General features: G+C 70.1%; 93 protein-coding genes and 3 pseudogenes (2 of these 96 cut by a window edge). 61 read left to right on the top strand and 35 right to left on the bottom strand.

What is annotated here, in order from left to right:
* The 6 genes from Q7W82_RS02300 to Q7W82_RS02275 all read right to left on the bottom strand — a co-directional run.
* Nucleotides 1-351 carry the start of a glycoside hydrolase family 5 protein gene (locus tag Q7W82_RS02300; protein WP_242159069.1) on the bottom strand. The gene continues 705 nt to the left of window position 1, outside the view, so only the first 351 of its 1056 coding nucleotides appear in the window; the start codon lies at nt 349-351; its stop codon lies beyond the left edge, outside the window.
* A gap of 376 nt (nt 352-727) precedes the next feature.
* Entirely contained in the window at nt 728-1780 is a 1053-nt protein-coding gene (locus Q7W82_RS02295) for a glycoside hydrolase family 5 protein (RefSeq protein WP_242159070.1), read from the bottom strand.
* A gap of 269 nt (nt 1781-2049) precedes the next feature.
* Nucleotides 2050-3108 (bottom strand): glycoside hydrolase family 5 protein, encoded by a 1059-nt coding sequence (locus tag Q7W82_RS02290; RefSeq protein WP_242159071.1) that lies wholly within the window; start codon nt 3106-3108, stop codon nt 2050-2052.
* 417 nt (nt 3109-3525) lie between these two features.
* Nucleotides 3526-5016: an FAD-dependent oxidoreductase gene (locus tag Q7W82_RS02285; protein WP_242081562.1), complete on the bottom strand. Its 1491-nt coding sequence runs from the start codon at nt 5014-5016 to the stop codon at nt 3526-3528.
* A gap of 124 nt (nt 5017-5140) precedes the next feature.
* Nucleotides 5141-9595: a glutamate synthase large subunit gene (gene gltB / locus Q7W82_RS02280; RefSeq protein ID WP_242159072.1), complete on the bottom strand. Its 4455-nt coding sequence runs from the start codon at nt 9593-9595 to the stop codon at nt 5141-5143.
* A gap of 192 nt (nt 9596-9787) precedes the next feature.
* Nucleotides 9788-10183, bottom strand: a complete 396-nt coding sequence (locus tag Q7W82_RS02275) for an I78 family peptidase inhibitor (RefSeq protein ID WP_160947937.1) — start codon at nt 10181-10183, stop codon at nt 9788-9790.
* Nucleotides 10184-10625: 442 nt separating this feature from the next.
* Between Q7W82_RS02275 and Q7W82_RS02270 the strand changes: the two genes are divergently transcribed.
* Nucleotides 10626-11855, top strand: coding sequence for a DNA topoisomerase IB (locus Q7W82_RS02270; protein ID WP_242159073.1), 1230 nt, complete (start codon nt 10626-10628; stop codon nt 11853-11855).
* Nucleotides 11856-11902: 47 nt separating this feature from the next.
* Here Q7W82_RS02270 and Q7W82_RS02265 read toward each other — a convergent pair whose 3' ends face one another.
* Nucleotides 11903-12259: a hypothetical protein gene (locus tag Q7W82_RS02265; RefSeq protein ID WP_242159074.1), complete on the bottom strand. Its 357-nt coding sequence runs from the start codon at nt 12257-12259 to the stop codon at nt 11903-11905.
* A 139-nt stretch (nt 12260-12398) separates the two neighbouring features.
* Between Q7W82_RS02265 and Q7W82_RS02260 the strand changes: the two genes are divergently transcribed.
* On the top strand, nt 12399-12632 hold the full coding sequence (locus Q7W82_RS02260) for a hypothetical protein (RefSeq protein WP_019797504.1): 234 nt from the start codon (nt 12399-12401) through the stop codon (nt 12630-12632).
* Nucleotides 12633-12703: 71 nt separating this feature from the next.
* Nucleotides 12704-13738 carry an SDR family oxidoreductase gene (locus tag Q7W82_RS02255; protein ID WP_242159075.1) on the top strand — a complete coding sequence of 345 codons (1035 nt, stop codon included), beginning with the start codon at nt 12704-12706 and terminating at the stop codon, nt 13736-13738.
* Between the two features lie 244 nt (nt 13739-13982).
* Here the strand turns inward: Q7W82_RS02255 and ligD are convergent, their stop codons facing one another.
* From ligD to Q7W82_RS02240, 3 genes are all read right to left on the bottom strand, one after another.
* Nucleotides 13983-16613, bottom strand: coding sequence for a DNA ligase D (gene ligD, locus Q7W82_RS02250; protein WP_242159076.1), 2631 nt, complete (start codon nt 16611-16613; stop codon nt 13983-13985).
* Between the two features lie 19 nt (nt 16614-16632).
* Nucleotides 16633-16809 (bottom strand): DUF3606 domain-containing protein, encoded by a 177-nt coding sequence (locus Q7W82_RS02245; RefSeq protein WP_242159077.1) that lies wholly within the window; start codon nt 16807-16809, stop codon nt 16633-16635.
* Nucleotides 16810-16997: 188 nt separating this feature from the next.
* Nucleotides 16998-19325: a TonB-dependent receptor plug domain-containing protein gene (locus tag Q7W82_RS02240; RefSeq protein WP_311195494.1), complete on the bottom strand. Its 2328-nt coding sequence runs from the start codon at nt 19323-19325 to the stop codon at nt 16998-17000.
* 685 nt (nt 19326-20010) lie between these two features.
* Here Q7W82_RS02240 and Q7W82_RS02235 point away from each other — a divergent pair.
* Both Q7W82_RS02235 and Q7W82_RS02230 read left to right on the top strand, forming a co-directional pair.
* Nucleotides 20011-20397: a BlaI/MecI/CopY family transcriptional regulator gene (locus Q7W82_RS02235; RefSeq protein WP_017909741.1), complete on the top strand. Its 387-nt coding sequence runs from the start codon at nt 20011-20013 to the stop codon at nt 20395-20397.
* A 3-nt stretch (nt 20398-20400) separates the two neighbouring features.
* Nucleotides 20401-22476 (top strand): M56 family metallopeptidase, encoded by a 2076-nt coding sequence (locus Q7W82_RS02230; protein WP_242159079.1) that lies wholly within the window; start codon nt 20401-20403, stop codon nt 22474-22476.
* A 21-nt stretch (nt 22477-22497) separates the two neighbouring features.
* Here Q7W82_RS02230 and Q7W82_RS02225 read toward each other — a convergent pair whose 3' ends face one another.
* Together Q7W82_RS02225 and Q7W82_RS02220 are read right to left on the bottom strand one after the other, a co-directional pair.
* Nucleotides 22498-23604: a ribonuclease H-like domain-containing protein gene (locus tag Q7W82_RS02225; protein WP_242159080.1), complete on the bottom strand. Its 1107-nt coding sequence runs from the start codon at nt 23602-23604 to the stop codon at nt 22498-22500.
* Nucleotides 23601-26114 carry a DEAD/DEAH box helicase gene (locus Q7W82_RS02220; RefSeq protein WP_242159081.1) on the bottom strand — a complete coding sequence of 838 codons (2514 nt, stop codon included), beginning with the start codon at nt 26112-26114 and terminating at the stop codon, nt 23601-23603. The genes Q7W82_RS02225 and Q7W82_RS02220 overlap by 4 nt, the downstream gene beginning before the upstream one ends.
* A gap of 242 nt (nt 26115-26356) precedes the next feature.
* Between Q7W82_RS02220 and Q7W82_RS02215 the strand changes: the two genes are divergently transcribed.
* A complete protein-coding gene (locus tag Q7W82_RS02215; protein WP_242159082.1) occupies nt 26357-27019 on the top strand; it encodes a hemolysin III family protein in 663 nt (220 codons plus the stop codon).
* 55 nt (nt 27020-27074) lie between these two features.
* Nucleotides 27075-27596: a hypothetical protein gene (locus tag Q7W82_RS02210; RefSeq protein WP_242159083.1), complete on the top strand. Its 522-nt coding sequence runs from the start codon at nt 27075-27077 to the stop codon at nt 27594-27596.
* Between the two features lie 38 nt (nt 27597-27634).
* On the opposite strand, the gene Q7W82_RS02205 is transcribed toward Q7W82_RS02210, so the two are convergent.
* The 5 genes from Q7W82_RS02205 to Q7W82_RS02185 form a co-directional block, all read right to left on the bottom strand.
* Nucleotides 27635-28543, bottom strand: a complete 909-nt coding sequence (locus tag Q7W82_RS02205; protein ID WP_242159084.1) for a hypothetical protein — start codon at nt 28541-28543, stop codon at nt 27635-27637.
* Nucleotides 28544-28611: 68 nt separating this feature from the next.
* Nucleotides 28612-30306 carry a peptidoglycan-binding protein gene (locus tag Q7W82_RS02200; protein WP_242159085.1) on the bottom strand — a complete coding sequence of 565 codons (1695 nt, stop codon included), beginning with the start codon at nt 30304-30306 and terminating at the stop codon, nt 28612-28614.
* 52 nt (nt 30307-30358) lie between these two features.
* Nucleotides 30359-31528, bottom strand: a complete 1170-nt coding sequence (locus Q7W82_RS02195; protein WP_242159086.1) for a lysozyme inhibitor LprI family protein — start codon at nt 31526-31528, stop codon at nt 30359-30361.
* A gap of 121 nt (nt 31529-31649) precedes the next feature.
* Nucleotides 31650-32216 carry a lysozyme inhibitor LprI family protein gene (locus tag Q7W82_RS02190; protein WP_242159087.1) on the bottom strand — a complete coding sequence of 189 codons (567 nt, stop codon included), beginning with the start codon at nt 32214-32216 and terminating at the stop codon, nt 31650-31652.
* 98 nt (nt 32217-32314) lie between these two features.
* Nucleotides 32315-34138, bottom strand: a complete 1824-nt coding sequence (locus Q7W82_RS02185) for a family 43 glycosylhydrolase (RefSeq protein ID WP_242159088.1) — start codon at nt 34136-34138, stop codon at nt 32315-32317.
* 152 nt (nt 34139-34290) lie between these two features.
* Here Q7W82_RS02185 and Q7W82_RS02180 point away from each other — a divergent pair, with 152 nt between their 5' ends.
* The 7 genes and pseudogenes from Q7W82_RS02180 (at nt 34291) to Q7W82_RS02150 (ending at nt 41510) form a co-directional block, all read left to right on the top strand.
* Nucleotides 34291-35196, top strand: coding sequence for a DUF4424 family protein (locus Q7W82_RS02180; RefSeq protein ID WP_242159089.1), 906 nt, complete (start codon nt 34291-34293; stop codon nt 35194-35196).
* Between the two features lie 159 nt (nt 35197-35355).
* Complete coding sequence (locus Q7W82_RS02175) at nt 35356-36750, top strand: MFS transporter (RefSeq protein ID WP_242159090.1); 1395 nt, start codon at nt 35356-35358, stop codon at nt 36748-36750.
* Between the two features lie 126 nt (nt 36751-36876).
* Complete coding sequence (locus tag Q7W82_RS02170; protein WP_242159091.1) at nt 36877-37692, top strand: EcsC family protein; 816 nt, start codon at nt 36877-36879, stop codon at nt 37690-37692.
* Nucleotides 37693-37797: 105 nt separating this feature from the next.
* Nucleotides 37798-38925 carry an alpha/beta hydrolase gene (locus tag Q7W82_RS02165; RefSeq protein WP_242159092.1) on the top strand — a complete coding sequence of 376 codons (1128 nt, stop codon included), beginning with the start codon at nt 37798-37800 and terminating at the stop codon, nt 38923-38925.
* A 102-nt stretch (nt 38926-39027) separates the two neighbouring features.
* Nucleotides 39028-39855: an NYN domain-containing protein gene (locus Q7W82_RS02160; protein WP_242159093.1), complete on the top strand. Its 828-nt coding sequence runs from the start codon at nt 39028-39030 to the stop codon at nt 39853-39855.
* A 73-nt stretch (nt 39856-39928) separates the two neighbouring features.
* A pseudogene (locus tag Q7W82_RS02155) lies at nt 39929-40529 on the top strand (DUF938 domain-containing protein).
* 198 nt (nt 40530-40727) lie between these two features.
* Nucleotides 40728-41510, top strand: coding sequence for a hypothetical protein (locus tag Q7W82_RS02150; RefSeq protein WP_242159094.1), 783 nt, complete (start codon nt 40728-40730; stop codon nt 41508-41510).
* 413 nt (nt 41511-41923) lie between these two features.
* On the opposite strand, the gene Q7W82_RS02145 is transcribed toward Q7W82_RS02150, so the two are convergent.
* Nucleotides 41924-45646, bottom strand: coding sequence for an indolepyruvate ferredoxin oxidoreductase family protein (locus Q7W82_RS02145; RefSeq protein WP_242159095.1), 3723 nt, complete (start codon nt 45644-45646; stop codon nt 41924-41926).
* A 190-nt stretch (nt 45647-45836) separates the two neighbouring features.
* Here Q7W82_RS02145 and Q7W82_RS02140 point away from each other — a divergent pair, with 190 nt between their 5' ends.
* A complete protein-coding gene (locus Q7W82_RS02140; RefSeq protein WP_242159270.1) occupies nt 45837-46448 on the top strand; it encodes a tetratricopeptide repeat protein in 612 nt (203 codons plus the stop codon).
* A gap of 325 nt (nt 46449-46773) precedes the next feature.
* The gene (locus Q7W82_RS02135) at nt 46774-47688 is read left to right on the top strand and encodes an AEC family transporter (protein WP_242159096.1); all 915 of its coding nucleotides are present in this window, start codon (nt 46774-46776) and stop codon (nt 47686-47688) included.
* A 296-nt stretch (nt 47689-47984) separates the two neighbouring features.
* Here the strand turns inward: Q7W82_RS02135 and Q7W82_RS02130 are convergent, their stop codons facing one another.
* Nucleotides 47985-49478 carry an AAA family ATPase gene (locus Q7W82_RS02130; RefSeq protein ID WP_242159097.1) on the bottom strand — a complete coding sequence of 498 codons (1494 nt, stop codon included), beginning with the start codon at nt 49476-49478 and terminating at the stop codon, nt 47985-47987.
* A 127-nt stretch (nt 49479-49605) separates the two neighbouring features.
* Here Q7W82_RS02130 and Q7W82_RS02125 point away from each other — a divergent pair, with 127 nt between their 5' ends.
* From Q7W82_RS02125 to Q7W82_RS02085, 9 genes are all read left to right on the top strand, one after another.
* On the top strand, nt 49606-50238 hold the full coding sequence (locus Q7W82_RS02125) for a ParA family protein (protein ID WP_160947918.1): 633 nt from the start codon (nt 49606-49608) through the stop codon (nt 50236-50238).
* A 15-nt stretch (nt 50239-50253) separates the two neighbouring features.
* Nucleotides 50254-50730 carry a histidine phosphatase family protein gene (locus Q7W82_RS02120; RefSeq protein ID WP_160947952.1) on the top strand — a complete coding sequence of 159 codons (477 nt, stop codon included), beginning with the start codon at nt 50254-50256 and terminating at the stop codon, nt 50728-50730.
* Nucleotides 50731-50813: 83 nt separating this feature from the next.
* A complete protein-coding gene (locus tag Q7W82_RS02115; RefSeq protein WP_242159271.1) occupies nt 50814-51341 on the top strand; it encodes a YceI family protein in 528 nt (175 codons plus the stop codon).
* 11 nt (nt 51342-51352) lie between these two features.
* The gene (locus Q7W82_RS02110; protein WP_242159272.1) at nt 51353-53347 is read left to right on the top strand and encodes a phospholipase D family protein; all 1995 of its coding nucleotides are present in this window, start codon (nt 51353-51355) and stop codon (nt 53345-53347) included.
* A gap of 145 nt (nt 53348-53492) precedes the next feature.
* Nucleotides 53493-53912, top strand: coding sequence for a hotdog fold thioesterase (locus tag Q7W82_RS02105; protein ID WP_242159098.1), 420 nt, complete (start codon nt 53493-53495; stop codon nt 53910-53912).
* A 104-nt stretch (nt 53913-54016) separates the two neighbouring features.
* Nucleotides 54017-54811 carry a lysophospholipid acyltransferase family protein gene (locus Q7W82_RS02100; protein ID WP_160947915.1) on the top strand — a complete coding sequence of 265 codons (795 nt, stop codon included), beginning with the start codon at nt 54017-54019 and terminating at the stop codon, nt 54809-54811.
* Nucleotides 54812-54878: 67 nt separating this feature from the next.
* A complete protein-coding gene (locus Q7W82_RS02095; protein ID WP_160947914.1) occupies nt 54879-55871 on the top strand; it encodes an alpha/beta fold hydrolase in 993 nt (330 codons plus the stop codon).
* A gap of 333 nt (nt 55872-56204) precedes the next feature.
* Nucleotides 56205-58280 carry a tetratricopeptide repeat protein gene (locus tag Q7W82_RS02090; protein WP_242159099.1) on the top strand — a complete coding sequence of 692 codons (2076 nt, stop codon included), beginning with the start codon at nt 56205-56207 and terminating at the stop codon, nt 58278-58280.
* Nucleotides 58281-58300: 20 nt separating this feature from the next.
* Nucleotides 58301-58912: a YbhB/YbcL family Raf kinase inhibitor-like protein gene (locus Q7W82_RS02085; RefSeq protein ID WP_242159100.1), complete on the top strand. Its 612-nt coding sequence runs from the start codon at nt 58301-58303 to the stop codon at nt 58910-58912.
* Between the two features lie 640 nt (nt 58913-59552).
* Here the strand turns inward: Q7W82_RS02085 and Q7W82_RS02080 are convergent.
* Entirely contained in the window at nt 59553-60344 is a 792-nt protein-coding gene (locus Q7W82_RS02080) for an undecaprenyl-diphosphate phosphatase (protein WP_010341074.1), read from the bottom strand.
* Nucleotides 60345-60570: 226 nt separating this feature from the next.
* On the opposite strand from Q7W82_RS02080, the gene glnA reads away from it, so the two are divergent.
* The 7 genes from glnA to Q7W82_RS02045 all read left to right on the top strand — a co-directional run bounded on the left by glnA (nt 60571) and on the right by Q7W82_RS02045 (nt 68575).
* Nucleotides 60571-61980: a type I glutamate--ammonia ligase gene (gene glnA, locus Q7W82_RS02075; RefSeq protein ID WP_242159101.1), complete on the top strand. Its 1410-nt coding sequence runs from the start codon at nt 60571-60573 to the stop codon at nt 61978-61980.
* Nucleotides 61981-62305: 325 nt separating this feature from the next.
* Nucleotides 62306-62644, top strand: a complete 339-nt coding sequence (locus Q7W82_RS02070) for a P-II family nitrogen regulator (RefSeq protein ID WP_010341076.1) — start codon at nt 62306-62308, stop codon at nt 62642-62644.
* Nucleotides 62645-62663: 19 nt separating this feature from the next.
* A complete protein-coding gene (amt, locus tag Q7W82_RS02065) occupies nt 62664-64103 on the top strand; it encodes an ammonium transporter (RefSeq protein ID WP_242159102.1) in 1440 nt (479 codons plus the stop codon).
* A gap of 328 nt (nt 64104-64431) precedes the next feature.
* Nucleotides 64432-65469, top strand: coding sequence for an ATP-binding protein (locus Q7W82_RS02060; RefSeq protein WP_184502828.1), 1038 nt, complete (start codon nt 64432-64434; stop codon nt 65467-65469).
* A 10-nt stretch (nt 65470-65479) separates the two neighbouring features.
* Nucleotides 65480-66910 (top strand): nitrogen regulation protein NR(I), encoded by a 1431-nt coding sequence (gene ntrC / locus Q7W82_RS02055; protein WP_242159103.1) that lies wholly within the window; start codon nt 65480-65482, stop codon nt 66908-66910.
* A 384-nt stretch (nt 66911-67294) separates the two neighbouring features.
* Nucleotides 67295-67870: a superoxide dismutase family protein gene (locus tag Q7W82_RS02050; protein WP_242159104.1), complete on the top strand. Its 576-nt coding sequence runs from the start codon at nt 67295-67297 to the stop codon at nt 67868-67870.
* A gap of 78 nt (nt 67871-67948) precedes the next feature.
* Complete coding sequence (locus Q7W82_RS02045; RefSeq protein WP_242159105.1) at nt 67949-68575, top strand: superoxide dismutase family protein; 627 nt, start codon at nt 67949-67951, stop codon at nt 68573-68575.
* Between the two features lie 164 nt (nt 68576-68739).
* Here Q7W82_RS02045 and Q7W82_RS02040 read toward each other — a convergent pair whose 3' ends face one another.
* Nucleotides 68740-69306 carry an NADAR family protein gene (locus Q7W82_RS02040; RefSeq protein WP_242159106.1) on the bottom strand — a complete coding sequence of 189 codons (567 nt, stop codon included), beginning with the start codon at nt 69304-69306 and terminating at the stop codon, nt 68740-68742.
* Between the two features lie 212 nt (nt 69307-69518).
* Nucleotides 69519-70406, bottom strand: coding sequence for a hypothetical protein (locus tag Q7W82_RS02035; protein WP_242159107.1), 888 nt, complete (start codon nt 70404-70406; stop codon nt 69519-69521).
* Nucleotides 70407-70511: 105 nt separating this feature from the next.
* Here Q7W82_RS02035 and Q7W82_RS02030 point away from each other — a divergent pair, with 105 nt between their 5' ends.
* Nucleotides 70512-71792, top strand: a complete 1281-nt coding sequence (locus Q7W82_RS02030) for an acetyl-CoA C-acetyltransferase (protein ID WP_160947905.1) — start codon at nt 70512-70514, stop codon at nt 71790-71792.
* Between the two features lie 175 nt (nt 71793-71967).
* The gene (locus Q7W82_RS02025) at nt 71968-72537 is read left to right on the top strand and encodes a hypothetical protein (RefSeq protein WP_242159108.1); all 570 of its coding nucleotides are present in this window, start codon (nt 71968-71970) and stop codon (nt 72535-72537) included.
* A gap of 460 nt (nt 72538-72997) precedes the next feature.
* Here the strand turns inward: Q7W82_RS02025 and Q7W82_RS02020 are convergent, their stop codons facing one another.
* The 3 genes from Q7W82_RS02020 to Q7W82_RS02010 form a co-directional block, all read right to left on the bottom strand.
* Nucleotides 72998-74266 carry a heme biosynthesis HemY N-terminal domain-containing protein gene (locus Q7W82_RS02020; RefSeq protein ID WP_242159109.1) on the bottom strand — a complete coding sequence of 423 codons (1269 nt, stop codon included), beginning with the start codon at nt 74264-74266 and terminating at the stop codon, nt 72998-73000.
* A complete protein-coding gene (locus Q7W82_RS02015) occupies nt 74263-75243 on the bottom strand; it encodes a uroporphyrinogen-III C-methyltransferase (RefSeq protein WP_242159110.1) in 981 nt (326 codons plus the stop codon). The genes Q7W82_RS02020 and Q7W82_RS02015 overlap by 4 nt, the downstream gene beginning before the upstream one ends.
* A gap of 113 nt (nt 75244-75356) precedes the next feature.
* The gene (locus Q7W82_RS02010) at nt 75357-76139 is read right to left on the bottom strand and encodes a uroporphyrinogen-III synthase (RefSeq protein ID WP_242159111.1); all 783 of its coding nucleotides are present in this window, start codon (nt 76137-76139) and stop codon (nt 75357-75359) included.
* 33 nt (nt 76140-76172) lie between these two features.
* Between Q7W82_RS02010 and Q7W82_RS02005 the strand changes: the two genes are divergently transcribed.
* From Q7W82_RS02005 to Q7W82_RS01985, 5 genes are all read left to right on the top strand, one after another.
* The gene (locus tag Q7W82_RS02005) at nt 76173-76643 is read left to right on the top strand and encodes a YiiD C-terminal domain-containing protein (RefSeq protein WP_242159112.1); all 471 of its coding nucleotides are present in this window, start codon (nt 76173-76175) and stop codon (nt 76641-76643) included.
* A gap of 45 nt (nt 76644-76688) precedes the next feature.
* Nucleotides 76689-77108 carry a hypothetical protein gene (locus Q7W82_RS02000; RefSeq protein WP_242159113.1) on the top strand — a complete coding sequence of 140 codons (420 nt, stop codon included), beginning with the start codon at nt 76689-76691 and terminating at the stop codon, nt 77106-77108.
* 53 nt (nt 77109-77161) lie between these two features.
* The gene (locus tag Q7W82_RS01995) at nt 77162-77596 is read left to right on the top strand and encodes a rhodanese-like domain-containing protein (RefSeq protein WP_019797227.1); all 435 of its coding nucleotides are present in this window, start codon (nt 77162-77164) and stop codon (nt 77594-77596) included.
* Between the two features lie 88 nt (nt 77597-77684).
* On the top strand, nt 77685-78203 hold the full coding sequence (gene secB, locus Q7W82_RS01990) for a protein-export chaperone SecB (RefSeq protein ID WP_160947900.1): 519 nt from the start codon (nt 77685-77687) through the stop codon (nt 78201-78203).
* An 18-nt stretch (nt 78204-78221) separates the two neighbouring features.
* Nucleotides 78222-79247 carry an NAD(P)H-dependent glycerol-3-phosphate dehydrogenase gene (locus Q7W82_RS01985; RefSeq protein ID WP_242159114.1) on the top strand — a complete coding sequence of 342 codons (1026 nt, stop codon included), beginning with the start codon at nt 78222-78224 and terminating at the stop codon, nt 79245-79247.
* 176 nt (nt 79248-79423) lie between these two features.
* Here the strand turns inward: Q7W82_RS01985 and Q7W82_RS01980 are convergent, their stop codons facing one another.
* Nucleotides 79424-79996, bottom strand: coding sequence for an Ax21 family protein (locus Q7W82_RS01980; RefSeq protein WP_010340063.1), 573 nt, complete (start codon nt 79994-79996; stop codon nt 79424-79426).
* Between the two features lie 377 nt (nt 79997-80373).
* On the bottom strand, nt 80374-81021 hold the full coding sequence (locus Q7W82_RS01975; RefSeq protein WP_242159115.1) for a TetR family transcriptional regulator: 648 nt from the start codon (nt 81019-81021) through the stop codon (nt 80374-80376).
* Between the two features lie 44 nt (nt 81022-81065).
* Here Q7W82_RS01975 and Q7W82_RS01970 point away from each other — a divergent pair, with 44 nt between their 5' ends.
* Nucleotides 81066-81770 (top strand): DUF1349 domain-containing protein, encoded by a 705-nt coding sequence (locus Q7W82_RS01970; protein WP_242159116.1) that lies wholly within the window; start codon nt 81066-81068, stop codon nt 81768-81770.
* 48 nt (nt 81771-81818) lie between these two features.
* Here Q7W82_RS01970 and trmL read toward each other — a convergent pair whose 3' ends face one another.
* The gene (gene trmL / locus Q7W82_RS01965) at nt 81819-82298 is read right to left on the bottom strand and encodes a tRNA (uridine(34)/cytosine(34)/5-carboxymethylaminomethyluridine(34)-2'-O)-methyltransferase TrmL (protein WP_160964652.1); all 480 of its coding nucleotides are present in this window, start codon (nt 82296-82298) and stop codon (nt 81819-81821) included.
* 41 nt (nt 82299-82339) lie between these two features.
* Entirely contained in the window at nt 82340-82816 is a 477-nt protein-coding gene (locus Q7W82_RS01960; RefSeq protein WP_242159117.1) for a hypothetical protein, read from the bottom strand.
* A gap of 414 nt (nt 82817-83230) precedes the next feature.
* Between Q7W82_RS01960 and Q7W82_RS01955 the strand changes: the two genes are divergently transcribed.
* From Q7W82_RS01955 to Q7W82_RS01930, 6 genes are all read left to right on the top strand, one after another.
* The gene (locus Q7W82_RS01955; RefSeq protein WP_242159118.1) at nt 83231-86107 is read left to right on the top strand and encodes a pitrilysin family protein; all 2877 of its coding nucleotides are present in this window, start codon (nt 83231-83233) and stop codon (nt 86105-86107) included.
* Between the two features lie 125 nt (nt 86108-86232).
* The gene (locus Q7W82_RS01950) at nt 86233-86550 is read left to right on the top strand and encodes a DUF4156 domain-containing protein (protein ID WP_242159119.1); all 318 of its coding nucleotides are present in this window, start codon (nt 86233-86235) and stop codon (nt 86548-86550) included.
* Between the two features lie 102 nt (nt 86551-86652).
* Nucleotides 86653-87669: a 3-oxoacyl-ACP synthase III gene (locus tag Q7W82_RS01945; RefSeq protein WP_242159273.1), complete on the top strand. Its 1017-nt coding sequence runs from the start codon at nt 86653-86655 to the stop codon at nt 87667-87669.
* 118 nt (nt 87670-87787) lie between these two features.
* Nucleotides 87788-88870: a Fic family protein gene (locus Q7W82_RS01940; RefSeq protein ID WP_242159120.1), complete on the top strand. Its 1083-nt coding sequence runs from the start codon at nt 87788-87790 to the stop codon at nt 88868-88870.
* An 86-nt stretch (nt 88871-88956) separates the two neighbouring features.
* Nucleotides 88957-89862, top strand: coding sequence for an alpha/beta fold hydrolase (locus tag Q7W82_RS01935; RefSeq protein ID WP_242159121.1), 906 nt, complete (start codon nt 88957-88959; stop codon nt 89860-89862).
* Nucleotides 89863-90112: 250 nt separating this feature from the next.
* Nucleotides 90113-90592, top strand: coding sequence for a hypothetical protein (locus tag Q7W82_RS01930; RefSeq protein ID WP_160947946.1), 480 nt, complete (start codon nt 90113-90115; stop codon nt 90590-90592).
* 186 nt (nt 90593-90778) lie between these two features.
* On the opposite strand, the gene Q7W82_RS01925 is transcribed toward Q7W82_RS01930, so the two are convergent.
* Nucleotides 90779-91153 carry a YkgJ family cysteine cluster protein gene (locus tag Q7W82_RS01925; protein ID WP_017911452.1) on the bottom strand — a complete coding sequence of 125 codons (375 nt, stop codon included), beginning with the start codon at nt 91151-91153 and terminating at the stop codon, nt 90779-90781.
* Nucleotides 91154-91299: 146 nt separating this feature from the next.
* On the opposite strand from Q7W82_RS01925, the gene oleC reads away from it, so the two are divergent.
* The 8 genes from oleC (at nt 91300) to Q7W82_RS01885 (ending at nt 98914) form a co-directional block, all read left to right on the top strand.
* Complete coding sequence (gene oleC, locus Q7W82_RS01920) at nt 91300-92961, top strand: olefin beta-lactone synthetase (protein WP_242159122.1); 1662 nt, start codon at nt 91300-91302, stop codon at nt 92959-92961.
* 100 nt (nt 92962-93061) lie between these two features.
* Complete coding sequence (gene oleD, locus Q7W82_RS01915; protein ID WP_242159123.1) at nt 93062-94072, top strand: 2-alkyl-3-oxoalkanoate reductase; 1011 nt, start codon at nt 93062-93064, stop codon at nt 94070-94072.
* Nucleotides 94073-94134: 62 nt separating this feature from the next.
* Nucleotides 94135-94293 carry a DUF1328 domain-containing protein gene (locus tag Q7W82_RS01910; protein WP_003468167.1) on the top strand — a complete coding sequence of 53 codons (159 nt, stop codon included), beginning with the start codon at nt 94135-94137 and terminating at the stop codon, nt 94291-94293.
* Nucleotides 94294-94561: 268 nt separating this feature from the next.
* On the top strand, nt 94562-95203 hold the full coding sequence (locus Q7W82_RS01905) for an SCP2 sterol-binding domain-containing protein (protein WP_160947889.1): 642 nt from the start codon (nt 94562-94564) through the stop codon (nt 95201-95203).
* A complete protein-coding gene (gene ubiB, locus Q7W82_RS01900) occupies nt 95200-96858 on the top strand; it encodes a ubiquinone biosynthesis regulatory protein kinase UbiB (protein WP_242159124.1) in 1659 nt (552 codons plus the stop codon). The genes Q7W82_RS01905 and ubiB overlap by 4 nt, the downstream gene beginning before the upstream one ends.
* On the top strand, nt 96843-97460 hold the full coding sequence (locus Q7W82_RS01895; protein ID WP_242159125.1) for a class I SAM-dependent methyltransferase: 618 nt from the start codon (nt 96843-96845) through the stop codon (nt 97458-97460). The genes ubiB and Q7W82_RS01895 overlap by 16 nt, the downstream gene beginning before the upstream one ends.
* 169 nt (nt 97461-97629) lie before the next feature.
* The gene (locus Q7W82_RS01890; protein WP_242159126.1) at nt 97630-98415 is read left to right on the top strand and encodes a pseudouridine synthase; all 786 of its coding nucleotides are present in this window, start codon (nt 97630-97632) and stop codon (nt 98413-98415) included.
* Nucleotides 98416-98584: 169 nt separating this feature from the next.
* Nucleotides 98585-98914: a hypothetical protein gene (locus Q7W82_RS01885; RefSeq protein WP_242159127.1), complete on the top strand. Its 330-nt coding sequence runs from the start codon at nt 98585-98587 to the stop codon at nt 98912-98914.
* Between the two features lie 184 nt (nt 98915-99098).
* On the opposite strand, the gene Q7W82_RS01880 is transcribed toward Q7W82_RS01885, so the two are convergent.
* Nucleotides 99099-99623, bottom strand: a complete 525-nt coding sequence (locus Q7W82_RS01880) for a DUF2059 domain-containing protein (RefSeq protein ID WP_242159128.1) — start codon at nt 99621-99623, stop codon at nt 99099-99101.
* Nucleotides 99624-99785: 162 nt separating this feature from the next.
* Between Q7W82_RS01880 and arfB the strand changes: the two genes are divergently transcribed.
* Nucleotides 99786-100217, top strand: a complete 432-nt coding sequence (gene arfB, locus Q7W82_RS01875) for an alternative ribosome rescue aminoacyl-tRNA hydrolase ArfB (RefSeq protein WP_010340085.1) — start codon at nt 99786-99788, stop codon at nt 100215-100217.
* Nucleotides 100218-100268: 51 nt separating this feature from the next.
* On the top strand, nt 100269-100823 hold the full coding sequence (locus tag Q7W82_RS01870; protein WP_242159274.1) for a lysophospholipid acyltransferase family protein: 555 nt from the start codon (nt 100269-100271) through the stop codon (nt 100821-100823).
* A gap of 363 nt (nt 100824-101186) precedes the next feature.
* On the opposite strand, the gene Q7W82_RS01865 is transcribed toward Q7W82_RS01870, so the two are convergent.
* The 3 genes from Q7W82_RS01865 to Q7W82_RS01855 all read right to left on the bottom strand — a co-directional run bounded on the left by Q7W82_RS01865 (nt 101187) and on the right by Q7W82_RS01855 (nt 105944).
* Complete coding sequence (locus tag Q7W82_RS01865; RefSeq protein ID WP_242159129.1) at nt 101187-104222, bottom strand: TonB-dependent receptor; 3036 nt, start codon at nt 104220-104222, stop codon at nt 101187-101189.
* Nucleotides 104223-104335: 113 nt separating this feature from the next.
* Entirely contained in the window at nt 104336-105391 is a 1056-nt protein-coding gene (locus Q7W82_RS01860; RefSeq protein WP_242159130.1) for a FecR domain-containing protein, read from the bottom strand.
* Nucleotides 105372-105944 carry a sigma-70 family RNA polymerase sigma factor gene (locus Q7W82_RS01855; RefSeq protein ID WP_242081516.1) on the bottom strand — a complete coding sequence of 191 codons (573 nt, stop codon included), beginning with the start codon at nt 105942-105944 and terminating at the stop codon, nt 105372-105374. Before Q7W82_RS01855 ends, Q7W82_RS01860 begins: the two co-directional genes overlap by 20 nt.
* Between Q7W82_RS01855 and Q7W82_RS01850 the strand changes: the two are divergent.
* The 5 genes and pseudogenes from Q7W82_RS01850 to Q7W82_RS01830 form a co-directional block, all read left to right on the top strand.
* Nucleotides 105855-106817 (top strand): annotated as a pseudogene (locus tag Q7W82_RS01850) (cyanophycinase); the annotation flags it as partial. The gene Q7W82_RS01855 and the pseudogene Q7W82_RS01850 overlap by 90 nt on opposite strands.
* Before the next feature lie 264 nt (nt 106818-107081).
* Nucleotides 107082-108047 carry an isoaspartyl peptidase/L-asparaginase gene (locus tag Q7W82_RS01845; protein WP_242159275.1) on the top strand — a complete coding sequence of 322 codons (966 nt, stop codon included), beginning with the start codon at nt 107082-107084 and terminating at the stop codon, nt 108045-108047.
* Between the two features lie 237 nt (nt 108048-108284).
* A complete protein-coding gene (gene dcp / locus Q7W82_RS01840) occupies nt 108285-110444 on the top strand; it encodes a peptidyl-dipeptidase Dcp (RefSeq protein ID WP_242159131.1) in 2160 nt (719 codons plus the stop codon).
* Nucleotides 110445-111221: 777 nt separating this feature from the next.
* Nucleotides 111222-111653 (top strand): hypothetical protein, encoded by a 432-nt coding sequence (locus Q7W82_RS01835; protein WP_242159132.1) that lies wholly within the window; start codon nt 111222-111224, stop codon nt 111651-111653.
* Nucleotides 111654-111670: 17 nt separating this feature from the next.
* Nucleotides 111671-111819: pseudogene (locus Q7W82_RS01830) on the top strand (S26 family signal peptidase); the annotation flags it as partial.
* Nucleotides 111820-111944: 125 nt separating this feature from the next.
* Here the strand turns inward: Q7W82_RS01830 and Q7W82_RS01825 are convergent.
* Nucleotides 111945-112658, bottom strand: the 3' portion of a protein-coding gene (locus tag Q7W82_RS01825; RefSeq protein WP_242159133.1) for an SDR family oxidoreductase. 216 nt of this gene lie beyond the right edge of the window; the window shows 714 of its 930 coding nt (coding positions 217-930); the start codon falls outside the window, past its right edge; its stop codon occupies nt 111945-111947.

Below are 112658 nucleotides of genomic sequence, written 5' to 3'. Positions count from 1 at the left end.
CAGGTCGTAGCGCTTGGCGCGCGCGACGGCGGTGCGCAGGGCGTCGAGCTGCGCGGTGTCCAGCGGGCCGTTGGCCTGCGGCTGCAGCCGCTCCCACAGGAACGGCAGGCGCACGATGTTCATGCCCTGCGCCGCGGTGTACGCATAGTCGGCGTCGGTGGGATACACATAGTCCTTGAACAGCACGCCGGGCTTCTTCGCCGAGTTGAACTCGGCACCGGCCAGGTTGATGCCGGCATAGCGCAGCGTTTGCTGCGCTTGGGCGAACGGCACGCAGACGGCCAGGAGCAGGCACAGCGCGGCGCGCTGCCGCCATTGCGGGGAGCGGAAAAAACGGGAATTGCGTGGCATGACGGATCCTTCGTGGGGAAAGAGCGGCAGGCGCCGCCGCGATGCGGCGTGCGCGGCCGTGCACCACGCTGCAACCGCCATGCCAGAGCGATCGTGGTCATCGCAAATGTGCGACGCATTGCACGTCGCAGGTCACGCGGGCGGCTCTACTCGCCCGCGTGCGCACAATCCGCTGGATGCAGCTTGCCCTGTGGGAGCGGCGCAGCCGCGACGACGCGTTCGCGGTAAAGCCCGCCTCGGCTGATCTCGCAAGAAAGCGTGAGCGCCGCTCACGGAACACGTCCCGACGTGACGCACGATGCCTATGTGTCGGCGCGCGCCACGGTGTTGTTCCGCATGGCGTCGCGCGCGTGTACCGCTTCCGGCAGCGCCACGCTCAGCGCGTGATGCGCTGCGCCCAGGGCGCGAGGATCGCCATCTGCGGACGGTCGTGGCCGTCGGCGTCGGGCTGCACGTTGAACGGATAGTCGGCGCGCCACCAGGCGCCGCCGGCCCAGTAGCTCCAGCCCAGCCACAGCGTCGGATGCTGCGCGATGTCGGCGAGCATGCCATCGAGCGCGCGCCGGCAGACCGGATTGTCGGCGGCGCCGAATTCACCGAGGAAGCCGAGGTGGCCGGTCTCCTGCAACCATCCGGTGAACGCGCGCAGGCGTTCGGCGCCGATGTCGTCGCTGACGCAGACCGGGCTGGTGCCGCTGGAATCGGCATCGAGGTATTGGTGCACTTCGAGCGCCACGCGCTGCAGCGGATCGTGCAGCGTGGCCAACGCGCTGGCGTTCGAGGTGCCGTCCACCGGCGTGTACCAGCTATGCGCGCCGGTCCACAGCGCGCCCGGCACCAGGATCAGGTTGCTGGCGCCGGTGGCGCGGATCGCATCGACCGTGGCTTGCGCGGCGTCGGCCCAGGCGGCGGGGCTGATGCCGTGCGGCTCGTTCATCAGCCCGAATACCACCGCGTTGTCGCTGCCGTAGGCGCGCGCCAGACGCTGCCACAGGTCGACGAAGGCGGCGACCGGCAGGCCGGCGCTGCCGATGAGGCGGCCGTCGTAACGCGCGTAGTTGTGGATGTCCACGATCACGTACATGCCCTGCGCCTTGGCTTGCTGCACGGCGTCGTCGATCAGCGCCAGTTGCGCCGCGTCGAGCGGACCGCGCGGCTGCGGTTGCAGGCGTTCCCAGCGCACCGGCAGGCGCAGCAGGTTGATGCCCTTGCCGGCGAAATAGGTGTAGTCGCTGCTGCGCGGATAGGTGTAGTCGACGCCGAGGACGCCGGGAATCTTCGACGGCGTGATTTCGGCGCCGGACAGGTTGACGCCGGCCAAACGCAGCGCCTCTTGCGCCTGCAGCGACGGCAATGGAACGGACAGGCACAGCAGCAGCGCCGCACGCCATGCGTGCCGCGACCGCCGACGCAAGGTGCGCGCGATCATGGTGGGTCTCCTTCGGCATCAAGGGGGAACCCGGCCGATGGAACTGCAGGCCGGGCTGATGACAACGGTGTGTGGACACCGTAGTGCATTGCCGAGGACGAGGCGATGCGTCGCAGGCACGCATGCATGGATCTGTGCCGCGATTGGCAGCGCGAACCGGTACTGGATCGCGCTGCATGCGCTGTGCCAGGCGTGCGTGTCGTGCACGCTGCACGCGTCGTGTGGTGATCGGCGAGGCGTTGCCGGCGCGCAACGCCGGCAACGGCGGCTCACTTCTTGCCGGTGATCTGACGGGCGTACTTGGACAGGATCGGCATCTGCGGCTTCTCGCTGCCGTCCTTGCCGGGCTGCACGTTGAACGGATAGTCGGGCTTCCACCATGCACCGGCCGCCCACCAGGTCCAACCGAGAATCACGTCGTCGTTCTTCTGCATGTAGCTGAGCATGTTCTCCAGCGCTTGGTTGCAGGTGGGCGTGTTGGCGGTGGCAAACTCGCCGATGAAGCCGACCTTCTTGTTCTCGCGCAACCAGCTGACGAACCCGGCCAGCTTCTCGGCACCGGCGGTGGCGCTGACGCACTCGCCCTTGGTGCCGCTGCTGTCGCGGTCCAGGTACTGGTGCGCTTCGAACGCCATGCGGTTGCGCGGATCCTTCAGCGGCTGCAGCGCCACCGCGTTGGGCGTGCCGTAGGCGGTGCTGCGCCAGCTGTGCGCGCCGGTGTAGGCGGTGCCTGGCACCAGGATCAGGTTGTTGGCACCGGCCTTGCGGATGGCGTCGATCGCAGCCTGCGCCGCGCTGGCCCAGTCGGTCGAGGACACCGCGTTGGGCTCGTTCATCAGCCCGAAGATGACGTTGTCGTCGCCCTTGAACTCCTTGGCCAGGCGCCGCCACAGATCGGCGAACACGTCGTCGGGGGCGCCCTCGCTGCCGACCAGCGCGCCGTTGTACTTGGCGTAGTTGTGCGGATCCAGGATCAGGTACATGCGGTTGGCCTTGGCCTGCTCCACCGCCTTCTTCAACAGCGCCAGTTGCGCCGGATCGAACTCGCCCTTGGCGGTGGGTTGCAGGCGTTCCCACAGGAACGGCAGGCGGATGGTGTTCATGCCCTTGCTGGCGAAGTAGGCAAAGTCGCTGGCGGCCGGGTAGGTGTAGTCCTTGTACAGCACGCCGGGCTTCTTGCCGGAGTTGAACTCGGCGCCGGACAGGTTGACGCCGGCGTACTTGAGCACGCTGCGGCTTTCGGCGGCAGCGTTGCAGGCGACGGTGGCGAGCAGCAGCGCCAGCGGCAGGGAACGCCAGCGCGGGGAACACGACGAGGAAAGCGACATGGGGGAGCTTCCTTGGGTGAGGGGAGGCGCCGACCGCGTCGGGGGAGTGCGGACGGCAGGCGCAAGCGTGCAAGGATCGCCCCCGGGATCGCCAGCCTGCACGCACCCGTGTTAGCCCGGCATTCACCTGGCGCGGACGGGGGGTGCGCGGACGTCTCCGGCGTCACCGCGCGCGCGTGGTTCAACTGCCAACAGCGGCGTGACCGTTGTCGCGTTCGCGCGTTGTTGTTGCAGCCGTCCGCGTCAGGTCGGGCGCATCGCGAGGTCGCGCAAACGGATGCGCGCACCGGATGCGCCGCTCGAGCCGCGGAGCTCGGCGAAGACATGGATCATGCGGTCTGGCGCTGCACTTTGGGCACGCAGTCATCCGCTTCGCCGACGTTGCCGTTGCCGAAGCCTGTGCCCCGGCAGCGCCGCTCAGGCGGCCGCCTGGGTCGTCACCGGCAGGCGGTTGCCGATCCACGCGGCGATGCTGGCCGCGGCATCGCGGCCTTCGGCCACCGCGGTCACCACCAGATCGGCGCCGCGGACCGCGTCGCCGCCGGCGAACAACTTGGGGTTGGTGGTCTGGTACGGCAGGCGGCCGCTGCCGTCGGACTCGCTGCCGCCGGCGAGGATGCGGCCGTTGGCGGTGCCTTCCACGCCCTGCGCCGCCAGCCACTCGGGCACGCTCGGCGAGAAGCCGAAGGCGATGATCACCACGTCCGCGTCCAGCAGCGATTCGCTGCCTTCCACCGGCACCGCGGCCTGGCGTCCGCGCGCGTCCGGCTCGCCGAGCCGGGTCTGCACCACGCGCACGCCGGCCAGGTTGCCGTCGGCGTCGGCTTCCACCGCCAGCGGCTGGCGGTTGAACAGGAAGCGCACGCCTTCCTCGCGCGCATTGGCCACCTCGCGCGCCGAGCCGGGCATGTTGGCCTCGTCGCGGCGGTAGGCGCAGGTGACCTTGGCCGCACCCAGGCGGATCGCGCTGCGCACGCAATCCATGCCGGTGTCGCCGCCGCCCAGCACCACCACGCGCTTGCCGCTCAGGTCGGGCAGCGCGATCTTGTCTTCCCAGCCGGCGATCGGCCGGCCCCAGGGATCGTTGCCGCCGACGATGCGGCTGTTCTGCACCAGGAACGGCAGCGCCGGCAGCACGCCGGGCAGGTCCTGGCCGGGCAGGCCGCCGTCGGTGTAGCGGTAGGCGCCGGTGCCCAGGAACACCGCGTCGTACTCGCCAAGCAGTTGTTCCAGGCTCACGTCGCGGCCGATCTCCACGCCCAGGCGGAACTGCACGCCCATGCCTTCGAGCACCTCGCGGCGCTTGCCGATCACGCTCTTGTCCAGCTTGAAGCTGGGGATGCCGAACTGCAGCAGGCCGCCGATCTGCTCGTAGCGGTCGTACACCACCGCCTGGATGCCGGCGCGGGCCAGGCGGTCGGCGCAGCTGAGCCCGGCCGGACCGGCGCCGATCACCGCCACGCGCTTGCCGGTGGGCTCGACCTGGCTCAGGTCCGGGCGCCAGCCGTTGTTGAGCGCGGTATCGACGATGTACTTCTCGACCGCGCCGATGGTGACCGCGCCGAACTCCTCCAGCGTGCAGCTGCCTTCGCACAGGCGGTCCTGCGGGCATACCCGGCCGCACACTTCCGGCAGCGGGTTGGTGCTGTGGCACAGCGCCGCGGCTTCCTCGATGCGGTTCTCCTGCACCAGTTGCAACCACTGCGGGATGGCGTTGTGCACCGGGCACTTCCAGCTGCAGTACGGGTTGCCGCAATCCAGGCAGCGCCCGGCCTGGTACTGCGCATCGGCCTTGTCGAACTTGCCGTACAGCTCGTTCCAGTCGCCGGAGGTGCGCAGTTCCACCGGAATGCGCTGCGGCATCTGTCGCGGCAGGTCGAGGAACTGGAAGGCGTGCTTGCGGCTCATAAGGCTGGGAATCGCGAATGGGGAATGGGGAATGGCAAAAGCCAATCTGCGTGCACGGTAGGAAACGGGGAGAACCGGGCCTTTACCATTCCCGATTCTCCATTCCCGATTCCCGGCGCCGCCATCAGGCGGCGCGGCGCAGCGACTCGGTCAACGACTCGATGCTCGCCGCCTTCGGTTTGACCAGCCAGAACTTGCCGACGTAGTCGCGGAATTCGTCGAGGATCTGCTGCGCCCAGATGCTGCCGGTCAGTTCGCGGTGGCGGCTGATCAGCTTGTGCAGGTGCTGGCGGTGGCTTTCGAAGCCTTCGGCGGAGATGCGGTGGATGTCGATCAGTTCGTGGTTGTAGCGGTCGACGAAGTCGCGGTCCACGTCGAGCACGTAGGCCAGGCCGCCGGTGAAGCCGGCGCCGAAGTTCAGCCCGACCTTGCCCAGCACCAGCACGATGCCGTCGGTCATGTACTCGCAGCAGTGGTCGCCGGCGCCCTCGATCACCGCCAGCGCGCCGGAGTTGCGCACCGCGAAGCGCTCGCCGGCGCGGCCGGCCGCGTACAGTTCGCCACCGGTGGCGCCGTACAGGCAGGTATTGCCGATGATCGCCGTGCTGCGCGCCTCGAAGCGCGCGCCGCGCGGCGGACGCACCACCAGGCGGCCGCCGGCCATGCCCTTGCCGACGTAGTCGTTGGCCTCGCCTTCCAGTTCCAGGTGCAGGCCGCCGGCGTTGAACGCGCCGAAGCTCTGCCCGGCCGAACCCCGGAAGCGCAGGGTCAGCGGCGCATCGTCCATGCCGTGGTTGCCGTGGACGCGGGCGATGGTGCCGGACAGGCGCGCGCCGATCGAACGGTCGGTGTTGTGGATCAGGAAGCGATGGTCGCCGCCGCGCTTGTGCGCGATGGCGTCGGCGAGCAGGCCGTCCATCTGCGTGGCCAGGCTGTCCGGCGATTCGTACAGGCGCTGCGCGGCGCAGTGGCCGCCGTCGTGGCGCACGTCCTTGAGCAGCCGCGACAGGTCCACGCGCACGCCTTCGCGCGGCGAGATGTCCAACTGCTGCAGCAGTTCGGTGCGGCCGACGATCTCGTCCAGCGAACGCACGCCCAGGTACGACAGCCATTGCCGCACTTCCTCGGCCAGCAGGCGGAAGAAGTTCTCCACGCGCTCGGGCAGGCCGACGAAGTGGTTGGCACGCAGGCGCTCGTCCTGGGTGGCCACGCCGGTGGCGCAGTTGTTGAGGTGGCAGATGCGCAGGTACTTGCAGCCGAGCACGATCATCGGCCCGGTGCCGAAGCCGAAGCTGTCCGCGCCCAGGATCGCCGCCTTGACCACGTCCAGGCCGGTCTTCAGGCCGCCGTCGGTCTGCAGGATGGTGCGCGCGCGCAGGTCGTTGGCGACCAGCGCCTGGTGCGACTCGGCCACGCCCAGTTCCCACGGCACGCCGGCATAGCGGATCGAGCTGACCGGGCTGGCACCGGTGCCGCCATCGTGGCCGGACACGGTGATCAGGTCGGCGCCGGCCTTGACCACGCCGGCGGCGATGGTGCCCACGCCGGCATGGCTGACCAGCTTCACCGACACCAGCGCGCTGGGATTGACCTGCTTGAGGTCGTAGATCAGCTGCGCGAGGTCTTCGATCGAGTAGATGTCGTGGTGCGGCGGCGGCGAGATCAGGCCGATGCCGGGCTTGGCGTAGCGCAGCCGCGCGATCAGTTCGTTGACCTTGTGGCCGGGCAGCTGGCCGCCTTCGCCGGGCTTGGCGCCCTGCGCAACCTTGATCTGCAGCACCTCGGCGTTGACCAGGTACTCGGGGGTGACGCCGAAGCGGCCGGAGGCCACCTGCTTGATCTTGGAGCGCTTCTCGGTGCCGTAGCGCGCCGGGTCTTCGCCGCCTTCGCCGGAATTGCTGCGCCCGCCGAGGCGGTTCATCGCGATCGCCAGCGCCTCGTGCGCCTCCGGCGACAGCGCGCCGAGACTGATCGCGGCGGTGTCGAAACGGCGCAGCAGGTCCTCGGCCGGGGCCACCTCGTCCAGCGGCGTCGGCGTAGCGGCGCGCTTGAGCTGCAGCAGGTCGCGCAGGGCGGAGGCCGGGCGCCCGTGCACCGCGGCGGCGTAGGCGTCCCAGTCGGCCTGCAGGCCGCTGCGCGTGGCGCGCTGCAGGGTCAGCACCACGTCCGGGTTGTACATGTGGTACTCGCCGCCGTGCACGTACTTGAGCAGGCCGCCCACTTCCGGCTTGAGCAGGTCGTTCCAGGCGCGCGCGGCCAGTTGCCGCGCCTCGGTGTCCAGCCGCGCCAGGCCGACGCCGCCGATGCGCGCGGCGGTGTCCGGGAAGCACAGCGCCACCACGTCCGGATCCAGCCCGACGATCTCGAACAACTGCGCGCCGCGGTAGCTGGCGATGGTGCAGATGCCCATCTTGGAGATGATCTTGGACAGGCCCTTGTAGATGCCCTTGCGGTACTTGCGGCCGATCTGGGTCTGCTCGCCGCCGCTCTTGAGCAGCAGGATGCCGCGCCGGCCCAGGTCGAACAGGGTCTGGTAGGCCAGGTACGGGTACACCGCGGTGGCGCCGAAGCCGAGCAGGCAGGCCATGTGGTGCGGATCGCGCGCGGTGCCGGTCTCGATGATCAGGTTGACGTCGCAGCGCAGGCCGACCCGCGAGAGGTGGTGATGCACCGCGCCGGTGGCCAGCAGCGCATGCGCCATCGGCCGCTCCGGCACCGGGTAGCGATCGGTCAGCAGCAGCATGACCTTGCCGTCGCGCGCGGCCTGTTCGGCCTCGGCGCAGATGCGCCTGAGCCCGGCCTCCAGGCCTTCCTCGACGCTGTAGGACAGGTCGATCTGCGCGTTGCGGGTCTGGTACTGCTCCATCTTCAGCAACTGCCGCAGCTTGCGCTGGCTGAGCACCGGCGAGTTGAGGATGACGTGGTTCACCGTCTCCGGGCCGGCATGGAAGATGTTGGTCTCCTTGCCGAGCTGGGTGGTCAGCGACATCACGCAGTCTTCCCGCAACGGGTCGATCGGCGGGTTGGTGACCTGCGCGAAGGCCTGGCGGAAGTAGTCGTACAGCGGCCGGGTGTGGCGGCTGAGCACCGCCATCGGGGTGTCGTCGCCCATCGAGCCGGTGGCTTCCTGCTCGGTCTCGGCCAGCGGCCGCAGCACCTGCTCCACTTCCTCGGTGCTGAGCTGGAACAGCTTGTGGTAGCTGCGCAGGGTGCGCTCGTCGAACGGCTCCTCGACCAGCGAGGGGTCGATCAGCTCGGTCTGCAGGTAGGTCACGCCCTGCTGCAGCCACTGCTTGTACGGGGCGCGGCCGCGGTTGATGCGGTCGATGGCGTCGGAATCGAGCAGGTCGCCGCGCTTGAGGTCGATGGCCATCATCTCGCCGGGGCCGAGCTTGCCCTTGCGGGTGACGCGCTCGGCCGGCAGTTCCCACACGCCGGCTTCGGAGGCGACCAGGAAGTGCCGGTCGGAGGTCAGCATCCAGCGCGCCGGGCGCAGGCCGTTGCGGTCGAGCATGCACGCGGCGTAGCGGCCGTCGCAGGCGACGATGCCGGCCGGGCCGTCCCACGGCTCGGTGTTGAGCCCGTAGAACTCGTAGAACGCGGCCAGGTCGGCGTCCTTGAACTCCAGCGACTGGGTGGCCGGCGGCACCAGGATGCGCAGCGCCTGCAGCAGGTCCATGCCGCCGGCGACCAGCAGCTCGAGCATGTTGTCCAGGCTCTGCGAATCGGAGCCGTGCATGGAGATCACCGGGTCGAACTCGGCGATGTCGAAGCGCGGGGTCTTCCACACCTTGCTGCGCGCCTGCGCCCAGTGCCGGTTGCCCTCGATGGTGTTGATCTCGCCGTTGTGGGCGAGCAGGCGGAACGGGTGCGCCAGCGGCCAGCGCGGCAGCGTGTTGGTGGAGAAGCGCTGGTGGAACACGATGGCGCTGGAAGCCAGGTCGTTGCGCTGCAGGTCCGGGTAGAAGGTGCTGAGCTTGTCCGGCAGCACCATGCCCTTGTAGCTGATGCCGTTGGGCGAGAGCGTGGTGACGTAGAAATCGGCGACCTCGCGCAGGCGCTGCTCGGCGCGGCGGCGCGCCAGGAACAGGGCCAGGGCGAAGGCGTCCTCGCCCTGCTCGGCGCCGGCATCGACGAACACCTGCTCGATGCGCGGCAGGGTGTCCTTGGCCAGCTGTCCGCACACCGCATCGTCGGTGGGGGTGAGGCGCCAGCCGCACGGCTGCACGTCGACGCGGCGCAGTTCCTCTTCCAGCACCTGGCGGCAGCGCGCGGCATCGTCCGCGTCGCGCGGCAGGAACACGTTGCCGGCGGCGAAGCGCGCGCCGACGCTCAGGCCGGCCTCGCGCGCCAGCGCGCGCAGGAACGGCTCGGGTTTGCGGATCAGCAGGCCGCAACCGTCGCCGGTGAGGCCGTCGGCGGCGACGCCGCCGCGATGGGTCATGCGCGACAGGGCGGCGATGGCGGTATCCACCAGCGCCCGCGAAGGTTGGTCGTCGAGTTGCGCGACCATGCCGAAACCACAGGCATCGCGCTCGTCTTGGGGGTCGTAGAGCCCGTGGCGGTTGCGGGGGGCCATGTCTGCCTCTGAAAGCGATCCGAAGGAACGCGGCGACACTCGCCCCCGCTCTCTCCTGGAGCGCTTCTTGAGGTCACCGGAATCTCGACTAAAACATAGTTGGTGCGGTGCCGCAATACACCGTTACACCTGCAACTTCAGCGCTGGCGGCGGCCGTGTCGCCGCCGCCGCGCCGGGGTCTTGGCCGAGCGCTTAGCCGCAGCGCACGCCGGTGATCTGGTTCTTCTCGTCGACCTCGATATTGAGCCGTTCGCCGTTGAACTCCATGGTCACCGCCTGGTTCGGCTTGAGCACGCGCACGCTCTTGGCGCCGGTGTCGCTGCGCGCCTGGTCCAGCAGCGCCTGTTCGGCAGCCTGGCCGACCAGCCCCTGTGCCTGCGAGGCATCGCAGGTTCCGACCGGCGGCGCGTCCGGGGCATTGGCCGGGTCCGGCGCGGCGGCCTGCTGCGCGGCGGCCTGGGCCTTGGCGGTCACCTGTTCCTGCTCGTCCGGCGGCGGCGCGCCGCAGGCGGCCAGGGCCAGCGCCAGGCAGGCCGTGCCGAGCAGGCCGACACGCGTGGACGCACGGGAGGAAAGGGGTGTGCTCATCGGGGCTCCTGATGGATGGAGGGAGGATGGGTGCAGCATAGAGCGTGTGATGCCCGTGAGACGAGTGCGGAGCGCTTGCGATGTGGTGCGAAGGCGTGCGCCCTGGCACCGCCCTGGGCCGCACCCCGCAGACCACCCCGCTCCGCATCGCGCACAGGCACCGCCTCTTGCCTCCACGTCCATGACACGCACCAGAACGTGCGCCGCGCTTTGAGACCGGCTGCGGTCATCGGCGGCGAACGGCACCGCCGATGCGCCCACGGCCGTTGTGGTGTCTGCCGGCGCGACGCACGTCCAACACCACCAGCATCGGACATGGCGCGTTCGCCACACGTTAAGCGGTGCAACGGCCCGGCATCACGCGCCGTAGCCGTTGCGCTGTCGACAATCCAGGCTCGTGGAACCGACGGCGCGGGCCGCGGTTCCGGCTTCCGGAGGTCCGATGTCCAACCCGTCCCGTTCCACCGCCGCGGCCGAGGCGGCGCGTGCCCGGCAGTCCCGCCAGGCCGCCAGCAGCGCGGGCCTGGTCTACGTCAGCGACCAGGAGCCAGGCATCGTCCGTCGCCGTGCCGGCAAGGGCTTCGGCTATCGCATGCCCGACGGCAGTGCGGTGCGCGACGCCGCCACCCTGCAGCGCATCCGCCAGCTGGCGATCCCGCCGGCCTATACCGAGGTGTGGATCTGCACGCGCGACAACGGTCACCTGCAGGCCACCGGCCGCGACGCGCGCCGGCGCAAGCAATACCGCTACCACGCCGACTGGGCGCAGGTGCGCGGCGACGGCAAGTTCGAGCGCATCGTCGCCTTCGGCCAGGCCTTGCCACGGCTGCGTCGGCGCCTGCGCCGCGACATGGCGCTGCCCGGCTACCCACGCGACAAGGTGTTGGCGATGGTGGTGGCGCTGATGGCCGAGACCCTGGTGCGCGTGGGCAACGCCGAATACGCGCGCAGCAACCGCTCCTATGGCCTGACCACGCTGCGCAACCGCCACCTGGCTTTCGTCAAGGGCGGCCGCGCGCGGCTGCAGTTCCGCGGCAAGGGCGGCCAGGAGCACGACATCGAGGTCGACGACGTGCACCTGGTCAAGCTGATCCGCGGCTGCCAGCAACTGCCCGGGCAGGCCCTGTTCCAGTACCGCGACGACGACGGCCAGCTGCAGCCGGTGGATTCGGGCGAGGTCAACGACTACCTGCGCGAGGCGATGGGCGACAGCTTCACCGCCAAGGACTTCCGCACCTGGGGCGGCACCCGCGCCGCGCTGCAGCGGCTGGCCGCGCTGCCGCTGCCGGACACGGGCGGCGAGCGCGCGCTGGCGCAGGCGCAGAACGCGGTGATCCGGGAAGTGTCCGAGGCGCTGGGCAATACCCCGGCGGTGTGCCGCAAGGCCTATATCGATCCGTGCGTGTTCGACGGCTGGCGCTGCGGTCGCCTGCACGGGCTGTGCGAGGGCGTGCGCGGCGAGCGGCAGTGGGATCTGATCACACTGAAGTATCTGGGGCGGGCACGCACCGCGGCACGCAAGGCGGCCAAGGCTACCGGCCGCACCGCGGCGAAGGCGCCGCCGCTGCGCAAGGTTGCTCGGGCCACGCGCAAGGGCGCGGCGGCGAGCGCGCAGGGCAGCGGTCATCGCGGCAAGCGCAAGGCCGCGCCCGGGGCCCGCAAGCGCGCTTGAGCGGCTGACGCTGCGTCAGCCGCGGCGCGCCGGCCCGGCGACGCGGATCAGCCGCAATAGACGGTGGTGATGTTGTTGGTCGGGCCGATCTCGACCGTCAGGCGGTCGCCGCCGGTTTCGCGGGCGCCACGGTTGGCGCTGTCCACGCCGCTGGAGGTGGCGCCGTTGTCGGTGACGCTGCTCTTGACCACCTGCACCTTGAGGCTGTCGCTGTCGACGCGGGCGCGTTCGACGGTCATGCGCGAGGCGGCCAGGCCGACCGCGCCGCGTACCTTGTCGATATGGCATTGGCCGGAGATGACGCCGTCGATCGGCTGCACCTGCGCCACCTGAGTGGTACTGCAGGCGCCGAGCAGCAGCACGGCGGCGAACGGGGCAAGGCGGGCGAGCGGGTAACGGATCATGGGGCATCTCCTTCGATCGATGGCGCGAGCCTGTCGCGGCGCATGTTTGCGCGGCATGAAGAGATCGCCCCGGTGGTTTCACCGGTCGTGGCCGCCGGCGGGGCCAGACTCGGGGTTCCCCCAGCAACCGGAGCCGATCATGGCCACCTGCGATGTCTGCGGAAACGACTACGACCAGGCCTTCACCCTGACCCAGGGCGCGCGCAGCGGCACCTTCGATTCGTTCGAGTGCGCCATCCATGCTTTCGCCCCACGCTGCAGCCACTGCGATTGCCGCATCGTCGGCCACGGCGTGCAGGCCGGCGAGCGCATGTTCTGCTGCGCACACTGCGCCCAGCACGCCGGCGTCAGCGGTCTCGCCGACCGCGCCTGAGCGACGCCTCTTCCTTCCCTTCGAGGAGGGCTGCGCCACCGCGTCCTCCTCCCGCATCCGGAGTATTGCCGATGGCCTCCCGTAAGCGTCCTGCCGCCACCCCGTCCGCCCCGTCCAAGCGCAGCAGCGCCGCATCCTCGTCCAGCGCCAAGACCGCGCAGCAGCAGCGCGCGCTGCAGCGTGCGGTCGATGCCGGCGACGCCAAGCCCAAGCCCAAGCGCGCCAAGCCGGGCGACGCCGGGCAGGCCGGGCCGCGCAAGCAGCCGCAACGCATGCCCAAGCAGCACCTGGCCAAGCCGGGCAACGAGCACGAACTGGCGCTGCAGCCGCGTTTCGAGGCGCCGGAGTACGTGGGCAGCGGCAAGCTGCGCGGCATGAGCGCGATCGTGACCGGTGCCGACTCGGGCATCGGCCGCGCAGTGGCGGTGCTGTTCGCGCGCGAGGGCGCAGATGTGGCGGTGCTGTACCTGGACGAACACGAGGATGCGCAGGTCACCCGCCAGCACGTCGAGAACGAAGGCCGCCGCTGCATCACCATCGCCGGCGACGTGAAGGATCCGGCGTTCTGCGAGGACGCGGTGGCGCAGACCGTGCGCGCCTTCGGCGGGCTCGACGTGCTGGTCAACAACGCCGCCTTCCAGTTGCATTGCGATGCGCTGGAGGACCTGAGCGAGGAACATCTGCAGGAGACGCTGCAGACCAACATCGCCGGCTATTTCCATATGGCGCGCGCGGCGCTGCCGCATCTCAAGCGCGGCGCGGCGATCGTCAACAGCGGCTCGGAAACCGGGTTGTTCGGCAGCAAGTCGCTGCTGGACTATTCGGCGACCAAGGGCGCGATCCATGCCTTCACCATGGCCCTGGCCAGCCAGTTGCAGCCGCGCGGCATCCGCGTCAACGCGGTCGCCCCGGGGCCGGTGTGGACGCCGCTCAATCCGGCCGACAAGCCCGCCGAGGATGTGGCCGAGTTCGGCAAGCAGAACCCGATGGGGCGCCCGGCGCAGCCGGAGGAACTGTCGCCGGCCTATGTGTTCCTGGCGTCGCCGATTACTGCCAGCTACATCAATGGCGCGATCCTGCCGGTGATGGGTGGGCCGACGGGGTAGTTGCGGGGTGGGATGGTGGCCAGTGCGTTGGCTAGCGGTCGGCCCCTCACCCCAACCCCTCTCCCGGTGGGAGAGGGGCTTGTGACTCCCTTCTCCCGCTGGGAGAAGGTGCCCCGAAGGGGCGGATGAGGGTGCGGGTCGCTCGTGTCATTCCGGCAGTCCGGACATCTGCCATGCTCAGTCCGACTGCACGAGGCTGCGCCCGTACCCTCACCCCAACCCCTCTCCCGGAGGGAGAGGGGCTTCACTTCTCCGCTTTGGCCCAGCGCGCAAGGTTCTGCTTCAACGCGTCGATCCCGGCCCAGGGATCCTTGCGTCGCCGTTTCAGCTTGCCCGGCACGTCGCGCAGTTTGAAGGCGTCGGCGCGGTGCAGCTTGGGCAGGTCGCTCCAGGCCAGCGGCATCGCCACCGGCGCGCCGGCGCGCGCGCGTAGCGAGTACGAGGCCACCGCGGTGGCGCCGCGGCCGTTGCGCAGGTAGTCGACGAAGATGCGCTGGTTGCGCAGGCGCTTGCTGGCGGTGGCGAGGAAGCGCTCGGGTTGCGACTGCGCCAGGGCGTCGGCGAAACCATGGGCGAAGCGCTTGGTCAGGTCCCAGTCGCAGCCCGGCGCCAGCGGCACCACCACGTGCAGGCCCTTGCCGCCGGACACGCGCAGGAACGACTCCAGCTCCAGTTGGGCGAGCAGCTTGCGGATGTCGGTGGCCGCGCGCTTGACCTCGGCGAACGGCACGTCCGGCCCCGGGTCCAGGTCGAACACCACGCGGTCGGCCACGTCCGGGCGCTGCGCATGCGCGCCCCAGGGGTGGAACTCCAAGGCGTTGAACTGCACCAGTTCCAGCAGCCCGGCCGCATCCTCGACCACCAGATACTCGGCCTGGATGCCGCTCTCCTCCTTCAAGCGCACCGACGACACCAGCTCCAGCCCGGCGGTGTGGTGCTTCTGGAAGAAGCACGCGCGTTCGGCGCCGGCCGGGCAGCGGATGATCGACAGCGGGCGTCCGGCAATCTCCGGCAGCAGGTGGTCCATCACCGCGTTGTAGTAGTCCCAGACCTCGCGCTTGGTCGCGCCGATGTCGGGGAACACGACCCGGCCCGGGCTGGACAGCGGCGGCGGCGTGCGCGCGCTGTCGACCGCTGCGGCGCCGCGTTTGGCGCTGGCGGCCTTCGCGCCGACCGCCTTTGCTGCCTTGGTCGCCTTGGTCGCCTTGGCCGTTTTGCCCGTCTTGGCCTTCCTGGCCGGCGGTGTTGCGCGCGCGGCCGCCGCGCGCGGCGCCGGTGCGTCGCGATCGCCCAGGTCGGCGATGTCCTTGTCCGGGCGCACCGCCTTCAGCGAGGCCTGGCGCAGCAATTGTTGCCCGCCGATGCCGCGGTAGAACACTTCCACCACGAAGCGCGGCGCGAACCAGCGCGCGCTGCGCAGGTCGGTCTCGGTGGTCGGCACGTGCACGCTGGGCGTGGCGCTGCCGGCCTTGCCGATCAGTGCGGTCACCTCGCGCAGCAAGGCGTCGGAGAAGCCGGAGCCCACGCGTCCCACGTACAGCCAGCCGTGCTCGGCATCCGGCCGCGCCAGCAGCAGCGAGCCGAAGCCGCTGCGGCTGCCCTTGGGCGCGGTGTAGCCGACCACCGCGAATTCCTCCGAGCGCAGTTGCTTGGTCTTGCGCCAGTCGTCACTGCGGCCGCCGTGGTAGCCGCGGTCGGCGCGCTTGGAGACGATGCCTTCGAAGTGCTGCGCGCCGGCGAGCTGGAACGCCGCGTCGCCATCGCCGTCGATGTGCGAACTGAAGGCCAGGTGCGCATCGGCGCCCTGCAGCAGCCGCTGCAGCAATGCCTTGCGCTCGGACAGCGGGGCGGCGGCGATGTCGATCCCGTCCAGGTGCAACAGGTCGAACAGGGCGAGCGCCAGCTTGCCCTGGCGCTCGCCGGACAGCACCGCCTGCAGCAGGTTGAAGTCCTCCTTGGTCCCCTTGCCGGCGATCAGTTCGCCGTCCAGCGCCGCCGAACGCAGGCCCAGTGCGGCGATGGCGTCGCGGATCTCGGGAATCTTGTCGGTCCACTCGATCGCATTGCGCGACCACAACCGCACCACGCCATCGGCGACGGTGGCCAGGATCCGGTAGCCGTCCCACTTGATCTCGTGGATCCAGTGTTCGCCCTGCGGCGGCGCGTCGCCGAGCCGGGCGAGTTGCGCGGCGAAGGGCCCGTCCGGTGCGGCGGCCGGCACAGCCGCCGGCAGCGCCTGGGCGAGCTTGGCCCAGTTCGTGCGGCGGCCCTTGCGGACCGGTGCGGCGACGACCGTGGCCTTGCGTTTGTCGGGTTTGCCGGCGCCGGCGCGCTTGACGTCCTGCGCCGGCGCCGCGGTGACATCGGCTAGCAGGTCGTCCGCTTCCAGATCGCTGGCGAAGGCGTCGTCCTCCTTGAACAGCAGCCACTGCGGCTGCCGCGCCGGCTTGCCCGAGCGCACCAGATGCCAGCCGCCCTTGAGCTTGTCGCCGAACAACTCGAAGCGCAGATGGCCCTTGGCCAGTTGCGCTTCCGGGTCGTGCGCGCTGCTCCACACGCCGTGATCGAACTGGGCGACGTGGCCGCCGCCGTATTCGCCCTGGGGGATCTCGCCCTCGAACGTGGCGTAGTCCAGTGGATGGTCTTCCACTTCCACCGCCATCCGCTTGACCTTGGGGTCGTAGCTCGGCCCCTTGGGCACTGCCCAGCTCTTCAGCGCATCGCCGACCTGCAGGCGGAAATCGTAATGGCGGCGGCTGGCGTGATGCAGCTGCACGACGAAGATCGGCCGCTGCCCCGCCGGCACCGGCTTGCCCGGCTCCGGTTCGCGGGTCTTGTCGAAGCGGCGTTTGCGGCGGTAGTCGGCGAGGCTCATGGCGCGGGCCCGGCCCGCGTCACTTGTGCAGGTGCGCGCGGACCGCCGCGGCACTGCTACCCACGGCCTGCACCGCGGCGCGCAACTCGTCGGCGGACACGCCCAGCGCCTGCGTCCAGTAGCGCACTTCGTAGTCTTCGTGGAGGTTGATGCGGTCGCGGTCGGGCGAACCGGTGTTGCGGGGATCGTCGCTCATGCCGATGTCCTGCTGTCCAGAAGCCGCTGCGGTCGCGGGGCGCCACGGGTGGCGGCGAGTGCCGACGGACGCGGCATGCGTCGGCGGACCGGTGCGGAAACTTCTAGTCGCGCCGGCGTGGCATCGCCGTGAACGCCGTGTCAGCCCGATGCATGCGCGCCGCTGGCGTGCACGCGCGTGCCGCTCCCTCAGAACGCCAGGGACGTACTGAACAGCAGTTGCCGCGGCGCGCTGCGCTGCAGCGTCTGGTAGTCGCCGGCGAATGCCGAGCCGGCGATGTTGGCGGTGCCGATGTTGTGGCGATCGAGCAGGTTGCTCACGTCCAGGCGCAGCTCCAGGCCGGGCAGCGGGCTGTCGGGGCCCAGCGTGTAGGCCGTATACGCGTTGACCTGCCAGAACGCCGGCACGCGCAGGTCGTTCTCGTAGGTGAAGGGTTGATGCAGGTACTCGGTGCTGGTGGCACCGAGACGCCAGTGGCGCAGGTGCGCCGACAGGTCGCTGACCAGCGACAGTTGCGGATAGCCTGGCTGCGCCTTGCCCTGGGTCGGGTAGACGCTGCCGTCGACGACGACATCGCGGTCGTACACCGAGCGCGCCAATGCCACGCCCTGGTAGAACTGCAGGTGCGGCGTCAAGTCGGCGGTCACGCCCAGGTCGGCGCCGAACGTGTGCATCTTCGGCATCACCTGCACCGTGTTGACCTGCGCGAACTGGGTGCCGACCGCGGCGGACAGCAGGCGGTGGCGGATGTCGCCGTAGAACACGTCCGCGGTGACGGTGGCGCGGTCGAGGCGATGGGTGCCGCCGACGGTAAGGTTCCAGTCCTGCTCCGGCTGCAGGTGGCGGGCGAGACGGTCGAACGTGGCCTGGTCGGGGACGGTCCAGGCCGAGGCGGTATAGCCGATGTTGCCGCGCTGGGCGACGCGGAAGCCGTTCATGGTGCTGCCCAGGTCGATGAAGCCATCGGTCTGCGTGGTCGGGCTCCAGAACAGCGACAGGTGCGGCAGGAACGCGCGCCTGGCGCGCAGCGTGCCGGACGCAGGCCGGTCCGGTGCATCGCCGACACCGCCACCGCGGGTGCGGAAATCCACTGCCTTGGCGCCCACGCCCAGCACCAGCGTGTCGCTCAGTGCGATGTCGTCGTGCACGTACGCCTGGCGCGCGCGGGTGGTCCAGTGCGAGGCGTTGTCGGTCTTGAACGCCGGGCCGTACGTGTCCCACGGCCCGATGGTGCGCAGCGGCGCGCCTTGCCCCAGCAGCGGCTCGGTGTACCAGAACGTCGCCGCGTCGGCGGTGGAGCGCTCGTCCCAGAGGCCGGCGCTGAGGGTGTGGCGGCCGAGCAGGTAGGTCAGGGTGAGCAGGGCGCCGCTGCGCTGCAGGTGCGGCACCTGCACCTGCTCGGAGAACGGCGCGCCATTGGGCGAAGGCGTGGTCGGATCGCTCAGCGTGGCGTGGGTGCGGCTGCGCGCGCTGTAGACCTGCACGCGCCCGCTGAGCGCGTCGGAGACATGGAAGTCGTGCGCGAGCGAGGCGATGCGGTCGTCGGTGACCTGGCCGGTGTCGTACGGCAGCAGCCCGGCCAGGACGCCGCAGCTATAGGCGCCACAGGACGCGCCGGCGTTCTGCGGCAGGGCGACCGCATAGGCCTTGGCGTAGTCGGGATAGACGCTGTCGGCGTGCCAACCGAGCTTGTCGAGCATGTCGAAGGACAGGTTGTTGTAGCCCCACATCGCCGCGTGGCTGGCGGACAGGAACATGGTGAACGTGCCCCAGGCCACGTCCTGCGTCGCCTTCAGGTCGCCGCGCAGGAAGCGTTGGGTGCCGCCGCCCTGGTATTTGTCCGCGCCCAGCCGTTGCAGGTCGACCTGCACCTTCGGGCCGGTATCGCCGAGTTGCCCGCTCTGCGCCGAGACCGTGGTGACCCGGGTCGCGTCGCTGCCCACCCCCTGCTTGAGGCGCAGGCCGGGCGTGTCCTTCGGTTCGCCCAGGCGATACTCCAGCGCGCCGCCGTTGGCGCTGCTGGAGAACACGCTCACCGGCGCCGCACCGGGGCTGACGGTGATGGAGCCGATGGCATCCGGCACGCCGACGTTGACCACGCTGTTCCCGGTCAGCGACAGAAAACCGCTGTCGTTCAACGGCACGCCTTCGAAGGTGATGCCCATTTCGTTCATGCGGAACCCGCGCACGAACAGGCTGGTGGCGGAGACGTCCAGGCCCAGGCCATCGGTGGCGGTATAGCTGGCGCCTGGCACGGTCTTCAGCCGCGCCAGGCCGTTGCTGCCGGCGAGGTCGGCGTCCATGTCGCCGGCATTGATGACATAGCGGTTCGGGCCCACCACCTGGGTGGGCGCCACCGCGGCCGCATGCGGCGAGGCCACCACGTCCAGCGCGGACAGCGTGGTGGGGGTGGTGCCGGGATCGGCGCTGGTGGCCGCCTCTGCGGCATGCGCCGCCGACGCGGCGAGGCAGGCGCCCAGCGCCGCGGACAGCACCGACGGCGTGCCGGGCCGAATGCCGCGATGCGGTGCGGGCAGCGGTAGAACGGCGACACGAAGATGGGAGGAAGTCACGTGCATGGCGGGTCCAGCGTGCAGGGGGAAGCGGTGGCGCAGGCGCGCACCCAGCGCTGGGCGGCGGCCTCGCGGCGGCCCGGCTGGCTGTGCGTTTGCGATGGGAGGGCGCCGGCGGTGCGGGGCGCGGACCAGGGATGTCGCGCGCGGCAGTTGCGGCGGCTCGCTCCGGATCGGTGGAGACGAACGGCGCATCCGCGCGACAGCGCACTTCCCGAGGTGAATGCAGCGGCGTGAAGCGATGCGGAGCATTCTTGCATCGCATGTGCGCTCGCACCATTGCGCGTTGGTACAGCCCTGGCTGCCCTGCGTATGTGGGGCGATACCTGGGTATAGGGCGCTCTCGTCCCTGCACGAACGCGGCGGATCGCGACGGACTTCTGCGGCGAACGCGTGCATTGGCGGCGGTGGATGCCGACCCGTCCCGCACGCCTGCGTGACGCGTGGACGACCGTTAGCCAAGGACCGACGCGACATCCGCCGGCATGCGATGTGGCACCACTGGGGCCTCCCCGACGGACGCCATCGCCAGCCTGCAGTCGACCGCCCGCCCATGACCTGCGACCTATTGACGACAGTTGTCGTCATGGGTAGCTTTGCCGACACGTGTAGTCACCGGAGTGGGCGGATGCGCCGCAAATCGATCGGGGACCAGGAACTGGCCCTGCTGCAGTACATCGCCGAGCACGGCGATGCCAGCGTCGGCGAGGTCGCCGCCGGGTTCGGCGAGGCCCGCGGGCTGGCGCGCTCGACGGTGCTGACCATGATGGAGCGGCTGCGCGCCAAGGCCTATCTGCGCCGCCGCCAGGTGCAGGGGGTGTACCGCTACGCCGCCACCAGCGGCCAGGACGACGTGGTGCGCAGTGCGGTCGGCAGCTTCGTCGAGAAGACCCTGCAGGGTTCGGTGTCGCCGTTCGTGGCGTGGATGTCGCAGCGCGCCGAGGTCAGCGACACGGAACTGGCCGAACTGGAGGCCCTCGTGGCCAAACTGCAATCGCAACGGCGAGAGGACTGAGCCATGCACAGCCTGTTGGGGACGGACGTGTTCGAGACTCTGCTGTCGCGGCTGCTGGCGACCAGTGTGCAGACGGTGGTGCTGGTCGCACTGATCTGGGCGCTATGCCGCTGGCTGCCGACCCTGCCGGCGGCGACGCGTTGCCGGCTGTGGTGGCTGGTGGCCGCGCAGAGCGTGCTGGGCCTGCTGTGGGCCGGGGCGGTGCAGTTGCCGGTGCTGCCGGCCGCGCCGGCGCAGGTGGCCGCACCGACGGCTATCGCCACGGCGCCGGCAATGCAGGCACGCGCGGCGACGCCGCCCGTGTCGATGTCGGCGGCCACGCCCATGCAGCTCAATGTCAATGCCACCGCCAAGGTGAGCGCCGGGACGCTCGCCTCCCCGCCGGCATCGGCCGCCGCGGCGGCCTGGCCGTGGGCGCAGGCGCTGGCGGCGTTGTGGCTGGCCGGCGTGCTGGTCTGCGCCGCGCACAGCGTGCTGGCCTACCGCCGCAGCCGCCAGCGCGCGCGCACGGCGGCGCCGTGCACCGACGCCGCTCTGCTCGGCGCGCTGCGCCTGGCCGCCGAGGCGCACGGCCTGCGCCAGCCGCCGCAGCTGCGGCTGTGCGCGCACATCGATTCGCCGCAGCTGATCGGGCCGTGGCAGCCGGTGCTGCTGCTGCCGGCGCGGCGCATGGCCAGCCTGCGCGCCGATGATCTGGACATGGCGCTGACCCACGAGCTGGTGCACCTGCAGCGCCGCGACCTGTGGTGGGGCCTGCTGCCGGCGGTGGCGCAGCACCTGTTCTTCTTCCATCCGCTGGTGCACCTGGCCAACCGCGAGTACGCCCTGGCCCGCGAGGCGGCCTGCGATGCGGCCGTGGTCGCCGGCCACCGTCATTGCCGTCACGACTACGCACGGCTGCTGGTGCAGCTGGGTGTGGCGCCGCGGCCCAGCGCCGGCCTGGCCAGCGCTTCGCCGACCTTCCTGAGCCTGAAACGGAGATTGCTGATGCTGCAGACCACGTCCGCTTTTCCGCGCCTGGGCGCGGCCCTGATCCTGACCGCAGTGACCGTGCTTGGCGTGGCGCCGTTGCGCCTGGTGGCCCAGCCCGGCCATTCCGTCGCGCCTGCCAGCAAGTCGGGTTCCGCTCATGCAGCGGCACCGACCGCCGCCGAGGCCGACGCCGCAGCCGAGGCGGCCGATGCGGCTGCCGAGGCCGCCGAGGCCGCTGCCGATGCAGCCGCCGAAGCAGCGGAGAAGGCGGCCGACGCCGCCGATGATGCGGACACGGACAACGACACGGCCATGGATGACGGCGCCGCTGCCCGTGCCGCCAACGTGCCCGGGACGCCGCTGCCGCCGCGTGCGGCGACCTCGGCGATGTCTGCCACCTCCGCCACTTCTGCGACGACCTCGCGTCGCGCGCCGCCGCCGGCCGCACCGTTGCCGCCGCCCGCGCCGCTTGCGCCCCCGGCACCGGCCGTCCCGGCTGCCCCGCCGGCCATCGGCTCGCGGATCAGCACGCGGTCGATGCAGAAAACCCACAACGGCCAAATCGAACAGTCGTATGTCCGGGTCAAGGGCAACCATTCGACGATGAGCGGCAGCAGCGACGAACTCGCCAGCATGAAGCGCGAGACCCAGGGCGATGGCCTGTGGTTCCGCCGCGGCGGCAAGCGTTATGTGGTGCACGATCCTGCGCTGCTGGCCCGCTTCGACGCGCTGTTCGAGCCGATCGGCAAGCTGGGCGCGCAGCAGGGCGAACTCGGCAAGCGCCAGGGGGCACTGGGACGCGAGCAGGGCGAGCTGGGCCGGGAACAAGGCAAGCTGGCGCAGGAGGCCGCGGCGCGGGCGCTGGACCGCATCGACATGGACGCCGTCGCTGCCAAGGCGCAGGCGAATGCCCAGGCGGCGCTTGCGCAGCGTCAGGACGCGCTGGCGGCGAAGATGCGCGCGCTCGGCGAACAGCAGGCCGCGCTGGGCCGGCAGCAGGGCGAACTGGGCGCACGGCAGGGCGAATTGAGCGCGCAGGTCGATCGCGAGGTCGACCGCCTGCTCGATGCGGCCATCGCTGCGGGCAGCGCGCAGCGGCTGGAGTGATCCGCCGGCGGCGTGCAGCGACTACGCCGATGCCGCCGCCAGCGCGCGTTCCTCGGCCTCGGCGGCGACCAGGCGCTGCAGCAGTAGCGCCAGCGTGACCACGTCCTGGTGGTTGTGCGCGGCGACGCGGCGCAGATTGCGCGCATTGCCGCCGCGCAGGTAGCCCAGCCACGCCGCCGGGGCTTCGGACCCCGGCAGGTCGTCCTCGCGGACCACCCGCAGCAACTGCCGCTCGATGGTGGCCAGCTTGCAGTTCTCCCAGGTGCCGCGGTAACGGCGGCGGGTGGGATGCAGCAGGTCCACGTGGTCCAGCGCCGACAGCGGATCGGCGCAGCGCGCCAGCCGGTAGCGGGTCTTCAGCAGCGGCGCGTCGTAGCAGCGGCCGTTGTAGCTGGACAGCACCGTGCCCGGCCGCAGCCAGGCGCGGAACGCTTCCAGCATCGCCTTCTCCGCGCCCATCGTGGCCATCAGCAACTGGCGGATGCGCAGGCCCGGGCCGTCGGCCGGATGCACGGTCCAGTCGGCCGCGCCGATCATGAAGGCGCGGGTGCCGGTACCGCCGGCCAGGCCGGTGGTCTCGGTATCGAAGAACAGCAGGTCGGTGGGCTCCACCGCGTCCTCGCGGCGGGCGAAGGCCAGCGACAGCGACGTCGCGGGAATCGGCTGCGGCAGGAACGCCTCGATCAGGTGCAGCCCCGGCGCGATCTCCACGCCGGGAAGATGCCGGTCCGGTGCCGCGGCCGGCCTGCGTGCGGCCGCCGCCGCGGCGGGCGCGACGGCACGCTCGCGCAGGCCGAGCAGGCGCCGCAGCGCGGACACATCGGTGCCACCGCGGTCGAACGGGGCGATGGCGATGGGTGGGGCCACCGCTGTATCGGTGCCGCTGCCGCGCGCGGGAACGGGCTGGCTGCGTGCTGTCGGTGGCACCGCTGCGTGCGATGTGCCGTCGCGCGTCGCTGCCGATGCCTGCATCGGCGCCTGTGTGGACGTCGCCGCGGCGGCGCCTGCGCGTGACGCGGGGGGCGCGTCGGTCGTGGTGCGGCTACCGGAGGACGCCGACGCGCGCTCGGCGCTGGCATCGCCGGCCTGCCGGCGCAGCGCGCGCAGGCGCTCCAGGCTGATGCTCATGCGCTCCACTCCGGCAGCGCGTCGGCATCGGCATCGATGGCGATCGTGGTCGCACCGTGCGCGTCCAGCGCCGCGTCGTCCTCGCCGTCGAGCAGCAAGCGCAGCACGCGCAGCGCCAGCGCCCGGGGCGTGGTCGCGCTGGCTTCCTGCGCGGCCAGCACCGGACCGACGCAGGCCGGGCAGCCGGCCACGCAGTCGCAGCCCTGCACCAGTTCGCGCGCGCGCTGCACCAGCTCGGCCTGGCGCCGATACAGCGGCTCGCTCAGGCCGACGCCGCCGGGGAAGTTGTCGTACAGGTACACGGTGGGCACGAACTGCTGCAGTTCGATGCTGGCCGGCTCGCCGGTGTCGCCGCCACGCAGCTGGCCGCGGCCCTTGGCGTCGGCCACCGCGAACCAGGCGCCGTCGCCGTCGCCCACCGCCTGCTGCAGGTCGCGCGCGTCGGCCATCACCGCCACCGTGGCCACCACGTGCAGCGCATAGGCGGCGCCCAGGAAACCATCCAGCGCATCCTGTTTGCTGCCGAACGCCTTGAGCAGGGTGGCCTGCGGCAACTGCCACCACACCGCGGTGGTGTGCAGTTCCTGGTCGGGCAGGTTGACCGGGCCGTAGCCGATGTTCTCGTGGGTGTAGTAGCGGATCTTCTTGTAGCCGGCCACGCGCCGCACCACGTGCACCTCGCCGTGGTGCGCGTCGCCGCGGCCGGCCGCGCCGCCGTCGAACCGGTCCAGCACCTTGAGCTTGGTGAAGTCGATGCTGTCGGTGTAGTAGTCGACGTGGGTGCGGGTGACGTAGGCCTTGCGCCCTTCCCAGTCCAGCTTCTCCACCTGGTAGGGCGTGCTCTGCACCATGTGGATGGCGCCTTCGTACAGGGTCAGCGCGGCGGCGGAATAGTCCACCTCGGCGATGATCTGCTGCTTGCCGTCGGTCTTGTCCACCACCACGAAGTTGCCGTCGGCCACCGAGCGCAGGCTCACCGCATTGGCCGGGTAGCTGTCGGCGATCCATTCCCAGCGGTCGCCTTCCTGGTGCACCACCTCGCTCTCGGCCAGCGCCTCCAGGAACACCGCCGGGTCCACCGGACCGAACGCCTCGCCGGTGACGAAGGTCAGCTCGAACGCGGCGCAGCGGATGTGGTCGAACAGGATCAGCGGCTGGTCCGGGGCGATGCGGGCGTGTTCGGGCGAGGCGTCGGCGAAGAAGTCCGGGTGCCGCACCACGTACTGGTCCAGCGGCTGCGAACTGGCCACCAGCACGCCCAGCGCCGGCTGCTGGCGGCGCCCGGCACGACCGAAGCGCTGCCAGGTGGCGGCGACGCTGCCCGGGTAGCCATTGAGCACCACCACGTCCAGCGCGCCGATGTCCACGCCCAGCTCCAGCGCCGAGGTGGAGACGATGCCGTCGATGCTGCCGGCGCGCATCGCCCGCTCGGCCTCGCGGCGCTCGCTGGGCAGGTAGCCGCCGCGGTAGGCGCGGATGCGCGGCGGCTTGCGCGGGTCGTGGTCGAAGATGTCCTTCAGGTACTTGGTCAGCACCTCCACCATCAACCGCGTCTGCGCGAACACCAGGGTCTTGAGCCCGGACTTGATCGCGATGCGGGCGATGCGGTTGCTCTGCGAGCGTGCCGAGGCGCGCAGGCCCAGGTCGGCATTGACCACCGGCGGGTTCCACAGCAGCACGTGCTTGTCGCCGCTGGGCGCGCCGGAGTCGGTGATGGCGTGCACGCGCTGCTCGATCAGCGCCTCGGCATGCGCGCGCGGGTTGCCGATGGTGGCCGAGCACAGGATGAACTGCGGCGTGGCGCCATAGAACGCGCAGATGCGCTTGAGCCGGCGCAGCACGTTGGCGACGTGGCTGCCGAACACGCCGCGGTAGGTGTGGATCTCGTCGATCACCACGTAGCGCAGGTTCTCGAAGAACTGCGCCCACTTGGTGTGATGCGGCAGGATCGCCTGGTGCAGCATGTCCGGGTTGCTGACCACGATGTCGCCGTGCAGGCGGATCGCCTGGCGCGCATCGCCGGGGGTGTCGCCGTCGAAGGTGAAGGCCTTCACCCCGAGGTCGCCGGCGCGGTTGAGGTCCAGCAGCTCGGCCACCTGGTCCTGCGCCAGCGCCTTGGTCGGGAACAGGTACAGCGCCTTGGCCTGCGCGGTCATCGCCGCGGCCACCACCGGCAGCGTGTAGCACAGCGACTTGCCCGAGGCGGTGGGGGTGACGATGGCCACGTGCTCGCCGCGCTGCGCCGCGTCCCAGGCCTCGGCCTGGTGGCTGTACAGCTGCGCGATGCCGCGTTCGCGCAGTGCGGCGGCCAGCGCCGGCGGCACGTCGTCCGGGATCGGCGCATAGCGGCCGGCCTGGCCGGGGATGGTGAAGCTGCCGGTGATGCGGTCGTGGTAACGGCGCTCCAGCCGCGCGCTGAGCAGGGCGCCATCGCGCGAGGGCACCCCGTCGGTGGTGGACAGGGCGCGCTCGGCGTCCTCGGTGCGCGGGGCTAGGGCGTGGGCGGGCATCGGCACGGCTCTCAAAGCGGAACAGGGAAGCGAAATCGCGTCTCAGGGTATGAGACGGCGCCAGCCGAGGCGAGAAAGGCAGGCTGAGCGGATTCAGGCGGGGGGCTTGCGCGAGTGCGGTTGGCCGCCTTGGTGCTGTGTTGTCGGGCGACGCTGCCGCTGTCGTGTGGCGCGCGTTGTCGCCACCGACAGGTATCCTGTCGTCCCCCCTCGGCAACGACGGCTCCTGTCGTCTACTTCCCTTGCCCGTGTCCGCTCCCCCGATTCCCCCGCACTACCGCACCGCCGCCGCCCGCCGCGCCGATCTGCTCGTGCATGCCGCCGGCCTGCTGCTGGCCGTGGTCGGCGGCGCGCTGCTGGTCTGGCGCGCCCATGCCAACGACGCGCTGATCCTGGCCACCAGCATCTACGCGCTGGGGCTGCTGACCATGTTCGCCTGCTCGGCGGCGTACAACTTCGCCCCGCCGCAGCGCCAGCCGGTGCTGCGCAAGCTCGACCATGCGGGCATCTTCGTGATGATCGCCGGCTCCTACACGCCGTTCTTCGTGCTGGCGCTGTCCGGCGCCTGGGTCTGGTCGATGACCCTGGCGGTGTGGGGCGTGGCGCTCTTCGGCGTATTCGCCAAGCTGTTCCTGCCGGGCATCGCCAAGGGCTTCTGGGTGGCGATCTACCTGCTGCTGGGCTGGGCCGGGATGGCCGCAGTCAAGCCGATCATGGCCGGGCTGGACACGCCGGTGCTGTGGCTGATCGCCGCCGGTGGCGCGATCTACACGGTGGGCGTGGCGTTCTACGTGCGCAAGTCGATGCTCTACAACCGCGCCATTTGGCATGCGCACGTATTGGGCGGCGCGCTGGCGCACTGGTGCGCGATCTGGCTGTGCCTGCGCCCGCTGTCGCCGACGTGAACGGCGGTGGCGACGCGCTAGAGAAGGCCGCGCCGCGTCCGTAAGCTCGGGCGCCATGGACAGCGTGGACACAACGGATCCGATCGGCCGGCGCCTGCGGGCCTTGCTGGCCGTCGCATTGCTGGCGGCGTGCGCACAGGCGCAGGCGCAACAGGCCGCGCCCGCGACCGATGCCGTTGCGCCGGCGGCGGCATCCATTGCAACGCCGCCAGCCAGCAACGCTGCCAAAGACGACATCCAGACGCTCGGCGAAGTCCGCGCGCTGCCGCCGGACGAGGGCGAGCCGCTGGATCTGTACCGCTTCAAGAATCCGGTGACCCCACCGCCCAACCGCTTCGACAAGGATTGGCGGCCGCCGCCCTCGGTGGAGCAGGTCAGCCAGAGCGGCGGCTACATCGCGCTGGGCGTCTACTACCTGGCCGGCAAGGCGGCCAAGGGCCTGCACGCGCTGACCGGCGGCCCCGACCAGGTCCAGGCCGCCGTCGCGCGGCCGCCCCCGCAGCTGAGCGAGGCCGAGCTGCAACGCGCCATGAAGCTGTGCGTGGAACAGGGCGGGGGTTGTGCCTCGGGGCAGTGAAATGCGCCGCCGCACAAGCGTCGCCCGGCTCGGCGACCTCAGTCGCAGGCCCAGTCCAATCGCAGGCCCTGGATGTCCAGTTGCGCGATGCCGCCGCCGAAGTTGTAGCCGCCGAAGGCCTCGTCGAACTCGATGTAGTACGGGCTGAAGTCGGGGATGCCCTGTATCGGGCGCATCGTGCCGCCGAGGTGGTTGATGGCGTGGCCGGCGGCCCAGTCGTGTTCGCGGTAGTGCTCGCGGCTGACCACGCCGTCCTGCCAGTAGTAGAACGGCTGGTAGCCGCCGGGATCGGGCGCGTCGCCGAACGTTTCGCGCGGCGGCACCCCGGCATTGGGATCGTGCTCGCGCAGGCGCAGCCGCAGCGGACGATGCAGGGCGAAACGGTCCGGCGCCTGCGGCAGCGGCGCGCTGCGCGCGTCCCACGCCTCGCATACTGTCGCGCTTCCCACCTGCAGCCATTCCGGCGGCGGCGTCCGCTGCAGCAACGGGCTGTCCACCAGCGGCGGCGGCCGGCATGGCGCGCCATCCACCTCTTCCTGCCGCAGCAGGATCAGCGCATAGGCGCAGTCCAGAAGGTCCTGCATGCGCCGCAGCCTGGGGTGGGCCTGCAGCGCGCGGTCGCGGAACGGTTGCAGTGCCGGGTCGGCCAGCGCCTGCGCGGGCGTGGCGATCGCGGCGTGCATCCCGTCCACTGTTCCGGCCGGGCCGCCGTCGTTATGGTCCGGCGCGGTGGCGAAGAACGACACCGCGACGATGTCCGGGCCGTGCACGCGGTAGTCCGGTGGCAGCCGCAGGGTGAAGCCGTGCTGCATCGGATAGCCGCTCCACGGATCCAGCGGCCATTGCGCCGCGGCGATGCCCGGCGGCAGGCCGAAGCACCAGCCGTCGCTGTCGGGAACGGGCGCGCCGCCGTGCCAGTCTCCGAGTTCGATGTCGTAGGCGTGCATCGGAACGTTCTCCAAGGTTTCGTGAGGCTGCAGGGTCCAATGTCGCGACGCCATCGGCGGGTGCCGTGTCAGCCCATGCCTTTGCCTTGTGCCTGGCGCAGCTGCGCGTCGCGCTGTTGCTCGCCCAGCTCGGCCTGCAAGCTGGCTTGGCGTTGCTGCTCCGATTGCGCCAAGGCGCCGAAGGACACCTCCACTGGTGTACTGATCGCCTGATCGGTCGGCATGTGCGCGCGCAGGCTGGCGGGATTGCGTGGATCGCCTTCGACGACGAAGACGTACTGCCCCGGCTCGGCCTGACGGCCGCGCTCGCTGAGCAGCACATGATCGACCCGGGTCAGGCCGTTGCGCGTGGCCAACTCGGTCAGGCTGGCCTTCATGCATGTGCTCGCGGTGTCGGACGCGCGGCCGAGTTGCCGGTCCAGCGCGTCGACGCCGTTGGAGCAGTCCTGATACAGCGAGCTGTGCATGACCGCAGGCGCCGCTGGCGTCGGTGCCTGGCCTCGCCGCTGATCGGGTGATGGCTCCTGCGTTGCAGGTGCAGATGGAGCGGGTTGCGCCGGTGCCTGCTGGCGGGTCTGATACTCGGCCCTGGTGTACGGCGGCGGTTGTGGCGGCCAATTCTCCGGACGGTCGAATTCGGTGGTCGGCGCTAGATGCTGGCTCACCGCGAACGCATTCAACTGTCGCCGCGTCTCCGTATCGGCGCGTCCGGTCTCCTGCAGTCCATTCGCCTTCTGGAACGCGCGGACGCCGGCTTCCATATGCTCGTCGTAGAGGCGGTCGCCGTTCCAGTTCGGAGGCGCATTCTGGATGTAGCCCAGGCCCTGCAACTGCCGGCGCAGTTCATAGACAGGTTCTCCTTTCTCGCCTCGGCGGAGCTCTCCGTCCTTCAAGGGGCCGTACAGGTCCGTCATCGTCTGGCGCTTGAATTGCGGCTGCGCCTGCAGCGTATCGGCACGCAGTTCGGCCAGCATTGCGGCATCGACGCGGCCAGTTGGCTCTGCGATACCTTTACCGTGCTCATATTGTTTGACCGCATGCTCGGTGCCAGCACCAAAATCACCATCGGGTGAGATGGCCTTGCCCTTGGCATCGGTCATTCCCAAAGCGGCCAGATACTGCTGCGCTTCGAACACGGTTTGATTCGCGTCGCCCTTGCCGACGGATGCTGGTGCATTGGGCGCGGCCGGTGGCTGCGCAGGCGTCACGCCTTCACGTTGGACACGCTCTACCAGCGCCGGTACGGCAGCTTCCCACGTGCGCGCATAGCCGGCGATGGTTTGCACGCTTGCCGCATCCCGGGGATTGATGATCGCGCGTGCGCCGGCATGGTCCTGCTTGTCGGCGTTGATATGGGCGGCCAGGGTCTGTCCCGGCACGAAGTCGCCATCGCGCATGCCGGCGACGAGGATCTTCGTCGCAATGGCAGGTTCCGCGGCCCGGCCTGGCGATTGCACGAGTTCGCGGCCTAGCCCGGCCTTCTCGCCAAGCTTTTCGTACAACTCGACATGGGTGAGATGCGCATAGCCGCGGCCGTAATAGGCTTCGCCACCGTGATAGGACAGCGTCACGGCCTGCTTTCGCCCCCATTCCTCTTCAGGGGCCTGGAAGTCTTTGGATTCGTGCTGTGCTGTGGCCAGCACATACGCGATCTGCCGGGTGTCGGTGACACCGTGATCCAGGCAGCTGCGGACGATCAGGTCGACCGATTGTTCGCGTGTCAGTCCGAATCCCGCGTTTTGCTTGCCGTATCCGTCGCTCATGGGAGGTCCTTGTCTCTCTGTGTCGTGCGAGGGGGGCGCCGCACCGGCTTGGCTACTTGCAGGAATCGATGGTCTTGCTGGAATGCCGCGTCGGTATCGTTCCATGCAATGCAAGCGACACCACGGTGCGCTTGCATTGTCCTGCTTCCGACCAAAGGTGCAGCGTCGTGCCGCTGATGCCGGAGAGTGTGAGGCCGCGTGTCGCCTGTGCGAGCTTCTCGCTCCTCACGAAGCGTTTGGCCTTTGGATCGAATAGATAATAGGTATAGGCGGGCGCGCCGAGGCGGCCGGAAAAGTCGGTCCACAACAGCAGATCGTCGTAGCCGTCACCATTGATGTCCGAGACGATCGCGGTATAGCGCAAGCCCTCGCTCCCTTCGCCCTGTTGCGCGATGGGGCCGCGATAGGCGGCGACATAGTCCTGTTGATCCGCTGTGTTGCTCAAAAAGACCAGCGACGGGACGGGGATGGACTGTTCACCCGCCGGACGCTGCACCACGACCGTCGCGGGCGCGCAGCGCAGGAGTAGCCCACCGGTGTCGTGGCAATGCGCGTCTACGACCTGCAGGCTTAGGTCCCCCAGGGAGAACGCGACCTGTCCCGTTGCATCCGGCAGCCCAGTCGCAGTGAACACCTTCGCCACCGGGCTTGCATCGGGCGACGGCGCTATCGGCTTGGCGGCACTGATCGACGCGACGAACTGCGGATCGTTCAGTTGGCGCAGCCGGCCGATCGTCGTGGCCAGCCTGCATTGCTTGGCATCCAGGCGCATTGCCGGGTTTGCCTGCTCCGGCAGCTTGCAACGATTCTGGTAGATCTGCGCGATCCACTGGCGCTGTGCGGCTTGCAACGCCGATCGCTCTTTCGCGGAGGGCAGGGCCGCCATGCGGGCGCGGTAGACCCGGTTCAACTCGCCGTCCTGGTAGGCGAACTCCTCGTCCACGCAGCGTTCCGGCGTCTCCTGCTGCATTGCCTTGGCGAGACACCGCGCATATGTCGGACGTAGCGCGTCCTTCTGCAACGCCAACAATTCCGCGCCCGACGGCAAGGACGGCACCGCTGCGATTGCGCCACTTAGCGCTATAGCGGGCAAGGCCCCGAGGCACAGGGTGCCGAACCAGCGCGCGTGCACCCATTTGAGCGATGCGACAAGGCCACGGTGCGGCAGCTGTGGTGACGTGCTCCGCTTGCGAATCTGGTCCCGTTGTTCCATGCCTGCCATCTCCGGCCTCCGTGCAACGCCTTTGAAAGACCTCAACTGTGCCCTGCTGCCGGGGACAATCGCCCGCGCAGCACCGCAACACGCTGCTGCGTATCGTCCGACAGCTTGCCTGTAGCTGCCCTCAACGCCCGCCGCGTGTATAGCCTTCCAGTTCGTCGGCGCGGGAGCTGATCCGGCGCAAGGTGGCTTCGGCGCTTTGCAGGGCGGCTTCCTGGCCACGGGCGCCGAGCGCCCGGTCCAGGTTTGCGGCCTGTTCGTTGGACTGCTGCCAGGTGTACTGCGCGTCCATCAGCCGGGAGCGGTCCATGCCGCTGAGGCGGTAGCGCAGTCTGTCGTAGGCGCGGTCCAGGCGTTCCTGCTGCACGCGCTGTTCGCGCTGGATGCAGCGGCGGCTCTCGTCCAGGCCCTGCGCCTGCCTGCGGCAGTCGTGGTAGGTGGCGGACAGGCCATCGCTCGGTGCGCCCGCCGCGTCCGCACCGGGACCGGTTGGCGGCATCTGCTGCAGTTGCTGCTGCATCTGCTGGATCTGCTCGGCCTGCTGCTGCAGCAGGCGCTGCTGTTGCTGCAGTTGCGCATCGCGCGGGTCGATCTGTTGCGCGGCGGCGTTGCCGCACACGCCGGCGACCACTGCGGCGATCAGCCACGCGCGCAGCCGGCGCTGGCCCTGGGTTCCCTGGTGCTGGTGCATCGTCCTTCTCCTTCGATCGGCAGCCGATCCTGCCGCGCGCCGCATCGCCGGTGCGCGGTCGAGGTGGCGCCAAGCATACGGGAAGGGCGGTGATGGCTTCATGGCACGGCGATGGGCGCGCTCAGCGGGGAGACACCGCGCTCGTCGAAGGCTTCGACGGCGAACACGTAGTCCTGGCCGACGTTGAGCGCGCGGAGTTCCAGGTCGGTGCCGCGGTCGGCGAACACCTGGTAGGTGAGGGTGAGGCGATCGGCGCGCAGGCCCCAGCGCACGTTGTAGCCGACGGCGCCGGGCACGGCCTGCCAGTGCACGCGGGCGTTGCGGCGGTCATCCTCGCGGCGCACGGTGACACCGGTCGGCGCCGGCGGTGGGGCACCGTCGGCGTTGCCGAACACGCGCAGCTCGCTGATCGCCAGGTGGGCGGCGCCGACGTGGCCGTGCACGTAGCGGATGTAGCGGGTGCGCACCGGCGCGGGCAGTTGCAGGTAGGCGTTGGGCCGGTCGCGCCGGTCGGCGCCGTCGCCGACCTCGGCCAGCGGCAGCCAGTGGCGGCCGTCGCGCGAGTGCTGCAGCCGGAACGCGGTGTAGATGTCCGGCGCATCGCCATAGCGGCCGGCACGGTAGTCGGCGAAGTTGACCTGCACCGCGCGCACGCTGCGCTCCCCGCCCAGGTCGACGGTGAGGGTCTCGCCGGGCGCGTTGCGCGCGGCCACCCAGTCGCTGCGCGGGTCCTCGTCGGTGGCGCGGCCGGCGGCGAAACCGTCCAGGGTGGACGAGGCGGTGGCCGGCTTGCGGTAGGACAGCAGCATCCAGCCGGTGAACAGCGTCTCCGGGTCGGCCACCGGGCCTTCCGGCATCCAGTGCGGGAAATCGCCGAAACGGGTGGACACGCGCATCTGCCCATCGGCGGCGAACGCGGCGGGGAACAGCACGATGCGCCGTTCGAAGGTCCAGTTGGCGCCGATCCAGGCGGTGCCGCTGTTCCACCAGTTGCCGTGCGCGTCCTGGAACGTGGAGCCGTGGCCGGCGCCCTGCATGAAGCCGCCGGGCTTGTACGCCACCGGGTTGTACGCCGCATAGACGAACGGGCCGAGCGGGTGCTCGCCAACGTACACGCCGGTGGCATAGGCGTTGTACTCGCTGCCCGGCGCGCCGTACTGCAGGTAGTAGCGGCCGCCGGTCTTGGTCATCCATGCGCCTTCCAGGAAGCTGCCGATCGGGCTGCCGTCGGGGAAGCGGGCGCCGCGGTGGTCGGGGCCGAAGCGCTCCCAGCCATGCTGCGCCGGATCCAGCGTGAGCAGTGGCGTCGGCACGCCGCGGAAGGCGACTCCGTGCGCGCTGCGGTCCATGGCGATGCCGTACAGCGGGTAGCGGTCCGAGGAGCCCCAGTACAGGTACCTCTGGCCGTCGTCGTCGATGAACAGGTCCGGGTCCCAGGGGCCGGGCGGCACGTCGCTGAGCGGCCGGCCCTTCATCTCGGTGCCGATCGGCTGGGCGCGCGGCAGCTTCGGCAGCAGCCGGGTCAGGAAGTCGAGCGTGCCGCTGGCCGGGTCGCGGGTCTGCAGCAGCGGGCGCGGTTCGAAGGCCGACTGCATGATCACCAGGCGGTCGCCGTCGGCGACCACCGCCGGCGCGACGATGCTCTCGAACGGCCAGCGGCTGGGCGTGACGAACTGCCAGTCGAGCAGGTTGCTGGAGCGCCAGTAGCCGTCGGCCAGGGTCTGGAACAGGTAGTAGGCATCGCCAAAGCGCACGAACACCGGGTCGGCGCCGGTGCGATAGGAGATGCCGTCGTTGAGTTGTTCGAAGTTGTAGCGGTAGTCCAGGTCGATCGGGTTGGCGTAGCTGCGTGCGCCCGGCGTCTGCGCCGCGGCCAGCCCGGCGGACGCCAGCAGCGCCAGCGGTGCGAATGCTCTGAACATGACGATGGCCTTCCCCCGTGGCGGCGCCGGCTACCGTAGCAAAGGGGGTGGCGAGATGCGATGCGGCCGCCCGTGTCGCCGCGGTTACCATGGCGCCCGCCCAGTGCCCAGTGCCGCGGCCGCGGCGCCCGTCTCGCCAACCGCCGACTGCCATGATCGCCAACGTCTCGCCGCGCCGCCTGTTGCCCCTGCTGCTGTCGCCCTTGCTGTTTGCCGCTGCCGCCTTCGCCAACGACAGCAGCATCGGCGACGCCAATGGCTCCATCGAACTGATCCGCCAGCCGGACATCCGCATGAGCAAGGAAGACCTGTTCATCAGCGAGGACCGGGTGCAGGTGGACTACGTGTTCACCAACACCAGCACGCGCGACCTGCTGGTGCCGATCGCCTTCCCGATGCCGCCGATGTACTTCGGCATGGCCGACCACAGCGCGCTCACCGACTTCACGCTGTGGGTGGACGGCAAGCCGGTGCGCACCGAGCGCCGGCTGGTGGCGAAGCTGGACGGCAACGACATCTCCCGCGCGTGGGCGGCCAGCGGCTGGACGCCGGACGACCTGGCCGAGTACGTCGAGGGCGGCACCGTCCCGGCCGGCCGCAAGCCGCTGCCCGCACGCTGGTTCGACGCGGACGGGCAGCCCCGCTTCACCCTCAGCGAGTACTTCGTCTGGCAGCAGCGCTTCCCTGCCGGCGGCGCGGTGGCGATCCGCCACCGCTACGTGCCCAGCGTCGCCACCGGCGTGCCGATGCCGGCCAGCGACCTGATCGGCGAGTACGCCAAAAGCACCTGCCTGGACGCTGCCATGCAGCAGCGCATGCGCCGCCGTGCCGGCGCCGACGGCCTGCAGTGGAGCAACCTGCGCTACGTGCTGCGCACCGGCGCCAACTGGAAGGGGCCGATCCAGGATTTCCACGTGACCCTGAAGAAGCGTGCGCCGGGCGACCTGCTCAGCCTGTGCTTCGACGGTGAGCTGCAGCGCACCGATGCCCTGACGTTCGAGTTCCGCCAGCGCGACTTCGTGCCCGACCGCGACCTGGACATCCTGTTCCTGCGCTGAGCGGCGGCCAGCGCCCGCAGCAGCCGGACGCGCCGAAGCCGACATCCCGCTGAACGCCGACGCGGCGCGGTCGGCAGTTTTCGCCCGACGCGGTGGCGCGCGTGCCGCTGGATCGGGCAGCATGCGCCGGCGCGTTTCCTCCCCCCAGGACCTGCCCGCATGCGCGATGCCGCCGTTGCCGCTTCCGATCCCGTCGCCCTGGTCGCGGCGCGCCTGGAACGCCTGCCGCCGACCCGGAGCCTGTGGCGGCTGGTCGCGCTGCTGGCGCTGGGCGGTTTCTTCGAACTGTTCGATCTGTTCCAGACCGCCTACCTCAGCCCCGGCCTGCTGCGCGAGGGCGTGTTCGCCGAGGGCGCGGCCGGCGTGTTCGGCATCGCCGACCAGGCCGCGTTCGCCGCGGCGACGTTCCTGGGCCTGTTCCTCGGCGCGAGCCTGCTCAGCCCGCTGGTCGATCGTTTCGGGCGCCGTGCGGTGTTCTCCTTCGCCCTGCTCTGGTACAGCGTGGCCACGGTGGCGATGGGCCTGCAGCACAGCGCGCTGGGAGTGATCCTGTGGCGCGGGGTGGTCGGCATCGGCCTGGGCGTGGAACTGGTCACCATCGACACCTACCTGTCGGAAATGGTGCCGCGGCAGATGCGCGGCGCGGCGTTCGCGCTGGCGTTCTGCGTGCAGTTCCTGGCGGTGCCGGCGGTGGCGTTGAGCGCCTGGGCGCTGGTGCCGCATGCGCCGTTGGGCCTGAGCGGCTGGCGCTGGGTGGCGTTGCTCAGCGGCGGCTTCGCGCTGGCGGTGTGGTGGCTGCGCAGCCGCCTGCCGGAGTCGCCGCGCTGGCTGGCCACGCAGGGCCGGCATGCCGAGGCCGACGCGGTGCTGCAGCGGCTGGAGGCGCGCTGCGCCGCCGACCTGGGGCAGCCGTTGCCGGCACCGGCGCCGACATCGGCAACGCCAGTGCCGACGCCGCAGCTGTCGGCGCTGTGGCAGCCTCCGTACCGGCGGCGCATGGCGATGCTGGTGAGCTTCCACATCTTCCAGGCGATCGGTTTCTTCGGCTTCGGCAACTGGCTGCCGGCGCTGCTGGCGCGGCAGGGCGCCGACAGCGTGCACGGGCTCGGCTACGCCTTCGCCATCTCGCTGGCCTATCCGCTGGCGCCGCTGTTGCTGATGGGCGTGGCGCAGCGCTGGGAGAACAAGTGGCAGGTGGTGGTGTCGGCCCTGGGCGCGGTGCTGTTCGGCCTGCTGTTCGCCTGGCAGCAGCAGCCGCTGCTGCTGATCGCCTGCGGCGCGGCGGTGACCTTCTGCAATGCCTGGATGAGCTTCGCCTACCACGGGTACCAGGCCGAATTGTTCCCCACCGCGCTGCGCGCCCGCGCGGTGGGCTTCTGCTATTCCTTCAGCCGCCTGTCCACCGCCGCCAGCAGCCTGCTGATCGGCGTGCTGCTGGACCGCACCGGCCACCGCGGCGTGCTCGGTTTCATCGCCGCCAGCCTGGTGCTGGCCGCCGCGGTGGTGGGGCGGTTCGGGCCGCGCACCCACCAGCGCGCGCTGGAGCGGATCTAGGGTCTGTTAGCACCTCCTGCGCAGGCACGGCCGGTTCCTGAACGTCCCGCACCGGTCATCGGGCCTCGACACCATGCCGCCGCGGCCCGGTGCATGCTGTCGCCTCCTTCGCCACGAGCTTCGGCCATGACCTCGCTATTGCCCGTCCCCGTGATGGATGCCGCCGACCACCGCGACCTGGCCCAGGCGCGCGCGCTGCTGGAACACCCGGGCCTGGCGGCGAAGATCGCCAATGCGGTGGGCGCACCGATCGAGGCGTTGATCAGCAAGCGCCTGCCGAAGATGCTGTCCTCGCGCCTCGATGCGGTCAGCCAGCGTGCGCTGCGGATGGCGCTGCGCTCGGCGCTGCTGACCCTGCGTGGGCAGGCGCCGGACCGGGCGCGGCCGCGCCTGCACGGCGCCGCGGTGGCGGCGACCGGCGCCGCCGGCGGCTTCTTCGGCCTGCCCGGGCTGGTGGTGGAACTGCCGTTGACCACCACCCTGATGCTGCGCTCCATCGCCGACATCGCCCGCGCCGAGGGCGAGCGCCTGGACGACCCGGCCACCGCGCTGGCCTGCCTGGAGGTGCTGGCGCACGGCGGCCGCAGCCAGCGCGACGATGGCAGCGAATCGGGCTACTTCGCGGTGCGTGCGGCGATGGCGCAGCAACTCAGCGCTGCCGCGCAGTACATCGCCGCGCATGGCCTGGGCAGCAAGGGCGCACCGGTGCTGGTGTCGCTGCTGTCGCGCATCGCCGCCAAGTTCTCGGTCACGGTCAGCGAGAAGCTGGCGGCGCAGGCGGTGCCGCTGGTCGGCGCGGCCAGCGGCGCGCTGCTCAACACCGTGTTCATCGCCCATTTCCAGGCGATGGCGCGCGGCCACTTCACCGTGCGCCGGCTGGAACGCCGCTACGGCGAGGCCGCGGTGCGCCAGGCCTACGAGGCGTTGCCCGCGTCGCGCTAGTCGCATCGGCCAAGCGGCGGGATCGTGCAAAGTCGCGCGTGCGCCGCCCCGCTATCCTCGGCGATCGATCGATGCCGTGGAGGGCACCTGGACGTGATGGGAGCGATGTACAGACAAGGGGTGCGCCTGCTGGCGCTGATCGCGGGCGTGACCCCGCTGGCGTCGCGGGCCACGGACGCCGCACCGCCGCACGATGGCGTGCGGCACATGCCGACGTTCGATCTGCCGTTGTCGCCCTTCCTCAGTCCGCAGGCGCAGGCGGCCGCGCGCAAGGACATGGCGCAGGGCGACCCGCTGGCGAAGATGGACAACGCCACGCTGCGCCGCGAACTGCCGCGCATCCGTGCGGAAACCGAGGCCTGGGCCAAGACCGTGGTGGACCCGCTGCGCGAGCGCTACGGGGTGACGTTGCAGCGGACCACCTGGGACGGCGTGCCGGTGACCCTGGTGCAGCCACGCGATGCCTCGCCGGCGCAGCGCCAGCGGCTGCTGATCGAACTGCATGGCGGTGCCTTCGTCATGGGCAGCGCGGCCTCGTTCGGCATGATGGAGGCGATCCCGGTGGCGGCGATGACCGGCGTCACCGTGGTCAGCGTCGACTACCGGCAAGGCCCGGAACACCGCTTCCCTGCGGCCAGCGAAGACGTGGCCACGGTCTATCGCGCCGCGCTCAAGCGCTACGCGCCGCAGCACATCGGCCTGTTCGGCTGCTCGGCCGGTGGCGTGCTGACCGGCGAGTCGCTGGCCTGGTTCGCCAAAGAGAAACTGCCGATGCCGGCGGCGGCCGGCATGTTCTGCGCCGGCGGCGATGCGCGCTACCGCGGCGATTCGCGCTACGTGGTGGCGGCGGTGAACGACGCACCGCTGCCCGATGCGCAGGGTGCGCTGCCGATCATGGAAGACCTGTACTACGGCGAGGGCGTGGACTTCCACGATCCGCTGGTGTCGCCGGTGTTCTCAGACGCGGTGCTGGCGCAGTTCCCGCCGCTGCTGTTCATCACCGGCACGCGCGCGGCGGAACTGAGCAATGTCGCCTACACCCACACACGGCTGGTCGATCTGGGCCGCGAGGCGGACCTGCACGTGTGGGACGGCATGGGCCACGCGTTCCATCTGAACACCGAGTTGCCGGAAAGCCAGCAGGCGCTGCGGGTGATCGCGCGCTTCTTCCGCCGGCATCTGGATCTGCCACCGTTGCCGGCAGCGGCGCCGGTGGCCGCGGCGCAGGACTGAGCGGCGCTGCTTCGCGACTGGCCGTCGCGGCGTGGCGGTGGCACAGTGGCGGCCGCTGCCCTGCGGCCGCCTTCAACCCCGTTTCCTGCCAGGTGCTTTGCCATGAAAACCCGCCACCGTTCCGACAGCGACGACGACCAGCCGCGGCTGGCGGTGCTGATCGACGCCGACAATGCGCAGCCGTCGGTGATCGAAGGCCTGCTTGCCGAGGTCGCCAAGTACGGCGTGGCCAGCGTCAAGCGCATCTACGGCGATTTCACCAGCACGCGCATGACCCAGTGGAAGCAGGCCCTGCTGAAGCACTCGATCAGCCCGGTGCAGCAGTTCGCCTACACCAGCGGCAAGAACGCCACCGACAGCTCGCTGATCATCGACGCGATGGACCTGCTCTACACCGGTCGCTTCGACGGCTTCTGCCTGGTCTCCAGCGACAGCGACTTCACCCGCCTGGCGCAGCGCCTGCGCGAGGAGGGGCCGACGGTGTATGGGTTCGGCGAGCGCAAGACCCCGGATGCGTTCGTGCAGGCCTGCGACAAGTTCATCTACACCGAAGTGCTGCGCAGCGAGGCCAGTGCCGCCGAGCCGGCCAAGCCCGCTGCCGCGGCCGCCAAGCCGGCGGCCAAGGGCCGCAAGAAGCCCGCCACGACGCCGGCCAAACCCGAGCCGGCGCCCGTGCCGACCGAGACCAAGGCCGCGGCGCCACTGACCCTGCTGCGGCAGGCGATCGAGGAAGCCTCCGACGACCAGGGCTGGGCCGGACTCGGCAGCGTCGGCAGCTATCTGAACAAGGTGCGGCCGGATTTCGATCCGCGCCTGTACGGCCACAAGAAGCTCAGCGACCTGCTGCGCCGGCTGTCGTCGCACTTCGAACTGGAGGAGCGCGGCAACGAAGGTGGCGGCAAGCGCATCTTCGTGCGCTCGCGCGGATGAGCCGCCTGTCGCTACCGCACGCGCCGCGGTGTGGCGTCGCGGCACTGCCCGGCGCACCCAGGTGCACGACACGATGAGCGATCGACCCTACGCCCCCTCCTGCGACCGCAACCGCGATCCGATCCTGCAGGTGCTGCAGCGCCAGTTCGCCGACCGCCGCCGCGTGCTGGAGATCGGCAGCGGCACCGGCCAGCATGCGGTGCATTTCGCCGCGGCGCTGCCGCATTTGAGTTGGCAATGCAGCGAGCGCGCCGAGCACCTGCCCGGCATCGCGCAGTGGCTGGAAGCGGCGGCGCTGCCGAACACGCCGCCGGTGCTGGCGCTGGACGTGCGTGAAGGGCCATGGCCGCGCGGCGGCTACGATGCGGTGTTCACCGCGAACACCTTGCACATCATGGGTTGGGACGCGGTGCAGGCGTTCTTCGCCGGGGTCGGCTCGTTGTTGGCGAACAGCAGCGACGCTTTGCTGGCCGTGTACGGCCCATTCAATTACGGGCACCTTCACCAGCGACAGCAATCGCGACTTCGATGCGTGGCTGAAGGCGCGCGACCCGGCCAGCGGCATCCGCGATGCCGAGGCGGTGGATGCGCTGGCGCAGGCACAGGGGCTGGTGCTGCAGGACGACGTGGCGATGCCGGCCAACAATCGCTGCCTGGTCTGGCGCCGCGGCTAGGCGTGGCTGATCACCGCGTGCGATCGATCCGTCGGCCGCGCGTTGCTTCCAGGTGACGAAGACGCACCATTGCCCTCATGGCGGGTTCACCGTGGTGCCACGATGGATTCACCGCGCGCTTGCGACTGTGCGCAGACACCTGCCGCCGCCGAACGGGCCTGCGGCCGGTGCTTCCTTCCTTCGCCACGGAGCGTTCCCATGGACAACAACGACAAAGCCCGCGATCTCAATCGCGACCCGATTTCTGGCACCCCGGGTTCGCATCCGGTCGGCGTCGGCATCGGCGGCACCGCCGGCGGCGTGGCCGCGGGCGCACTGGCCGGCACCGTATTCGGGCCGCTCGGCACCCTGATCGGCGCAGCGGTGGGCGTGGTCGCCGGCGCGGCCGCGGGCAAGGGCGTGGCCGAGCGCATCGACCCCACCGGCGAGGACGCCTACTGGCGCGAGGAGTACCGCAACCGCGACTACGCCAAGGCCGATTACGACTACGACCGCGACTATGCCGCGGCCTACGGCCTGGGCCTGCAGGCGCGCGAGCAGTATCCCTCGCGCACCTGGGACGAACACGAGCGCGAACTGTCGCATGACTGGGGCACGCGCCGCGGCGACTCGCGCCTGGAGTGGGACGAGGCGCGACTGGCCGCGCGCGACTCCTGGGAGCGCGCCGACGCCACCTACCGCACCTACGAGGACAGCGACCGCTACTACGCCGAGCGCTTCGACACCGTGGACTACCGCGGCACCGACAGCAGCTACGACGACTACCGCCCGGCCTACCGCTATGGCGTGCAGGCGCGCAGCCGCTACCGCGATCGCGTCTGGGACGACCGCCTGGAATCGGATCTGGAAAGCGGCTGGGAGCGCGTCAAGGACCGCTCGCGGCTGAGCTGGGCGCAGGCCAAGGCCGCCGTGCGCGAAGCCTTCGATTCGGATCGCTACGATCGCCCTGGCCGCGGCAATCCGCCCGATCCGCGGGTCTGACGTCGACACGCGTTCGATCGGGTTGCCGCCAGCGGCGCCCGATTGAATTGCGCCTTCCGTCGGCGCAGCGGCCGGATATGCGCGGCCGCTGCGCCGTATGCGGGAGTGTTTTCTGTGGGAGGGACTTCAGTCCCGACGCGCAGTGCTTCCGGTACCCGAGAATCAGGGCCACGCTACGACCCTGCCACACGGGCAGTGGTCCAAAGATGTTCCCCGGAAGTCATTCGGCAGTCCGGCGCGATGACGACATCCGAGGTCGCGGCTGAAGCCGCTCCTACGCAAAGCGGATAATGGTGTTGTAGGAGCGGCTTCAGCCGCGACGCTATTTACGCCGCACACCAAGCATCCCGCGGCCTGCGTCATCGCCACGACCGGCACCGCCACCCACGGCGATGCCGACGTGACTGGCTGCCTCAGGCCGCCTGCACGATATGCAGCGCCTTGGGATTGCGCCAGGTCGCCAACAGCCGCGCTTCGCGCTGCTTGGCGTCGTGCAGGTGCGCTTCCTTGACGTGGCCGTAGCCGCGGATATGTTCCGGGATGCTGGCGATCTGCACCGCCAGCGCCAGGTTGTCCGCCTGCAGCCGCTGCAGCAGTTCGTCCACGGTGGCGACGTAGTCGGCGATCAACTGCCGTTCGCCGCGCCGCTCGGCGCTGTAGCCGAACACGTCGAAGGCACCGCCGCGCAGCCGCCGCAGCTTGGCCAGCCACTTGAACGCGGTGAACATCCACGGGCCGTATTCGCGCTTGCGCAGCCGGCCGTGTTCGTCCTTCTTCGCAAACAGCGGCGGCGCCAGGTGGAAGCGCAGCCGGTAGTCGCCCTCGAACTGTGCCTGCACCTGCTGCGCGAACGCGCCGCTGGTGTACAGCCGCGCCACTTCGTACTCGTCCTTGTAGGCCATCAGCTTGAACGCATAACGCGCCACCGCTTCGGTCAGCGCGGTCGAGGCCGGGGCCACGCGCTGCTCGGCGGCGCGCACGCGCTCCACCAGCGCGGTGTAGCGTGTGGCGTAGGCGGCGTCCTGGTAGTCGACCAGGAAGGCATGGCGGCGCGCGACCAGTTCGTGCAGCGAGCGCGACAGGCGGCTGTCGTCCAGCGGCGCGTGGCCGGTGTCGCCGCTGTCGGCGGCGGCCGGCAGCTCGCGTGCCGGACGCGGATTGGGCGGATTGCGCGGCGCGGCGCTGGCGCCCGCCTCGTGGCCCTCCCACTCGCCCGGCGGCAGCTGCTGCAGGCCCAGCGCCTGGCGTTCGCCCTCATCCGCGGTCGGATCGGCGAGACCCGCCGCGCGTCGCACCGCCGGCAGGTCCAGCGCCGCCAGGCGGCCCCAGGCGAACGCCTGCTGGTTCATCGCCACCGCTGCGCCGTTGAGTTCGATCGCGCGCATCAGCGCCGCGTGCGACAGCGGCACCAGGCCTTGCTGCCAGGCGTAGCCGAGCATGAACAGGTTGCTGGCAATGGCGTCGCCGAGCAGCGCGGTGGCCAGTTGCGTGGCGTCGAGCAGCAGCGGGTCGCGCCCGCCCAGCGCCAGGCGCACGCCGGCAATGATCTCGGCGGCGGGGAACCGCATGTCCGGATGCGTGGTGAAGGTGCCGGGCATCGCCTCGTAGCTGTTGAGCACCACCTGCGAGCGATCGCCACGCACCTTGGACAGCGCCCAGTAGTCGTTGACCACCACCATGTCGCAGCCCAGCACCAGGTCGGCCTCGCCGGCGGCGATGCGCACCGCGTGCAGGTCCTCCGGCTGCCGCGCGATGCGGATATGCGTGGTGACGGCGCCGCCCTTCTGCGCCAGGCCGGTCTGGTCGAGCACGCTGGCGCCCTTGCCCTCCAGGTGTCCGGCCATGCCCAGCAGCGCGCCGATGGTGACCACGCCGGTGCCGCCGACGCCGGTGATGAGGATGTTCCAGGGCTGGCGCAGGTCGCTGCGGAAGCTCGGCGCCGGCAGCTGCTCCAGCAGCGCCGCGGCCTCGGCCTTGCGGCCCTTGCGCGGCTGCCCGCCGTGCACGGTGACGAAGCTGGGGCAGAACCCGGACACGCAGGAATAGTCCTTGTTGCAGCTGGACTGGTCGATCTGGCGCTTGCGCCCGTACTCGGTCTCCTTCGGCAGCACCGACACGCAGAAGCTCTTCTCGCCGCAGTCGCCGCAGCCTTCGCAGACCAGCGAGTTGACCAGCACGCGCTTGGGCGGATCGGGCAGCTTGCCGCGCTTGCGCCGGCGCCGCTTCTCGGTGGCGCAGGTCTGGTCGTAGATCAGCACGCTGGTGCCCTTGACCTCGCGCAGGCGCCGCTGCACCGCGTCCAGCTCGCTGCGGTCGTGGAAGTCCACGTCGCTGGGGAACAGCTCGCGGCGCCGCGTCCACTTGCCGATGTCGTCGCTGACCAGGGCGATGGTGTGCACGCCTTCGGCACGCATCTGTCGGGCGATGTCGGGCACGCTGAGGGTGCCGTCCACCGGCTGCCCGCCGGTCATCGCCACCGCGTCGTTGTAGAGGATCTTGTAGGTGATGTTGACGCCAGCGGCGATCGACTGGCGGATCGCCAGCGAGCCGCTGTGGAAATAGGTGCCGTCGCCCAGGTTCTGGAACACGTGCGGGGTGTCGGTGAACGGCGCCTGCCCGGCCCAGGTGACGCCTTCGCCGCCCATGTGGGTGAAGGTGTCGGTGGCGCGGTCCATCCACGTCACCATGTAGTGGCAGCCGATGCCGGCCATCGCCCGCGATCCCTCCGGCACCACCGTGGAGGTGTTGTGCGGGCAGCCGGAGCAGTAGTGCGGCACACGCGGGAAGTTGGCGCGCGGCAGCGCCATTTCCGCTTCCTTGGCCTCCATCCAGCGCAGCCGCTGCTCGATCGACGCGGTGTCGAGCGCAGCGGACTGCGGCAGGCGCAGGATGCGCTTGCCGATCACCCCGGCGATGGTGGCCGGGGTCAGTTCGCCGGTGGACGGCAGGATCCATTCGCCGGCCTCGTCGTACTTGCCGACGACGCTCGGGCGCGGGCCGGCGCTGGCCGGCCAGTTGTAGAACTGCTCCTTCATCTGCCGCTCGATGAAGGCCTTCTTCTCCTCCACCACGACGATGTCCTGCAGCCCGCGCGCGAACGCGGCGATGCCCAGCGGCTCCAGCGGCCAGGTCATGCCCACCTTGTACACGCGGATGCCGATGCGCGCGCAGGCGTCGGCGTCCAGGCCCAGGTATTCCAGCGCCTGCAGCACGTCCAGGTAGCTCTTGCCGGTGGTGACGATGCCCAGCCGCGCCTGCGGCGCATCCATCACCGTCCGGTCGATGCCGTTGGCGCGGGCGAAGGCCTGCGCGGCGCGCACGGCGTAGCGGTGCAGGCGCATCTCCTGGTCCAGCGGCGGATCCGGCCAGCGGATGTTGAGGCCGCCCGGCGGCAGTTCGAAATCCTCCGGCAGCACGATCTGCCGCGCGAACGGATCCACCTGCACCGAGGCCGAGGATTCCACCGTCTCGGCGATGGTCTTGAAGCCGATCCAGCGCCCGGTGTAGCGGCTCATCGCCCAGCCGAGCAGGCCCATGTCGAGGATGTCCTGCACGCCGGCCGGATTGAGCACCGGCATCATCGCGCTGACGAACTCGTCCTCCGAGCCGTGCGGCAGGGTCGAGCTGCGGCAGGCATGGTCGTCGGCGGCCAGCGCCAGCACGCCGCCGTGGCGCGAGGTGCCGGCGGCGTTGCCGTGCTTGAACACGTCGCCGCAGCGGTCTACGCCCGGGCCCTTGCCGTACCACATGGCGTACACGCCATCCACGCGCGCGCCGGGGAAGAGATTGGTCTGCTGCGTGCCCCAGACCATGGTCGCGCCCAGGTCCTCGTTGAGCCCGGGCTTGAACACCACCTTGGCCGCGTCCAGGTGCTTGCGCGCGCGCCACAGTTCCAGGTCGAACCCGCCCAGCGGGCTGCCGCGGTAGCCGCTGACGAAGCCGCCGGTGTTCAGCCCGGCGGCGCGGTCGCGCAGCTGCTGCATCAGCGGCAGTCGCACCAGCGCCTGCACGCCGGACAGATAGATGCGGCCATCGGTGCGGGTGTACTTGTCTTCCAGCGTATAGCCGGTATCCACGCCGTCGGCAGCCGCTGCGGCGAGGGAGGACGACGGACGCGGATCGGCGATGCGGTTCATGGCTTGCCCGGAAATGGAAGGCTGGCGGGCGCGCAGCGCCTGCCGCGCGCGATCGCCCCGATTGTATCAGCGGCGATTTTTGCGCTCGTTCTCGTCCACGGCGGCGCGGGCACGGTAGGATGGGACCTGGGTGAGGGGATCACTCCAGGGGATTGCAGCAGTGAAGGCATACACATACGCAGTGGCCGCGATGCTGGCCTGCATCGGTCTGGCCACCGCGGCCAGCGTGCGGGCGCAGGCATTGCCGGCACCGAAAGAGTTCTATTTCGACGAAGACCGCAGCACCACGCGTCCGGTGACCGCCATCGCCGGCAGCGGCGAGGCCCTGGTCGATCGCCTGGCCAGCACCGTGCAGCGCAACCCCGACGCCAACGAGGCACGGGCGCAACTGGCCGGCATCGCCATGGCCGGTGGCCGCCGGGAACTGGGCGAACAGTTGTACCAGGCGGCGCTGCATGGCCTGCCCGCCGGCATGCAGCGGCGCCAGGTGCAGTGGAACTACGGCTGGGACCTGCTGCGCGCCGGCGACCCGGGGCGCGCGTTGAACGAGTGGAGCGCCCTGGTCAACGGCCGCCCGGCGGCACCGGACTGGATCCCGCCGACCCTGGCGCTGGCACTGTGGCGGTTGCAGCGCAAGGACGAGGCGGTGAAGTGGTACGCCGCGGCGGCACGCACCTGGCCGGACAAGTGGGGCGCCGGCGCCGATTTCGCCGCGCTGCTGCCGACCTGGCGCGACGACGAGCGCGCCACCCTGGCCGAGGTGCAGGCCGCCTGGAAGGCCGCGCCGCCCGCCTGGCCCTGAGCCGGCGCGCAGCGCGCCCGCCGCGGCAGGGCAGGGCAGGGCGCGCGTCGAGGCCTGCGTCGAAGGCGATGCGGCTGTCGCCTTCGCGTTTCCTGCCGTTTGAGGCGCAACGCCAACGCGTCGCACCGTGCGTGGTGCGGCCCGCGCAGGCGCTGCCGACGCGGCGCTGGTGGGCCGGCATGCCCCGCGCGTGGCGGATCACGATCGCCATCGTTGATCTGCCACGCGCCGGCACGTCGGCGCGGCCGCGGCGGCCGCGCCTCCATCGCGTCCACACAGCGCATGCGATGATGCGGGCCGATTCTCGTCGAGTTGCGTTGTCGCGATGGCCTTCGATGCCTTTGCCCTGATTCTGGCCATGCTGGCGCTCGGCAAGCTGTTCGCGCGCCTGCGCGTATTGCCGGCCAACACCACCGAAGTGCTCAACGGCGTGGTGCTGTACCTGTGCCTGCCCGCCTCGGTGCTGATCTACGTGCCGCGCCTGCAGTTCAACCTGGACCTGCTCGGGCTGATGCTGACCCCATGGCTGCTGACCGGCGTGAGCGTGCTGGCGATGCTGGCCTTGCGCGGGCCGCTGCGGCTGCGCCGCGAGCAGCAGGCGGTGCTGCTGCTGTGCGTGGCGCTGGCCAATTCCAGCTTCATCGGCTACCCGATGGTGCGCGCACTGCTCGGCGAAGCGGCCTTGCCGTATGCGGTCGTCTATGACCAGTTCGGCACCTTCGTGCTGCTGTCCAGCTTCGGCCTGTACGTGCTGGCGCGCTACAGCGGCGAGGCGCCGCCGTCGCCGCGGCAGACCTTGTTACGCATGGCGCGTTTCCCGCCGCTGTGGGCGCTGGCGTTCGCGCTGACCCTGATGCCGGCGCAGCCGCCGGCCTGGATCGCCTCCGGCCTGCAGCACCTGGCCGACGCGATGCTGCCGCTGGTGATGCTAGCGGTGGGCTTCTCGATCCAGTTGCGGCTGCCGCGCGAGGAACTGGCGCCGCTCGCCGCTGGCCTGGTCTTGAAGCTGCTGCTGTTGCCCGCCCTGGCCTGGCCGCTGTCGTTGGCGCTGGGCCTGCGCGGGCAGGCGCTGCAGGCCAACGTGCTGGAGTCGGCGATGCCGACCATGATCACCGCCGCGCTGCTGGCGATCTCGCATCGCCTCGCCCCGCGCCTGGCCGCGGCCCTGGTCGGCTACGGCATCCTGCTGTCGCTGGTCACCTTGCCGGCCTGGGCGTGGGTGTTGGGGGCGTTGCGGTAGTGGCGGCGCGACGCCTGGCGTCGCGCGGCATGGCGTCGGGGCGGAAGGGCGGCGCCTCGTCGGCATTGCGTGCGCATCCGTACCCTCATCCGCCCCTGCGGGGCACCTTCTCCCGATGGGAGAAGGGAGAAGCCGCTAGCCCCTCTCCCCCGGGAGAGGGGGTGGGGTGAGGGTCGGGCGCAGCCTCATGAAAACAGGAGCAGTCGCAACCGACACCGGAAGCGACAGATAGCGCCTGGTCGCGGCTGAAGCCGCTCCTACACAGCCTCACCACGCCGCAACTGAAACGCCCGCCGCTAATCCGCCGGCACCGTCCGCCCGCTGGCCCAACTGCGCAGCGCCTGCACCTGTTCGGCCATCAGCACCGACAGCGGCCGCGTACCGCGGATTTCCTGCATCAGCAGCTCGGTGTCCAGCGGCCGCTGTTCGGCGTGGGCGGCGTACAGCCCGGAGACGATCGCCTGTTCGATCTCCGCACCGGAAAACCCGTCCGCCGCCGCGGCCAGCGCCGACAGCGCGAACGCATCCGCGTGCAGTTGCCGCCGGGTCAGGTGCAGGCGCAACAGCTCCACCCGGGCCTGCGGATCGGGCAGGTCGACGAAGAAGATCTCGTCGAAGCGGCCCTTGCGCAGCAGTTCCGCCGGCAGCTCGTGCACCTGGTTGGCGGTGGCGACGATGAACACCCCGGCGCTGCCGTCGGCGTTGCCGCGTTCGGCCATCCAGGTCAGCAGCGTGCCGAGCACGCGCCGCGACACGCCGCCGTCCTCGCCGCCGCTGGCCAGGCCCTTCTCGATCTCGTCCATCCACAGCACGCACGGCGCCAGTTGCTCGACCGCGGCCAGCGCGTCGCGCAGGTTCTTCTCGGTCTCGCCGTGGTACTTGGCGTACAGCGCGCCCATGTCCAGGCGCAGCAGCGGCACGCCGAACCCGGCCGCGGTGGCCTTGGCCAGCATCGACTTGCCGCAGCCCTGCACACCGAGCAGCAGCACGCCCTTGGGCGGGTCCAACCCCGGCGGTGCGGTGCCGGCGAACACCGCGCGGCGCTGCGCGATCCACTGCTTGAGCCGGCGCGCACCGGCCACGTCCTCGAAGCGCGTGGCATCGTTGTCGTACTGCAGGTGGCCGCTGCGGTTGAGCAGTTCGAACTTGAGCTTGGCCAGTTGCGGCAGGTCGGATGCGGTGAGCGCGCCATCGGCGTAGATCAGTTGCCGGGCGATGCGCCGCGCGTCGATCAGGCTGAGCCCGCGCAGGTTGCGCAGGATCTGCTTGACCGCCTCGCCGTCGACCTCGACCCGGCGTCCGCCGAACTCGCGTGCGTAGCCCTGCGCTTCCTCCTGCACCATCTTCAGCAGCGCGTTGGCATCGGGCAGGCGCGGATTGAAGCGGGTGGCCAGCGCCTCGAGTTCGGGCGGCAGTTCGATGCGCGTGCCGATCAGTACCAGCACGTGCGGCTGGCAATGGCGGCGCTCGACGATGTCGCGCAGCAGGCGCTGGTGGCTGGCATAGCCCAGGTACGGAGTGACGTCGAGCAACAGGTAGATGCCGCGCTGATCGGCCTGCTTGATCGCCTGCAGCACCGCGCTGGCGTCCGGCGGCCCGCTCGGCGGGTCCTCGCGGTCCAGGTCGATGCGGCGCAGGCCCTCGGTGATCGACCAGCGGTGCAGGGCGCGCCAGACCTGCATCAAGGCCTGCCGGAACAGGTCGACGATGCGCGCCTCTTCCTGCGTCTCGATCACGATCAGGGGCGTGTTGGCGCGGATCAGCGCGACCAGGTCCTGCAATTCGCTCATGGCATTGGAAGCCGAAGGGGGCCGCCACGATAGCAAGCCCGGCGGCGGGCGGCGTGCTGCGCGTTGACTACCGGCTGACGTAGGGCCGGTGTACGCTCCGGCTTCTTCCCCCGGAAGCGAGGCGTGCATGAAGACGATCCTGGTGGCCGGCTCCAAGGGCGGCGTGGGCAAGACCACGGTCGCCACGCACCTGGCGGCGTCCTACGCGCTGGCCGGCAAGCGCACGGTGCTGGCCGATGCCGATCCGCAGGGCTCCTCGACCCGCTGGGCCGAACGCCGCGCCGGGCTGGACAGCGCGGTGCTGCCGATCGACGCCAGCCGCAAGCGCAGCTGGCGCGCGGCCCTGCCCGACGATGCGCAGCGGGTGATCGTCGACGCCGCCGCCGGCGCCATGGCCGAGGATCTGGGCCACTTCCTCGAGGAGGCCGACGCGGTGGTGGTGCCGGTGATGCCGTCGGCGCTGGACATCGACGCCACCGTCGGCTTCCTCAACACCCTGGCCAAGGTGCCGCGGGTGCATCAGCGCAAGCTGCCGGTCGGGCTGGTGCTCAACCGCAGCAAGCCCTGGACCAATGCCACCCAGCAGGCGCTGCAGATGCTCGCCGACTGGCCCTACCCGGTGGTGGCGCAACTGCGCGACAGCCAGGCCTACGTGGTGCTGGTGGGGCTGGGCCGCAGCCTGTTCGATTACCACTCCGTCCAGGTCCGCGACCATCAGCAGGACTGGGAACCGTTGCTCAAGTGGCTCAAGAAGGCCTGACCGATGACCATCGTTTTGCGAGAAGTGATCCTGCTGCGCCATGCCCACGCCGAACCGGCCGACACCGGCCAGGCCGATTTCGACCGGCCGCTGTCCCCGCACGGCCTGGCCGAGGCCGAAGCGGCCGGGCGCTGGCTGCTGGAGCAGCGGTTGGTGCCGGACCGGGTGCTGTGTTCGCCGGCGCGGCGCGCGCGCGAAACCCTGGAGGCGGTGCTGGGCCTGACCGGCTACGTCGAGCAGCGCCTGGAGCCGCGCATCTACGAGGCCACCTCGGGCACCCTGGCCGATCTGCTGGATGGCCACCGCGACGTCGAGCGGCTGCTGCTGGTCGGCCACAACCCGGGCCTGGAGCGGCTGGCGGCGCTGATGCACAGCGGCCAGTCCGGCGACTACCGCGGCATGCCCACCGCCAGCGTCGCCGTGCTCGGGGTGCCGCACGACGCGGCGATCGAGCCGGGCGTGGCGCGGTTGACCGCGTTCTGGTGGCCCTGAGCGCGCTGCGCAGGTCCCTGCGGCCGGCGCTGTGCGCCGCGCTGCTGCCGTTGTGTCTGTGGTGCGCCACCGTCCATGCGCAGGTGACGCCTGCGCCGCTGGCGCCCGGCGAGTATGGCCTGGACCCGGCGCAGTCGCGCTTCGGGTTCGAGATCCGGACCCGCTTCGGCCAACGCATCGAAGGCTTCTTCCCGCGCTACGAGGGCACCGTGCACGTGCTGCCCGATGGGCGCCACCAGGTGCACCTGCGCCTGTTCACCGCCTACGTGGAGATTCCCGGCAAGCCGCGCTACACCGGCTGGATGCGCGGCGAGGATTTCTTCGACGCGCCACGCTACCCCACCGTGTCCTTCGACTCGCAGCCGTTCTCGCCGCAGGTGCTGGGCAAGGGCGGGCCGGTGCCCGGCACGTTGAGCATCCGCGGGATCAGCCACGCCGAGACGCTGACCGTCATGCCGGCCGCATGCACCCGCCCAGGCTATGATTGCGATGTCATCAGCCGCGGTACGGTATTGCGTGGACGTTACGGAATGGACAAGTGGGATCTGGCCTTGAGCGACCGGGTCACGTTCGTGCTGCGCGCACGCCTGACCGAGGCGGCCCCTCGGTGACATCGCGGCTGATGCGGGTGCTGGTGGTGGTGGCGCTGCTGCTCGGCAGCGGCTGCGCGAGCCTGTCGCAGGCGCAGCACGGCCGTGCCGTGGCGATCGCCGAGGCCGCGCGCGACCGCCAGGTCGACTGCACGCGCGGGGACCACTGCGCGCTGGCCTCGCCGCTGCGCGGGCTGGCCGGCAAGGCCTTCGCCCAGTCCGGCGACGGCGCGCCGCGGCATTACGCCACCATCCTCGACCATGGCGAAGAGGCGCTGGTGGCGCGGGTCAACCTGATCCGCAGCGCCAGCCGCAGCATCGACCTGCAGACCTACATCTTCGACAAGGACGACAGCGCACGGCTGGTGATGGACGAACTGCTGGCCGCGGCGCGGCGCGGGGTCAAGGTGCGGGTGCTGATCGACCAGCTCTCGGCGATCTCCGACCTGCAGATCCTCGGCGCGCTGGCCGGTGCGCACGAGAACTTCTCGCTGCGCATCTACAACCCCACCTTCGGCCTGGCCAAGCCCAACTACTTCCACTACGCGGCCAGCGTGCTGTGCTGCTTCCGCCGCTTCAACCAGCGCATGCACAACAAGCTGCTGGTGATCGACGATGCGATCGGCGTGGTCGGCGGGCGCAACTACCAGGACGATTACTACGACTGGGACGCCGAGTACAACTTCCGCGACCGCGACGTGCTGGTCGCCGGTCCGGTGGCGCGGTCGATGGCCGCCAACTTCGATGCGTACTGGGCGGCGCGGCGCAGCGTGCCGGTGGCACGGCTCAACGACGTCGGCAAGCTGCTGCTGCGCGAGGGCGTGCCGGCGATGCCGCCGGCGCAGTTCCTGCGCCCGGAGCGGGTGCAGCGGGTCAGCGAGGAGGCGGCCGATCCGGCCTTCGTGGAGAACGCCTTCGTGCTGCCGGCCTTGCCGGTCAAGCACGTGGACTACGTCGCCGACCTGCCGCAGAAGCACCGCCGCGAGCACGGCCCCAAGGCCATTTCCACCGCGCCCAAGCTCGACCGGCTGATCGCCGAGGCGCGCGAGGAGATCATCCTGCAGACGCCGTACCTGGTGCTGTCGGACCCGGCGCAGGAGATCTTCCGCGACCTGCGCAAGCGCACCCCGCCGCCGCGCGTGGTGGTGGCCACCAACAGCCTGGCGGCCACCGACAACCCGGTGGTGTACGCGCTGTCCTACAAGTACAAGCGCCGCAACCTGCGCGAGCTCGGCTTCGACATCTACGAGTACAAGCCGTTCCCGCTGGACGCGCCGGTGGACTACGCCAACCTGCTGCCGGCACCGCTGCAGGGCGAGCTGCCGTCCGCGCCGGCCAGCGGCCAAAGCGGCGGCGATACGCGCAGCGGGCGCAACACGCTGCTGGGCGGCAGCGCCGCCGGGCGCAGTTCGCTGCTCGGCAGCGGCAGCGGCGGGCCATCCGGCGGCCGCGGCGACGGCAGCCAGGTCGAGCGTCGCGTGCTGCGCACCGAGACCCGCCCGTCCTACCTGAGCCGGCGCATCGCCAACCGACCGTTGCCGGTGACCCGCGAGGGCGCGCGCATGGGCCTGCACGCCAAGTCGCTGGTGGTGGACCGCCGCGTCGGCGTGATCGGCACCCACAACTTCGACCCGCGCAGCGAGACCTACAACACCGAAGGCGCGGTGATCGTCGACGATCCGGCGTTCGCGCAGGCGCTGGCAGCCAGCATCGGCCGCGACATCGAGCCGGAGAATTCCTGGGTGGTGGCGCCGCGGGTCAAGCCGCCGGTGCTGTCGGGCCTGAACTACAGCATGGGCAAGGTCTCCGAGGCGCTGCCGGTGCTGGACTTCTGGCCCTGGCGCTACGCCACCGACTACGATTTCCAGCCCGGCCCCGACTGCCCGGCGCCGCTGACCCGGCGCGATCCCGGCTTCCACCGCTGCTACAAGGCGGTCGGCGATTTCCCCGAGGTCAACGTCGGCCCCAAGTGGCTGCTGGTGCGCATGTTGACCGCGTTCGGCTCGGGGCTGGTGCCGATTCTTTGATTCGCCGGGAGTGGGGATTCGGGATTGGGGATTCGTAAAAGCAGATCCCCCGCGACCGGATGCCCCGTGCAGGCGCGATAATGTCAGTGTCGGGGATGCCGCTGTTGCCCATCCCCACTCCCGAATCCCCAATCCCGGCCTCCCAATGTCCTTTCGCGCACCCGCCGATCTTGCCGCCCTCAACGCCGATTGCCGCGACACCCTGATCGCGCACCTGGGCATCGTCTTCACCGAGGCCGGGCCGGACTGGCTGCGGGCGACGATGCCGGTGGACGCGCGCACGCGGCAGCCTTACGGGCTGCTGCACGGCGGTGCGTCGGTGGTGCTGGCCGAGAGCCTGGGCAGCACCGCCGGCAACCTGTGCGTGGAGCCGGGGCGCATCTGCGTGGGCCTGGAGATCAACGCCAACCACCTGCGCGCCGCGCGCAGCGGCGTGGTCACCGGCACCGCGCGGCCGCTGCACGTGGGCCGCAGCACCCAGGTGTGGGAAATCCACATCGAGGACGCGGCGGGCAAGCCGGTGTGCGTGTCGCGGTTGACCCTGGCGGTGGTCGATCGCGGCTGAGCCCGGTCGATGGCTGAACCCCGCCGTGGCGCGCGCTGCCGCGGCGGCGTCTTCGGGCTGACACAATTCTCCGCTAGGCCCCCGCTTCCGGTACCCTTATCCGAATGAGCGAGTTCTCCCCACCCGCCATGCGCCAATACGGTGGGGCGCTGCGCTGGGTTCGTTACGGCTACCGCGTGCCGCTGCTGGCGTTGCATGTGCTGTTGTCGCTGCCGTTCCTGCTGGTGTGCATGGCGCTGTCGCCCGGCCGCGCCGGCACCGAGTCCTTCGGCGACCGCATGGTCTGCTGGTGGTCGACCTGGTTGCTGCGCATCTTCGGCCTGCGCGTGCGCCGCATCGGCGCGCCGCTGCCCAATCCAGTGCTGTTCGTCGCCAACCACGTCAGCTGGATCGACATCGTGATGCTGCACAGCCAGCGCATGATGGGCTTCGTCGCCAAGCGCGAGATCGCCGGCTGGCCGCTGGTCGGCTGGCTGGCCGCACGCGGGCAGACCATCTTCCACCAGCGCGGCAGCACCGAGTCGCTGGGCGGGGTGCTGCAGGCGATGCTGGAGCGGCTGCGCTCCGGGTGCTCGGTCGGCGTGTTCCCGGAAGGGCGCACCCGCAGCGGCCAGGACGTGGGGCCGTTCCACGCGCGTATCTTCCAGGCCGCGGTCGAGGCCGAGGTGGCGGTGCAGCCGGTGGCCCTGCGCTACGGCGCCGGCGGCTCCGCGCAGCAGATCGTCGCGTTCGGCCCGCACGAGAGTTTCTTCGCCAACTTCCTGCGCCTGCTCGGCGAGCCGGGGCGGGTGGCCGAGGTGCATTTCCTGGAGCCGATCCGGCTGCAGGACGTGGAGGGGCGCCGGCGCATCGCCGAGACCTCGCGCGCGCGCATCGTCACGGCGATGGCACAACCCTGAACACCGGGACACCGATCCTGACGCGCTTGACCGATTACTCCAATCGGCGGGTGCAAGCTGGCGGCCCATGAACGCGACCGATTACTCCCCCCCACGCTGGCTGCGCAACCCGCACGTCCAATCGGTACTGGGTTCCAGCCTGCTGCGGCTGCGCCGCGGCGAGCAGTTGCTTGCCGCCAGCGGCGCCACCACCACCTCGCACATCCTCGACGGCGGCGACGGCGTGCGCCTGCAGGGCTGGCTCAGCGTGCCGGCCGGCGCCCCGCCGCGCGGCACCGTGCTGCTGCTGCACGGCTGGGAAGGCAGTGCCGACTCCAGCTACATGCGCCTGACCGCGGCCAAGATGCTGGCGCTGGGCTACCAGGTGTTCCGGCTGAACTTCCGCGACCACGGCGGCACCCACCACCTCAACGTGGATCTGTTCCACTCCGAGCGCCTGGACGAAGTGGTCAACGCCGCCTGCGACCTGTGGCAGCGCTTCCCCGCGCCGACCCTGCTGGCGGCCGGCTATTCGCTGGGCGGCAACTTCGCCCTGCGCCTGGCTCTGCGCGCGCCGGCCGCGGGCCTGCCGCTGCGCCACGTCGCCGCGGTGTGCCCGTTGCTGGACCCGGCCACCACCATGCAGCGGATCGAGAACGGCCCGCAGTTCTACGACTGGTACTTCCGCCGCAAGTGGCGCGAGTCGCTGTTGCGCAAGCGCGAACTATTCCCCGACCGCCACGGCTACGACGACGCCACCCTGGCGCTGGACATGCGCGGGCTGATGGCCTGGCTGGCCGAGCGCCATGCCGGCTTCGCCAGCCTGGACGCCTACTTCGACAGCTACTGCATCGCCGGCGAGCGCCTGCTCGGGCTGAGCGTGCCGGCCGACATCCTGATGGCCGAGGACGACCCGGTGATCCCGCTGGACGACTTCCGCAACTGGCGCCTGCCCGAGGTGGCCCGGCTGGAGATCGCGCACTGGGGCGGCCATTGCGGCTTCATCGAGAATGCGCGCGGCGACGGCTTCGCCGAACGCTGGGTGGCCGAACGGCTGACCGAGGGGCTGGTGGAAGCCTAGCCGGCCAGCGGGCGACCTCGCCCGCGCCGGCGTGCGACAGGTGCTCGGCAGGGTGGGCGCACCCGCGCCCCCGCGAGCGCGACACGTGTCGACGCGCCTTCCGTCGTTCCTGCATCACCGTCGTCACCGCGTCGCGCGCCTCGGCACACCGGCTCGTCTGCGCAGCCGGGCATGCGCGGCGCGCCTTGCCGACCGCATCGCTTCCGCCCCGCGCAGGATCGGCACAGCGGCTTCCAGCGGGGCCCGCCGCGCCTGCCGCGTGGCCGCTGACGCCCGCGCAGGGCAGGCCGACGCTCCCGCTACAATGCGGGTTTGCCCCAACGCCGGACCCACATGCACCAGCCCATTCTCGACGCCCTGCGCCGCCAGGACACCGCCGACGCGCTGCGTCTCGCCCAGACCTGGGCCGCCGAGGCCGCCGACGACCCGCAGGCCTTCCGCTGGCTGGCGCTGGCGCAACAGCAGCACGGCGACACCGCCGCCGCCCTGGACAGCATCGGCCGCGCGATCGCGCTGGCACCGGAAGACGCCAGCCTGCACCTGCTGCACGCCGGCATGCTGGTCAGCGCCAACGACCTGGCCCAGGCCGAGGACGCGCTGGCGCAGACCGCGGCGCTGGATCCCAACGAATTCCTCGCCTACGTGATGCGCGCGCACCTGGCGCTGGGCCGCGGCGACCTGGACGAAGTGGAGCGGCTGAGCCGCACCGCCGCGCGCCTGCAGCCGGAGCATCCGCAGTTGCTCGGCGTGGACGGCATGCTGGCGCTGCGCCGCGGCGACGCCGACCGCGCGCTGGCGCTGCTGGCGCGCGCCAGCAATGCCCTGCCGGACGACCCGCGCCTGCTCTACGCGCTGGGTTTCGCCTACCTGGACAAGCAGCACTTCGCCTTCGCCGAGACCGCGTTCCGCCGCGTCGCCGCGCTGACCCCGGGCACCGGCGCGGCGATGATGGCGCTGGTCGCGCAGCTGGCCTACCGCCAGGGCCGCCTGGACGATGCCATCACCGCGCTGGAAACGGTGCTGGCCGATCCGGCCGGCGACACCGCCAACATGCGCCGGCTGGCCGGCGAGTACGCCCTGCAGGCCGATCGTCCGGCCGAGGCGCTGGACCACCTGCGCCGCACCCTGGCGGTGGCCCCGGCCGACCGCCGCACCCTGCACGCCGCGCTGATCGCCTGGCAGCGCCTGGGCACGATCGACGACGCCCGCGCCACCCTGGAAGCGGCGCTGGCCACCACCACCGACGCCCACGACCTGTGGCTGGCGCGGCTGGCGCTGGAGCCGGTGGGCGGCCCCGAGGCGCGCGCGCTGATCGCGCGCTGGCAGGCGGCGATGCCGGCGCACGTGCCGGCGCTGGAAGCGCAGCTGCGCGTGCACGACATGGCCGGCGAGCGCGACCAGGGCGAGGCCGTGGCGCAGCGCATCGTGGCGCTGGAACCGGGCCGGCTCAGCGGCGAGGAACGCCTGGTCGAGGCGCTGCTGGAGCGCGGCGAGCACGATGCCGCCATCGCTCACGTGCGCGGCCTGATGCAGCGCATGCCCGAACACGACCGCACCGTGGTGCGGCCGTGGCTGGCGGCGGTGCAGGATGCGGCCGGGCGCCCGGAAGACGCGTTGGCGACCTGGGTGGCCTTCCAGCAGGAACAGTTGCCGCATCGCCTGCCGCTGCCGCCGCTGGGCCAGGCCCCGGCGCAGTGGCCGCCGCTGGGCACGGTCGACCCGCAGAACCAGGCGCGCCCGCTGTTCGTCTGGGGTCCCCCGGGCAGCGGCGTGGAGCGGGTGATTGCGGTGATCGACGCGGCCAGCCCGGTGCTGCGCGGCGACCGCTTCGGCCCGCAGCCGCCGACCGACGGGCTGCAGCGCTTCCGCAGCGTCGAGGAACTGGACAGCGGCGCCCTGGACGGTGCGGCGCTGGTCGCCGAGTGGCGCGCGCAGCTGCCGGCGCGCGGCGTCGGCGACGGCAACATCGTCGACTGGCTGCTGTGGTGGGACAACGCGCTGCTGCGCGCGCTGCGCCCGCACCTGCCGGAAGGGCGGTTGCTGGTGGTGCTGCGCGATCCGCGCGACATGCTGCTGGACTGGCTGGCCAACGGCGCCCCGGCGCCGCTGGGCCTGGCCTCGCCGGAGACCGGCGCACAGTGGCTGGCCGCGGTACTGGCGCAGGTCGCCGACCTGCACGAGCAGGACCTGTATCCGCACCACCTGGTGCGCCTGGACGGGACCGAGCACGATCCGGCTGGCGTGGCGGCGGCGCTGGAGCAGGCGTTCGGCATGCCGTTCCCGACCATCGCCACGGTCGGCCCGCCGCGCCTGGCCGCCGGCCACTGGCGCGCCTACGCCGCCCCGCTGTCCGCCGCCTTCGCGCTGCTGACGCCGGTGGCGGTCCGCCTTGGCTACCCTGAAACCTGATCCCCCAAGGAGATTCACGCATGCGTCTTCGCAGTGACAGCATCCAGCCGGGTCAGCCCATCGCCGCGACCTACGCGATGGGCCAGGCCGACGGCTTCGGCGGCAACCGCAACCCCCACCTGGCCTGGGACGCGGTGCCGGCCGGTACTCAATCCTTCGTGCTGTTGTGCGTCGATCCGGACGTGCCGACCGTGGCCGAGATGGTCGGCCGCGACGACGTGCAGATCCCGGTCGAACAACCGCGCACCGAATTCGTGCATTGGGTGGCGGTGGACCTGCCGGCCGACCTGCGCGAGATCGCCGAGGGCAGCGCCAGCGACGGCGTGGTGGCCAAGGGCAAGCGGCAACCGCCCGGCCTGGCGGGCGCGCGGCAGGGGTTGAACAGCTATACCGACTGGTTTGCCGGCGACGCGGCGATGGGCGGCGACTACCACGGCTACGACGGCCCGTATCCGCCGGCCAACGACCTGCGCGTGCACCGCTACTTCTTTCGCCTGTTCGCCCTGGACGTGACGCGGCTGGACGTCCCGGCACGCTTCACCGCCGCCGACGCCCTGCGCGCAATGCAGGGCCACGTGCTGGCCGAGGCCAGCCTGCATGGCACCTACAGCCTCAATCCAGCGGCGAAGTGAGCCATAAAGCCCCTCTCCCACCGGGAGAGGGGTTGGGGTGAGGGTCCGGCGCGCGCAGCGCCTCGCCAAACTGTCATTGCGCGGCTTCGCCCGTACCCTCATCCGCCCCTGCGGGGCACCTTCTCCCGGCGGGAGAAGGGAGAAGCCAAAGCCCCTCTCCACCGGGAGAGGGTTGGGGTGAGGGTCGGGCGCGCAGCGCCTAGCCGAACTGTCCTTACGAGCCTTCGCGCGTACCCTCATCCACCCCTGCGGGGCACCTTCTCCCGGCGGGAGAAGGGAGAAGCCAAAGCCCCTCTCCCACCGGGAGAGGGGTTGGGGTGAGGGTCGGCGCGCGCAGCGCCTAGCCGATCTGTCCTTACGAGCCTTCGCCCGTACCCTCATCCGCCCCTGCGGGGCACCTTCTCCCGGCGGGGAGAAGGGAGAAGCTAGAGCCCCTCTCCCACCGGGAGAGGGGTTGGGGTGAGGGTCGGGCGCGCGCAGCGCCTCGCAAACTGTCATTGCGCGGCTTCGCCCGCACCCTCATCCGCCCCTGCGGGGCACCTTCTCCTGGCGGGAGAAGGGAGAAGCTAGAGCCCCTCTCCCACCGGGAGAGGGGTTGGGGTGAGGGTCGGCGCGCGCAGCGCCTAGTGGACTCGACCCCTCACGCCGCCGGCAGCCACAGCAGCAGCGCCGCGCCCAGCACGATGCGGTACACCGCGAAGGCGGTGAAACGGTGCGACTTGATGTAGCCCAGCAGCCACTTCACCACCACGAAGCCGGTGACCATCGAGGCGACGAAGGCCAGCGCCACGTCGCCCCAGTTCTCGCTGCCCAGGCCGCCGTCCTTGTACAGCTCCAGGAACGAGTAGGCGCTGGCCGCGAACATGGTCGGGATGCCGACCAGGAAGGCGAACTCGGCCGCGGCCGAGCGCTTGCTCAGGCCCAGCAGCATCGCCAGGAAAATCGTCGCCGCCGACCGCGAGGTGCCGGGGAACACGCCCGCCACGACCTGCGCCAGGCCTACCGCGATGGCCACCGTCCAGGTCACCGTCTCGCGTTCGGGCAGGCGCGCGGCGAAGTACTCGGCCACCAGCATCCACACGCCGCCGATCACCAGCGCCCAGGCCACCGGCTGCACGCTGTCGGGCAACTGCCAGCCGGCCTTGCGCACCACCAGGCCGACCACCGCGGTCACCAGGAAGGCGGCGCCCAGCTTGAACGCATAGTCGCGGTTGGCGCGGTCGCCCAGGCCGGTGGCCAGGTCCCACAGGCGCTGCCGGAACACCAGGGTGGTGGCCAGGATCGCGCCAGCCTGGATCACGATGTTGAAGAAGTCCGAACGGTGGCCGAGCCAGCGCTCGGCGATCAACAGGTGCCCGGTGCTGGAGATGGGCAGGAATTCGGTCAGGCCTTCGATGATGCCCAGCAGCAGGGCCGACAACAGATCGCTCATGGAGGAGAGGGTCGCGTTTTGGGGGAGGGGGAAGCTGGGCAAGGATAGAGCATCCGCCTTGCGCACAAATTTGGTGCGTTCATCTGCAAATGCACCACTTAAGTGCAGTGCATTTGCATCGTTCGCGTGCACGCTTCAGCAGAATCAAGGGCTTGTGAGTGCCACACGCTTGGCATGGCGATTGCTGATACTCGCCCACGCCCTTCACAACCCGAGGTTGCATCGAATGTCTGCGGAAACTATTGAGAAGCTGGTCAAGGACAACAAGATCGAGTTCGTCGACCTGCGCTTCGTCGACATGCGCGGCGTGCAGCAGCACGTCACCTTCCCGGTCAGCATCATCGAGCCGGCGCTGTTCGAGGAAGGCAAGATGTTCGACGGCAGCTCGATCGCCGGCTGGAAGGGCATCAACGAGTCGGACATGGTCCTGCTGCCCGACGCCGACACCGCCTTCGTCGATCCGTTCATGGCCGATCCGACCCTGGTGCTGACCTGCGACATCCTCGACCCGGCCACCATGCAGAGCTACGGCCGCGACCCGCGCGGCGTGGCCAAGCGCGCCGAGGCCTACCTCAAGTCCAGCGGCATCGCCGACCAGGCGTTCTTCGGCCCGGAGCCGGAATTCTTCATCTTCGACGGCGTGCGCTTCGGCAACGAGATGGGCCACACCTTCTTCAAGATCGATTCGGAAGAAGCGGCCTGGAGCAGCGGCAGCAAGTTCGAAGGCGGCAACAGCGGCTACCGTCCGGCGGTCAAGGGCGGCTACTTCCCGGTGCCGCCGACCGACTCGCTGCAGGACCTGCGCGCCGAGATGTGCAAGACCCTGGAGCAGGTCGGCATCGAAGTCGAAGTGCACCACCACGAAGTGGCCACCGCCGGCCAGTGCGAGATCGGCACCAAGTTCAACTCGCTGGTGAAGAAGGCCGATGAACTGATGATGCTGAAGTACATCATCAAGAACGTCGCCTACCGCAACGGCAAGACCGCGACCTTCATGCCCAAGCCGATCGTCGGCGACAACGGCTCGGGCATGCACGTGCACCAGTCGCTGGCCAAGGGCGGCACCAACCTGTTCTCCGGCGACGGCTACGGCGGCCTGTCGCAGATGGCGCTGTGGTACATCGGCGGCATCTTCAAGCACGCCAAGGCGATCAACGCCTTCACCAACTCCGGCACCAACAGCTACAAGCGCCTGGTCCCGGGCTTCGAGGCGCCGGTGATGCTGGCCTACTCGGCGCGCAACCGTTCGGCCTCGTGCCGCATTCCGTGGGTGTCCAACCCGAAGGCGCGCCGCATCGAGATCCGTTTCCCGGATCCGCTGCAGTCCGGCTACCTGACCTTCGCCGCGCTGATGATGGCCGGCCTGGACGGCATCAAGAACCAGATCGACCCGGGCGCGCCCAGCGACAAGGATCTGTACGACCTGCCGCCGGAAGAGGAGAAGCAGATCCCGCAGGTGTGTTCCAGCCTCGACCAGGCGCTGGAAGCGCTGGATGCCGACCGCGAGTTCCTCAAGGCCGGCGGCGTGTTCACCGACGACTTCATCGACGGCTACATCGCGCTGAAGATGCAGGAAGTGACCAAGTTCCGTGCAGCCACGCACCCGCTGGAATACCAGCTGTACTACGCCAACTGAGTTCCACGCGCGGCGATGGCGAAGGCTTCCCCTCCCTCCTTCGCCATCGCCGCCACCTGCCCGGCTGGGGAGCCGCGCAGGTGGTCCGCGCCGCAGGTCGCGTCATCGATTGTCCAGGGGATGTACCGCGCAACAGAGCGCTTGCGTGCCGTGGGCCACGTTCCCTCCCACGTCGCCGTCGCCGCCGCACCTCGGGTGCGGTGGGCCACGGCGTGATCCACGGAACGCATCGCGCAGCAGTACCCGCACCGTTCGCGGTGCGGGCGATGGGTCCAGTGCCGGTCGGCCTTCGGCGGCCGGTTCCTTCCACCAACGGGGTATGCGCATGAAACTGATCACCGCCATCATCCGGCCATTCAAGCTCGACGAGGTCCGCGAGGCCTTGTCGCAGGCTGGGGTGTCCGGCATCACCGTCACCGAGGTCAAGGGCTTCGGTCGGCAGAAGGGCCACACCGAGTTGTATCGCGGTGCCGAATACGTCGTCGACTTCCTGCCCAAGATCAAGATCGAGACCGTGGTGACCGACGAACGTCTGGACGCCGTGGTCGAGGCGATCCAGGGCGCGGCCGGCACCGGCAAGATCGGCGACGGCAAGATCTTCGTCACCGCCATCGAGCAGGTCGTCCGCATCCGTACCGGCGAAATCGGCGCCGATGCGCTCTAACCCCACCTTGGAGCCCTTCATGAAGACAGGTCTGTTCGCCGGGTGGAAGGCCCGGTTCTACGCGGTATGCATGCTGATGCTGGTCAGCGCGATGGCGGTCGGCGTGCCCGGCAATGCCTTCGCCCAGGCCGAGGTCACCCCGGCGCCGACGCCGGACGTGGTCACCGAACAACTGACGCCGCCGCCCGCACCGGCGGCCGCGCCGGCCGCGGCCACGCCCGCGCCGGTGGTGGACAAGGGCGACGTCGCCTGGATGCTCACCTCCACGCTGCTGGTGCTGCTGATGGTGGTGCCCGGCCTGGCACTGTTCTACGGCGGCATGGTGCGCGCCAAGAACGTGCTGTCGGTGCTGATCCAGGTCGGCGTGGTGTTCTCGCTGATCGCGGTGCTGTGGGTGGTGTACGGCTACAGCCTGGCCTTCGCCGACGGCGGCCCGTTCATCGGCACGCTGCACAAGGCGCTGCTGGCCGGGGTCGACACCACCACGCTGGCCGACACCTTCTCCAAGGGCTTCAAGCTGCCGGAGTACGTGTTCGTCGCCTTCCAGCTGACCTTCGCCGGCATCACCGGCGCGCTGATCGTCGGCGCCTTCGCCGAGCGGGTGAAGTTCGCCGCGGTGCTGCTGTTCGTGGTCATCTGGTTCACCTTCGGCTACCTGCCGCTGGCGCACATGGTGTGGTCGGCCCCGGGCTTCCTGTTCGGCAAGGGCGCGCTGGACTTCGCCGGCGGCACCGTGGTCCACATCAACGCCGGCGTGGCCGGCCTGGTCGGTTCCTACTTCGTCGGCAAGCGCCTGGGCTTCGGCCACACCGCGCTGAAGCCGCACAACGTGACCCTGACCTTCGTCGGCGCCTCGCTGCTGTGGGTGGGCTGGTTCGGCTTCAACGCCGGCTCGGCGCTGGAAGCCAATGCCACCGCGGCGCTGGCCTTCCTCAACACCCTGCTGGCCACCGCCGCGGCGGTGCTGGCCTGGTCGCTGACCGAGAAGGTGGTCAAGGGCAAGTCCTCGGCGCTGGGCGTGGCCTCGGGCATGGTCGCCGGCCTGGTCGGCATCACCCCGGCTGCCGGTACCGTGGGGCCGTTCGGCGCCATCGCGATCGGCGTGGCCGCCGGCGTGATCTGCGTGTGGGGCGTGACCGGGCTGAAGAAGCTGCTCAATGCCGACGACACCCTCGACGTGTTCGGCGTGCACGGCGTCGGCGGCATCGTCGGTGCGATCCTCACCGGCGTGTTCACCGACAAGGCGCTGGGCGGCATGGGCTACGCCGAGGGCGTGACCATGGGCCACCAGGTGCTGGTGCAGGCCGAAGGCGTGCTGATCACCGTCGGCTGGATCGGCGTGGTCTCGGTGGTCGGCTTCCTGATCGCCAAGCTGGTGGTCGGCCTGCGCGTGCCGGAAGACGCCGAGCGCGAGGGTCTGGACATCACCTCGCATGGTGAATCCGCCTACGAGTCCTGAGGTTCGCCGGCCCGCGGCGGCGGTCGCGGGCCTTGTCGCAGCGCGTGTGGCCGGTGCTGGTGGCCGGCCCTCGCGACCGCGGCCTTCGCCGGCGCTTCCTGGGGGGAAGCGCCGGCCATTCTCAAAAGATCGAGGTATTCCGCGTGGCCATTCGCCTCGCCACACCCCCGGCTTTCCGCAAGAGTCCTGGCTGCGTCGTGATGCAAGGCCGGGGAGCAGTGCCCACCGGTCCGCAGGCGGCCGCCCGCCGCGCCGCCCGCAAGGGCAGGGGCCGCGCCATGCGCCGCATGCCCGTGTCGCCTGCCTGGCTTTGCACTACATTGGTGCAATGGCCATGAACACCACGCCGCCCCCACTTTCCGCACTCGGTACCCCGGTGGTCTGGGCCGATGCCGACGGCCGCCTGCGTGGCGCCAACCCCGCCTTCGCGCGCTGGCTCGGGGTCAGCGTGCGGCGCCTGCTCGACCAGCCGCTGGCCTCGCTGGAAGTGCAGGGCGATGCGCTGGCGCGGTTCCTGCGCAACGACGAGCGCGACGTGCTGCGCCTGCACCGCATGGCCCTGGCCGTGCCCGGCGAGCCCCCGCGCTTCGCCGAGGGCTGGCTGTCGCGGCTGGACGACGGCGGCTGGCTGCTGGAAGCGCATCCGGTCGACGAATTCCCCACGCTGGACCCGGCGCAGGCCCTGCCGAACGCGCTCAGCGCGGCGCTGAAGGGCCTGGCCCATGAGTTGCGCAATCCGCTGGCCGGGCTCAAGGGCGCGGCCCAGCTGCTGGCGCGCCGCGCCCAGCACCGCGACGAGGACGAGCGCGAACTGATCGAACTGATCGGCGCGGAGATCGAGCGCCTCAACAGCTTGCTCGACCAGTTGCTGTCGCCGGCGCCGGCGCGCCCGCACGCCATGCTCAACATCCACGCGGTGCTGGAGCGGGTGCTGCGCCTGGCCGAGAACGAAGGCGGCTGGTCGGTGCGCCTGCAGCGCGACTACGACCCCAGCATCCCCGAATTCCTCGGCGATGCCGACCGCCTCACCCAGGCGGTGTGGAACCTGGTGCGCAACGCGATCCAGGCCGGCGCCGCGCAGGTGACCCTGCGCACCCGCGTCGAGCACGGCCAGCGCATCGGCGACCGCGTGCATGCGCGCGGCCTGCGCCTGGAGATCGTCGACGACGGCCGTGGCGTGCCCGAGGAACTGGCCGAGCACCTGTTCCTGCCGCTGGTCAGCGGCCGCGCCGAGGGCAGCGGCCTGGGCCTGGCGCTGGCCCAGCAGGTGGCGCGCGAGCATGCCGGCTCGCTGACCTACCGCTCCCGCCCCGGCCACACCGTGTTCACCCTGCTGCTGCCGCAGCGCGCAGCGGACACCGATTAGGAGCACTGCGATGACCGATTCCCTGCAAGGAACGCAACGTATCTGGGTGGTCGACGACGACCGTTCGGTGCGCTTCGTGCTGTCCACCGCGCTGCGCGACGCCGGCTACAGCGTGGACGGCTTCGACAGTGCCGCCGCCGCGCTGCAGGCACTGGCGCAGCGGCCCATGCCCGACCTGCTGTTCACCGACGTGCGCATGCCCGGCGACGACGGCCTGGTGCTGCTGGACAAGCTCAAGGCCGCGCATCCGCAACTGCCGGTGATCGTGATGTCGGCCTACACCGACGTGGCCAGCACCGCCGGCGCGTTCCGCGGCGGCGCCCACGAGTTCCTGTCCAAGCCGTTCGACCTGGACGACGCGGTGGCGCTGGCCGCGCGCGCGCTGCCCGATGCCGGCAGCGCCATCGCCGCGACGCCGGCAGTGGCGCCGGCCGGGCAGGGCAGTACCGAACTGATCGGCGACACCCCGGCGATGCGCGCGCTGTTCCGCGCCATCGGCCGGCTGGCGCAGGCGCCGCTGTCGGTGCTGATCAACGGCGAGACCGGCACCGGCAAGGAATTGGTCGCGCACGCGCTGCACACCGAGTCGCCGCGCGCGCGCAAGCCGTTCGTCGCGCTCAACACCGCCGCGATCCCGGCCGAACTGCTGGAGAGCGAACTGTTCGGCCACGAGGCCGGCGCGTTCACCGGCGCCCAGCGCCGCCACATCGGCCGCTTCGAGCAGGCCGACGGCGGCACCCTGTTCCTCGACGAGATCGGCGACATGCCGCTGCCGTTGCAGACCCGGCTGCTGCGCGTGCTGGCCGAGAACGAATTCTTCCGCGTCGGCGGGCGCGAACTGATCCGGGTCGACGTGCGGGTGATCGCCGCCACCCACCAGGACCTGGAAGCGCTGGTCGAACAGGGCCGCTTCCGCGCCGACCTGCTGCACCGGCTGGACGTGGTGCGGCTGCAGTTGCCGCCGCTGCGCGAGCGCCGCGCCGACGTGCCGCAACTGGCCGAGAACTTCCTGGCGATGGCCGCACGCAAGCTCGACACCCCGCCCAAGCGGCTGGCGCCGGCGGCGCTGGACGCACTGCGCGCCTATCCGTGGCCGGGCAACGTGCGCGAGCTGGAGAACGTGTGCTGGCGCCTGGCGGCGCTGGCGCCGGCGGAGATCATCGACGCCGGCGACGTCGAGGCTGCCCTGCTGCGCGGCGGCCGCCGCGAACGCAGCGGCGACGGCGGCGAGTGGGACGCGCAGCTGTCGGCCTGGGCGCAGCAGCGCCTGTCCGACGGCGCCGAAGGCCTGCACGCCGAGGCCCGCGAGCGCTTCGACAAGGCACTGCTGGAAGTGGCGCTGCGCTTCACCCAGGGCCGCCGCGCCGAGGCCGCCGCCCGCCTGGGCGTGGGCCGCAACACCGTCACCCGCAAGCTGGGGCCCGGGCGCCGGCGGCGCTGAAGCGCGGGATTGGGGATTGGGGATTGGGGATTCGCAACGGCGAGGTCCCCTTGGGCGGGCGGGTGTCGCCCGCTGCATGGGAGACGCGCTGCGGCATGGCGCCAAAGGCCACTGCGCCGAACCGAATAGCACCAGGCTCTTGCGAATCCCGACTCCCGAATCCCGGCTCTCGACAGCCGCAGGCTGGTCATCCCGACTCCCGACTCCCGACTCCCGACTCCCGACTCCCGACTCCCGAATCCCGAATCCCGAATCCCGAATCCCCAATCCCCAATCCCCAATCCCGACTCCCGAATCCCGGCCGGTTAGACTGCGCGCCGTGCGCCTTCATGAGGTCTGCACGGCTGCCCCTCTAGTTTCGCCCTGCCACAGGAGTCGATGTCGATGCGTTATGGATTGCCCCTCGCCGCGAGCGCCTTGTTGATGCTGGCCGCGTGCAGCAGCGCGCCGCCCAAGGCGCCGCCGCCGCCGCCCAAGGCCCCGCCGTTGCCGAGCGCCGGCACCGTGCGGCAGGCGCAGGCCGTATTGGCACCGGCCTCCGGCAGCCTGGTCAGCGGCAAGCTGTCGCTGGTCGCCGCGCCCGGCGGCGTGCGCATCACCGGCACGCTCGGCGGCCTGCAGCCCAACCGCAGCTTCGCCTTCCATGTACATGAGCGCGGCGACTGCAGCGCGGCCGACGCCAGCAGCGCCGGCGGCCACTTCAATCCGCTCGGTGCCCCGCACGGCCGCGCCGGCAACGGCCCGCACCACGCCGGCGACATGGACAACCTCAACGCCAATGCCGACGGCACCGCGCAGATCGACGTGCTGCTGCACGGCGTGGTGCTCGGCGGCGGCGCGGCCAACGACATCGTCGGCCGCGCGCTGGTGGCGCATGCCGATCCGGACGACTACCGCAGCCAACCGGCCGGCAATGCCGGCGCGCGCGTGGCCTGCGGCGTGATCCGCCCGCTGCGCTGACCCCGCATCGCTACTTCCGCCCGGGTCCGCCTGGGAGGTCCGTCCGCATTCCGCGGCTCTGCAACGAAGGAGAACCCCATGCGTCGTACCCTTCCCAGTCTGCTGTTCCTGGCCACCACCCTGGCGCTGAGCGCCTGCAAGCGCGAGGAACCGGCGGCCACGCCGGCGCCGACCCCGGAACCTGCCGCCGCTCCCGCGGCCAGCGCGCCACCGGCCGCCGCCAATGCCACCGGCAGCGCCAGCGCCTCGCTCAGCCCGACCCAGGGCAACGAAGTGGCCGGCGAGGTCAAGTTCACCACCGTCGACGGCGCCGTGCACGTCACCGGCACCATTACCGGGCTCAAGCCCAACAGCGAGCACGGCTTCCATATCCATGAGTTCGGCGACTGCAGCGCGCCCGACGGCAGCAGCGCCGGCGGCCACTTCAACCCGGCCAAGACCGAGCACGGCCAGGTCGGCAGCGATCCGCACCACGGCGGCGACATGCCCAACCTCAAGGCCGACGCCGAGGGCAAGGCGACCATCGATGCGGCGGTGTCCAACAACGTCAACATCGGCAAGGGCGACGGCTTCGACATCCTCAACCACGCGGTGATCGTCCACGCCGACCCGGACGACTACAAGAGCCAGCCCACCGGCAACGCCGGCGGCCGTCTGGCGTGCGGCGTGATCAAGGGCGACGCCGCGGCCGCGCCGGCGCAGTAAGCGCCCGCTGTATGACGTTCTCATGGCGGCGTCCGCGTTGCGGGCGCCGCCATGTCTTCCGCTTCCTGAATGTGGACGTGCCTGATCGGCGCGGATATCAGGCAAACGGCTCCAGTCGCGACGGATCGCGGCTGGATGCCGCAGAGCGGCGGCGTGCGTCGGGGTCAGCGACGATGTGATTCCGCCAGTTGCCGACGGACCTGCATCAGGGCGAAGCCCAGCAGATTCTCGCCCTGCCACGTCGTGGGATCGGCGGCGCGCGGGTCGTCCGCCGCCAGGCCGATGCCCCAGATCCGGTCGACCGGACTGGCTTCGACCAGCACCCTGTCGCCGGTCTCGAGCAGGACGGTTTTCAGCGCCGCGTGTTGGCCGAACTTGCCCAGGTTGCCCGCGATGACCAACTGCATGCGGGCGTCGCGCCAGGTAGATTCATCGAAACCCTGGATCTCCCGCCCGATCGCCTTGACCTCGCCCGGGTGCGCTGCGGCCAGAATGCGGGCACAGGCGGCGTGATCGCCAAATAGCCGCGCCTTGCCGGCCATCATGTAATGCTCGGCGGTGGGGTAAGTCACCGAATCGAGCACGAAGGGCGCCTCGAACCATTGGCTGAAGCAACTGCGGTCGATGGCGCCGGGCTGTTTCGGCGTATGCCCCCAGAAGTGGACGAACTTGAGGTGTTCGCCGGCTTGCTGACGTGCGCACAGCGCTTCCACGGTCAACACGGTGTGCATGGATGTCCCCACTGGAAATCAAGTTCGTCTGCACTGCTGCAACCCCGCGGTGCCAGGGCAGCGCCGCGGATGCTGCGACATGCCGTTGCGGCCGACTGTTGCCGCGTCACCCGGCATCGCGTTCTCTCTGCAACGCGCGTGCGCCCGGAGGCCATCGCTGGCGCGCTTGCTCCGGTCGGGCGGTGGCCAGCCAGTGGAGGTGCCGACGCGGCTCAGGCCGCCAGCAACGCCTGCTTGGCGTCCTGCCCGCTCTCGCAATGCACGTACAGCACCGGCAGGCCATGGGCCTCCAGCACCGCGGCCAGTTGCCGCTGCCGGGCCAGGTACTGCTCGTAGACCCGCTGCAGGCGCTCGCAGTCCTGGCGGTCGTAGGCGTAGTGGGCGCACCAGCTGGCCGGATCGAACAGGGCCATGCGCACCTCGCCGTCGCGATAGCGCAGCAGCGGCTCGGGCGGGGTCTGCAGCCATTCCTCCTGGTCCGGCGCCAGCAGCGCGGTCTCGATCAGTGGCCACAGCGGTGCCAGGCCCTGGTTGTCGTACTGCATCGACATCATCGCCGCCAGGTCGTTGCCGGTCAGGTAGCGGGCGTGTTCGATCTCCGCGCCGAAGCCCTGCTGCGCAAGCAGCGCGGTGTCGGCCTGGGCCATGCCCTGCGCCAGCAGCACTTCTTCCAGCGCCGCAGCCACCGCCTGCACGGTGTCGTCGGGGCCGCTGAGCAGGAACGGCACGATCCGCAGCGCGCCGCCGCGCAGGCCGCTATCGGCCTGGAACGGCAGCGGCACGCTGCCGTCCGCATCGGTGCCGAAGGCCAGCAGCCGCGGGCCGTCATTGCGGCCGGGCGCGCGGGCCGCGAGTTCCTCCAGGCGCCGGTGCAGCGGCCAGCCCGGGCGCAGCGCTTCGGCCGGGTCGAAATGCGCGCCGGCCAGGCTCAGCTCCAGCTCGCGCACCGCCGGTACCAGCTGCGCCAGGTCGCGGCCGACCTTCTCGGCCAGCTCGGCGGCCTGAGTGTGCGGCAGCGCCGGATGCGTCGGTTCGCGCCCGGAGGACAGTTCCAGGGCGATCACCCCGCGGGCGTGGCTGTTGGCGAAGGCTTGGGTCATGGGATTGGCGGTTGGCCCGTCGCGGGCGCATAGCTACACTCGCTTCATTATGCCTGCGCTAACGTGCAGGCCATGTCCCCGACTCCCCTCGCGCGAGGTAATCCCATGCCAGCAGCCCGTCCCGTCGCCATTCTCGGCGGCGTCCGCATTCCGTTTTGCCGGCAGAACACGGCGTATGCGGATGTCGGGAACCTCGGCATGTCGGTGCGCACGCTGGGCGCGCTGGTCGAGCGTTACGGGCTGCACGGGCAGCAGCTGGGCGAAGTGGCCATGGGCGCGGTGATCAAGCATTCCAGCGACTGGAACCTGGGCCGCGAGGCCGCGCTGTCCTCCGGGCTGTCGCCGCTGACCCCGGGCATCACCCTGCAGCGCGCCTGCGGCACCAGCCTGGACAGCATCATCACCGTGGCCAACAAGATCGCGCTGGGGCAGATCGAGTCGGGCATCGGCGGCGGCTCGGACACCACCTCCGAGGTGCCGATCGTCTACGGCAAGAAGCTGCGCGCCCGGCTGCTGGCGGCCAACCGCGCCAAGAGCGCCGGCGACAAGCTGCGCGCGCTGACCCGCGGCTTCAAGTTCGCCGAGCTCAAGCCCGAGTTCCCCGGCGTGGCCGAGCCGCGCACCGGCAAGAGCATGGGCGACCACTGCGAAGACATGGCCAAGCAGTGGAACATCTCGCGCGATTCGCAGGACGCCTGGGCGGTGTCCTCGCACAAGAAGCTGGCCGCCGCCTACGAGCGCGGCTTCTTCGCCGACCTGATCGCGCCGTTCCGCGGCGTGGAGCGCGACAACATCCTGCGCGCCGACACCTCGCTGGAGAAACTGGCCACGCTGAAGCCGGCGTTCGACAAGGTCAGCGGCCGCGGCACCCTGACCGCGGCCAACTCGACCCCGCTGACCGATGGTGCCGCGGCGGTGCTGCTCGCCTCCGAAGACTGGGCGCAGGCGCACGGCCACGTGCCGATGGCCTACCTGCGCGATGCGCAGGTGTCGGCGGTGGATTTCGTGCACGGCGAAGGCCTGCTGATGGCGCCGACCATCGCGGTGCCGGAGATGCTCAAGCGCCATGGCCTGCGCCTGCAGGACTTCGACATCTACGAAATCCACGAGGCCTTTGCCGCGCAGGTGCTGTGCACCCTGCGGGCCTGGGAGAGCGAAGACTACTGCCGCACCCGGCTGGGCCTGGACGCGCCGCTGGGGCAGATCGACCCGGCCAAGATCAACCCGCTGGGCTCGTCGCTGGCCACCGGTCACCCGTTCGCCGCGACCGGCGCGCGCATCGTCGCCACCGTCGCCAAGCAACTGGTCGAACGCGGCGGCGGCCGCGCGCTGATCTCGATCTGCACCGCCGGCGGCATGGGTGTGGTGGCGATCGTCGAACGCTGAGCCTGGCCGCGCGTGTGCACGCACGCGTGCGACCGCCCCCCGCTGGGGACGCGCCCTGCTGGCGCGACCACCTGGCTTTGCGCCGCCGGCGCTGACCGCCCTGCATGTGCCGCGCTACCATGCCACCGATTCGCCTGCGCCATGCGGGCGACACCGCGCGCAGGGGGCGCAGGCCATGACCGAGCAGGGCAGTTTCAATCCGTACCAGGCGCCAAGCGTCGCCACTTCGCCCGGCCTGCCGCCGCCGCTGCCGGGCGAGACGCTGTGGCGCGACGGCAACGAGGTGCTGTGCCTGCGCGACGCGCCGTTCCCGCCGCATTGCGTGAAGTGCGGAGCGGCACTGCGTGCCGACGAACTGAAGAAGCGCACGTTCTACTGGCACGCCCCGGGCTGGTACCTGCTGATCCTGGTGAGCATCCTGATCTATGCGATCGCGGCACTGGTCGCGCGCAAGCGCAGCAGCCACGTGCTCGGGATGTGCGCGACGCATCGCCGCCGGCGCAACCGCTTCATCCTGCTGAGCGCCGGTGCCTTCCTGGTGGGTCCGCTGCTGGGTTTGGCCGTCGGAGGCGAGGGCGGGTTCTGGTTGGGAGGCGCCGTGTTTCTGGTCATGCTGATCTGGGGCATGTTCGGCGCGCGCATCCTGGTGCCGCGGCGCATGGACGAGCGCCATGCGCGCTACAAGGGCCTGGCGCCCGAGTTCCTGTCGCGCCTGCCGGCGCTGCCGCCGGCCTTGCGGCGCTGAGCGGGTGGACGGGTCAGTGCTACCGTCGGATCGGTGAGCGCCGCGCGGCTGGCACGGCCACACGACGATCATCGCTGAATCCCGCCGGGCTTTCGGGATCTCGCCGGCCGCGCAGCGGTACCGGCGCGATGCGCGCGTGCTCTTGCGTCGGTGATGCCTGAGACGCGCTTCGCCGCGGATCAGCGCCAGGTAACCTTGTCTCGTAGGCAGGCTCTGAGCGTCTCCCTGACAACGACAGGAAGCATCCTGTAGGAGCGGCTTCAGCCGCGACCGGGGGTTCCTGGGAATGCCCGGTCGCGGCTGAAGCCGCTCCTACGGGGCAAACGGCATTCTGCGCAACGTGGCAAAAGCCGGCGATCGGCGCTGCCGGTTAGCCACGTGGGGCAGTCGCGGTCGCGCGTCGCGGCCGAGCCCAAACAGGGGCCACCAAGCCGCGCCTACTCCCGCGTTCGTCCCGGACTCAGTCCTCCAGCCTCGGAAACCCATGCGCGTCGCGGCGCTCGGTGCCATCCGGATCCGGCGCGATCGGGGTGACCGGGGCGACCGGTTCGGGCAGCGGCTGCGCCGGTTCGCCACGCCGCACGCGCAGCGCATTGGCGTAGCAGCGCTGCGCCGCGAGCATGTCGCCAGCGTCGGCATGGCCGTCGCCGAACACTTCCCAGGCCTCGGCACCGGCGCCGAGCGCCAGCGCGCGATGCAGGAATTCCTCGGCCTGCGGCCACTGCTGCTGATGCCGGGCCAGGCGCGCCAGGGTCAGCAGCAGCGACGGGCTGTCCGGGTGCGCCTGCAGCCAGCGCTGTGCACTGGCGCGGCGCGAATCGTACTTTTCCACCGGCAGGCGTCCGTACAGCGCGGCCAGGCCTTCGTCCCAGCGCGTGTCCAGCGCCTGCTCCAGGCTGCGCAGCGCCGCATCGTCCCAGCGCAGCGCCGCCGCGCGCACCGCATAGGCGGCCACGACGGCCGGCTCGCTGCGCAGCGACTTGGGCAGGCTTTCCCAGCGCTCGGCCAGGGCATTGGCATCGCCGGCCTGGTCCAGCGAGGCCGCGGCCAGGCGTGTCTCCAGCGTGGCGATCGCCTCCAGCGGCAAGGCCTGCTGCTGGCGGATCGCGCCGAGCTGGCCGTAGGCCTCGCCGGCGCGGCCGATGCGGGCCAGCGCCTCGGTGCGCAGCAACAGGCCGCGCGGCGGCAGCGGCTGCGCCGCGGCTACGTCCAGCGCGTTGATCGCATCGACCGGGCGCTGCTGCTCCAGGTGCAGTTCGGCCTGCAGCAGCGCGTGCGCGGCAGCATCGCGTTCGGCCAGGCGCCGCAGGTGGCGCTCGGTCGCTTCGCGGTCGCCGCGCGCATCGGCCGCGCGCGCAGCGGCGATCAGCGCGATGGCGCTGACCTCGGGATCTTCGGCGGCGGCGTTGAGTTGCTTCTCGGCCCGCGTCCACTGGCCGGCGTGGGCGGCAGCCAGACCGTCGAGCAGGCGCGCGCGCGACTGCTTGCGGCGGCGCCGGCCCCAGGCGCGGAACGGGAAACTGAGCACGTTCCACACCAGCCACAGCGCCAGGAACGCGATCACCAGCAGCAGCGAGGCCTGCGGCAGCGAGGCGATGTAGTCGGTGCCGCCGACGCGCACGATCACCTCTCCCAGCTGGCGGACCTGGTCCTGCCCCAGCCATTGCGCACCGATCACGCCCAGCGCGATGACGATCAACAGCACGATCAGGGAACGAAGCGATTTCATGACGGGCTCCTTGCGTCGCGCATCGCGCGCAACTGCTGCAGGGTGGTTCCGAGTTCGGGAATGGTCGGGCGCAGATCGGCGTTGGCCAGGGTGCGCAGCGCGGCGCGGCGTTCGCGCAACTGCGGCGATTCCGGCCACAGCCGCGACAGCCAGCGCCCGGCGCCGGCCAGTGCGCTGCGATAGCCGCGCGTGTCGCCGCGCTCCAGCGCCGCGCGCGCCAGGGTCAGGTCGAGCTGCAGCGCATCGTGGGCGGCCACGCGCTCCGATCCGGCGGCCAGCACGCCGCCCTGCGAGGGACGGATCTTCACCAGCGGCGCCAGCAGGCGCTGCCACAGCGGCTGTTGCGCGTTCTCCGGCAATTGCGTCGGCAGGGCGGCGAGGCTGGCGGAAAACGCATCCAGCTGCGCCGCCAGGCGCGCCTGCGGGCCGTCGCCCAGCGCATCCAGGGCGGTGCGTTCCTGCAACAGCGCCTGGCGCAGGTTGAGGAACTGCGGATCGTCGATGCCGTCCAGCACGCCGCTGGCCAGGGCGTAGGCGCGGCGCGCGCCGACCGCGTCGCCGGCCAGCAGCAAGCGCTGCTGGCCCTGGTTGAGCAGCAACTCGACCTCGTCCAGGCGCAGCGCCTGCGCGCCGTGGCGGTTGGAATCGGCGAGCTTGGCGACATTGGCTTCCAGCAGCGCGCTGCGCTGGCTCAGGCCGAGCATTTCGTCGCGCAGCACGCGGTTGGTGCTGGCCGCGTCCTGCAGCCGCTGCGCGGTGGCGCGCTGGTCGCGACGCAGGCTGTCCTGGGCCTGCTGCAACGCCTGCAACTGCTGCTGCAGGTCCGATTGCTGGGCCAGTTCGCGCGCGCTGCGCGCCTGCCACCAGTCCCAGCCACGCCAGCCGGCGAACGCCAACGCGGCCAGCGTGGCGAGTACCAGCAGCAACCAGATCCAGCGTGTGGAACGGCGAGGCGTGATCGGGATTTCGTCGGTCATCGGCAGCGTCCTGGGGGGCCGTCGCCCGTCGCGAGCAAGGCGGCGGGTGGCGCGGCACCGCCGGAGCATGGCGTGAGCGGCACTGCGGCCGCAACCCGGGCGCTGGCCCGCGTTCAGCGAGGTGGCGAGCGCGTCACGATCGCGACCGCGGCGGCCACCAGTTGTTGCGGCATCGGTCCGGCCGCCTGCACCACCTCGGTAAATCCCAGGTCTCTCGCCAGCGCCGCCAGACGCGCGCTGGCGGCGACGACGGGGCGCATGCGCCAGGCCCGTGCCAATTCGTCGGGCAACTGCGCCAGCAGCTGGTGCAGCGCCTCGCCGCTGCTCAAGGCCAGCACCCCGGGCGGCGCTGCGCGCAGGCGGGCGAGGTCGGCCGGGCGCAACGGCACCGGTTCGCGGACATACACGTCGGCGCGCAGCAGCGGGGTGCCGCGTGCGTGCAGGTGCGCGGCGATCAGGCCGCGGCCACCGGGCGCGGTGACCAGGCCCACCGGCAGGTCCGGTGCGGCCAGTTCCGGCAGCGCCAGCAGGCCGTCGCTGTCCATCCGCGCCGGCGTCGCCACCTCGGCGATGCCGTGCTGGCGCAACGCGCGCGCCGTGCCTGCCCCCACCGCCAGCCAGCACTGCCCAGGGCGTGCCGCCAGCGGCTGCAGCGCCGCCGCCGCGCGCACCGCCGCCGGGCTGCTGACGATGACCCGCGGTGCGGCCAATGCCGCGGCCAGGGCCGCACGCGTGGCGGGATCGGCGCGCGGCTGCAGCCGCCACGGCGACACCGCCAGCACGCGCCCGCCGCAGCGCGCCGCGGCCCGCCGCAGCGGCGCGTGCTCGCCCTGCGGGCGCAGCGAGATCAGGGTCCAGGCCGGGGCGGCGGTTGCATGCGCGCTCATGCCAGGCATTATGCGAGCCCCCACCGGCAGCACAATCGCACCATGGCAGCGGATCTTTCCTTCGAGGCGTTCCTGCAGCAGCTGCAACGCCAGTTCCAGGCCATGCCGCCGGTGGCGGCGCTGCAGGTCGCCGTGCACGCCTATGCCGACCGGCGCCTGCATGTGGTCGCGCCGCTGGCGGCCAACATCAACGACAAGGGCAATGCCTTCGGCGGCAGCCTGGGATCGGTGATGACCCTGGCCGGCTGGGGGCTGGTCAACTGCGAGCTGCACCGCGCCGGGCTGCAGGCCGACGTCTACGTCGCCGACAGCCAGGTGCGCTACCTGGCGCCGCTCTACGCCGATCTGCACGCCCAGGCCAATGCCGACACGGAAGGCGACTGGGACGTATTCGTGCACACCTTCCGCCAGCGCGGCCGCGCCCGCATCGGCATCCAGGCCCAGGTCGGCGCGCCCGGTGCGGCGGCGGCGGCGACCCTGGGCGGTCGCTTCGTGGCCATCGCCAAAGGGTAGGATGCGCGGATCGCGCGCCCCGCGCGCCACCACCTGGACGCCGCCATGCCTTCGATGTTCCGCGCGCTCGCGCTGCTGTTGCTGCTGGGCTGGACCGGCGCGGCCGTGGCCGGCAGCCGCGCGCAACAGCGCAAGCTCGACGACCTGCAGACCGCCTACGCCGCCGCGGTGCGCTGGAGCGAGTTCGAAACCGCCTGGCAGGCGGTGGATCCGGCCTACCGCCAGGCGCACCCGCTGACCGATCTGCAGCTGGAGCGCTACCGGCAGATCCAGGTCTCCTCCTACAAGGTCGGCGGCGGCGCGGTCGGCGAGGGCGAGGCGCTGCGCGAGATCGAGCTGGGCGTGATCAACCGCAATACCCAGGCCGAGCGCATCGTCCGCTACCGCGAGCGCTGGCGCTGGGATCCCGAGGCCAAGACCTGGTGGCTGCAGGACGGCCTGCCGGACCTGTGGAACGGCCAGTAGCGCGGTCGCCGAGCTGTGCGACAATCGGCGCCCGCTTCCCGCCCCCGAGTCCCGTGAACTTCGAAGAACTGCTGGCCTTCGCCGGCCGCAACCCGATGCTGGCCCTGGCCCTGGTGGGCCTCACCATCGCCCTGATCGTCACCGAAGTGGCGCGCCTGTTCCGTGGCTACAAGAGCCTGCGGCCGGCCGAGCTGACCCGCCTGATCAACGCCGGCAATGCGGTGCTGGTCGACCTGTCGGCCTCGGCCGATTTCGAGAAGGGCCACATCGCCGGCAGCCGCAACGCCACCGCCAGCCAGTTCGGCCCCGAGCACAAGCTGGTGGCCAACGCCAAGGCGCAGCCGGTGGTGCTGGTCTGCCGTACCGGCACCACCGCCGACGGCGCCGCCAAGCAGTTGAAGAAGGCCGGCTTCGAGCAGGTCTACGTGCTGGAGGGCGGCATCGCCGCCTGGCAGCAGGCCGAGCTGCCGCTGGTCAAGGGCCGCTGAGACACCGCGCCCGGCCGGCCCCCGAGGGGCGCGGCCGGCGTGTGATAATCCCGTTTCTTTCTGTTACCGAATCCACCGGAGTCAAGCAATGTCCGACGTCACCAACAACGGCGCCGCGGCGCCGGCCGAAGCCGCGGCCGGTCCCGCTTTCACCATCGAGAAGATCTACGTCAAGGACGTGTCCTTCGAGTCCCCCAACGCGCCGTCGGTGTTCAACGACAACGCGCAGCCGGAACTGCAGCTCAACCTCAACCAGCGCGTGCAGCAGCTCAACGAGCAGGCCTTCGAAGTGGTGCTGGCCGTGACCCTGACCTGCACCGCCGGCGGCAAGACCGCCTACGTGGCCGAAGTGCAGCAGGCCGGCGTGTTCGGCCTGGTCGGCCTGGACCCGCAGGCGGTGGACGTGCTGCTCGGCACCCAGTGCCCGAGCATCCTGTTCCCGTACGTGCGTTCGCTGGTCAGCGACCTGATCCAGGCTGGCGGCTTCCCGCCGTTCTTCCTGCAGCCGATCAACTTCGAGGCCCTGTACGCCGAGACCCTGCGCCAGCGCGCGCAGCAGGGCGAGGGCCAGTCGCTGGCCGATTCGGAGCCGGCCGGCAACGCCTGAGCGCGTCCGCCGTTGCGCATGCGCGATAACGCCAAGAAGAAGATCGCCGTTCTCGGCGCCGGCTCCTGGGGCACGGCGCTGGCGTCGCTGACCGCACGGCACGGGTATCCGACCGTGCTGTGGGGGCGCGATGCCGTGGTCGCCGAGGCCATCGGGCAGCGTCACGAAAACCCGCGCTACCTGCCGGGGATCGCGCTGCCGGAGGGCCTGCAGGCCACCACCGACCTGGCCGCGGCCATCGACGGCGCCGACTGGATCCTGGTGGTGGTGCCGTCGCATGCGTTCACCGACACCCTGCGCCAGCTGGCGCCGCTGCGCCCGGCGCAGGCCGGCGTGGCCTGGGCCACCAAGGGCTTCGAGCCCGGGTCGGGGCGTTTCCTGCACGAAGTGGCGCAGGAGATCCTGGGCGAGGACGTCCCGCTGGCGGTGGTGACCGGCCCGTCCTTCGCCAAGGAAGTGGCCCTGGACCTGCCCACCGCGGTGACCGTGCACGGCGATGCCGCCTTCGCGCAGCAGGTCGCCGACGCCATGCACGGCCCGACCTTCCGCGCCTACACCGGCGACGACATGGTCGGCGCCGAACTGGGCGGGGCGATGAAGAACGTGCTCGCAGTGGCCACCGGCGTGGCCGACGGCATGGAGCTGGGCCTCAACGCCCGCGCCGGCCTGATCACCCGCGGCCTCAACGAGATGCTGCGGCTGGCCGCGGCGATCGGCGCCAAGCCGGAGACCCTGATGGGCCTGGCCGGGCTGGGCGATCTGGTGCTGACCTGCACCGGCGACCTGTCGCGCAACCGCCGGCTGGGCCTGGCGCTGGGCCGTGGGCAGCCCTTGCAGGAGGCGGTCCGCGCGATCGGCCAGGTGGTCGAGTCGGTGCAGACCGCCGACGAGGTGATGCGCCAGGCCGAGCGCCACGGCATCGACCTGCCGATCTCCAACGCGGTGCGCGCGGTCCTGCACGGCGAACTGACCCCGGCGGTCGGCCTGCAGCAGTTGCTGGCGCGCGAGCAGAAGCCCGAGTACCCGACCACCCTGTTCAGTTGATCCGGCCAGCTGCCGGAAACGCGAACGCCCGGCCTGGCCGGGCGTTTTCGTTTCCGACGCCGGCGCGCCATTGGTATCCGGCGCGGCCAGGCAAAAAAAAGCCCGGTCGTTGGACCGGGCCTTCCGAGCCGCGCGCGGCGGGAGAGAGAGACGACGCGCGCGGCGCTAGGCAACGCTTACCAGCTGAAGCGCGGGCCGACGAACCATTCCTTGTCGCCGTGGCGGTCCATCTTCAGGTCGGCGCTCAGGCCCCAGTTCTGGTTCAGCTTGGCCTGGGCACCCAGACGGCCGTAGAACTGGCCTTCCGGATTGATGCCGTCCTTCTTCGCGTAGTCTTCGTAGCCGCCCAGTGCATAGACTTCCAGGTACGGGTTGAACGCGGTGCGGATACCCGCTTCGGCGCTCCAGCCGTTGAACTTGGTGCCGTATTCCGGGTCGAAACGGTTGTAGGCCACGCGGGTCACCAGGTCGGTGCTGGTCGCGATCTCGTGGTTGTAACCGGCGCCGATGCGCCACTGGTCAACGCGCACGTCGCCGAAATCGGTCTTCTGGCGGTTGAAGTCGCCGAACACGCTGAAGTTCGGGTGGAACGCGTAGGAACCCTTGACAGCCCAGCCGTCGGCGTCGCCGCCGCTAGCGTCGGTCTTGACGTAGCCGCCCTCGACATAGTTGTAGGAAAGGCCTTCGGCAGCCGAAGCGGCGAACGGCAGGGTGGCCAGGAGGCCGAGAGCAAGCAGAGAGGTCTTCATAATCGGGTACCTTCGTTATTAGGTTTTGTCGGCGCTGAGGCGTGGGGCCGTTCGCTGCCGATATGTAAATTATCCGTTAGCGACCCGAACTCGCCCTGAATCCCGAACTGACTAGTACATAAATTAAACGCCCTGTTCAGGAACGGCGGTGCGCTGCCGGGATGCAGTTCACACCGCTCTGCGAGCGCTGCCGGCAGGCAGTTGATGATCCTCATCCACAGCGTGGTTCTGCACGTGGTCCAGGTGCGCCGGATCAGCACGGCCTGGCTGGGGCGCGCCACGGCGCGGCAAGATCCGGCCCTGCAGGCTCGAGGTCACCGGAGCTGTGCCTCGCGTTGCCGGGGGGAGCGCGGATGCCCTCGTGCCTCCGTCGTCCTCTACAACGCGGCGAGTTTCTCGATCGCATCGCGTACGCGCTGCCTGTCCATGGGCACGACCGAGCGGTGGATCGTCGCGCCTTCGATGAAGGCGTCGATGGCGGCGGACGCCACGGTGGAGAAATGCGTTTCCAGCGCCGCCCGGCTCCGGGCCATCCACTGCTGCATGATCGCGGTCATCTCCGGATGCCGGCGGGCGAAGGCATACAGCTCGTAGCTCAGCAGCAGCACCCGCGGCGAGGCCGTTGCCTCGGCGAAGATGATGTTCACCACCGCGTCCAAGGCCTGCGCGTGGCTCTGCGCGGCGCGGATTTCGGCGGCGAAGTCGGTGGATACCTTCTGGGAAAACCGGGTGAACGCGGCCACCAGCAACGCGTGCATGGAGCTGAAGTAGTAGGTGGTGGCGCTGAGCGGAACGCCGGCTTCCTCGGCGACCTTGCGGAAGGTGGTGCCCGCGACGCCGTGGTTCAGGACCACCCGCAGGGCGGCCTGCTCGATCGCGTCCTTCCGGTGCGGATCCTGCCGCCAGGTCCTGCCGCTCATGCCTGCCCAACGCTGTTTTCGACGAGCGCCGATGATCGCAGTTCGCGGTTGACACCTCAATTGGTACGGATGTACAAATTCGCCGATGAGGTCGACCAAGGCCATCGCCGCGATGGCGCCTCGAAAACAGCGACGCGAGGAGCACGGCGATGGCCAATACCGGGGAGCGGGACGTGGATATCGTTCGCCGCGCGACGCTGGGCGGGCTCGCCGCCGGCGGTGTCGTGCTGGCCACCGGGGCGCCTGCCGCCAGGGCGCGCGCTGCGCCAGCGTCCGGTTGGGAGGCCGGCACCTGGCTCAACGCGCCCAAGGTCCATCGGCTCCTGCCCGGCGGCGTGCTCGAGGTCGTCACCGACAAGGGCACCGATTTCTGGCGCGAAACCCACTACGGGTTCACCCGGGACAGCGGACATTTCCTCGGCATCGCCGCGCCCGCGCGCTTCACTTGCCAGTTGCGCATCCGTGGGAACTTCGAACAGCTCTACGATCAGGCCGGCCTCATGGTCCGGATCGACGCGCGCCGTTGGGTCAAGGCTGGCATCGAACTGAGCGACGGCCGGCCGATGCTCAGCAGCGTGTTGACCGATGGCCGCTCGGACTGGGCCACCGGCCCGTACGAAGCCGACGCCTCGGATTTCTGGATGCGTGCCACCGTGGACAAGGGCGTGCTGCGCCTGCAGGTCTCGCGCGACGGCAAGTACTGGCCGCTGGTGCGGCTGTGCCCGTTCCCCGTGGCGTCCTCCTACCTCGTCGGCCCGATGACGTGCACGCCGGAACGCGAGGGATTGAAGGTCCGCTTCTCCGATTGGAGCCTGGGGCCGGTGCTCGGCAAGGACCTGCACGACCTGTCCTGACCCGCGCTAACGCCCTCGCGGTTCGCGTCTCGGCGGCGCCGCTGGTGCTCAGTCGGCGCCGGGGAATCCCAGTTGCCGCCAGGCCTCGAACACGACCACCGCCACCGCGTTGGACAGGTTGAGGCTGCGGTTGTGTGGCTGCATCGGCAGGCGCAGGCGCTGCGCGTCGGGCACCTGCTCCAGCACGGCGTCCGGCAGGCCGCGGGTTTCCGGGCCGAACAGGAAGGCGTCGCCGTCGGCGAAGGCGGGCGTGTCGTAGCGGGTGCTGCTGCGGGTGCTGAGGGCGAACAGGCGGCGGGGGGCGATGGCCTGCAGGGCCGCTTCCAGCGATGCGTGGACCTGCAGTCGGGCGTATTCGTGGTAGTCCAGGCCGGCGCGCTTGAGCTGGCGGTCGCCGAGGTCGAAGCCCAGCGGCTCGATCAGGTGCAATTGCGCGCCGGTATTGGCGCAGAGGCGGATGACGTTGCCCGTGTTGGGTGGAATCTCCGGCTGGTACAGCAGAACGTGCAGCGTTGGGGTGGCGATCATCGGCGCAGTGTACGCGCCGGCGCGGCGGGCTTGGGGCGGGTTCAGCGCACCAGGCCGACCGCCAGGTCCTGGCCCAGCTTCTGCAGGCTCGGCTGCAGCTGCAGCATCGCGGTGTCCAGCGTCTGGCCGACCACGTCGCCGATCGCCAGCATGCTGCCCATGTCCGCGTCCGGACGCACCTGCACGGTGGCCAGGGTCACCACGTGCTGGCCGGCGGCCTGTTCCATGTCGCGTTCGGCCAGCTGCTCGGCCGACGGGCGCACCTGCACCGCGGCCAGAGTGGCGATGTGGCTGGACAGTTCGGCCTCGCGCTGGGCGATCTGCTCGGCGGAGGGACGCACCTGCACGGCGGCGAGGGTGGCGATGCCGCTGGTCTGCTCGACATTGCGCTGGGCGATCTGTTCGGCCGACGGACGCACCTGCACGGTGTCCAGGGTGGCGATCTGCGTGGCGGCGAAGGACGGGGCGGCGAACAGGGCGGCGATGGCGGCGGTCAGGAGCAGGGTGGTGGTTTTCATGGCGGGCCTCGTTGGTGTTGTTGATCAGTGGTGTGGTAGTAAGGTAGTACACCTAATCAGGGGCTGCAAGAACTTTTTCGTGTTGCGTTGTTTCATTAAGCTTGCATTCACTAATGCGGCGTCGGCTTTCGCGCTTGAGGGTGTTCAAGCAGGCTGCGTGCCAACTACAAGTGTCTGTATTTCAAGAGGAATTGATCTCTCTGGAGTGTCCGCGGGCGGACACCCGGGCGCTCGCGTACGCCGGACACGGACACCGCGGCGCCCGTCGTGGCGGCCGTCGACCCTTTGGCGGCGCGGTCGCGACGCCGTCGAAGCAGGACCTCAGCGACAACGGCGGAATACGCGCCGTGCGGGACGCCCGGTACGATCGGCGTTCACCGGCTGTTTCATCGGCCCCAAGGAAGAAGGATCCGCATGACCGTCTCGACCCGCCCGCGTGGCACCCTGCTGGCTCTCGCCCTGTTCGCCGCGCTCGGCGCACTGAGCTATGCGCCGCCCTCGGCGGCGGCCAGGCCCGCCGCCGCCACGTCGGTGGATATCGCCTATGAGCAATTCACCCTGCCCAACGGACTGCGGGTGGTGGTGCACACCGATCGCAAGGCGCCGATCGTGGCGGTCAACCTCTGGTACCACGTCGGTGCCAAGGACGAGCCGGCCGGGCGCACCGGGTTCGCGCATCTGTTCGAGCACCTGATGTTCCAGGGCAGCGAGAACCACCACGGCGAGTTCTTCGAGCCGTTCAAGCAGGTCGGCGTCACCGACCAGAACGGCACCACCAACAGCGACCGCACCAATTACTTCGAGAACGTGCCGACCACTGCGCTGGACATGGCGCTGTGGATGGAATCGGACCGCATGGGCCACCTGCTCGGCGCCATCGACCAGGCCGCGCTGGACGAACAGCGCGGGGTGGTCCAGAACGAGAAGCGCCAGGGCGAGAACCAGCCATACGGGCAGGCCTGGAGCCGGCTGAGCCGCGCGCTGTACCCGGCCGGCCACCCGTACCACCACACCGTCATCGGCTCGATGAACGACCTCAACGCGGCCTCGCTGGCCGACGTGAAGCAATGGTTCCGCACCTGGTACGGGCCCAACAACGCGGTGCTGGTGCTGGCCGGCGACATCGACGTGGCCACCGCCAAGGAGAAGGTGGCGCGCTACTTCGGCGACATTCCCGCCGGCCCGACCATGGCCCAGCCCAAGGTCGACGTGGCCCAGCGCAGCCAGTCCACCCGCGAGACCATGACCGACAAGGTGCCGCAGACGCGGATCTACCGGGTCTGGAACGTGGCCCAGACCGGCACCGAGGATGTCGACCGCCTGCAGTTGCTGGCGCAGGTGCTGGGCGGCGCCAAGTCCTCGCGGCTGGATCGGCGCCTGGTCCACGAGGACAAGCTGGTCGACCAGATCAGTGCCTCGGTGTGGCCGTCGCAGCTCGGCTCCGGCTTCGGCATCATCGCCATGGTCAAGCAGGGCGTGGACCCGGCCAGGGTCGAGGCGGCGATCGACGAGGAAGTGCGCCGGCTGCTGGACAAGGGCCCGGACAAGGCGGAACTGGCGCGCGCCAAGACCGCGTTCCGCGCCGGCTTCATCCGTGGCGTCGAACGCATCGGCGGCTTCGGCGGCAAGGCCGACGTGCTGGCCGAGTGCGCGGTCTACACCGGCGACCCCGGCTGCTTCCGCACCTCGCTGGCGACCATCGCCTCCACCCGCCCGCGCGATCTCACCGCGGTCGGCCGCAAATGGCTGGGCAAGGGCGACTACACCTTGCTGGTGCAGCCGGGCGAGCGCGTGGCGATGGCCGAAGAGCCGACCGTGCAGCCGGCGCCGCTGAATCCGCCGCCGGTCGATCCCAAATACAGCGCGCTGCCCAGCGTGGTCGATCGCAGCGCCGGCCCGCCCAAGACCACCCAGTTCCCGCAGCTGAAGTTCCCGGCGCTGCAGCGCGCCACGCTGAAGAACGGCAGCACGGTGATCCTGGCCGAGCGCCACGACGTGCCGGTGGTGCAGTTCAGCTACGAATTCAAGGGCGGGTACAGCGCCGACCAGGGGCGCAAGCCGGGCACGGCCAGTTTCGCCATGGGCATGCTCGACGAGGGTGCCGGCGAGCGCGATGCGCTGGCGTTCGCCGATGCGGCCGATGCCCTGGGCGCGTCGCTGTCCGCCGGCGCTTCGCTGGACGGCAGCAATGCCTATCTGTCGGCGCTGAAGGAGAACCTGGCGCCGTCGCTGGCGCTGTATGCGGACATGCTGCGGCGGCCGCGTTTTGCGCCGAACGAGATCGAGCGGATCCGCGCCAGCTGGATCGCCGGCATCCGCCAGGAGAAGGCGCAGCCCAACGGCGTGGCGATGCGGGTACTGCCGCCGCTGCTGTACGGCGCCGGCCATCCGTATGCGATCCCGTTCAGCGGCACCGGCACCGAGGCGGCGATCGCGGCGCTGCAGCGCGAGGACCTGGTCGACTTCCACCGCGACTGGGTACGCCCGGAGAACGCCACCCTGATCGTGGTCGGCGACACCACCCTGGGCGAGATCGTGCCGCTGCTCGACGCGCAGTTCGGCGACTGGAAGGGCGAGGGCCAGGCGCCGTCGGTGCCGGCCACGGCCAGCGTGGCGCGGCCGGCCAAGCCGCGCGTGTACTTGATCGACCAGCCCGGCGCGGTGCAGGCCAACCTGTTCGCCTCGGAACTGGTGCCGCCGACCACCGATGCGGCGTCGGTCCGCTTCGACATGGCCAACGGCGTGATCGGCGGCGATTTCACCTCGCGCCTGAACATGAATCTGCGCGAGAACAAGCATTGGTCCTACGGCGCGCGCAGCGGCGCGGCCAGCGCGCTCGGCCAGCGGCCGTGGACCGCCTCGGCGCCGGTGCAGATCGACAAGACCGCGCCCGCGTTGCAGGAAATGGCCAAGGAGATCAGCGCCTTCGCCAACGGCAAGGCGCCGCCGACGGCGGAGGAGGTGGCGCGCATCCGCAACATCCAGACCCTGAGCTTGCCCGGCGCCTACGAGACCGCCAGTTCGGTGATGGGCGCGATCGGTGGCATCGTCCGCTATGGCCGTCCCGACGACTACGTGTTCAAGCGCAAGGCCGAGATCGAGGCGATGACCCCGGCGCAGGTGCGCGAGGCGGCGTCGATGCTCGACCCGAACAGCCTGACCTGGGTGGTGGTGGGCGACTTGAAGCAGATCGAGGCGCCGGTGCGCGCGCTGAAGTTGGGCGAGGTCACGGTGATCGATGCCGACGGCGTGCCGCAGGGCGGTGCGGCGGCGGCCCCCGCGCCGCGCTGATCGGGCGACGCGCGTCGGCACTCGCCGGCGCGCGCCGTGGCAGGACGGGCGACCGCGCCGGCCGTGTCATGGCGGATTCAGCGTTTTGCGGCACAATCCGGATTCACCTGCCAACGGGCCCCTCCATGCGTCTACCGATCGCCTTCGTCCTGCTCGCCACGCTCGCCGGCTGCACCTGGGTGCCGATGGCGCCGGAAGGCAAAGGGGTGCGGGTCCTGTCGCCCGGGCAGGCCGCCAGCGGTTGCGAGAAGCGCGGCGAGGTGGTGGTGTCGGTGAAGAGCAGCGTCGGCTTCTACCAGCGCAGCCCGCTGCGGGTCCGCGAAGAGCTGGAGACCCTGGCCCGCAACGAGGCGCCCGGCGTGGGCGCCAACACCGTGCAGGCGATGGGCGACCCGGTCGACGGCGACCAGCGCTTCACCGCCTACCAGTGCGGCGGTCGCTGAACCGCTCAGACCATACGCTTTCCAGGGATTTGTTAAAGATGCGGTAAAACGGTGTAACCGCTAGAATTGGCGCCCCCTCGCCTGACCCTGGCGTACACCTCGATGCTCTTCACCAACGTCTCGATCGCGGGACTGGCGCATATCGACGCGCCGCACACGCTGACCTCCAAGCAGATCAACGCGCGCCTGCAGCCTACCTTGGACCGGCTGCGGATCCGTGCCGACGTGCTCGGCGACATCGCCGGCGTCCACGCGCGGCGCATGTGGGACCAGGACCTGCAGGCTTCCGATGTGGCGACGCTGGCGGCGCGCAAGGCGATGAGCGATGCGGGCATCGAGGCTGGACAGGTCGGGCTGCTGGTCAACACCTCGGTCAGCCGCGATTACCTGGAGCCGTCCACCGCCAGCATCGTCGCCGGCAACCTGGGCGTGAGCGAGCAGTGCATGACCTTCGACGTCGCCAATGCCTGCCTGGCCTTCATCAACGGCATGGACATCGCGGCGCGGATGATCGAGCGTGGCGAGATCGACTACGCGATGGTGGTCGATGGCGAGACCGCCAACCTGGTGTACGAGAAGACCCTGGAGCGGATGGCCTCGCAGGACCTGACCGCTGACGCCTTCCGCGACGAGATGGCGACCCTGACCCTGGGTTGCGGTGCCGTGGCGATGGTGATGGCGCGTACCGACCTGGCACCGGATGCGCCGCGCTACCGCGGTGGCGTGACCCGCTCGGCCACGCAGTGGAACTCCCTGTGCCGGGGCAACATGGACCGCATGGTCACCGACACCCGCATGCTGCTGATCGAAGGCCTCAAGCTGGGCCAGAAGACCTTCGCCGCTGCCCGGCAGGCGCTGGGTTGGGCCGTGGACGAACTGGACCAGTTCGTCATCCACCAGGTCAGCCTTCCGCACACCAAGGCCTTCATGAAGAGCTTCGGGATCGACCAGAAGAAGGTCATGACCATCTTCGGCGAATACGGCAACATCGGCCCGGCCAGCGTGCCGATCGTGCTCAGCAAGCTGCGCGAGCTGGGCCGCCTGAAGAAGGGCGACCGGATCGCGCTGATGGGCATCGGCTCGGGCCTGAACTGTTCGATGGCCGAGGTGGTTTGGTAAGCGGAGCACGCACTTCGGCGTGTCATGGCGCTGGACATGCATAATTTCTTCCTGAAATTATGCATGTCGATGCAGAAATGCATCTAAACTCCGCTTTTCTTTGCATGTGGCGGCCGCGATGCCCCTCTCCGCCTTACAGCACCTGGATCCGACCCGGTTCGACACAACGGCGATCCTGAAGCGACTCACGATCGCCAGTCGCAGCCTGGCGGAATTGAAAGGCGTCGCCGCCAGCATCCCGAACCAGAACATCTTGATCAACACGCTGACCCTGCAGGAAGCGCGGGACAGTTCGGCGATCGAAAACATCGTCACCACCCAGGACGACCTGTACCGCGAAGACAATCCGGCCGATGCGACCGGCACGGCGATCAAGGAAGTGCTGCGCTATCGACAAGCACTGCGCGAAGGATTCGAGCAGGTGCGGGTGTCGGGATTGCTGACCCTCAATACGGTCGTCGGCGTCCAGGAGCAGCTCGAATGCAACCGGGCAGGTTTCCGCAAACTCCCGGGAACCACATTGCGTGACGGGTTGGGGAAGGTGGTCTACGAACCGCCGCAAGGCGCCGATGATGTCGTCCGCCTGATGGGCGAACTGGAGCGATTCATCCATGATGCGCCGCCGTTCGCGGCGGATCCGCTGGTGAAGATGGCGCTGATCCATCACCAGTTCGAAAGCATCCATCCGTTCTATGACGGCAATGGCCGCACCGGGCGCATCCTCAACGTGTTGTACCTGGTCAAGGAGCGCCTGCTCGATATCCCCGTGCTGTACCTCAGCCGGCATGTCGTCCGGACCAAGCCGGAGTACTACCGTTTGCTGCAGGCGGTGCGCGAAGACGACGCTTGGGAAGACTGGGTGCTGTACATGCTCGATGCCGTCGCCATCACCGCTGCCGAGACGGTGGCCACCATCGTCGCGATCACGGCGCTGTTGCAGGAGACCAAGCAGCGCGTTCGCGAGCACTACCGGTTCTACAGTCAGAACCTGATCAACAATCTGTTCAACCATCCGTACACGCGGGTGGAGTTCGTGCAGCGCGACCTGGGCGTCTCGCGTCTGACCGCCACCAAGTATCTCGATATCCTGGCGCAGGACGGGGTACTGCAGAAGCGACGGGTCGGCCGCAACAACTACTATGTGAATCTCCCCTTGTTCGAATTGCTCGGGCGCGGTGCCGATACAACGGGCTCCGGCTGACGCGTCCCCGCGCCTTCGCCACCGGCGCAAGGCGTTGCGAGCGATGCAACATTCCACCTCGTCTCCACTCCCGAGAAGCGTCCCGCATGAACTACCCCGGTTACCCCTTCACCCCGCAGCGCTTCCAGGTTCGCCCGGGGCTGCACATGTCCTATCTCGACGAGGGCCCGCGCGATGGCGAGGTGGTGGTGATGCTGCACGGCAATCCGTCGTGGAGCTATCTGTGGCGCACGCTGGTGAGCGGATTGTCGGATCGCTACCGCTGCATCGTGCCCGACCACATCGGCATGGGCCTGTCGGACAAGCCGGACGATGCGCCGGGCGCGCGGCCGGGCTACGACTACACCCTGCAATCGCGCGTGGACGACCTCGACGCGCTGCTGCGGCATCTGCGCATCGACGGGCCGGTGACGCTGGCGGTGCACGACTGGGGCGGCATGATCGGCTTCGGCTGGGCGCTGTCGCACCATGCGCAGGTGCGGCGCCTGGTCATCACCAATACCGCGGCGTTCCCGCTGCCGGCGGCCAAGCCGATGCCGTGGCAGATCGCGATGGGCCGGCATTGGCGCATGGGCGAATGGTTCATCCGCACCTTCAATGCGTTCTCCTCGGGCGCGTCGTGGCTGGGCGTGTCGCGGCGCATGCCCGCCGACGTGCGTCGCGCCTACGTGGCGCCGTACGACAGCTGGGCCAACCGCATTTCCACCATCCGCTTCATGCAGGACATCCCGCTGTCGCCGACGGACAAGGCCTGGTCGCTGCTGGCGCGGGCCGAGCAGGCGTTGCCGTCGTTCGCCGATCGACCGGCCTTCATCGGCTGGGGCCTGCGCGACATCTGCTTCGACCATCATTTCCTGGAGGGCTTCCGCCGCGCGCTACCGCAGGCCGAGGTGATGGCCTTCGAGGACGCCAACCACTACGTGCTGGAAGACAAGCACGAGGTGCTGGTGCCGGCGATCCGCCGCTTCCTGGACGCGCATCCGCTGGCGTGAGCGCGTTACGCGGCGGGTGCCGGGGTGCAGCCGTGCGCCGCAGTGGCGTGCAGCAGATGCGGTGAGCATTGCCGCGACATGCGCCGCGATGACGGCGCCGCTGCGCCGTGGATCGTCTACACGGGCGCACGCAAACTGCTACCGGTTGCCGTGCTGCAACATGTGCGGCTGTGTACAGTCGCCGCCGACGTGCGCGTTGCGCCGAAGCGGACGATGCACGCAATCCGACCGGAGACCGAGAGTGAAAGCGATGGCAATGGCGATGCTGCTGATGGCGATGAGCGTGCCGGGCGTGCATGCGGAAGACCTGACGACGTCCGCGGACGGCAAGACGCTGGCGGTGGGATTCGGCCAGCCCACCTGGAAGCAGGTGCTGCACTACCGCAAGCTGTACGACAAGAAGCCGTTCCCCGATGCGGAGATCTATTACTACAGCAACGGCATGTACAAGATCATTTCGCAGGGCGAGAACCACTACGGCGTGTACGTGCTGCAGGGCAGCTTCGACGAGCAGACCTATACGATCCGCTTCATCTCGTTGCCGTCCGAGGACTGGGGCAACAAGACCGCCTTCCACCAGTTGACCTTCATCCGCGGCGAGGACAAGAACGTCTTCATCCAGAATGCGATCGTCGACACCGGCGAGGCCATCGCCCAGCAGAACGGCACCTACACCCTGGAAAAGAACACGGTGACCAATCCGGTGCCGACCGCCTGGAAGCATCGCTGAGCCGATGCGGCGCGCGGGTGCCGCGTGCGCCACGCTGCTCGCCGGATGCTGCCAGGGGCTCGTCGTCTCGTAGGAGCGGCTTCCGCCGCGACCTGGCTTTCCGGTAACGCCGCTCGCCGCCGATCCCACAAACGGGGGCAAGAGCCGCTCCTACGGCCTCCCCGCCCTCCTGGCGACCGCCGCCGCTCAGGCGTCCGGCAGATTGCGTTCGACCACGCCGTCCCAGTCGGCCAGGGTCAGCAGTGGCAGCCCATGCGCCAGCCGCGACTTGTCGCACTGCGCGCTGCGTTCGCCGAATTCCAGCGAGGCCGGCACCGCCGCGCACACCGACGGCCGCCGCTCGTGGATGCTGCAGCGGCTGTAGCGGCCGATGTCCGCGTCCAGGGCGATGCAGCGCGGCTGCGCCTGCGAGGTGCCGCGCATCACCCGCTCATGGGTGCGCAACGGCTCGGTGAGCTCGAACGGGACCCTGCCGCCCAGCGCGGGATCGGCTTCGCTCCAGTGGAAACTGACGCGGAAGTAGGCGCAGCAGGCGCCGCAGGTGAGGCAGGGATGGGACATGGCGGCCGGGCCTTGCGCGGCGAACAGCGGTGGGGGGCGCGGCATTCTGACCGAACCGGCGCGCGCTGCAAGCACTGCGGCATTCAGCCGTGGCCGTCACGGGCGCGCTGTCGGCTGCGGCCCGGCGCATCGGCGATAATCGGCGCATGACCACGACCTGCAACATCGCGGCCACGCTGCCGCGGCTGGCGCGCGAGCGCCCGGACCAGATCGCCATGCGCTGCCCCGGCCGGCCCGGCCCCGGCGGCATGGCGGCCTACGACGTGACCCTGAGCTATGCGCAGCTGGATGCGCGCAGCGATGCCATCGCCGCCGGCCTGGGCGCGTACGGCATCGGCCGCGGCACCCGCACGGTGGTGATGGTGCGGCCGTCGCCGGAGTTCTTCCTGCTGATGTTCGCGCTGTTCAAGGCCGGCGCGGTGCCGGTGCTGGTCGACCCCGGCATCGACCGGCGCGCGCTCAAGCAATGCCTGGACGAGGCGCAGCCGGAGGCCTTCATCGGCATTCCGCTGGCGCAGCTGGCGCGGCGCCTGCTCGGCTGGGCGCGCTCGGCGAAACGGATCGTCACCGTCGGCCGGCGCTGGGCCTGGGGCGGTACCACGCTGGCGCGGATCGAGCGCGCCGGCCAGGGCGCCGGCAGCCAGCTGGCCGACACGGCCGCGGACGACGTCGCCGCGATCCTGTTCACCAGCGGCTCCACCGGCGTGCCCAAGGGCGTGGTCTACCGGCACCGGCATTTCGTCGGCCAGATCGAGCTGATGCGCAATGCCTTCGACATGCAGCCCGGCGGCATCGACCTGCCGACCTTCCCGCCGTTCGCGCTGTTCGACCCGGCGCTGGGACTGACCTCGGTGATTCCGGACATGGACCCGACGCGTCCGGCCAAGGTCGATCCGCGCAAGCTGCACGATGCGATGCAGCGCTTCGGCGTGACCCAGTTGTTCGGGTCGCCCGCGTTGATGCGGGTGCTGGCCGACTACGGCAAGCCGTTGACCAACGTGCGCTGCGCCACCTCGGCCGGTGCGCCGGTGCCGCCGGACGTGGTGGCGCGGATCCGCAGCCTGCTGCCGGAGGATGGGCGGTTCTGGACGCCCTACGGCGCCACCGAGTGCCTGCCGGTGGCGGTGATCGAGGGCCGCGAGCTGCAGGACACGCGCGCGGCCACCGAGCGCGGCGCCGGCACCTGCATCGGCACCGTGGTGCCGCCCAACGAGGTGCGCATCATCGCCATCGACGACGCCGCCATTCCCGAGTGGAGCGGCGTGCGCGAAGTTCCGGTGGGCACGGTCGGCGAGATCACCGTGGCCGGCCCGACTGCCACCGACACCTATTTCAACCGCGACGCGGCCACGCGCCTGGCCAAGATCCGCGAGCGCCTGGACGACGGCAGCGAACGCATCGTGCACCGCATGGGCGACGTCGGCTATTTCGACGCGCAGGGCCGTCTGTGGTTCTGCGGGCGCAAGACCCAGCGCGTGGAAACCGCGCAGGGGCCGCTGTACACCGAACAGGTGGAGCCGATCTTCAACGCGCTGCCGGGGATCGGCCGCACCGCCCTGGTCGGCATCGGCGAGCCGGGGCGGCAGCGTCCGGTGCTGTGCTACGAGCTCGAAGTGAACGCCATGCTGTCGAGCGGCCCGGAACTGCAGGCGCTGCAGCAGCAACTGCGCGACACTGCCGCCGCGCATGCGCACACGGCCGGCATCGTCGACTTCCTGAGCCACCCCGGCTTCCCGGTGGATATCCGCCACAACGCCAAGATCGGTCGCGAAAAGCTGGCGCTGTGGGCGGCGGAACAGCGCAAATGAGTGCACGCGGCAGCTGGCCTGGCGTGCCTGTGCTGCTGGGCGACATTGGCGTGCAGCAAGGCCGGCCCCAGAATGGCCGCCCTGACAATGGAGTGTGGCGATGAAGATCGTGGTGACCGGTGGTGGTGGATTCCTGGGCCAGGCGCTGTGCCGCGGGCTGGTCGCGCGCGGGCACCAGGTGGTCAGCTTCAACCGCGGCCACTACCCGGAACTGCAGGCGCTGGGCGTGGCCCAGGTGCGTGGCGACCTGGCCGACGCGCAGGCGCTGCAGCATGCGCTGGCCGGCGCCGATGCGGTGTTCCACAACGCCGCCAAGGCCGGCGCCTGGGGCAGCTACGACAGCTACCACCAGCCCAACGTGGTCGGCACCGAGAACGTGCTGGCCGCCTGCCGTGCGCATGGCGTGGGGCGCCTGGTCTACACCTCCACGCCGAGCGTGACCCACCGCGCCACCCATCCGGTCGAAGGCCTGGGCGCGGACCAGGTGCCCTACGGCGAGGATTTCCAGGCGCCGTACGCGGCGACAAAGGCGATCGCCGAGCGCATGGTGCTGGCCGCCAACGACGCGCAACTGGCCGTGGTGGCGCTGCGTCCGCGGCTGATCTGGGGGCCGGGCGACAACCAGATCCTGCCCAAGCTGGTCGCGCGCGCGCAGGCCGGGCGCGTGCGCCTGGTCGGCGGCGGCGACAACAAGGTCGATTCCACCTACATCGACAACGCCGCGCAGGCACATTTCGATGCCTTCGAGCACCTCGCGGTAGGGGCGCCCTGCGCCGGCAAGGCCTACTTCATTTCCAACGGCGAGCCATTGCCGATGCGCGAACTGCTCAACAAGCTGCTCGCCGCGGTCGGTGCACCGACCGTGACCAAGACGCTCTCGTTCAAGGCCGCCTACCGCATCGGCGCCACCTGCGAGACGCTGTGGCCGCTGCTGCGTTTGCGCGGCGAGCCGCCGCTGACGCGCTTTCTGGCCGAGCAGTTGTGTACCCCGCACTGGTACAGCATGGAACCGGCGCGGCGCGACTTCGGCTACGTGCCGCAGGTGACGATCGAGCAGGGCCTGCAGCGGCTGGCGTCCTCATGGCGCCACGACACGTCCGTCACCCGCTGACGACCGCTGTTTGCCGAAGATGATGCCGCGCCGATTCGGCACGACAACTTCTGGATATTGCCATGCTGCATTACGCCATCATCTTCTTCGTGATCGCCATCATCGCCGCCGTGCTCGGCTTCAGCGGCATCGCCGGTGCGGCGACCAACATCGCCTGGATCCTGTTCGTGGTGTTCCTGATCCTGGCGGTGATCTCGATGTTCCGCCGCGGCAAGGTGTAGTCCTTCCGCGACGATCGAACGTCGATTTCTTGCCCGCGGCGCCCTGCGTCGCGGGCAAGTCGTTTCTGGGGGTAGGTGCTGCGGCGTGCCGGCCCGACCGGCGTGGCCGCCGTAGAGCGCATCGGCGCGCCGAGGACGCAGTTGCCGGCATTCCTGAGCAGGTACGTGGGCGGTGCGCAGGCGCAGTAGCGGCGAGCGGCGGCTCGGGTGGGGCATCTGTCTCGCCCTGCGCACGGCCTTGCGACGTGTCTGCCGCTAGAATGCGGGCATGTCTGGATCCCCCTTCGATGCTCTCAAGCCCCTGGCCGGCCGCGCGCTGGAAGCGGCGCTCAATCGCGCGCTGGCGCTGGACCCGGAAACCGGCGATGCCCTGCGCGACCTCGATGGCCAGCGCGTGGCGCTGACCCTGGAGGCGCCCGCGCTGGCCCTGCAGATCCGCGTCGACGGCACGCAGCTGCGGGTCGGACCGGTGGATCCGGCGCAGGAGCCGGAACTGGCGGTGCGCAGCACGCTCGGCGGCCTGCTCGCGCAATTGCCGTTCCTGGCGCAGGCGCGGCGCACCGGCGGCCCCGGCGGGCGGGTGCGGGTCTCCGGCGACGCCGAACTGGCGCGGCGCCTGCAGCACCTGGCCACGCGCTTCGATCCGGACTGGCAGCGGCCGTTCGTGCAGGTGTTCGGCGAGGTGCTCGGCGTGCAGGTGGCCAACACCGCGCGTTCGGCCCTGCAGCAGGCCCGGCGCAGCGCGCAGGACCTGGCGCAGAGCGCGGCCGAGTACGTCACCGAGGAGTCGCGCGACGTGGTCGCGCGCGCCGAGCTGGAGGCCTTCTACGACGACGTCGACGTGCTGCGCGACGACATCGAACGCCTGGCCGCGCGGGTGGCGCGGTTGCAGCCGGAGCGTGGCGCATGAAGGCGATGTTCCGCGCCAGCCGCATCGGCCGGGTGATCCTGCGCTATCGCCTGGACGACCTGCTCGACGGCACCCCGGCCGAACGCTGGTTGCGCCTGGCCAAGCCGTTCGTGCCGCGCGCCAGCCCCGACATCGCCGCGCAGTCGCGCGGGGCGCGCCTGCGCTTGGCGCTGCAGGACCTAGGGCCGATCTTCGTCAAGTTCGGGCAGATCCTGTCCACCCGCCGCGACCTGATGCCGCCGGACGTGGCCGAAGAGTTGACCCTGCTGCAGGACCGGGTGCGCCCGTTCGACGGCGAGGCCGCGCGGCGCATCGTCGAGCAGGCGCTGGGGCGGCCGATCGCGGTGGCCTTCGCCAGCTTCGATACCGAACCGCTGGCCTCGGCCTCGATCGCGCAGGTGCATGCGGCGACGCTGCACGACGGCCGCGAAGTGGTGGTCAAGGTGCTGCGCCCGGACATCGAGCGGCAGATCGACGCCGACATCGCCTTGCTGAAATCGGCCGCCGCGCTGGTCGAACGCACCCATCCGCGTGCCGACAAGATCCGCCCGCGCGAGGTGGTGGCCGAGATCGAGACCACCCTGGCCGCGGAACTGGACCTGCAGCGCGAAGGCGCCAACGCCAGCGTGCTGCGCCGCTTCTGGCTGCACTCGGACGATCTGTACGTGCCGGAGGTGATCTGGACCCACACCGCCGAGCGCGCACTGACCCTGGAGCGGGTACGCGGCATTCCCTCCGACGACATCGCTTCGCTGGACGCCGCCGGCATCGACCGCCGCGCGCTGGCGGCCAAGGGCGTGCGGGTGTTCTACACCCAGGTGTTCCGCGACAACTTCTTCCATGCCGACGCGCACGCCGGCAACATCTGGGTCGACAGCGATCCGGCGCGCCGCGACAACCCGCGTTTCATCGCGCTGGACTTCGGCATCATGGGCCAGCTCTCGCAGGAAGATCAGTACTACCTGGCCGAGAACTTCATGGCCATCTTCAACAAGGACTACCGGCGCATGGCCGAGCTGCACGTGGAGGCCGGCTGGATGCCGGCGAGCGTGCGCATCGATGAACTGGAGGCGGCGGCGCGCTCGGTGTGCGAGCCGTACTTCACCCGGCCGCTGTCGCAGATCTCGCTGGCCGAGGTGCTGATCAAGCTGTTCCGCGTGGCCCAGCGCTACCAGCTGACCCTGCAGCCGCAGCTGATCCTGCTGCAGAAGACCCTGCTCAACATCGAAGGCGTCGGCCGCCAGCTCGACCCGGAGCTGGACATCTGGGCGGTGGCGCGGCCGGTGCTCGAACGCATCCTGATCGAGCGCTACAGCCCGCAGCGGGCGCTGCACGAACTGCGCAAGCGCCTGCCGGAGATCATGACCCACGCGCCGGACATGCCGCGGCTGATCCACGGCTGGCTGCGCCAGCAGGTCGAGGGCCGGCACGAACTGTCGATGCGCTCGCGCGACCTGTTCGAACTCAACCTGCTGGTGCGGCGCATGCAGCGGCGGGTGGTCGCGGCGATCGCCGGCGTCGGCCTGCTCACCGTGGCCACGTTGCTGTACGCGCTCGACGCCGGCGGCCCGCAGTTGGGCGGCGTGTCGCTGTGGGCGTGGATCAGCGGCGGTGCCGGCGTGGCAGCCTTGCTGTCGGCATGGTGGCGGCGTTGACCGCGGCCACGCTCGACCGCACGCAACTGCAGGCGGTGCGGACCGAGCTCGGCGCCGAGGGGCCGCGCCACGACGCCGGCCAGTCCGAGCGCGCGCAGCGCCTGCTCAATATTACCCCGGACACCGGCGAACTGCTGGCGGTGCTGGTGCGCGCCACGGGGGCGCGGCGGGTGCTGGAGATCGGCACCTCCAACGGCTATTCCACCCTGTGGCTGGCCGAGGCCGTGGCGGCGCTTGGCGGCGGTGTGGTCACGCTCGAATACGCCGCGCACAAGATCGCGCTGGCGCAGCGCAGTTTCGCCCGCGCCGGCGTGGAGGGCTGCGTCGAACTGGTCCACGCCGATGCCGGCGCCTGGCTGGCCGACGCAGCGTCGGCCGCGTTCGACCTGGTATTCCTGGACGCCGAGCGCACGCTGTACTGCGATTGGTGGCCGCAACTGCGCCGGGTGCTGCGGCCAGGCGGATTGCTGGTGGTGGACAACGCGCTGTCGCACGCGACGGAGATGGCGCCGTTCGCGGCGCTGCTGCAGGCCGATGCGGCCTTTACCTGCACCACGCTGCCGGTCGGCAACGGCGAACTGCTGGCGGTCAAGGACGCGTAGGCATCGCCGCCGCGGGGCGCGGTTTCCGGTGCGCAGGGGCGACCGCCGCCGCGGCGCAGCGGCACGCTGCGCAGGCGCGCGCGCGATCGCGATCGAGCATCCGCCGCGATGCGGGCGTGTCCGCGTGGTAGCGCGCCGACGCTTCGTGCGCCTGGATGCCAGGCACGCCATGCGCATTGTGGCGCGCCGGTGCGGCACGGATAATCCGCAGGTGAATACCGCCGAACCTCCTTTGCAGATCCTGTACCAGGACGCGCTGCTGGCCGTGGTCGACAAGCCTGCCGGGCTGATGGTCCACGACAGCAAGCTCGCCCGCGGCGAGGACGATTTCCTCGCCGACCGCCTGCGTGCGCAGCTGGGTCGGCCGATCTTCCTGGTGCACCGGCTGGACCGCGCCACCAGCGGTTGCCTGCTGCTCGCCTTCGACCGCGACACCGCCAGTGCGCTGGGCAAGGCGCTGATGGGTGGCGAAGTGGACAAGGATTATCTGGCGATCTGCCGCGGCTGGCCGGCCGAGGAGCACTTCGACGTCGACCACGACCTCGACGGCGGCCCCGGCAAGCCGCTGAAGAAGCCGGCGCAGACCCGCTTCGCGCGCCTGGCCTGCGGCGAACTGCCGGTGCCGTCGGGCGAGTTCGCAACGTCGCGCTATGCGCTGCTGCGCTGCAGCCCGGTGACCGGGCGCTTCCGGCAGATCCGCCGCCATCTCAAGCATCTGTCGCATCACCTGATCGGCGACACCAGCCACGGCGACGGCCGCCACAACCGCATCTTCCGCATGCAGGGTGTGCATCGCATGCTGCTGCACGCCGAGCGTCTGGCGTTTCCGCACCCGGATGGGCATCGCATCGCGGTGACGGCGCCGCTGGATGCGGCGTTCGTGCGGGCGTTCGGGTTGTTCGGCTGGGATCCTGCACCGTGGCAGGTGGAAGCGGGACGTGGTGTGCCGGGATAGCACCGCGCCCATCACGAGGCTGTTGCTGCAACAAAGTGCGCCGCCACTGCAGTGAGCTGTTGGAGGCTGATCTTTCGTACGCAGTGCCGATGCTCCCGCGGCGGAATGGCGGCGCAGCCTGGTTTGGTCTATCTTGCCTCACTGAATTCAGTAGTTTTCAGGGGAATGTATGTGGAATAAGGTTCGTTTATCTCTCGCTGTCTCGATTATTTTCATGCTGCCATTTTCTGCATCGGCAGGAGATGCTTCGGGAAAAGTGGCGACGATCATGGCGCACTCTCAGGATGTCGTATTCTTTTCCCTTGATGGGCCTTACACGAATGCGCCCGCATGCTCCAGCACGTCGTTGGCGTTGTCACTGGCAACCCAATCGGGAAGAGCCCAGTACGCGCTGCTGCTAAGCGCCTCTGCACAAGGCAAGGTGGTGTACGTGCATGGAACAGGCGATTGTGCGGTATGGGGCGATCGCGAAACGGCCGCGTATATCTGGATGAACTGACCTGCTGCGTTATCCGCCGGGTATTGCGGGCCGCGAAGTAGCGATTGTGCTGATCGCACAATCATGGAAATTGGCACGCATGCCTGATTAATGAATCTTAGGGGCGGCTTCAGCCGCGACCGGTTTCATCGGGAATGCCCGGTCGCGGCTGAAGCCGTTCCTACGACTGCAAGACCGGTTTTAGTTATTTCGCCGGCGGCGTGTTGACCGTCTGCTCCAGGTCCTTCTGCAGGTCGGTGAACAGCGGGGTCATCTTCTGCTGGATCGCGCCCATCAGGTTCTGCATCAGCTGCGGGGTCTTGTCGAGCAGGCTCTGACCGGCTGGGCTCTCGTAGAACTCGGCCATCGCCAGCACGTCCTGCTTGGAGAAGGTCTGCTTGTACAGGTTGACGTAGAGCGGGCGCATCTCCTGCCAGGACAGCGCCTTGCGCACGGTGGCCTGGGTGCGCTCCTGGATCTGCTGCAGCTTCTGCTGCTGGGTGGCGTCGAGCGGGTGCTGCGCGGTGAGCTGGGCGAACTGCTGGCGCTGCATTGCCTCGATCTGCGGCAGCATGGTGTCGAGCATGTTCTGCGCGCGCGAGGCCGACAGCAGACGGTTGACGTCGGCATCGGTGGGCGGTTCGGCCAGCGCCGGGGCGGCGGCCAGGGCCAGCAGCACGACCAGCAGCAAGCGCTGCGGCCAACGGAAGAAGCGCGGAGTCGGGGACATGGAGCATCCTGCAGGACGATGACCGGCGGCCAGAATACGGCAATCGCCGCGGCCCTGCCGACGCCCGCCGGGGCGCCGCGGGCCAGCGACCGCCGGCTGCGCCGTTCAGTCTTCCCCGGCCCGGAAATCAGGCAGTCCGGCGGATGCCCTACAATCCGCGCCATGGGTAATGGGGCCATCCACATCTCGAGCAGCCTGACGATTCCGGAGGACGAAATCGTCGAGCGCTTCGTGCGCGCCAGCGGCGCCGGCGGGCAGAACGTCAACAAGGTCGCCACCGCGGTCGAGTTGCGCTTCGACCTGGCCGGCTCGCCGTCGTTGCCGGAGCCGCTGCGCGCGCGGCTGCTGGCGCGGCGCGATCGGCGCATCACCGCCGAGGGCGTGCTGGTGATCGATGCGCAGCGCTTCCGTACCCAGGACCGCAACCGCGACGATGCGCGCCAGCGCCTGGCCGAGTTCATCGCCGCCGGGCTGTCGGTGCCGAAGCGGCGCATCGCCACCAAACCCTCGCATGGCGCCAAGTTGCGACGCCTGGACGCCAAGCGCGAGCGCAGCCAGATCAAACGCGGCCGGTCGCCCGGCCGCTGGGAGTGACTTTTGACCGAACGCGATTACCGCCTGCCCGCAGCACCGCCGAACATGCCGATGGTCAAGCCCAGCCGCTTCATGCGCTGGCTCGGCCGCACCGCCTTGCGGGTGACCGGTTGGCGGGTCGTGGGCGAGTTCCCCAACGTGCCGAAGCTGGTGATGATCGTGGCGCCGCATTCGTCCAACTGGGACGGGTTCCTGGGCTTCGCGGTCAAGTTCGCGGTCGGCTTCGAGGTGCGCGTGCTGGGCAAGACCCAGCTGTTCTGGTGGCCGCTGGGGCCGCTGCTGCGCAAGCTCGGCGGCATCCCGCTGGATCGCACCTCGCCGCGCGGGGTGGTGGAACAGGCGGTGGCGTTGATCCGCGGCGCCGAGCGCATGTGGTACGTGATCACCCCCGAGGGCACGCGCAAGCGCGTGGAGAAGTGGAAGACCGGCTTCTGGAAGATCGCCCACGGCGCGCAGGTCCCGATTTTTCCGGTGTACTTCGACTACCCCAGCCGTACCGTCGGCCTCGGCGAGGTGGTGTGGACCAGCGAGGACATGCAGGCCGATATCGCCGCGATCCGCGAATGGTACCGGCCGTGGCGCGGCAAGCATCGCGATACGTTGTGAGCGACAGCGGCGGCTGACGGCGACGCGCATCCGCCGCCTTGCCCAACGGTACCAACCGATGTCGTAGGAGCGGCTTCAGCCGCGACCGGGACATCGGGAACGCCCTGGTCGCGGCTGAAGCCGCTCCTACGATGCATGGGTCGGATGTCGTTGTGGGAGGGACTTCAGTCCCGACGCAGGAACGTACCAGGTGGCTTTGAGCTTCATTCGTCGCGGCTGAAGCCGCTCCCACAAATGCGGCGCATCGTCGGAGGGCTGCACTGTGGGAGAGACTTCAGTCCCGACGACGGACGGTATCTGCCGACCATTCGCTTTCGCTCGTCGCGACTGAAGTCGCTCCCACATGCAGGCTTCGACCCTGCGCTACAGCGCGCTGCCGCCGAACTTCTGCGTGTACTGCACGTACACGCTGCGGCCCACGGTGTCGAACCAGGACACGTCGTAGTACGGATACGCCGTGTAGGTGCGGTCGTGCGGCGGCATCGTGTCGAACAGGTTGGTCACCGTCAGCGACAGCTGCGCGTGATCGGTGAAGCGGTACTGCAGCGAGGCGTTGTAGCGGTAGGTGGCGCCGATCCACGGGCTGTCGCCGCTCTCCGGGTCGTAGACCTGGTCGTAGGAGTCCGAACTCGGCAGCCGGCCCAGGCGCTCGCCGTGCAGCGTCGCGGTCCAGGCGTTGCGCTCCCACGACACGCTGGCGCTGGCCTTGGTGCGCGGGATGTCGTAGCCGCTGTTGACCGCGAACTCGTCCACCATCGCTTCGCCGGCATACACCTGGATATCGTGGCGGCGCACCCAGGTGTAGTTGCCGCTCAGGCGGAAGGTGCCGATGCCGGTGTCGAGACGGTACTGCGCGCTCAGGTCGACGCCGTTGGTGCGTTCGCGGGCGATGTTGATCGGGTTGACGTAGACCCCGTACAGGCGCCCGTCCGCGCTGCGGGTGACCCGCGCCAGCGCCTGCCGGCAGGTGGTGGAGGTCGCCTGCAGCACGCCAAGGCGGCAGTCGGCCTCGTCGCGCAGTACCTGGTCCACGCGCAGGTCCTGTACCTGGTCGCGCATGTCGATGTCGAAGTAGTCCAGCGACAGGTCCAGGTCGGCGATTGGCGACCACACCAGGCCGGCGGTCCACGAGGTGCTGTTCTCCGGGTCCAGCGCGCGGTTGCCGCTGCGGCCGCGGATCACCGCTTCCTCGTTGTAGCTGCAGTCCTGGATCGCCACGCCCGGCTCCTCGCTGGCGCATCGGTAGTAGTCCACGCCGGTGGTCTCGTCATTGCCGGGACCGGCGTACACGTAGTGCAGGTCGGGCGCGCGGAACGCGGTGCCGTAGGAACCGCGCACCAGCAGCGATTCCACCGGCCGCCACTCCAGCCCGCCGCTGTAGGTGAACTTGCCCAGCGAGCGTCCGGCGAAGCGGTATTGGTCGTAGCGCCCGGCCAGGCTCAGCGACACCGTCGACAGCACCGGCAGGCGCAGCTCGCTGGCCAGCGCCCAGCGATTACGGCTGCCGTGCCCGTCGGAATCCTTCCAGCTGTAATAGTAGTACTGCGTGGCCAGCGGATCCGGGCGCAGGGTGTAGCCCTGGTTGCCGAACTCGGCGGTCGCGGACAGGCCGGCATCGCCGCCGGGTAGCGCGAACAGCGCGGTGTTGGTGGCGGTGAAGGCGAGGGTGTCGGTGCGCGAGCGCGGCTGGTACACCGTGCGCTGGGCGATGCTGTCGTATTCGGCGCGGCGCAATGGCGTATACAGACGCTGCGGGTCGGCATCGAAGATCGGCAGCCCCGAGTCGTCGTCCACGCCCAGCTGCGGGCCGAGGAACAGCGCGTTGGCGCGCGCGGCGACGATCTGCGGCCAGCTGATGGTGGCCTGGTACTGCGAGTGGCTGAGGCTCGCTTCGTAGTCCCAGTCTGCGCCCAGGTGGCCCTTGAACCCGGTGGTGACGCTGAAGGTCTTCTGCCGGGTGCGGATGGTGCCGGCATCGAGGCCGCCCATTTCCTCCGGGCTGAACTGGCGGCCCCAGGCTTCCACCTGGCCGGTGGCCTGGTTGTAGAAATAGCCTTCCTCGTTGCCGTCCGGGGCCATGTAGCCCCACTGGGTCACGTCGCGGAACAGCGACAGCTCGTGGTAGCCCAGCTGCACGTCGGCGAACCACTCGCTGCCGTTGTCGAAGGCGTAGCGCAGCGAGGCGTAGCCATTGAGGCCGCGTCGCCGGTTGGTGATGGTGCCGTAGCCGATCGAGGCGCTGCTGCCGCAGAACGCGCCGTAGCCCGGGCGGGTGGCGTAGCCGGTGCTGCCGCCGTTGAGCGCGGACACCGCCGCGCAGGTGTCCGCGCCCGGATCGAGATAGTTGTCGTCGTAATCGGTGCGCAGGAAGGTGCGCCGCGGCACCTGCGAGCGCGCGGTGGGGCCGTCCAGGGTGCTGTCCTGGCGGCTGCGCTGGTAGGCCCACAGCGGTGTCTGCGACACCAGCTCGGCACCGAACACCGCATCGAAGTTGCCGCGCGACCAGCCGCTGCTGAGGCTGAGGTTGAAGCTCTCGCCGCCGCCGCGGGTGGTGTCGCCGAAACGGTAGTCCAACGTGGTGCCGTCGGTGTGTTGCTTGAGGATGAAGTTGACCACGCCGGAGATCGCGTCCGAGCCGTAGATCGCCGAGGCGCTGCCGGTCAGGATCTCGATGCGGTCGATCATGCCCAGCGGGATGTTGGAGATGTCGGTGAAGTTGCTGCGGCCCTTGAACGGCATCGGGAAGTCGGCGATGCGGCGGCCGTTGACCAGCACCAGGGTGTGGTTGGGGCCGAGTCCGCGCAGGTCCACCTGCTGCGCGCCGGGCGAGAAGTCCGCGCCGCTGGCCGACTGCGGGCTCTGCGTCTCGCCGCCGTTCTGGGTCATCGCGCGCAGCACGTCCGGCACCGAGGTAAAGCCGTTGGCCTTGATCTGCTCGGCGCCGATCACGCTGATCGGTGCCGGGCCTTCCACCTGCGTGCGCGGGATGCGCGAACCGGTGACGCGCAGGGTGTCCAGTTGCGCCACCGGGGCGTCGGGTACCGCCGCCGGCGTCGGCGTGGCGACACGGGCCGCTGGCGTGCGCGCCGGAGCCTGCGCCTGACGCCGCACCAGCCACGCGCCGGAGGCGTCGCGCTCGGCGACGAAGCCGCTGCCGCGCAGTACCTGCTGCAGCGCCTGCGCGGTATCCAGGCTGCCGTGCGCACCGCCACTGCGTGCCTCGCCCAGTTGGTCGGCCCGATAGAGCAATTGCACGCCGGATTGCCGCGCCAAGGCATCCAGCGCCGCACGCAGCGGGCCGGCGGGGATGTCCACCGTGCCGGTGGCGGCCACGGCAGCGGGTTGCGCCTGCGCCGCGCAGGCGCTCGCACAGGCCATGCTCAGCAGCAGGGCACGCATCGGATACCGCATCGAGTTTTCTCCCCCAAACGGGCGCGGAGCGCGCCTTCGTAGCTCCAGGACGAACGAGACCGGCAAATCCCCCCGCCATCGCGCACGCCGGCGCGGGCGGCTTACCGGCTGTGCAACAGCACCGTGTCGCCGCGACGCTCGGCGCGGATCGGGAAGCCCTGTTCGAGCAGGCGCACGAAGGCGTCGACGTTGGACCAGCGCACGTTGCCGCCGACCCGCAGTGCGGCGGCGCCGGCATCGGCGACCTGCAGCTTGACCGTGTTGTAGCGGTTGAACTCGGCCACCGCCGCCTGCAGCGGGGTGTCGTCGAAACTCAGGTAGCCGCTGCGCCAGTCCAGCGCGCGCTCGGCCTCGGCCAGCGCCACCCGACGCACCAGCACCCCGTGCGGGCCGGCCTGGGCGATGCTGCCGGCAGGCAGCAGCAACGGCGGTGCGTGCGGTGCATTGGCCGACTCCAGCCGCACCATGCCTTCGGTCACCACCACGCGCAGCGCGTCGGCGTCGCGGCGCACCGCGAAGCGCGTGCCCACCGCCACCACCTGGCGCGCGCCGCTGGCGACCACGAACGGCCGGCCTGGATCCTTGCTCACCGCGAAGAACGCTTCGCCGCGCTGCAGATCGATATGCCGCTGCGCGCGCGACAGCGCCACGGCGATGCGGCTGTCGCTGCTCAGCGTGGCCTGCGAGCCGTCGGCCAGGGCCACCGGCCGCAACTGCCCGGTGACGCTGGCGTAGGCGGTCGGCACCGGTTCGACGGCATGGCGCCAGACCAGGGACAGCACCGCGGCACCGAGCAGCGTCGCCGCCAGCGCGGCCGGCCAGCGCCGCCGCGGGCGCGCGGGCGAACGCGGGGCGAAGCGCAGGTCGCGCAGATCGGGAGTGGCCGCCGCCGCCGCGGCCGGCGCCGCCGTGCTACGGCCGCCCAGGCCCTGCCAGCGGCCGCGGTCGGGCACCTGCCCATCGCGCTGGCCTGCGCCCAGCGCCTGCAGGCGCCCGCTTTCCTGCCAGGCCGCCTGCAGGCGCAGGAACGCCACCCGGTGCGCGGTGGCCGCGGCCAGCCACGCGTCCAGGCGCGCCTGCCGTGCGTCGGTCCAGTCGCCGCGGTCGCGCCGCGCCAGCCAGGCCGCCGCACGCGCCTCAATCCACCTGCTGTCCATCGCGTGCGCGCGCCTGCAACGGCGCCGCCGGCGCCGCCGCGCCCTCGTCGCCATGGAAATGATCGGCCAGCAGGCGCATGCCCCGGGCCACCTGCTTCTCCACGCTCTTCTCGCTGATCCCCAGGCGCACGGCCACCTCCTTCTGCGGCAGTTCCTCGACCCGCCGCAACCAGACCACGCTGCGGCAGCGGTCCGGCAAGCGGTCGAAGGCCGCGGCCAGCCGGCCCAGCACCTGGCGTCCGCCGCACCAGCGTTCCGGCGACAGCTCATCTACCAGGACGTGCATCGACTCCAGATCCCCCACCGCCTCGATCGACACCACCCGGTTGCGGCGCAGGCGGTCGGTCATCAGGTGCCGCGCGGTGGCGAACAGGAACGACTTGGGCAGGCTCGGCCGGGACTTGCCCGCAGCCTCGTAGACGCGCACATAGATCTCCTGGCGCAGGTCGTGCCATTCCTCGCGATGCGGCCAGCAGCGCCGCAGGTAGCCGCTGAGCGCCTGCTCGTGGACCAGGATTTCTTGGACGAACCAATCGTCGAGGGAAGCGGACATGGATCCCACATTAGCCGATCGCCGGCAGCTGCGGGCAAGTGCCGCGCAGGCGAACGTGGGAGGGTGGCGCGGCGGGGGGAAACCGTGCCGCCGTTCGTCCCCTCTCAGCAGCGAGCCGCACGCTCGCCTGCCCGTCCCGTTCCCGAGGAGATCCGCATGACCCGTTCCGTCGGCCTGTTCCGGCCCTGGCTCTCGCTGCTGCTGGGCCTGTGCCTGGCCACGCCCGCCGTCGCGCGCGAGTACCGCCAGTACCTGGTCGGCGACCCGGCCGCGCCCACGCCCGGCCCGGTGTCGCCCGGCCTGCTGCTGATGGGCGGCGGCGACCGCAACTATGACGCGCTGCGCTGGTTCCTGGCCAAGGCCGGGCACGGCCACGTGGTGGTGCTGCGCGCCTCGCAGGCGGGCGAGGTGGGCGAGGAGTTCTACCGCAAGGTCGGCGGCGTGGCCTCGGTGGAGACCTTCGTGTTCAGCGGCCGCGGCGCCTCCAGCGATCCGGCGCTGCTGCGCGCGCTGGCGCGCGCCGATGGCATCTTCATCGCCGGCGGCGACCAGTCGCGCTACGTGCGCTACTGGAAGAACACGCCGGTGGCCGATGCGCTGGACGCGCACGTGCGCGCCGGCAAGCCGCTGGGCGGCACCAGCGCCGGCCTGGCGATGCTGGGCGAGTACCTGTACGGCGCGATGGACGGCGGCAGCCTCGCCAGCCCGGCGGCGCTGGCCGATCCGCTGGGGCCGGCGGTCACCCTCGAGACCGACTTCCTGCACCTGGACCTGCTCAAGCGGGTCATCACCGACACCCACTTCCGCGAGCGCGACCGCCTCGGCCGCCTGTTCGCGTTCCGCGCCAAGGCCGCCACGTTGGCGCCGAAGGGGGAACCGCTGATCGGCCTGGGCGTGGACGAGAGCGCCGCGCTGGCGGTGGAGGGCGACGGCACCGCGCGCGTCTATGCCACCGATCCGCAGGCCGTGGCCACCGTGGTCGCCGGGCCGTTGCAACCGCCCACCCCGGCCGGACAGCCGCTGCAGGCCGCGCGCATCGAGACGGTCGGCGTCGGCCCCGGCTCCACCCTGCACCTGCCCGACGGCCGCGTCGAGGCGCCGGTGTTCCACCGCTACTACGCCGTGCAGGACGGGCGCATGCGCGAGATTCCCGCCACCACGCTGGTGATTCATGGCGGTGCCGGCGTCGAGCGTGCCAGCAGCAGCGCCGCCGACCTGGCCGAGGCGCGCGCGGCGATGGAGCAGGCGTTGCGCACCGGGCAGGCCTTGCTGGCGCAGGGCAAGCCGGCGGTGGATGCGGTGGCCGCGGCGATCGCCGTGCTGGAGGACTCGCCGCAGTTCAACGCGGGCAAGGGCGCGGTGTTCACCCACGACGGCCGCAACGAACTGGACGCGGCGATCATGGACGGCCGCACCGGCAAGGCCGGCGCGGTGGCCGGCGTGCACCGGGTCAGGAACCCGATCGCACTGGCGCGCGCGGTGATGGACCAGTCCGAGCACGTGATGCTGGTTGGCGACGGCGCAGAGGTCTTCGCAAAGCAGCACGGGATCGCCCTGGTCGATCCGTCGTACTTCCGCACCGAGAAGCGCTGGCAGCAACTGCAGCAGGCGCTGAAGGAAGAGGCCAACAAGCAGGCGCATGCCGACCTGGAAACCGCCAAGCACTTCGGCACGGTCGGCGCGCTGGCGCTGGACCTGCAGGGCAACCTGGCCGCCGGCACCTCCACCGGCGGCATGACCAACAAGCGCTACGGCCGCGTCGGCGACTCGCCGATCATCGGTGCCGGCACCTTCGCCGACAGCCGCTGCGCGGTGTCCGGCACCGGCTGGGGCGAGTTCTACATCCGCGCGGTGGCCGCCTACGACATCTGTGCGCGGGTGAAGTACGCCGGGCAGAGCCTATCCCAGGCCGCCGATGCGGTGATCGACCAGCAGATCCCCAAGGCCGGCGGCGACGGCGGCGCCATCGCGCTGGGCGCCGACGGCAGCGTGGCCTTCCCGTTCAACACCGAGGGCATGTACCGCGGCTGGATCGGCGCCGACGGCGTGCCGCACGTGGCGATCTTCAAGGACGAGGCGCTGCCGCTGCCCGGCGGGCAGTAAGGGGGTGCTCCCGGGCCGGCGGTGCCGCCGGCCCGGGCGCGTGCGTGGTCCATCCGGCCCGGTGCGTACCGCCGCGGCCAGCCCGCCGATGCAGCGGCGCCCGCGTGCCTGCGCCCGGCGATCTGTACGCCGGCTGGCTGCCGCGCCGGGCCGAGCCAATGGCACATGCCGCTGCCATCCAAACCCGGTAACGTGCACGGCTGTCTTGGCCCCAGGTCCTCTCAGGAGTTCCACCTCATGTCGCGTAACGTCGTTCTGGCCGCTGCCATCAGCTTGGCGCTGGCCGCCTGTTCCGGTAAGGAGTCCACCCCCGTGCCCGCCGCCCCCGCTGCTCCGGCCGCCGCGCAGCCCGCCGCCGCCGCCAACCCGCTGCTGACCCCCAGCACGCTGCCGTTCCAGGCGCCGCCGTTCGACAAGATCAAGGACAGCGACTACCTGCCGGCGTTCGAAGAAGGCATGAAGCAGCACCTGGCCGAGATCCGCAAGATCGCCGACAACCCCGAGCCGGCCACCTTCGCCAACACCCTCGAAGCGATGGAGCGCAGCGGCGAGACCCTGACCCGCGTGTCGCGCATCTTCTTTGGCCTGGTGCAGGCCGACACCAACGATGCCCGCCAGAAGATCCAGGAAGAGATCGCGCCTAAGCTGGCCGCGCACCAGGACGAGATCAGCCTGGATCCCAAGCTGTTCGCGCGCATCAAGAGCCTGTACGACCAGCGCGACACGCTGACCCTGGACCCGGAGCAGAAGCGCCTGGTCGAGTACGAATACCAGGAGTTCGTGCGCGCCGGCGCGCAGCTGTCCGACGCCGACAAGGCCACCCTGCGCAAGCTCAACGTCGAAGAGACCACCCTGGCCACGCAGTTCCACACCAAGCTGGTCGCGGCCACCGCCGCCGGCGCCGTGGTGGTGGACGACAAGGCCAAGCTCGACGGCATGTCCGACGGCGACATCGCCTCGGCCGCGCAGGACGCCACCGCGCGCAAGCTCGACGGCAAGTACCTGCTGGCCCTGCAGAACACCACCCAGCAGCCGGTGCTGGCCTCGCTGAAGGACCGCGACCTGCGCCAGCAGGTGATGGCCGCTTCGCAGTCGCGCGCCGAGAAGGGCGACGCCAACGACACCCGCCAGACCGTGCAGCGCCTGGCGCAGCTGCGCGCGCAGAAGGCCAAGCTGCTCGGCTTCGACAGCTACGCCGCCTACAGCCTCAGCGACCAGATGGCCAAGACCCCGGCCGCGGCGCTGAAGCTGCTCACCGACACCGTGCCCGCCGCCACCGCCAAGGCGCGCAGCGAAGCGGCCGAGATGCAGAAGGTGATCGACGCCCAGAAGGGCGGCTTCAAGCTCACCGCCGCCGACTGGGACTTCTACGCCGAGCAGGTGCGCAAGGCCAAGTACGACCTCGACGAAGCGCAGATCAAGCCGTACTTCGAACTGGACAACGTGCTGCAGAACGGCGTCTTCTACGCCGCCAACCAGCTGTACGGCCTCACCTTCAAGGAACGCACCGACATCCCCACCTACCACGACGGGATGAAGGTCTATGAAGTGTTCGACAAGGACGGCAAGTCGCTGGCGCTGTTCTACACCGACTACTTCAAGCGCGACAGCAAGTCCGGCGGCGCCTGGATGGACGAGTTCGTCGGCCAGAACGGCCTGACCGGCACCAAGCCGGTGGTCTACAACGTCTGCAACTTCACCAAGCCCGCCCCGGGCCAGCCGGCGCTGCTGAGCTTCGACGACGTCACTACCATGTTCCACGAGTTCGGCCATGCGCTGCACGGCATGTTCTCCAACGTGAAGTACCCGACGCTGGCCGGCACCGCCACCTCGCGCGACTTCGTCGAGTTCCCCTCGCAGTTCAACGAGCACTGGGCGTCGGATCCGAAGGTGTTCGCGCACTACGCCAAGCACTACCAGACCGGTGAAGCGATGCCGGCCGAGCTGGTGGAGAAGATCAAGAAGTCGCGCACCTTCAACCAGGGCTACGCCACCACCGAGTACCTGTCGGCGGCGCTGCTCGACCTGGCCTGGCACACCCTGCCGGCCGACGCGCCGCTGCAGGACGTGGACAAGTACGAGGCCGACTCGCTGAAGAAGTACAAGGTGGACCTGCCGGAAGTGCCGCCGCGCTACCGCACCACCTATTTCGACCACATCTGGGGCGGCGGCTATTCGGCCGGCTACTACGCCTACTTCTGGTCAGAAGTGCTCGACGACGACGCGTTCCAGTGGTTCAAGGAACACGGCGGCCTGACCCGCGCCAACGGCGACATCTTCCGCGACAAGATCCTCTCGCGCGGCAACACCGTCGACCTGGCCACCCTGTACCGCGACTTCCGCGGCAAGGACCCCAGCGTCGAGCCGCTGCTGGAAAACCGTGGTTTGAAGAACTGATCGGCGCTGCGCCGGTCATGGTGATCGAGAACGGGATGGCCTTGCGGCCATCCCGTTTTTTGTTGGGGTGTTGAGTGTGCGTTTGCTAATGCAGCCGTTCGCTTCCCGAAGGATCAAGCGTGCGTGGCTAGCTATACGACTACTGGTGCTATCTGCGGAGGGGCTGTTGGTTACTACGGCGGCGGTGTAGCTGGGGCGATTGGCGGTGGATTTGTATGTGCCCCAGCAGGTCCTGGCGCCGCGGCATGTGCAGCAGGTGGAGCAATGGCCGTTAGTCCTGCTGGAGGAGCGATTGACTCCATCGTTGGTGGTGTCACCGGGCATGCCATCGGCAATGCAATGTGTCCGGATGAACCCCAGGATAGAGAAAACGTTTGTGAAGAAAATCTGCAGCGAGATCTGGTGACGTGCAAAGCTCTCGGACAACGCGGAGGAAGGTCCTCCTACGCAATATGTGAACACCAGGAAATGCTTCGCTATGGAAACTGCTTGAGCGGGCGCGACGAGGGGATTGACGCACCTTTGTCACCTTGGAGAATGTAATGGATAATTCAAATAATTTTAAAAAGCGTCGCGCGTTATTGATTTCAATTTTTGATAATGATGACTCACTTCGCGTGTAGTTAGATGATGCTGTAAGTGACGGAACATTCGGCGAGATTTGGAAGAAAAAAGAGCATGTGACGAACAGGGATATTTCCGTCGATGAGTTCGATAGCCTGTCTTTTGACGAAAAGGAGTTGGCTGATTTGGGATATTTCGTGATGGCGCGATTGTATGCATATAGGTCTCGTGGTGAGAATTAGTCGCCGCATCATTGCTGTCGTTTTGCTTTTTGGTGACTGTAAAGAAACGAGGTCGATTCGCTGGTGGGAGTGGTATGGGATCGCGGGGTTGTCCGACAAAGTGGCTAAGAAAACAGAATTTCAGCGGGCCGCGGGCAAGCTTATCTCTGCCATTCAAAAGGAATGGGGCGAGGAGCTTGGTGAGAAAAATGCGGATTTCTCGGAAGATGTTATGAATGCTGCGCACGAAATCCTGCAATGTAGGAGCTCTGAAAAATTAAGAGACATGTTGGGTGGGAAGAACGTTAGACAGCATCTGGGGGATGTTTGGGTGCAGCGGCATCCCAGCGTGAAGCCCGCCATTGCGGAATTGGAACGAGTCGTTGCTGCTGACTTGGGGGGCATAACAGGGGCGGGGGGCTGACACTGCGATGGGTGCGCGTACCGCCCGGCAAGCTGCTGGTCATGGGCGATCATCGCGGCGTTTCGATGGCCGCTATTTCGGCTTCGTCGATGCCGACAGCGTCTATGGCAAGGCGCTGGCGGTGTTTTACCGCCGTGGTGAGGGATTCGAGTGGGCGCGGCTGTAGGGCGCGGCTAACGACGAGGGAACATGCTCCGTAGGAGCGGCTTCAGCCGCGACGGGCGTTACAAGGAATGCCCGTCGCGGCTGAAGCCGCTTCTACGGAGGCACCCTGCTGGCGCCGCTGTGCAGTCAGAACGCCACGCCCGCCAGCGTGCACGCCGCCTCCCACAGCCGCGCGGCCACCTGCGGGTCGCGCGCCTGCCGGGCGATCCTGGCCGGGGCCGGGTCGCCTTTCAGCTCGAACGGGCCGTCGGGCCCGTAGTACCCGCCGGGCTGGGTGTTTGGCGAGGTGGCGGCGTAGAGCGTGGGCAGCGCACCGGCGGCGGCGGAATGGGTGATCCAGGGGGCCAGCCACTGGGTCGCTGTGCCGATCGCGGTGCGGCGCCCGTCGACCGCCGGGCCATTGGCGATCAGCGCGGTCTGTGCAATGCCGGGATGCGCGGCGAGCGCGCGCACGCCCCAGCCCTGCGCATCGCTGCGCCGCTGCAGTTCCAGCGAAAACATCAGCATCGCCAGCTTGGATTGCCCATAGGCCTTCCACGGCCGGTAGGGACGTTCGCATTGCAGGTCGTCGAAGTCGACGCGGCCTTGGCGATGCGCCAGGCTCGAGAGGTTCACCACGCGTGCTTCCGGCGCGGCGCGCAGCAGCGGCAGCAGCCGCGCGGTCAGTGCGAAGTGGCCGAGGTAGTTGCTGCCGAACTGCAGTTCCAGGCCGTCGGCGGTGGTCTGCCGCTGCGGCGGTGCCATCACGCCGGCGTTGTTGATCAGCAGATCCAGCCGCGGGGAGCGCGCCGCGATGCGCTCGGCGAAGGCGGCCACCGACGCGAGCTGCGCCAGGTCCAG

This window comes from Xanthomonas indica (genome assembly GCF_040529045.1).
GTDB classification, from domain to species: domain Bacteria; phylum Pseudomonadota; class Gammaproteobacteria; order Xanthomonadales; family Xanthomonadaceae; genus Xanthomonas_A; species Xanthomonas_A indica.
The sequence above is the reverse complement of the archived record's forward strand: the minus strand, read 5'-3'. Positions and strand labels throughout refer to the sequence as shown.

What these genes read in the sequence shown, in the direction of transcription:
- Q7W82_RS02295 (WP_242159070.1), bottom strand. Translation starts at nt 1,780, where the DNA reads ATGATCGCGCGCACCTTGCGTCGGCGGTCGCGGCACGCATGGCGTGCG.
- Q7W82_RS02290 (WP_242159071.1), bottom strand. Translation starts at nt 3,108, where the DNA reads ATGTCGCTTTCCTCGTCGTGTTCCCCGCGCTGGCGTTCCCTGCCGCTG.
- Q7W82_RS02285 (WP_242081562.1), bottom strand. Translation starts at nt 5,016, where the DNA reads ATGAGCCGCAAGCACGCCTTCCAGTTCCTCGACCTGCCGCGACAGATG.
- gltB (WP_242159072.1), bottom strand. Translation starts at nt 9,595, where the DNA reads ATGGCCCCCCGCAACCGCCACGGGCTCTACGACCCCCAAGACGAGCGC.
- Q7W82_RS02275 (WP_160947937.1), bottom strand. Translation starts at nt 10,183, where the DNA reads ATGAGCACACCCCTTTCCTCCCGTGCGTCCACGCGTGTCGGCCTGCTC.
- Q7W82_RS02270 (WP_242159073.1), top strand. Translation starts at nt 10,626, where the DNA reads ATGTCCAACCCGTCCCGTTCCACCGCCGCGGCCGAGGCGGCGCGTGCC.
- Q7W82_RS02265 (WP_242159074.1), bottom strand. Translation starts at nt 12,259, where the DNA reads ATGATCCGTTACCCGCTCGCCCGCCTTGCCCCGTTCGCCGCCGTGCTG.
- Q7W82_RS02260 (WP_019797504.1), top strand. Translation starts at nt 12,399, where the DNA reads ATGGCCACCTGCGATGTCTGCGGAAACGACTACGACCAGGCCTTCACC.
- Q7W82_RS02255 (WP_242159075.1), top strand. Translation starts at nt 12,704, where the DNA reads ATGGCCTCCCGTAAGCGTCCTGCCGCCACCCCGTCCGCCCCGTCCAAG.
- ligD (WP_242159076.1), bottom strand. Translation starts at nt 16,613, where the DNA reads ATGAGCCTCGCCGACTACCGCCGCAAACGCCGCTTCGACAAGACCCGC.
- Q7W82_RS02245 (WP_242159077.1), bottom strand. Translation starts at nt 16,809, where the DNA reads ATGAGCGACGATCCCCGCAACACCGGTTCGCCCGACCGCGACCGCATC.
- Q7W82_RS02235 (WP_017909741.1), top strand. Translation starts at nt 20,011, where the DNA reads ATGCGCCGCAAATCGATCGGGGACCAGGAACTGGCCCTGCTGCAGTAC.
- Q7W82_RS02230 (WP_242159079.1), top strand. Translation starts at nt 20,401, where the DNA reads ATGCACAGCCTGTTGGGGACGGACGTGTTCGAGACTCTGCTGTCGCGG.
- Q7W82_RS02225 (WP_242159080.1), bottom strand. Translation starts at nt 23,604, where the DNA reads ATGAGCATCAGCCTGGAGCGCCTGCGCGCGCTGCGCCGGCAGGCCGGC.
- Q7W82_RS02220 (WP_242159081.1), bottom strand. Translation starts at nt 26,114, where the DNA reads ATGCCCGCCCACGCCCTAGCCCCGCGCACCGAGGACGCCGAGCGCGCC.
- Q7W82_RS02210 (WP_242159083.1), top strand. Translation starts at nt 27,075, where the DNA reads ATGGACAGCGTGGACACAACGGATCCGATCGGCCGGCGCCTGCGGGCC.
- Q7W82_RS02205 (WP_242159084.1), bottom strand. Translation starts at nt 28,543, where the DNA reads ATGCACGCCTACGACATCGAACTCGGAGACTGGCACGGCGGCGCGCCC.
- Q7W82_RS02200 (WP_242159085.1), bottom strand. Translation starts at nt 30,306, where the DNA reads ATGAGCGACGGATACGGCAAGCAAAACGCGGGATTCGGACTGACACGC.
- Q7W82_RS02195 (WP_242159086.1), bottom strand. Translation starts at nt 31,528, where the DNA reads ATGGCAGGCATGGAACAACGGGACCAGATTCGCAAGCGGAGCACGTCA.
- Q7W82_RS02190 (WP_242159087.1), bottom strand. Translation starts at nt 32,216, where the DNA reads ATGCACCAGCACCAGGGAACCCAGGGCCAGCGCCGGCTGCGCGCGTGG.
- Q7W82_RS02185 (WP_242159088.1), bottom strand. Translation starts at nt 34,138, where the DNA reads ATGTTCAGAGCATTCGCACCGCTGGCGCTGCTGGCGTCCGCCGGGCTG.
- Q7W82_RS02180 (WP_242159089.1), top strand. Translation starts at nt 34,291, where the DNA reads ATGATCGCCAACGTCTCGCCGCGCCGCCTGTTGCCCCTGCTGCTGTCG.
- Q7W82_RS02175 (WP_242159090.1), top strand. Translation starts at nt 35,356, where the DNA reads ATGCGCGATGCCGCCGTTGCCGCTTCCGATCCCGTCGCCCTGGTCGCG.
- Q7W82_RS02170 (WP_242159091.1), top strand. Translation starts at nt 36,877, where the DNA reads ATGACCTCGCTATTGCCCGTCCCCGTGATGGATGCCGCCGACCACCGC.
- Q7W82_RS02165 (WP_242159092.1), top strand. Translation starts at nt 37,798, where the DNA reads ATGTACAGACAAGGGGTGCGCCTGCTGGCGCTGATCGCGGGCGTGACC.
- Q7W82_RS02160 (WP_242159093.1), top strand. Translation starts at nt 39,028, where the DNA reads ATGAAAACCCGCCACCGTTCCGACAGCGACGACGACCAGCCGCGGCTG.
- Q7W82_RS02150 (WP_242159094.1), top strand. Translation starts at nt 40,728, where the DNA reads ATGGACAACAACGACAAAGCCCGCGATCTCAATCGCGACCCGATTTCT.
- Q7W82_RS02145 (WP_242159095.1), bottom strand. Translation starts at nt 45,646, where the DNA reads ATGAACCGCATCGCCGATCCGCGTCCGTCGTCCTCCCTCGCCGCAGCG.
- Q7W82_RS02140 (WP_242159270.1), top strand. Translation starts at nt 45,837, where the DNA reads ATGCTGGCCTGCATCGGTCTGGCCACCGCGGCCAGCGTGCGGGCGCAG.
- Q7W82_RS02135 (WP_242159096.1), top strand. Translation starts at nt 46,774, where the DNA reads ATGGCCTTCGATGCCTTTGCCCTGATTCTGGCCATGCTGGCGCTCGGC.
- Q7W82_RS02130 (WP_242159097.1), bottom strand. Translation starts at nt 49,478, where the DNA reads ATGAGCGAATTGCAGGACCTGGTCGCGCTGATCCGCGCCAACACGCCC.
- Q7W82_RS02125 (WP_160947918.1), top strand. Translation starts at nt 49,606, where the DNA reads ATGAAGACGATCCTGGTGGCCGGCTCCAAGGGCGGCGTGGGCAAGACC.
- Q7W82_RS02110 (WP_242159272.1), top strand. Translation starts at nt 51,353, where the DNA reads ATGCGGGTGCTGGTGGTGGTGGCGCTGCTGCTCGGCAGCGGCTGCGCG.
- Q7W82_RS02105 (WP_242159098.1), top strand. Translation starts at nt 53,493, where the DNA reads ATGTCCTTTCGCGCACCCGCCGATCTTGCCGCCCTCAACGCCGATTGC.
- Q7W82_RS02100 (WP_160947915.1), top strand. Translation starts at nt 54,017, where the DNA reads ATGAGCGAGTTCTCCCCACCCGCCATGCGCCAATACGGTGGGGCGCTG.
- Q7W82_RS02095 (WP_160947914.1), top strand. Translation starts at nt 54,879, where the DNA reads ATGAACGCGACCGATTACTCCCCCCCACGCTGGCTGCGCAACCCGCAC.
- Q7W82_RS02090 (WP_242159099.1), top strand. Translation starts at nt 56,205, where the DNA reads ATGCACCAGCCCATTCTCGACGCCCTGCGCCGCCAGGACACCGCCGAC.
- Q7W82_RS02085 (WP_242159100.1), top strand. Translation starts at nt 58,301, where the DNA reads ATGCGTCTTCGCAGTGACAGCATCCAGCCGGGTCAGCCCATCGCCGCG.
- Q7W82_RS02080 (WP_010341074.1), bottom strand. Translation starts at nt 60,344, where the DNA reads ATGAGCGATCTGTTGTCGGCCCTGCTGCTGGGCATCATCGAAGGCCTG.
- glnA (WP_242159101.1), top strand. Translation starts at nt 60,571, where the DNA reads ATGTCTGCGGAAACTATTGAGAAGCTGGTCAAGGACAACAAGATCGAG.
- Q7W82_RS02070 (WP_010341076.1), top strand. Translation starts at nt 62,306, where the DNA reads ATGAAACTGATCACCGCCATCATCCGGCCATTCAAGCTCGACGAGGTC.
- amt (WP_242159102.1), top strand. Translation starts at nt 62,664, where the DNA reads ATGAAGACAGGTCTGTTCGCCGGGTGGAAGGCCCGGTTCTACGCGGTA.
- Q7W82_RS02060 (WP_184502828.1), top strand. Translation starts at nt 64,432, where the DNA reads ATGGCCATGAACACCACGCCGCCCCCACTTTCCGCACTCGGTACCCCG.
- ntrC (WP_242159103.1), top strand. Translation starts at nt 65,480, where the DNA reads ATGACCGATTCCCTGCAAGGAACGCAACGTATCTGGGTGGTCGACGAC.
- Q7W82_RS02050 (WP_242159104.1), top strand. Translation starts at nt 67,295, where the DNA reads ATGCGTTATGGATTGCCCCTCGCCGCGAGCGCCTTGTTGATGCTGGCC.
- Q7W82_RS02045 (WP_242159105.1), top strand. Translation starts at nt 67,949, where the DNA reads ATGCGTCGTACCCTTCCCAGTCTGCTGTTCCTGGCCACCACCCTGGCG.
- Q7W82_RS02040 (WP_242159106.1), bottom strand. Translation starts at nt 69,306, where the DNA reads ATGCACACCGTGTTGACCGTGGAAGCGCTGTGCGCACGTCAGCAAGCC.
- Q7W82_RS02035 (WP_242159107.1), bottom strand. Translation starts at nt 70,406, where the DNA reads ATGACCCAAGCCTTCGCCAACAGCCACGCCCGCGGGGTGATCGCCCTG.
- Q7W82_RS02030 (WP_160947905.1), top strand. Translation starts at nt 70,512, where the DNA reads ATGCCAGCAGCCCGTCCCGTCGCCATTCTCGGCGGCGTCCGCATTCCG.
- Q7W82_RS02025 (WP_242159108.1), top strand. Translation starts at nt 71,968, where the DNA reads ATGACCGAGCAGGGCAGTTTCAATCCGTACCAGGCGCCAAGCGTCGCC.
- Q7W82_RS02020 (WP_242159109.1), bottom strand. Translation starts at nt 74,266, where the DNA reads ATGAAATCGCTTCGTTCCCTGATCGTGCTGTTGATCGTCATCGCGCTG.
- Q7W82_RS02015 (WP_242159110.1), bottom strand. Translation starts at nt 75,243, where the DNA reads ATGACCGACGAAATCCCGATCACGCCTCGCCGTTCCACACGCTGGATC.
- Q7W82_RS02010 (WP_242159111.1), bottom strand. Translation starts at nt 76,139, where the DNA reads ATGCCTGGCATGAGCGCGCATGCAACCGCCGCCCCGGCCTGGACCCTG.
- Q7W82_RS02005 (WP_242159112.1), top strand. Translation starts at nt 76,173, where the DNA reads ATGGCAGCGGATCTTTCCTTCGAGGCGTTCCTGCAGCAGCTGCAACGC.
- Q7W82_RS02000 (WP_242159113.1), top strand. Translation starts at nt 76,689, where the DNA reads ATGCCTTCGATGTTCCGCGCGCTCGCGCTGCTGTTGCTGCTGGGCTGG.
- secB (WP_160947900.1), top strand. Translation starts at nt 77,685, where the DNA reads ATGTCCGACGTCACCAACAACGGCGCCGCGGCGCCGGCCGAAGCCGCG.
- Q7W82_RS01985 (WP_242159114.1), top strand. Translation starts at nt 78,222, where the DNA reads ATGCGCGATAACGCCAAGAAGAAGATCGCCGTTCTCGGCGCCGGCTCC.
- Q7W82_RS01980 (WP_010340063.1), bottom strand. Translation starts at nt 79,996, where the DNA reads ATGAAGACCTCTCTGCTTGCTCTCGGCCTCCTGGCCACCCTGCCGTTC.
- Q7W82_RS01975 (WP_242159115.1), bottom strand. Translation starts at nt 81,021, where the DNA reads ATGGCCTTGGTCGACCTCATCGGCGAATTTGTACATCCGTACCAATTG.
- Q7W82_RS01970 (WP_242159116.1), top strand. Translation starts at nt 81,066, where the DNA reads ATGGCCAATACCGGGGAGCGGGACGTGGATATCGTTCGCCGCGCGACG.
- trmL (WP_160964652.1), bottom strand. Translation starts at nt 82,298, where the DNA reads ATGATCGCCACCCCAACGCTGCACGTTCTGCTGTACCAGCCGGAGATT.
- Q7W82_RS01960 (WP_242159117.1), bottom strand. Translation starts at nt 82,816, where the DNA reads ATGAAAACCACCACCCTGCTCCTGACCGCCGCCATCGCCGCCCTGTTC.
- Q7W82_RS01955 (WP_242159118.1), top strand. Translation starts at nt 83,231, where the DNA reads ATGACCGTCTCGACCCGCCCGCGTGGCACCCTGCTGGCTCTCGCCCTG.
- Q7W82_RS01950 (WP_242159119.1), top strand. Translation starts at nt 86,233, where the DNA reads ATGCGTCTACCGATCGCCTTCGTCCTGCTCGCCACGCTCGCCGGCTGC.
- Q7W82_RS01945 (WP_242159273.1), top strand. Translation starts at nt 86,653, where the DNA reads ATGCTCTTCACCAACGTCTCGATCGCGGGACTGGCGCATATCGACGCG.
- Q7W82_RS01940 (WP_242159120.1), top strand. Translation starts at nt 87,788, where the DNA reads ATGCCCCTCTCCGCCTTACAGCACCTGGATCCGACCCGGTTCGACACA.
- Q7W82_RS01935 (WP_242159121.1), top strand. Translation starts at nt 88,957, where the DNA reads ATGAACTACCCCGGTTACCCCTTCACCCCGCAGCGCTTCCAGGTTCGC.
- Q7W82_RS01930 (WP_160947946.1), top strand. Translation starts at nt 90,113, where the DNA reads ATGGCAATGGCGATGCTGCTGATGGCGATGAGCGTGCCGGGCGTGCAT.
- Q7W82_RS01925 (WP_017911452.1), bottom strand. Translation starts at nt 91,153, where the DNA reads ATGTCCCATCCCTGCCTCACCTGCGGCGCCTGCTGCGCCTACTTCCGC.
- oleC (WP_242159122.1), top strand. Translation starts at nt 91,300, where the DNA reads ATGACCACGACCTGCAACATCGCGGCCACGCTGCCGCGGCTGGCGCGC.
- oleD (WP_242159123.1), top strand. Translation starts at nt 93,062, where the DNA reads ATGAAGATCGTGGTGACCGGTGGTGGTGGATTCCTGGGCCAGGCGCTG.
- Q7W82_RS01910 (WP_003468167.1), top strand. Translation starts at nt 94,135, where the DNA reads ATGCTGCATTACGCCATCATCTTCTTCGTGATCGCCATCATCGCCGCC.
- Q7W82_RS01905 (WP_160947889.1), top strand. Translation starts at nt 94,562, where the DNA reads ATGTCTGGATCCCCCTTCGATGCTCTCAAGCCCCTGGCCGGCCGCGCG.
- ubiB (WP_242159124.1), top strand. Translation starts at nt 95,200, where the DNA reads ATGAAGGCGATGTTCCGCGCCAGCCGCATCGGCCGGGTGATCCTGCGC.
- Q7W82_RS01895 (WP_242159125.1), top strand. Translation starts at nt 96,843, where the DNA reads ATGGTGGCGGCGTTGACCGCGGCCACGCTCGACCGCACGCAACTGCAG.
- Q7W82_RS01890 (WP_242159126.1), top strand. Translation starts at nt 97,630, where the DNA reads ATGCGCATTGTGGCGCGCCGGTGCGGCACGGATAATCCGCAGGTGAAT.
- Q7W82_RS01885 (WP_242159127.1), top strand. Translation starts at nt 98,585, where the DNA reads ATGTGGAATAAGGTTCGTTTATCTCTCGCTGTCTCGATTATTTTCATG.
- Q7W82_RS01880 (WP_242159128.1), bottom strand. Translation starts at nt 99,623, where the DNA reads ATGTCCCCGACTCCGCGCTTCTTCCGTTGGCCGCAGCGCTTGCTGCTG.
- arfB (WP_010340085.1), top strand. Translation starts at nt 99,786, where the DNA reads ATGGGTAATGGGGCCATCCACATCTCGAGCAGCCTGACGATTCCGGAG.
- Q7W82_RS01870 (WP_242159274.1), top strand. Translation starts at nt 100,269, where the DNA reads ATGGTCAAGCCCAGCCGCTTCATGCGCTGGCTCGGCCGCACCGCCTTG.
- Q7W82_RS01865 (WP_242159129.1), bottom strand. Translation starts at nt 104,222, where the DNA reads ATGCGTGCCCTGCTGCTGAGCATGGCCTGTGCGAGCGCCTGCGCGGCG.
- Q7W82_RS01860 (WP_242159130.1), bottom strand. Translation starts at nt 105,391, where the DNA reads ATGGACAGCAGGTGGATTGAGGCGCGTGCGGCGGCCTGGCTGGCGCGG.
- Q7W82_RS01855 (WP_242081516.1), bottom strand. Translation starts at nt 105,944, where the DNA reads ATGTCCGCTTCCCTCGACGATTGGTTCGTCCAAGAAATCCTGGTCCAC.
- Q7W82_RS01845 (WP_242159275.1), top strand. Translation starts at nt 107,082, where the DNA reads ATGCGCGAGATTCCCGCCACCACGCTGGTGATTCATGGCGGTGCCGGC.
- dcp (WP_242159131.1), top strand. Translation starts at nt 108,285, where the DNA reads ATGTCGCGTAACGTCGTTCTGGCCGCTGCCATCAGCTTGGCGCTGGCC.
- Q7W82_RS01835 (WP_242159132.1), top strand. Translation starts at nt 111,222, where the DNA reads ATGCATATAGGTCTCGTGGTGAGAATTAGTCGCCGCATCATTGCTGTC.